This is a genomic window from Sulfuricurvum sp. (assembly GCF_028681615.1).
GTDB lineage: Bacteria > Campylobacterota > Campylobacteria > Campylobacterales > Sulfurimonadaceae > Sulfuricurvum.
Genome location: NZ_JAQUHV010000003.1, coordinates 115344 through 228846, shown reverse-complemented (window position 1 = coordinate 228846; position 113503 = coordinate 115344). Strand labels below are relative to the sequence as shown.

Genomic DNA, 113503 nt, shown 5'->3' with positions numbered 1-113503 from the left:
GCGCTTGACCGGCAATCCCTTTAAGATTGATTTTAATCGTATTCTCTTTAAGTCCTGAGTCACCGTAATAATGAGCGATTTCACCGCTGATACGGGCCCCGAAACTACGGTTGAGATTACAAATATCACGAACGATCTTAACAGGACGATCAGGATTTTTAATCGCATCTTTCGCTTCAGCAAGAACATCTTGTTCAAATTCATTCAGGTCAAACGGTTCATTACTCGCTGCTTGACAGGTATTAACACCCTCTTCTCGGTGCAATACGGAACTGAAATCGAATTTTTTTGCAAATTCGGTGTCGATTACTTTGAGCAGATCGCTTCGTCCGATCATCTCTTCCATTGTTTTATAGCCCAATTGTGCCATGATCTTACGGACATCTTCCGCCAAATAAGTGAAATAGTTGATAAGCTGTTCAACGGTACCGTTAAAGAATTCACCGCGCAATTTTTCGTTTTGCGTTGCGATCCCGACGGAACATTTGTTGACATGACAGATACGGAGCATTTTACATCCGATAATCGTCAACGCACCCGTACCGAATGCATAGCTTTCAGCTCCCAATAATGCCGCTTTAACAATGTCTTGACCTGTTTTGAGTCCGCCGTCGGTTTGGACATGAACCAAGCCGCGAAGGTTGTTCACTTTCAGTGCATTATGCGCTTCAGAAAGTCCGAGTTCCCACGGATTTCCCGCAAATTTGATCGACGTCAACGGTGCGGCACCCGTACCGCCGTCACCGCCGGAAATGATGATTTTATCAGCATACGCTTTAGCGACACCCGCCGCAATCGTACCGACACCGGCAGAAGAAACGAGTTTAACCGCTACTTTCGCATTCGGATTGACCTGTTTCATATCGAAAATCAACTGCGCCAAATCTTCGATCGAATAGATATCATGGTGCGGCGGAGGCGAAATCAATGTCACACCCGGCATCGTATAACGTAATCGTGCGATAAGACCGCTGACTTTATGCCCCGGAAGCTGTCCGCCCTCACCCGGTTTTGCCCCTTGGGCTACTTTGATCTGAATCTCTTCAGCCGAACGCAAGTAGGCCGGAGTAACCCCGAAACGTCCTGAAGCGACTTGTTTGATTTTAGAGTTCTTAAGTGTACCGAAACGGGCCGAATCTTCACCGCCCTCACCCGAGTTACTTTGTGCCCCGATCGTATTCATAGCCACTGCCAAACATTCATGCGCTTCAGGCGAAATAGAGCCCAATGACATTGCAGCCGACGCGAATCGTTTGAAAATCGCCTCTTTCGGTTCCACTTCAGAGATATCGATACTTGGACGATCTGATTTAAATTCAAAGAAATCGCGGATAAATTTTTGACCGCGGCCGTTGACCAATGCACTCAATTTATCGAAATCTTCCCGTTTTCCGGTTTTGGAAACGCGGTGAATCGCATGGATTACATCCGGATTAAAATCGTGATGCTCTTGTCCGTTATAGAATTTATAGTACCCTCCGATTTTAAGTGGGAAAATACGGTTAAATCCGCCAACTTCAAATGCTTCTTTATGGTTGCGTTCCAAACGTGCATCGATATCGTCATACGTCAGTCCCGGAATCATCGCATGAGATTCTCCGAAACACTCGTGCACGATCTCTTTGCTCAAACCGATCACATCGAATAATCCTGAATTACGGTACGACGCGATGGTTGCAATCCCCATTTTTGACATGATTTTCAAAAGTCCGGCATTGAGTGCATGATGAACCGATTTGAAAGCTTCCGAACAACTAACATCGTTGACGCTTCTTTCTGCATGTGCAGCTACCGTAGCGAACAATAGGCTCGGGTATACGGCACTCGCACCGTATGCAATCAAGGTTGCGGCTCCATGAGAGTCGATAACTTCGCTTGTAGAAGCGACAATCGATGCCAAATGACGGATACGCGCATCCAGCAATGCACGACTGATTCGTCCGACGGCCATTGCCATCGGTATCGCTTTATGCTCTTTATCAAATCCGCTGTCATCAAGGATGACGATTCGTACACCCTCTTCACGGACCGCAGTGATTACTTTTTCTACCAATGCTTCAAGTGCCGCTTTCAACGAACCTTTGTAGGCAGTCGAGAATTCCTGGTTCGAATAAAAAGATTGGTATCGCGGTGATTTTTTATCTCCGAAGGATTTTAGTACTTCGAGTTTTTCACGGATAATGATCGGAGAAATCGCTTTGAGACGATTCGCATGCGACGGAATTTCATCCAAAATATTGTGGGTTTCACCGAATCCCGTATTCAAACTCATAACCACTTTTTCTCGGATCGGATCGATCGGAGGATTGGTTACTTGAGCGAAACGCTGTTTGAAATAATCACTGAAATTTCGCTGTACAGTGCTGAAGGCGGCCAAAGGGGTGTCATCCCCCATCGATCCGACTGCTTCTTTACCGTCGCGCATCATCGGCTCAATCACCTGCTCAACAACTTCTTGTGTGATGTTGAAATAGCGTTGGCGTTCTACCAAATTTGTAGGTTCATAATCACAGCGTGTAATGTATTGTTCATCCACATGTTCTTGGAGATAGATCATATGATCATTCAGCCATTTCATATACGGGTTTGAGGATTTTAGATATTGGTTAATATCTTCGTCTTTGAGCACTTTCCCGAATTTGAGGTCCAAACCGATCATTTGCCCGGACTGCAAACGTCCGCGCTCTTTGATCTGATCTTCCGGAATATCGATAACGCCGTATTCACTCGCGATAAGAAGTGTGTCATCGTTGGTGATAATGTATTTTGACGGGCGCAGACCGTTGCGGTCAAGCACACATCCGATATAACGTCCGTCGGTCAATGAAAATGCCGCCGGACCGTCCCATGCTTCAAAAACAGTCGAATGGTATTCGTAAAATGCACGAAGCTGAGGATCCATATGCGGAGCATTTTGCCATGGTGCCGGAATAACCGCACGTGCCGCTTTAAAGAAATCCATACCGTTAATAATCAAAAACTCGAAAAAGTTATCGGCACTTGCACTGTCCGATCCGCCCGGTTGGAGAATAGGAAGAAGGCGTGCGATCTCCTCATCCGTGAACACTTCGCTTTTGATCGATTCGGATTTTACCGCGACGTTAAAGCGGTTGGCTTCGACCGAGTTGATTTCACCGTTGTGGGCAACCGCACGGAACGGTTGTGCCAATCTCCATTTCGGAAGTGTATTGGTCGAAAAACGTTGGTGGAAAAGGGCAAAAGAGATTTTAAAATTTTCATTTTGCAAATCGGTATAAAATTCTTTAATATGGGTGGGCATAATAAGCCCTTTGTATGAAACGACCCGTGCCGACATCGATGCGATATAAAAATCACTGTCGCTGACTAATGCGTGTTCAATCTCTTTACGGCTCAAATACAATAGTGCATCAAAACGTTTTGTGGCCATAAGCGAATTAGGGGTAATAAAAATATGATGAATTTCCGGTAATGTCGCAAGCGCCTGCTCACCGAGGGCATTGGTGTCAACCGGGACCAAACGATCCAAAACGACTTTCAGATCATTGTCCGTACAAATCTTTTCAAAATGTTCCAATGCAGATGCATTGCGCGTAAAAACAACAGCGACGGCATACATTTCAGGAAGTTCAACTCCCGCATCCGAAGCGGTTGAACGCATAAATTCGTGAGGAAGAGACAAAAGCAATCCGCTCCCGTCTCCCGTTTTTCCATCAGCAGCTACTGCTCCGCGGTGCATCATTCTCTCTAACGCCGTAATCGCGTTTTCTAAATTTTCATGCGAAGGACGGTTTTTGATATTTGCAATCAATCCAAATCCGCAGTTATCTTTAAATGATCGTAATAGGTCTTGGTATTCCACTCTAATCGTCACCTTTCACCAGAAAATTCGGCAAATTGTTATTTTTTAATCTCTTTTTAAACATAAGTAGTTTAAAGGGGAGATGAAATTTTCTTATTTTATCGATAACAAGGTTAAAAAAGGTTAAAATAATGGATAATTTTTGAACATCTAAGAAAAAACGTGTAGAGTAGAACCAAAAGCATGCAGGGATTCATTATCAAACTTACTCGTGCACGCGAAGAAGATATGATTGTTACTATCATAGCGGAGGAAAGCTTACAGACCCTTTATCGCTTCTACGGTGCACGGCACAGCCCCATCAATATGGGATTCAAAATCGACTTCGAAGTAGAGCACTCTTTGAAATCGTCCATCGGTCGCTTACGGGATGTAATCCATTTGGGATTTCCGTGGATGGGTCAATATGAACGGATTCGTTTATGGCAGCAGTTCATTTCCCTCTTCTATCCCCATCTAAAAGATTCCGAGGCCATTGGGGATTTCTATTTTGCCCTGCTAAACGATGCATCGATCCGCTGGAAAGATCAAAATCCCAAACGGGTTGCCATCGAGTCTTATGTTCGCTTGTTGGAATATGAGGGGCGCTTGCATAAAGAGTTGAACTGCTTTTTTTGTGATCTGCCTATCGAAGACGATATCTCGTTAATACGTGCTTTTTTACCGGCTCATAAAAATTGTTCCCATACACTTTCCATTAATCCTAAGGGGTTAGAATGGCTCTATACTCATGCTTCAACCCTTTTCCTGAGTGATCAGGAGATTGACCGGCTATGGTACATTGTCAACGAAGGGTTATAGGACCATATTTTGCTTATAGTTTTTAATCAATAAATACATTTAGAACGGAAGAATTATGCGCATCCATAAAATCAGAGAAGCTGCGTTGTCAAAATACACACCGGCACCCAAAACGTCTTTGTTTAAATACACTCATAAAAAAATCAAACCTTCGACTCTCGAAGAGTTCTACAATGAAGTGCATGCAAAACATATTCAGCATCAAGAACAGCTTTTCCCAAACAAAAATGCTCAGGAAATCGAATCCATTATGATGCAAAACCGTCGCCTGATCGAAGCACAACGTCATTCTAAAAGATAAAGGAGACCCATGTCCACTCCCCAACCTGTTGCCAAATCCGTTGATGAATTTTTAACCCTTTTACCCTCTATGGCAAATCGCCACGGACTCATTACAGGAGCCACCGGAACAGGGAAAACCATTACCTTGCAAAAACTGATCGAAAATTTTTCATCGATCGGTGTACCCTGTGTTGTGAGTGATATCAAAGGCGATCTCAGCGGTATCGCCGATGTCGGCGGAAATAATGCAAAAGTAGCCGAGCGGTTCAGCGCTATGGGGCTTGAAGCAAAATATGACAAATGTCCGGTTACCTTCTGGGACGTATGGGGTGAAAATGGTCATCCGATACGGGCAACAATCAGTGATATGGGACCCTTATTACTCTCACGCCTACTCGGGCTCAACGAAACCCAAAGCGGTGTCTTGAACCTCGCTTTTAAAGTAGCGGACGACGAGGGGCTCGCATTGTTGGACCTCAAAGACTTACGTGCCATGATCCAAAATATCGGTGAACGTGCAAAAGAACTCAGTCTTAGCTACGGCAATGTTTCAAGTGCCTCTATCGGTGCGATCCAGCGCGCGCTCCTCACTCTCGAATCCCAAGGTGGTGAAAAACTCTTCGGCGAACCGATGCTTAATATCCATGATCTGATTCAGAGTATCGACGGCAAAGGGGTTGTGAATCTTCTCGATGCAACCAAACTGATGAATACTCCGAAACTCTATGCATCGCTTTTGTTGTGGATGCTTTCAGAGCTTTTTGAGGCGCTCCCCGAAGCCGGAGACACGAAGGTTCCAAAACTTCTTTTCTTTTTCGATGAGGCCCATTTGCTCTTCACCGACGCTCCCGATGTTTTGATTGAAAAAATCGAACAAGTCGTCCGTCTCATCCGTTCCAAAGGAGTAGGGATCTATTTCATCACCCAACATCCGAACGATATCCCTGAAAAAGTGGCAGCTCAGCTGGGAAATCGGATTGCCCATGCCCTCCGCGCCTTCACCCCGAAAGATCAACAGGCCGTTCGTGCAGCCGCTGAAACAATGCGTGATAATGAGTCCTTGGATGAGAAAACGGCATTGATGGAGCTGGGAGTCGGTGAGGCATTGGTTTCACTGCTGGATGAAAAAGGGACCCCATCTGTTACACAGCGCGCCCTTATCATACCGCCGTTTTCACACATCGGGCCGATAACTCCCGAACTTCGCCGTACTCTCATGAAAACATCAATCGTCGGAGACACCTACGATCAGACTATCGATTCCGAATCGGCGTACGAACGCCTCACACAGCGTCTGCAGGAACAATCGGCACAAAAAGCTGAAGATGAGAAAATCAAAGCACAGGAAAAAGAAGAGAGACAAACAAGCAGGGGTAGAGAAAGTGCGGCAGAGGCCTTGTCCAAATCGGCAGCCCGAGCGATAGGTTCTCAACTCGGTCGTGCGATTATTCGGGGCGTCCTAGGGAGTATTTTCAAAAAATAAGGGTATTTAAATTTCGTAAAAATGGGGTTGATACGATTGATCCAGTTCGGAAAGTTTCATTCCGAACAGTGCCCGCATTTTGTTCTCCATATCACTCCAAAAATATTCTAAAATCAGGCTTGAACCGACGTTCCCCTCTATCTTGTAAAACGGCCCCTCCAGCGCTTCAATGATCTCAATAACCTCAATCTCATGCGCGTTGCGCGAAAGCTTATAACCGCCTGCAGCGCCTCGAATACTGCTGATAAGATGATTCCGTCGTAAAATCGATAAAAGCTGTTCGAGATACCCGTGCGAAATCTGAGTCATTGCCGATATCTCCCGCACCTGCATGGCTCTGCCATGGGGTGCGTGGGAAAGCACATGCATGGCTGCAAGCCCGTAAATCGCTTTGGAGGAGAGTGCCGCCATTATTCAAACCACTTCGGGTAGATTTTTTTAGTGATGTAATAAATTTGACATGCGACACAATATCCGAAGAAAAGTTCCAATGCGGCACATGAAAGAAATATTCCCGAAATAATCGCGACTGCAACGTCAGCATGCAGCAATGAAGTAATCACAAGCGCGATCGTAAAACCTACCCCGAATTGTGCCGCCAAACGTTTTGCCCCCGCATCTTCCATCTTCACCGGAAGCGATAGCTTATGCTGTATCATCAAGGATAGATTTTGAAAAGGACTATACGATTTATATCCATATAACCGAAGTATAAAATCGCCAATCAAGAAAATCAAAACCATGATACTGTGGGTTAATAAGAATGCAACGATAGAACCTGCTACGAATAATGTATTGATTCGGGTAACAGTCGCATCAACTTGTCGAAAGATCAAAGGACATTGCTGAGCCATGATGTTCTCCTATATTTTTCACAATCTTAATATAGTTTATTCTTATTGTCAAGTATTCATACTATATTACTAAGGTATAATTTTTTGAAATAAAAAAAAAGGGAGCGGACTCCCCTTAAAGATTAACGTCTAGGATGTATCAATTCACGCACTTTTTTCTCGACATTCGCCAGGGAATCAAACGGCTTTAAGAGATAATGATCTGCTCCGATCTTATGGCTTTGCAGTACTTTATCCAGCGTAGAATACGCCGTCATCATGATAACGACGCATTCGGGATCTTTTGCTTTCATCTCTTCCAAAACGCTTAATCCGTCTTTCTGAGGCATCATAATATCCAGTAACACACCGTCGTATTCACCTGATCGAAAACGGCTTAGCGCCGTTATCGGGTTATCAATATAGGTAACTTTGATGTCACCCGAACGTCCAAGCGCTTTTTCCAACATTGAACCGATAGAAACTTCATCGTCTACAACCATTAAATGTATCATTTTAATGCTCCAAATAATTGATTTATCGCTTTACCCATCAAATCTTCAGTTTTTTCAGAAACAAGCATATCTAACGCAGCAAAGACTTCCTGACTCGCCTCTTCAATCGTTTTAATACGCTGTTCGATTTGAGTGCGTGAACACAATTTTTTACCGTCACCGCAATCTGCGATAAGTCGGTTAGCTTGCGTATGAACGGTCGCATGCGGAGCTTCAAGTCGTGGATAGGATTTTAACATACCGAATTGTTCTTTCCCAATTCCTCCATCATACCATTTGCCTAAACGACAGCTATGATGATCTACCGGTTTAAAGTCACTTTCTTGCCCGAATAAGAAGGCATAGACATTGTTTTTATAGATAACATGGTCAATTTTGGCCAAATTACTGAAAATATAGTTGCTGATATCCATAATTTCATACACGCTACGGGATGCATTACGCTGGAATATTGCCATACGATCAGACATTTGAGAGACTTCATCTTTCGTACTGGAAATGATCCCTGAGAGCTCTTCCGTAGCGGTTTCAATCTCATTGGTATCCTGCTGCATCGATTGGATAACGATTTCGATCTCTTTCGTCGCTTTTTGGGTTCTCTCCGCAAGTTTACGAACCTCATCCGCAACTACGGCGAATCCTCTTCCGTGCTCACCCGCACGTGCCGCTTCAATTGCCGCATTTAACGCCAGCAGGTTCGTTTGATCGGCGATATCTTTGATCAATGCGACGACATTCGAAACCTCATGGGAACGAGACACGAGATTTGATGTCGTTGCGATGGTTCCCTCCATCAATTCCGCCAGTTTGTTCATATCTTCATCGACATGGTTGGCAATTTTCAGCCCTTCATCGGAACCTTCTGACGTTTCTCGAGATTGTTGAACCATCTCTTTGAGTTTTTCTAAAATATCGATAAAAACTTTTTGGGTGGCACTTAACGACGCTTTGATACTCTTTTGGTGCATTTGCAGCAATCCGCCGTCTTCGCTTCCGACAACGGATGCTTTTGTCAGAACAAATCCTCTTGCTCCGTTACTCATATTTTTACGGAAAACCGAAGCTTCACATTCACCGACTACGATTTCATCCGATCCTTTTCGCAATTCTCGTACAACCTGTTCTTTATCGGAGATAGCTTCTGCTTTCGTATTAAAAAAAATGGCCTCATCATTCTCATTTAAAACAATGACGGCCTCTTTGTCGCTGATCGCCGCTATCTCTTTGTAAAGAGCCAGTTCAGCGGCTAGAATATCTCTCTCAACCCGCAGTAAATCGGCTTCCTCTTTATATTTTCTCGCTTCTCCACCAAAAAACATTTAGTTATTCTCCTTATAAACTTTTAATACAATTTCAAACACGGCACCCTGATCATCATTGCTCACATGGATGCTTCCACCATGTTTATCAATGATTGTCTTGGCGATATTGAGCCCGATCCCCATACTTTTCTTTTTTTCTCCGCCGACGGCAAAATCAAATATTCCCTCTATCTTGTCTTCGGGAATTCCCCCCGCATTGTCGGCTATCCTAATTGTGATTTCATCCGATCCGCACGTCAAGAGTACTTCAAGCTGACGCTCATAATAAGGTAATGCCCCTTTTTCAAACTCATCAAGTGCATTATTCAAAATGATGATCCAGACCTGTTCGAGCCGGGTAGATATTCCCATCGTCAAACAACTGTCTGTATTATACTTTGTTTTATGTCCAAACAATTCACCGTTGAGGGTAATAGGAACGATATGTTTCGAACGGTTCAGTACTATTCGTAGCGCATACACCAATGTCATATGGACATTACACGGCTTCATCTCTTCTTTTCCGGTTCCGGCAAACTCAAACATCGATCCGACAATCGACTCGATCCGCTCTATCCCTTCATTGATCGGTTTAAAAAACTCCAGCGCATCTTCCATTTTCTCTTCGCATTCCCATTTTAGCAATTCCAAATTGCCTTTAATATACGTTAGCGGTGTATTGATCTCATGAGTTATCGCTGCGGCCAAACGTCCTACACTCATGAGTTTGGCATCACTGATTTTCTCTTCTTTGAGCCGTTCGGTATCGCTCACATCAATAAAATAGAGAATGTGATAGTGTTCATTTTTTATCAACGGATTCATCATTGAACTCATATGAACCGTATAGTACCTTTTGGTTTTATTGGGATCTATAGAGATAATACGCCCTTTTATATGCCCTTTTTTCATCTCTTTGACAATAACTTCAAGCCCATCTTTGAGGGAGCATTTTTCAAATACTATAGGCTGTAATCCTTCATTCGTTTCCAACATCCATGAGCATAAATCACGACTTGCCAGCAACGTTTCAAAACTCTCATACCCTTTAAGCTCTAAAAATTTTCGATTTACCATTATCGCTTCGTATCGATGGTCAAATATCACAGCTAAAGAGGTATCATAATCGATCAGCTGTTTCATACTGTCTAAAATCGCCCTTTTCATCTCACTGACATCATGCCCTATAAAAATGACTTGTTCGATGTTATTTCGGCTATCAAGCACCGTATAAATTGTAGAATCAACGGTGACCATTTGTTTTTTGGAATCTATAATCTCAACGATCCCGCGATAAATTTCACCGGCTTGTATACGGGCCCGTACCAATGTTCTAAAAAAAATCCAAAATCTGCGTTCAACGAACCGCATCCAATGGCTGCCGATCATGAAATCGCTTTGATATCCCAACAACCGGCACAGAAGATCATTAACCTCGATTATTACCCCTTTTTCATCGATTCGTACTAAAAGAGAAGTTTTTGAGATAGCTCCGAACATCAGATTAATCTGTTTGAACGCTTTTTGAGCTTGTTTTGTTTCAAGAGACTGCCGTATCAGACGCTCTACAACTTTTTGAACCGCACTGGGTAAAAGCGGTTTGAGGAGATATTTATCGACTCCGACATCGATAGCTTTCAAAAATAGATCACTGCCGTGGGCACTCGAGATTACAACGGTTTTAATGGAAGGGTTTTGCTCTTTGCTCTGGCTGATAGTTTCAAAAATTTCCGGATTCATCCGCATCGGATGGAGAATTAAAAGATCAATCCCGTCAAAAAACTCCGGTAAATGACTTTGTATTGTTACATGGGCATCAAAACCGTGCAGCACTTCGGCAAAAGGATCTTGACCTGATAACGTATGATTGCCTATCATCCAATCGGTTACATAAACAATCTGAACAGTTTCTACCATCTTTCTCTATCGCTTTTCTTTATAGTATAACATTTTTTTTCATCTGTATATAATAATCCTAAGATACAATCCCGTTTATTATTTAACCGAGGAAATACACCATGAAAAAACTGCTGCTTGTCCTTTTGGCATGTATCGCACTCAACGCTGAAGATATCTATGAAGGTGATGTCAGCGCTACCGAAGCTCAAGAAATGCAAAAAAAAGGTGAAGCGATCATCGTCGATGTCCGAACGACACTCGAATACATCTACACCGGACACGGCGAAGGGTTTATCAATATCCCGGCGTATGAATGGACTTATGAACCAAAATCGATCGAAGAACGGGTCAAAAGCTCAGAATTTGAACTGAAAACCGATAAAGCGAAAGAGCACAAAGACGTCCAAAAGCTTTACGATGCCAAAGAGGTCTTTAACAAGAACTTTATTGCCGATGTCATGAAGGCGATGAAACTGCGTAATGTCAATGCCGTCATTCTCGTCTGCCGAAGCGGACCGCGATCAACTGCCGCGGCTAATATCCTCGCCAAAGAGGGGATCAAAGCCTACAATTTGGAAAACGGATTTATGTTCGGATGGAAAGAGGCAAAACTTCCGTACGGAGGCTATTGATTTAGCCTCGTTTGGTCAGTTTGACACCCATCTCTAAATGATGGGTGTAGGGAAACTGATCGAACGCCGCCATTGCAGTCACGCTATGCGTTTTACTGAGCAGTTCCAAATCCCGTAACAAGGTTTCGGGGTTACACGAGATATAAAGCAGATGATCGAACCGTGAGGCAAAGGCACACGGCTCTTCCCCCAATCCTGCACGCGGAGGATCGACGAACAGCGTTTTCAGCCGATAATCCCCGACCTTCAGCCCTTCCAAGCGTCGAAATTCACGTACACCGTCCAGTGCCTGGGTGAACTCTTCCGCGCTGAGGCGGACAAAGTCGATATTTTCAACGCCGTTGAGTTCCATGTTTTGTTTCGCGGCGCTGATCGACGCTTTGGAAATTTCTGTTGCCAATACCCGATCGAATTTTTTCGCGAACGGAATCGTAAAATTGCCCGCACCGCAATAAAGCTCGAGCAGATCACCACCGATACCTTCGAGTTGGGCAAGCGACCACTCGATCATTTGTTCGTTGACTGACGCATTGGGCTGGGTAAAACTGTTTTCGATATGGACATACCGATACGCTTCCCCTGAAATCGTCAACGTTTCGGTGATGTAATCGCGGCTCAACACCTCTTTTTGTTTGCGGCTTCGTCCGATGATATTGACCCCTAAACGCTCCTGCAACACGAGTGCTTTCGTTTTCCATTCCTCATCCAGAGCTCTGTGATAGAGCATGCTGACACACACTTCGCCGTTCGATGCAGAGAGAAAATCAACCCCGAAAAGTTTATATCCCAGTTCCAAATCACTCACTTCGATCAACAGCCGTTCCATCACCGAAGCAATAACGGGCGAAACAATCGAACATTTGTCGATCATCACAGCACCCTGACGATCGAGACGGCTCATGGCATATGAGATGACCCCGTCATTATGATAGATCTTAAACTCGGCACGCGAGCGGTAATACTCTTCAGAAGAACGGGCGATTGCGATCTCACCTTGGTAGAAAGGGGCAAACATCTCGCGTACCAGACTCAGTTTGTGTTCTAACTGCCCTTCATATCCGTTTTCATAGTCGCGGCAACTGCCGCATATTCCGAAATAATTACACTGCAAAAGAGCCCCTATTTAACACTTGCGATCAGATTTCCGATCAGCAGATTCCATCCGTCTACCATAACAAACACCAGTATCTTAAACGGCATCGAGATCATAACCGGAGGGAGCATCATCATCCCCATCGACATCAGAATCGAAGCAACGACCATATCGATGACAAGGAACGGCAAAAAGAGCAAAAACCCGATTTCAAAGGCAGTTTTGAGTTCACTGATGACGAATGCCGGGATGACGATAGTGAGTGGAACTTCTTTAATCGAATGGGGATTTTGCATATGACGAATCCGCAGAAAGAGAGCCAAATCTTTTTCACGGGTATTTCGTACCATAAAATTTTTAAACGGGTCAGTCGTCTTCTCAAATGCTTCATCGTAACTGATTTTGTTTTCACTGTAGGGCTTTATCCCCTCATCATACGCTTTGGTCGCCACCGGTTCCATCACGAACACGGTCAAAATAAGGGCCAACATGACGAGCAGCTGCGTCGGCGGTACCTGTTGAGTTCCCAATGCCTGACGTAAAAAACCGAATACGATAACAAAACGGGTAAACGTCGTCATGACCAAAACCAGACTCGGCGCTAAAAAAAGTACCGTCAGTACCAATAAAACGTTTAGAGAGCTTACAACCTGCTGCGGAGATTCGGGGGCGGCAATATTGAAATTCATCGCAGGAACCTGCGGATCGGCGCCCCAAAGGGCAAAAGGGATCATCAAGAGTAAAAAGACTAAACGACCCAAATCAAACTCCGTACGTACATAAATAGTTTTAAAGAGGCGATAATACCACAATCTAAGGGTGTATTTTGATTAAACGGCCTCTGCTTTATCCGAAGAAAACTCCCGTTGAGCATTTTACATATTTTTATAATATTGCGTATGGAGTGCTTCGAAGCGGTTAAAGTTTTCATTCAGCAAATCACATAAATGCGGATCAAAGGATTTACCTCTCTCCTCTTTAAAATATGCTCTGACTTGATCCAGCGGCCAGGCTTCTTTGTAGACCCGTTTGGTGCTCAGAGCATCAAAAACATCCGCCATCGAGACAATGCGCCCGAAAATATGGATATTTTCCCCTTTTAGCCCTTTCGGATAACCGAGTCCATCCCACCGTTCATGATGTTCAAGCGCAATGATTGCAGCCGCCTGCAGTACCTCACGCTCCGAATGTTTCAAGATATCATATCCTAAGAACGTATGTGTCTTCATAATCGTACGTTCTTCCTCATCCAGCGCTCCCGCTTTCAGCAAAATAGAATCCGGAATGCCGATTTTCCCGATATCGTGCAAAGGGGCCGCAGTGACAAGCAAATCGATTTCATGATCATTCATCCCGCAAAGGCCAGCCAACAAACGGCTGTATTCCACCACGCGCAATGTATGTTGGCGGGTCTCTTTTGAACGGGTCTCCTCCGCTTCACCCATCGCAAAAAGGGTCTCTCTGAGTGTTGTATCGATTTCACTGTTCAGCGAATGAAACGTGGATGTCGTTTGTTCGATCCGGAGATCGCGCTCTTTTAGCTCTTTGCCGAATTGGACGAATTGGTTTGCCACCTCTTTAAATTCTTTGCTTTCAAACGTACCGTGTTCCTTGGTATCGGTTTGAAAAAAGACCGCTTTTGCCAATTGGATCAATGTTAGGAGCGGTTTACGGACAAATTGTTCAATAACATGTGACATATTGAAGGCTATTACAACGGTAAAAAAACCGATCACTCCAAACACAATGAGCAAATACATCCATGCCTTGTTACGGTATTCGGTAACATCCAATTCGATATCGATAGCCCCGAGAACCGTATTTTCTGCTACATGATGACACATCAGACAATTTAAATTCCCTTTTGAAGTGGCAACATAAGGGACGATGGCACGTACCGTAGCTTTTTGATTCCAGTCGGACATCGTCACATAAGGCTTTTTGGAATTCATAATAGCCCTTAACGAATCATCCACCATCTTCTCACCGGCAATGCATTTTCCAAACTGTTCGCATACTTCATCGGATCGGATTATGGTAATCGATTTGACGTGGGGGGCGCTGGCAATTTCGTGTAAAAAATAGGCTCGTTTCGCCATCAAGCCGCTTTTCATATGAGCGGTTAATCCGGCTTTGGCAATCTCTGCGATGGAAAATGCCCTCTCTTGCATACTCGAGAGGACAAGCGAACGGAAATTAAGGCCGATCACCAAAATAATACACAGCATTAAGATCAGTACCAAAGGCAGTAACCTTCCAACCGTAATGCGCGTAATATTTTTATCCATAGATCAGGACCCGGAATTATAGATTTTGTTCCATTGTAGCTAATGTTTTTGAAATATTTCATATAATCTTCAAAAATTATATATCTGCTCATGAAAAATTTTATTAAACCGTAGTAATTAAAATATGATTTTATCTTGATAATCTCACGAATCAACGAAAATCTGATAAAATTGCATCAATTAATCTCAGGAGACCCTATGTTGAACCCTCTCTCAATCGTCATATTAGCCGCCGGAAAAGGGTCCCGGATGAAATCGCCCAAAGCGAAAGTACTTCATGAGATATGCGGTCGCGAGATGCTTTATTACAGTATCAAAGCGGCTCGTGAAATCACCGATGATGTTATCGTTGTCGTCGCTCACCAAAAAGATGCGGTAATCAGCGCCATGCAAAAGTATTTTGAGGGGTTGACGTTCATCACTCAAGATGCTGAGAATTTCCCGGGTACCGGTGGAGCGATGAAGGGTGTCGTGCCAAAATACGACGATGTTCTTGTCCTTAACGGCGATATGCCGCTTATCGAGCGCACATCGATCGAAAAATTCCTCGCCAATCCTGCCGACATCGTCATGTCCGTTATCCCACTCGACGACCCAAGCGGCTACGGACGTGTCGTGATCGAAAACGGCCAAGTTCTTCGGATCGTCGAAGAGAAAGATGCCAGCGACGCGGAAAAAGCGATCAATACCGTCAATGCAGGAGTTTACGCGTTCAAACATCATGTCCTGCAAACCTATATTCCGCGTCTTTCCAATGCCAATGCCCAAGGGGAATACTATCTCACCGATGTCATCGAAATGGCGCGCGCCGACGCGTTGAGCATTGCGCCGCTGTATGTCACGGAAGAGGAGTTCAAAGGGGTCAACTCCAAGAACGACCTTGCCAACGCCGAAATGATCATGATGGATCGTATCCGCCGCTCATGGATGGATACTGGGGTGATTATGCAGCTTCCCCATACGATTTATATCGAAGAAGGGGTTAGATTCGAAGGGGAATGCATCATCGAAAACGGCGTACGTCTCAGCGGAAATACCCTCATTGCCAACTCCCATATCAAGGCTCACAGCATTATCGAAGAGAGTACGGTTAAAAACTCCGACGTCGGACCGCTCGCCCACTTGCGCCCTCTGTGTGTCTTGGAAGACACTCATGTCGGAAACTTCGTCGAAGTAAAAAAATCAACCCTTATCGGAGTTAAAGCCGGACACCTGAGCTATCTCGGTGACGCCACGATCGACTCTGGAACCAATATCGGAGCGGGAACCATTACCTGCAACTATGACGGGATTAAAAAATACCAAACGATCATCGGCAAAAATGTCTTCGTCGGAAGCGATACGCAGCTCGTCGCACCGATAGAAATAGCCGATAATGTGATGATCGCCGCAGGGACTACCGTGACGTCTGGAAAATACGAGAGCGATCTCCTCATCCTCAGCCGAATCTCGATCAAAAAAGTTCCCGGATTTTTCTCGCGCTTCTTCGGTAAAGGGAACGAATGACCATACCTCAGAACCTGCTCGCAGGGAAAAAAATCCTCCTCGGTGTTACAGGCTCTATTGCGGCCTATAAGTCGCTTGAGCTCCTCCGTCTCTACATCAAAGCCGGAGCCGACGTACGGGTCGTCATGTCCCCCGCCGCAAAAAAATTCGTTGCGCCGCTTTCTTACGAAGCACTCAGCCGCAACCGCGTACTCGATGATACCAACGAATCGTGGGCGGATGATTTCAACCATATCAAGATAGCGCAATGGGCCGACATTCTCGTGATTGCACCCGCTTCCGCCAATACGATTGCCAAACTCGCCAACGGGATCGCCGATACGATCCTCACCCAATGCGCCCTCGCCTTTTCAGGTTTGAAACTCCTCGCCCCTTCGGCCAATACCAACATGATCCAAAATCCGATGATCCAGGCTTCGATGAAAATGCTTGCCATCGCAAACTATGAGATCGTTGCGACCCAAACCAAAGAACTTGCATGCCAAGTCGTCGGTGACGGTGCGATGGCGGAGCCTCTCGATATCTTTTGGCACACTGCCCGTACCCTGCTCAAAAATGATTTTTGGTCGGACAGACGTGTCATCGTGACGGGAGGCGGCACGATCGAGCGACTTGACGACGTCCGCTATATCAGCAACTTTTCCAGCGGAAAAATGGCTTCTGCTCTTGCAGCGGCCCTCTTTTTGCGCGGTGCGGATGTCAACCTGATCGCGACCCGTTTTGAAGGCGATTTACCGCAGGAAATCCATACCATCGACGTCGAGAGCTCCGAGGAGATGCATGAATATCTGACCGACTCGATCCGCATCGCCAAAAAAGGGAAACTTTCAAAACCTTCCCTCATCCATGACGAGCCGATTGCCCTGATCCAAAAAGAGCCCTATCTCTTTATGGCGGCTGCGGTGAGCGATTATGTTCCCCTCCACCCTCAATCGGGGAAACTTAAAAAAGAGATGCTCGGTGATACGTGGACGATACCGATGAAACAAAATATTGATCTTCTCGCAACCAGTAACAAGGAAGGGATCAAAACCGTAGCGTTTAAAGCGGAAACCGATCGTTCCGTCGCAACCCAAAATGCCCGTAATCTTCTCGAACGCAAGGGGGTCAATGCCGTATGTCTGAATGTCATCGATGCAAGCAACCCGTTCGGTGGAGATACCAATGTCATTAATTTCATCACCTCTGTTGAGAGTATCACCCTCCCTAAAAACGATAAACTTACCGTTGCTCTTCATATCCTGGAACAGGCCGAGTCGTTATGAGCAATCAGCCCCGCCACGTTGCGATCATCATGGACGGAAACGGCCGCTGGGCTGAAATGAAAGGCAAAACCCGTACCTTCGGACACGAACAAGGTGCGGAAACGGTTCGCGCCATTACCACCTATTGTGCAAAGCATTCTGAAATTGAACGATTGACCCTGTATGCCTTTAGCACCGAAAACTGGAAGCGTCCGAAAATCGAAGTCGAATTTTTGATGAAGCTGCTAGAGCGCTATCTCAAAAGCGAACGCTCCACCTATCTGGAGGGAAATATCCGTTTTGAACCGATCGGCGATCTCTCGATCTTTTCCAAGTCGCTTCGAAATGTGATCGATGACGTCCAAAACGCGACATCCGAGTGCAACGGACTGGTTCAAAATCTCGCCCTCAACTACGGAAGCCGTGATGAGATCGTCCGCGCGGCGAACTCTCTTCGAAACACGGAAATCATCACGGTGGAATCCCTCTCCGCCGCTCTCGACTGTACCCATGACGTCGATCTTCTAATCCGCACCGGGGGAGATCACCGATTATCCAACTTCCTCCTTTGGCAAGCCGCCTATGCGGAGCTTTTCTTCACCAATACGCTGTGGCCTGACTTTGCTCCGAACGAGCTCGAAGCGATTATCAAAAAATTTAAAACCGTCGAAAGACGTTTCGGAGGTTTAGCGTGAGCGAACTTATTTTTGTCTTTATAATCGGTGCGACTATCGGCTCGTTTTTGAATGTCCTTATTCTGCGTACCCCGCGTGACGAGAGTGTCTCATTTCCCGCTTCGCACTGCATGAGCTGCAATACTCCGCTGCGCGCATGGCACAATATACCTATCCTCTCCTGGCTCTTTTTACGGGGCAAATGTGCTTTCTGCGGAGAGAAAATCTCAGTCCAATATCCGTTTATCGAGGCACTCAGCGGTCTTATTTTTCTCTTTGCCGTAATGAAACTCGGGCTCAATATTCAGGGCATCGGCGTTGCCCTGACGTTCGATTTATTACTGGCCCTTTCAGTCATCGATTACCGCTATAAAATGGTCCCAGACAGCATCAACCTCTCTGCGTTGACCGTTGCCGTAATCAGTGCGACTTCACTCGGACAGGTCGGTTACAACTTCTCCAATGCCCTACTGTTTGCCGGAGGATTTACCCTGCTTCGTTTTTATCTCTCCTACTTCCTCAAAAAAGAGGCGATGGGAGAAGCGGACATCATGATCGCGGCAACGATGGGAGCATTGCTCGGAGTCAAACTGGGACTCGTCGCGATTTTTGCGGGCGCAGTGTTGGCACTTCCTGCCCTGCTCTTGACCCAAGGCGAAAGCGAAGATTCCAAACAGCTTCCGTTCATCCCGTTTTTGGCGATGGGCTGCTGGGTAGTACTGATGTTCGACACCTATGTAACAGCATATTTGGCGGGGTTGTATGGATAAATTACGCCGCTATATCCTCTCAAATTTATCGATTCTCTTTTTCTCGATTTTTTTACCCCTTTTTGCAATTGCCTCGGTCATTTTCATGATCAAACTCGCCACGTATACGGCGGTTATTCAACTCAGCATCATGGAGATGGCCAAACTCTATCTCTTCGTATTGCCGGAGCTTCTGTTTTATACCCTTCCGATCGCGTTTGTCGTCGGAGCGGCATTGACCCTCTATCGCCTCTCCAACGATAATGAGATGGTTGTTGTCTTCTCGCTCGGTATCTCTCCGAGCTTTATTGCCCGGGTTTTGTCCGTGCCGGCACTGTTGCTCTCACTCCTTTTGCTCACCGACTTCTTGCTGGTCACGCCGTACATCAAAATCATCTCGGCCAATTTCGTCGATCATAAAAGAGCCGAAGCCAAATTCAACCTCACCGCTTCCGAGTTTGGTCACAGTTTCGGCGACTGGATGCTCTTTATCAACAAAAGCGATCCGCAAACGCACGCTTTCGGCGATGTGGTACTGTTCAATAAAACGATGAAAGACGAGATTCTCATCACCGCCAAAAATGCCGAATTGCTGAACAACAAAGGGGTACTGCAACTGCGTCTGCGTGATGGAGAAAGTTATAGCTACGATGATGAAACTTTCAAAAAAATGGTGTTTAAAATCGCCTATATCAATGACATGATGAGCAGTGAAGATACCATCTATCGTGACCCAATCGACTATTGGACGAACAGCGATCTGCGAGAACGCAAGGACCAACGCCTCATCACCAATACCCTGCTGAGCCTTTTCCCCCTTATCTCGGTCTTTTTGGTTATCGCCCTCGGTGTCGTGCACGCCCGTCACCAGAAACGGTGGATATACCTGTGGCTCTTCCTCTCAATCATCGGGTTCTATGCTGCCGCGATTCTCATCCAGAAATGGCTCGGTTTCCATACAATCTGGGTCGTAACCCTTGCGTGGCTCATCATCACATACAGTTTTTATAAACGTCTGGTAGGAGAACGGTTTTGAATCGTGCCAAAATCACCATGAGCTATAACGGCTCGGCGTTTTTGGGTTCGCAGCAGCAGACCACCACGCATGAAACCGTCATCGGGACGCTTCTGATCGCTCTTCAACGGCTCAAAATCCATACCGCACCCAAAGGATCGGGACGAACCGATCGCGGTGTCCATGCCACCCATCAGGTGATGCACATCGACCTTCCCCACTTTTGGACTGACCTGCCGCGTCTCAAAGACATGCTCAATCTGCAGCTCCCCGCTTCGCTTCGAATCTTGCGCATCGAGTTTGTCGACAGCGAATTTCATGCCCGCTACAGCGCCAAAAGACGGGTCTACCGTTACATCATCAAAGAAGGGATCAGTAATCCGTTCGAAGACAACTTTATCACCTTCGTCCCGAACCTCAACCGCGAGGCCATCACCGATGCGATCACGTGTTTCGAGGGGACCCACAGTTTCGAGTTTTTCAAAAAAAGCGGCAATGACCTGGAACACTTTACCCGTATCATTTACCGTGCCTACGCCTACTCGCACAAAGGATACTTTGTCCTTGTCTTCGAAGGAAACGGCTTTTTACGTTCCCAAATCCGTCTAATGGTCGGATTTTTGCTCCGTATTTCCGCCGGAAAAGCGACGAAAGAGCAGCTTATCGAGCAGTTAAACTGTGTAAAACGCCACTCTACCGATATCGCACCGCATAACGGTTTATACTTAACTCATATCAAATACTGATCTTATTATCTACTTTTCTCTTTAGTGAGAAAAGTAGCAAAAGAACATACCGTGATCCAAGAACGCTTCGCTCCTCTCGGCACTTCTGCCTTCGGAGCGGCTCTAGGTAATGGAACACGGGAATTTTTAAAATAATAATGCCCTCACACCACACCAAGAGCAAGGTCGCGTGCCGAAGGGCACAAGCGTACCGCCAGCGTTCTGGTGTGAGGGCGCTTTTCTTTTGATTCTTTTCTTTTCTAAAAAGAAAAGGATAGAGATCAGACAAGTAAGTTTAGTGTAAAAGACTAAACTTACTTGATAGTTCTTGCATTATTAAAACTATTTCGTTAAAATCACAGTTCAAAATTTTACATTTTAAAGGAATTAGTCACATGGCAAAACATCAGTTCCAGACTGAAGTCTCACAAATCTTACATCTCATGATCCACTCTTTGTACTCCAACAAAGAGATTTTCGTCCGCGAGTTGGTTTCCAACAGCTCCGACGCACTTGATAAACTAAACATGCTCGTCCTTACCGACGAAAATTACAAAGGGGTCAACTTCGCTCCGCGCATCGACATCGTCATCGACAAAGAAGCGAAAACCCTCAGCATCTCCGACACCGGTATCGGGATGAACGAAACCGATCTCGTAGAGAACCTCGGGACCATTGCAAAATCAGGGACAAAAGCGTTCTTGGAAAAACTCTCGGGCGATCAGAAAAAAGATTCCAAACTTATCGGTCAGTTCGGTGTCGGTTTCTACGCGTCGTTCATGGTAGCCGACAAAGTTGAAGTTATCAGCCGCAAAGCGGGTGAAGAGCAAGCCTACAAATGGAGCTCAATGGCGGGATCGGAATACGATCTTGAGCCTGCGGAACGCGACAGCCACGGTACGACGATCATCATGCACCTAAAAGACGACGAAGCGGAATTCCTAGAGGCTCACCGCATCGACAGCATCGTTAAAAAATACAGCAACCACATCCCGTTCCCGATCTTCATGGACAAAGAGGAGTGGGTAGCACCGGCTGAGGGTGAGGAAAAAGGGCATAACGAAATCGTCAACAAACAAATCAACAAAGCCAACGCCCTTTGGACGATCAGCAAAAGCGATATCTCTGATGAAGAGTACAAAGATTTCTATTCGAGCATCGCGCACGACTCTTCCGAGCCGCTTATATGGATGCACAACAAGGCTGAGGGGGCGTTAGAGTACACCACCCTCTTCTACGTACCCTCCAAAGCGCCGATGGATTTGTACCGCGTCGATTACCAAAGCGGTATCAAACTCTACATCAACCGCGTCTTCATCACCGACGATGAAAAAGAGCTTATGCCGACATACCTTCGCTTCCTACGCGGGGTGATCGATTCTGCCGACCTTCCGTTGAATGTCAGCCGCGAAATCCTCCAAAGCAACCGCGTTATGGCGAAGATCAAAAACGCATCGGTTAAAAAAGTATTGGGTGAACTCTCTAAACTCTCAGAAAATGATGCAGAGAAATACGACGCATTCTACAAAGAGTTCGGAAACGTCCTCAAAGAGGGTCTTTACAGCGATTTCGGTAACCGCGAAAAAATCTTGGAGCTTCTCAAACTCAACACATTGAACTCTGCCGAGCCGGTAATGTTCAGCAAGTTTATCGAGGGTGTAGACGCCGAGAAAAAAGAGATCTACTACATCACGGCGAAAATGTCTCTCTCTATGCTCAAAAACTCCCCTGCACTTGAACGTTTCAAAGCAAAAGGGATCGATGTATTGGTGCTCAACGAAGAGATCGACACGATCGTATTCCCGATGGTAACCGAGTACAACGAGTATAAATTCGTCAACGTTAGCGATGCGAAACTCGAAGAATCCGAAGAGGAGAAAAAAGAGCACGAAGAGAAAGCCAAAGGGATGGAATCATTCGTTGGTCAGCTCCAAAATGCTCTGGGTGAGAGCGTATCGAAAGTCGAAACGACCTTCGATCTCACCGAGTCTGCCGTATGTTTGAAAATCGACAAAGAAGACCAAGGGTACATGATGGCGCAGATGATGAAACAGTTCGGAAACATGGGCGGGGATTTCCCGGCTCCGAAACCGATCCTGCAAATCAACCCGAACCATGAGTTGATCAAAAAACTCAGTGACTCAGCGGATATGAACCTCATCGACGATGCGGCGCATGTGTTGCTTGATCAGGCGAAACTTTATGAGGGTGAGACGCTTGCCGATACCGCAGGGTTTATCGCACGTCTTAACCGCATTATGGCGAAAGCGCTGTAATCTTCTTTCCTTATTCCCGCATTAGCGGGAGAATCCCATTCTTCACAATCAATTTGATTAATAAGTTGATATAATAGCTATTAAATTAAAAAAAATTATCACTTAATATAAATTAACCTGCTAATTAAATACTATCCATAATCGGAATATGACTTTTGCTTTGTCTCATTAAAGGTATGCTATGAAAAATCTAAAAATAATCGTATTTTTATTATTAGGGATATTTTCCCTCTTATATATCTATCTTTTTAGGGATACTATTCCTCAAAATAATGTAAATTTTCTTGATAATGTTATAACAACATTCGTCTCGACATTACTATCAATCATTGTTGGTATATTTTTATATGAATACCAGCAAAAAGAAAATAAAAAATCAGAAAAAAATAGGTTTATAGCAATAATTACAGCTGAATCATGTGATATTCTGTCTATTCTTACAAATGGTGGTGATATGGCTATAACATTACCCAGTGGAGAAACAATGAATGTATTAATTACAATATTATCTCCTCTTGCACATGAAGAAGCAGCAAAAAGTGGGGAATTCAGTCCAGTACTTACAGAAAATTTATTCCATATTTCAAGAAAGATCCGTATGTATAATATGAAAGTAGAACATCTTTTAGGCCTAATACGCACTAGTTCATCTCAAGCATTTTTAAAGCATGCAATAGAAAATGTTAATGAAACTAAAAATGCTATTATTGATGACTGTAATTTTTTGAGTGAACAATTAAAATAAATATAACCAAGAAATGAAAATCACCCCTGTTACCGAAACCAATTCCCATGTCTATCACAACCTCGTGCAATACTACGAAGCTGAGTTCTCATCTATCATGGGAAAGAAACCGAATTCTTCGGGTTTATTCGAACTCGATACCCATCTAGGTGACGATACGCTAGGCTTTTTGCTCATTATCGACAATACCCCTGCCGGAATCGCTGCGATCCGTTGCAAAGAGGCAGGGGCTTACGAGGTATGCGAGTTTTATGTAGTTCCCTACTTTCGGAAAAACGGTATCGGTATGCAGTTTGCCCACACTATTTGGAAAAACCATCCCGGAGATTGGGAGATCAAACAGATTCAGGGAGCCGAATACGCCACCGCGTTTTGGCGCAAAACGATAAAACACTTTAATGATACTGCTTACACAGAAGAGTCCTACAATGATCCCTATTGGGGAATCGTCACGAGACAGAAATTTGCCGTAAAGTAAAATACGACAACCTTCCATATCATAGAATTACAATTACTTTGTCGGAATCGACAACGCACTTAGCGCTTCATTTACCACAAAAATCTTCCCTCGTATGTTGCTATATCCGAATGACTCCAAACGCGCAGTATGTTTTTTCAAATACCGCTGGGCATCCTCTTCGTTGTCAAACAGATAAATCCCCCCTGCTTCCTTGGTCGCTTCATTTTCCGTCCAAAGTTTGGAAATCAGCCCTTTTTCATTCGCAATGTCTTTCGCCAGATCACCCATTGCCGCACTCAGTTCGTCGCCGAACGGTCCGTTGTGGGGAAAATCGACTTGTAGAAGGTATCTCATGTTATACTCCTTGGATTATTTATCGAATCATAATCCAATCGTAAAAATTTGTCAACTAGGTTTACAATGTCAATCTGCTTTTTATCGTTAGAGACCAGTAAAATATTTAATCAGCTCATTTTGGATGAGCTCTCACACCAAGGCTTCGACGGGCTTAGCAATGCCCTGATCGTCCTGTTTCCTTACATCGATGAATACAAAGGGATCTCCGCCAGCGCCCTTGCGTCCAAGATAGGCTATACCCGGCAGGCGATGCACAAAAACCTCCTAAAACTCGAGACACTTGGATACATCCTGTTCGAAACAGGAGAGAACAAAAAAGAGAAAGCCGTCGTATTGACCCAGAAAGGGTTGGAGCTGATGAAAAGCGCGACGGTATTCATCGAAAATACGCAGCATGAACTCTCCGAACTGTTAGGCGAAAAAGGGTTGCAGGAATATATGGAGTACCAATCCAAAGTCGTATCCCACCTGCATAGCAAAAAGGGGATGTAATACGTATGACTAGAAACAGGACAGAAATCTAATGCATAAAACAATGATAAAGAGCGTCGGCATCTGGCTGCTTATCATCATTGCGGCGATCATCAACGGCGCGATAAGGGAAAAACTCCTAACACCGTTTATCGGAGCAGATCTTTCTATCCCTATCAGCGGGATTACTTTGTCTGTCTTGGTATTTGTCATTACCTATTTCGCACTACCGTTTTTTGGCCATATCAAATCCAGAACCTATATCTTTATCGGACTCTTTTGGATTATCCTGAGACTGGCTTTTGAATACCTGTTTGGCCATTATGTGATGGGGAAATCATGGTATGAGATCAATCACGTGTTTGATATACGTAACGGCAATCTGTTTACGCTCGCATTAGTCGTTACGGCGCTGTCTCCATGGACAGCGGCAAAGTTAAAAGGATAATGTTTCATTCCTATGCCATGCACTCCCAAGCTGGAGCTTGGGAGCCAGTAAATGCGTAAAATGAAATCAGTGTCGTTTAGAAATCCCGTTCTAAAAAATCCGAATCATTCAAAACATGAGAATTTGCACTGTTGGGCATAGAGTGTTTCGGGACGGAACCGAATCCCTCCAGTTTGCCGCACGAAGGGCATTTTCCCCCATCAAGTTCCGCTATCATCTCCACATCGATTACAAAATCACATGCCTGACAAAAAAAATCCATACTGTACCCCTTTTGGTGTTCTAGAGTACGAAATGCATTCTCTATTCTAATAGACAAGGCCTACACAAACGTAATATTATGTGCCTTGATCCGCTTTAGGTCTTCCTCATCCAGTCCATCGATACCGTAGACAAAACAGCACGGTTTCTCTTTGATCTGTTTGTGTATCTCGTTGAAAGATTCTCTGTTTTCTACGATGTAGACGTTCTCGGCATACAACGCCTTCAGCGGCAGACCGATGCACCCGTGTGCGAGGGTGATGGTGAGCAGTTCCATCATCTCGTTGTTGATTGTGATCCCTCCGTTGCCTTTGAGCAGTATCACTTTGGGGGGAGTGCTGTTGTGTGCCATAGAGAACCTTTTTTCATCGGATATTCATTTTGTATTCCAGTCTGTTTTTGCTCTCTAGCACATATTTTGCATTAGGATAAAAAACCCTTTTATCCCATCACAGGAGAAAGAGCATGCAAGACATCGAAGACGAAGAATGGATCATTTGGAACGGTTCGATAGGTATCCGCGATTTTGTGACGATAGGCCGCATCGACACGGATGAGAGCGTCGCATGGCTGGAAGCCCCCTATGACATGGTAGGGCCGTTTTCACTGGATGAGCTTACGACGAACGGCCTCATCCATTTCGCCGCATGCGTCGTTATGTCCAAACAACGATGGCAAGACGATCGGGAAGAGCTGCGTCAAATCTCCATGGAGAGACGGCGTCAAGCCCAGCAAGAGATGTTTGATAAACTCGAAAGAAATAACCGCCGCAAGATCAATGCGATGCAATCCGCCCAAAGAGAGTATCGTACGCTGTTAGAGCTACCGGAGGGAGGCACTCTGGAGATGTCTCAAATCAAAACCGCCTACCGCAGAGCCGCCAAAAAAGCGCATCCGGACGCCGGGGGTTCGCAGGAACTGTTTATCCGTATCAAAGAGGCATGCGACGCACTGCTGGAGTTGGTATAGCTAATTGTTAATCGGTAGAGACTTTAAAAAGAGACTGTCTGTACCATGGTTGCAAGACTCCCCATATAAAAAAACTGCCCCAATCCCAGTGTAAAAAGCATACACCCATAGAGGGAGTGTGCGATAAACAGCAGAGCGAGAGAGTGTGTTTTTGCATAAAGATTCGCGAAGAGAAAACCTCCTCCGAGTGTAAGGATTACGGCGATCCAATTGTGAAAAATAATATGCATATAGCCAAATACAAATGCATTAACAAGGATCATAGCCTGCTGATTGGGAAAGAGCACATGATAGCGGTGAAAGAAAAAAGCCCGATAGACGATTTCCTGCGGATAGACTGAAAAAAGCGGATAAAAAAAGAGAATCGCTATCCAAAGCAGCGTCTTTTCACGCATGAGCAAAAAAAGCCATTCGGGCTTTAAAAAATAGAGCAATAGGCACAAAATCAGAGAAATAACTAAAAACTGTATCAGTAAGGGCTGAAAAAAAGATCCTATAGACTCTTTACGCCAAAAATTTTGACGGTCAAATGAAGTATCTTTCGCAAGGATACGCAGACAAATCAGGGTGATTATCCATAAAAACACCAAAACAGCCTTTGGGGTGAAAAGGAATAAAAGCAGCGGTACAACTATAAAAATAAGTGTAAATTCAAAATACAGCTTTACCATCCGTTTAACCTTTATTTGATGAAATCAAATTGTTTACAAGAACCGCACATATAACTCAAAATATCATATCGATATTTCCTAAAATTCTTCACCGATTCGCGACGAGACATCTGATTCAGGGTTTAGCCGCGAATAACCCTATAATAAAATCAAAAAGGTCTCAGTATAGAAAAGATTCACAGGAACAAAAAAATGGGGCTGTATCACTCTTTATAGAACAAATTCTTTTTTCCCACTTCTAGTTGTAATAATTAACAATTTATGTTATTCCAAATGTTATAATTATTTAAATTTATCCAAAAAGGAATCCCAATGAAACGTATGCTACTTATCGCTGCCGCATTAGTGCTCTGCACAGGTTGCTCGGCTACATGGAAAGGGATGAAAGAAGATACCTCCAGTGCAGCAACTTGGACTAAAGGTGAAGTAAACGAAGGGGTAAAAGCTGTCAAAGCGAAAACGGAATAATATAAAAGGAAAAGACAAAAAAATGAGACAGGCTACTTTTCTCTTCTTCCTGCTTTTTTGTTCCGGCAATAAGTAGCAAAAACCTCATGTCTTGCAAAAATCATTCAAAATCGTTTCGAGAATATTCTGCTAAAATGGATGCTAATCAATAGTTTAATGATCTCGTGTATCAGGACAACCAGAAATGACACTATTACGCTCACTTTCATTACTCCGGACTGACACAGTACTCAGGCTCAGAAAGGTGGTAGCTTGCTGTCTGCTCGCCGGATGTGCAACCCTCCCTGACGCATCACTTGAATTGCAGACGCAACACACGCAGGTGGTGGCATTCGAGGGGACGCGCGGTCCCGTCTCCGAGGGGAGAAACACTGCCATCATGGAAGGGCTCGAACGCAAATCCGGCGACATCGACATTCTGAACAAACACCTGGCCATGGAGCAGGCGATCAATACCGACAGCCCTTTGGTGCTAGGCAACAAGCTGGTCTTGTTGCAGGACGGACCGCAAACCTACCAAGCTATGTTCGCTGCCATACGCGCGGCCAAAAACCACATTCATTTGGAAACCTATACCTTCGGAGATGACGAGGTCGGCCAACAGTTCGCCGATCTACTGCTTAAAAAACAGGCTGAGGGCGTCCAGGTCAATCTGATCTATGATAGCTTCGGCTGCCTGAATACCCCTAAGGAATTCTTCGATAGGCTAAGTGCAGGCGGCATTCAGATCCTCGAATTCAATCCGGTCAATCCGTTGGAAGGGAAAAAAAAGGAGTGGCTCCTGAATAATCGCGATCACCGCAAATTGCTGGTGGTCGACGGCCGCATCGCCTTCGTCGGTGGCGTCAATATCAGCGAATCCTATTCCAGTGGCCCATCCATCCACTCCTCCGATAAAGAAGGGGCGAAACTCACAGGCTGGCGAGACACCCACCTGCAGATCGAAGGGCCCGTAGTAGCGGAGTTTCAGAAGCTCTTCCTGGACACCTGGAGCAAACAAAAGGGGCCTCGGCTGGATAATCAAATTAATTTCCCGAAACTCGAGCGACAGGGAAACGACATCGTGCGCGCCATCGGAAGCGCTTCCGCCGATCCCTATAGCCTGATCTATCTAACCCTTCTCTCGGCGATCGACAATGCGCAGTTACAGGTATCTTTGACCAACGCCTATTTCGTTCCCGATCCTCAACTGCTCCAAGCTCTGGGCGATGCAGCGCAGCGCGGCGTCGATGTGAAGCTGATTTTGCCGGGGAATACCGATTCTTGGGTGGTGTTTCACGCGGGGCGCTCGTATTATTCACAGTTGCTGCGTAAGGGGGTAAAGATCTACGAGCGGCGCGGCGCAGTGATGCATTCCAAAACTGCCACCATCGACGGCGTCTGGTCGACCATCGGATCGACCAATCTGGATTGGCGCAGCTTCCTGCACAACGACGAAATTAATGCAGTGATACTGGGGCGTGACTTTTCCCGGCAAATGGATGCCATGTTTGCCAAAGATCTGGCCGAGTCCGATCCCATCGATCTTGAACAATGGGAGAATCGTTCGCTGTTATTACGATTGAAAGAGAAGGTCGCGCGAATCGTCAAATACTGGCTATAGTGCCTAATTATAAAGCTTCAGCGTCTGCCCTACACTCACATGAGCTTCTCTTTGTTCCATGGCGATGTTTTCACGCCACGGCATCGGACTCACTTCCGGAGACATCAGCCCTTTTTTCTTATGTTCTCGAATCACGTATCGGTCACTTAGTACGAAATAATCGTTATAGTCCGCAACGTAGGGCATATCCCATACGATACAATCCTCCGTCGGACAGACATCGGCACATTTTGGTACTGCGGCATCGACACACTCGATACATTTTTCAGGCTTGACGTAGGTGTATTCACCATCACTTAACGGTGACTCGTCGGCACTGACGATCGCTGTTGCAGGACACTCTTCTATACACGCATCACAATTTATGCAAGAGTCGGTAATAAGAACAGCCATTGAACGCTCCTAAAATAAAGATTTCCAACTTGTTTATAATATGCATTATATGTTCTTATATATTTTAAGCATAAGACAATATAGTCGTATATTTTTGTTGCTATCAGGACTGATACTAAACTTAAATAATATCGATTCTACTTGTTTTTAAATTATTAAGTATTTGTATTCTTTATAATTATCTGCTACAATGAAAACCCTCAAAAAAACTGGCGGAGGTATAAATAACCATGAAACCTGTATTTAACCGTCACGGACGGACAATTGGATGGCTTCATAACGGTGTCATTTATGACCGTACAAATTGCTGCAGAGCATTTGTCTTTGATGGCAATGTATTCACTTACAATGGCGAACATCTGGGATTCGTTCAGCGAGGAATCTTTTTCGATCAGAGAGGACGGCGGATAGCCTATATGGATGATGCTTCCTACGATCCGATGCTTCCGATCCCGGAAATCACACCGGCTCCGCCACACCCATCAGATGCACGAAGCGCTCCTATACCTTCTGCTCCGCCAAAAGCTCCTCCTGTCTCGAATCATTGGAGTGCTTTAAAATGGGATTGTTTTGTTTAAATATTAAATTTTTTCAGTGTACTTGTCGAACCGCCCAGCTCGATAATTTGTTCATCAAAAAATTTCTCTAAAGTTTGTTTTTCTTCATTATTCAAAATAGCATTCTTATGCATCAAGAGATATTCGTGTTTCGGCATCATCTCATTTTTAACCACTTGCGTTGCACGCTCCAATCGGAGTAATTTCACTTTTGGATCGATATTCGCCCAATTTGAAAAATCAAGTGCTTTTCGGCCTCTTTGGATATGGTCTGACATGATCCATGATACCGGAGCGACATTTTGATACCATGGGTATTTCGTTTCATCGGAATGACAATCGTAACAGGATGTTTTTAGGACATTCATAACATGAGGATCAGCATTTAACGCAACCTTTTCATCCACGGTCGGATTTTTAAAATCCGGTCTAAAAAGCTGTATCACGATTGCGAAACCAACTAAAAAATACACGACTATCTTCATCTTCTCCACCCGTCCATTAAAAGTTATGCGGAATCATACAGGTTAAAAGTAACCAATTAACCCGATACTATGAAATAGTCTGATAAAAAAATACACTCCCTTTTTTAGAGTACAGTGTTGAGCTCGAAACGGACTTCGATACTGACAGGATCGAAGACCACATGCATTCCCAAAAAACGAAAAAAATGTGCAGAACCGTAGGCAATTCCCCAATGTGTGCGATCAAAATCAAAATGGGCTTCGATTATCAACGTATTGGCACTGCTTTGTACAAAGGTAGCAGGAATATTGAGCGTTTTACTGATGCCGCAGAGGCTAAGAGTACCGTGCAAGATATGATTGACCGAACTGGCAGTGGCTGCGGGTGAACGTTTGGCACTGTGGATAGTAAAAGTAGCTTCAGGAAAGGATTGGACGGAGAAGAAGTCATCGGAACGTAAGTGGGCGACCAGCATTTGTGCAAATGAGGCATCGGGTAGATCAAGGTCGGTTATATCGTTCATATCGACGGTAAAGCTGCCATGGATATTCTCTCCGTCAATCTGCAGAAATCCCTCTTTCAAACCGACAGTTCCGTAATGTTTACCGTTGGCATTGCGTCCGGTCCATCCGATAAATGCATTATCCACCCGAGCGCTATAGCTTCCCGATGTATATTCGAGTTGTTCGATGTGTCCGTCTGCGGAACCTTCTCCCATGCAGCCGGCTTCCACAAGCGCGTCAATCCCCCCCTCCACTACAAAAACCTTGCTGTAACCGAGCAGTTCGAGATTTTGGGCGGCGACAAGGGATTCATGCGACGTAGCACTGTTAGCGTATATAACAATGGGAACCGTTTTGTCAGGGATAAGTTCCGGAACTTTCTGTAAAAAAGCAACTTCATAGACACAGGCATTCAGCGCATCTTTGATGTGATAGCAATCATACGCTTCTGGGGTTATAGGATCGAGAATTTTTGCCCCATTTTCGATCAGATTAAGGGCTTCGGCAGGAGTGAGCGTTTTTACGGAATATGATATAGACATACTCTTCCCCTTTCATAAATACACCGGTGATTTGTGCTATTTTCTTGATCGGTAAGTGTGTATTATGAAATGGTCGTGCACAAAAAAGTGTTAAATTGTTCGACTAATTTTTCTTCACGGCTATAGACTTTATAAATAAAAAAGAATGATATATGCATATATATAAATGTAATAGATACATTTCAACTAACACACTAAGAATGGAAACAACCCGCTGATGAACGAATATAGCGATATTGACCTGCTTTGGATCGTTTTAAGCGGCATTTTGATTTTTACCATGCAGCTCGGTTTTGCTATGGTCGAAACCGGCACCGTCCGTTCAAAAAATACGATCAATGTCGCTATGAAAAATCTCATTGATACGATTTTCGGCGTCATCTGTTTCTGGATAATCGGTTTTGGATTGATGTTTGGTCATGATATCGGCGGGATTGTGGGAATAGACAGTTTTTTTATCGACGGCAGCAATCCGGCTGAAAACGGTTTCTTTTTCTTCGAATCCATGTTTGCAGCTACCTCCATAACCATTGTCTCCGGTGCCGTAGCCGAACGGATGAAATTCAACGGATACGTCATCGTCTCTATTATCGTCATTTCAATCATCTATCCGATTTTCGGGCACTGGGCATGGAGCGCTCAGGGATGGCTTAAACAGATGGGATTTATTGACTTTGCCGGTTCTACGGTCGTCCATTCAATGGGTGCATGGATTGGGCTCGCAGGTGCCATCATTCTGGGACCTCGACTAGGAAGATTCCGAAAAGGTAAAATCAGCAATTTTGCCCCCAGCAACCACAACTTTATCGTTTTTGGAGTCTTTATCCTATGGTTTGCATGGTTCGCTTTTAACGCCGGAAGCCTCCTCGCCTTTAACTCCTCGGTAAGTATTATTCTCCTCAATACACTGATTGCAGGCTCCTTCGGCGGTTTCGGCACCTATCTCATCAGTCTTTTTCTAAAAAAAGGGATCGGAGTGGAGCTGTTTAGTTTCGGGATCATTTCGGGACTGGTGGGCATTACGGCCGGATGTGCCGATCTGACAACAACAGAGGCTGCATTTGTCGGGTTTGTTTCGGCTTTTATCATGTATTTTTCCGATCATCTTCTGCTCAAAAAGTTCCGGATAGACGATCCGCTGAGCGTGGTAGGCATTCACGGTTTTTCCGGTATATGGGGGACATTTGCGGTAGGACTATTCGCCCCGCTGCAGGAGGGGATGAGCCGTATGGAGTTAATAGGGGTGCAATCGCTCGGTATCGTAAGCGCTTTCATTTTTTCCTTCGGCAGCGGAATCATCCTCTTTCTGGTTTTGGCTCGTTTCAACAGTCTCCGTGTCTCTCGCCGCAACGAAGTGATCGGTCTGAATGTCGCTGAACATCAGGCCAGACTTCCATGGGTGGAGACCATCGACAGCATTATTCGTATCATGAAAACAGGAAATCTCCAGACCAAAGTCTATGAAGAGCGGGATACGGAGGTCGGCATCGTTGCACGTTTTTTCAACTATCTTCTAGAAACGGTCCATCACAAACAAGTTGAACTCAAAAATAATAACACCCTGCTCCGTTCGTCTGCCCAGCGTGACCCGCTCACCGCTCTGCTCAACCGACGAGGGCTAATGGAGAATATTGAAACCACCTCGCCCTATCTCCAGCAGATTTCCGTTATTATCATCGACATCGATAAATTTAAACCGATTAACGACACATTCGGACATGCCGTGGGAGACAGCGTCCTGAAAGAACTCGCAATCTTGCTCAAAAAGATCATGCGGGACAACGATATAGTCGCACGCTGGGGCGGAGAAGAGTTCATCGTCATCATCCGGACTCTTGATATCGCGCTTGCAGAACATATCGCAGACAAAATCCGTCTCAGTATCGAAACTCATCTTTTCCCTACAATCGAACATATTACCTGCTCTTTCGGGGTCAGTGCTCCGAAAAACGACAGCGTTGATTTCGACACACTCTTTGAACAAGCCGATAAAGCACTCTATCAGGCTAAAGAGCTCGGTCGGAATCGTGTATGTTCATGGTAGGCTATTTACCTATCTCCTTCAGTATGACGTCATCTCTTAAATCAACACTCAGTCGCCGCGGTTTTAGAAAAAACCGGTAGTAAATCAGATAAAAAAACAGCCCGAAATAGGTCAATGCTCCCACCGAAATAAAAAGTATTCCGATATTAAAATGTTTTTTCTCGATCATTAGATGTGTCACAGTACGCTCGATTCGAGTATAGCCGTTTTGGTAAAACATCTCATCGATTCTGTCCATCTTTTCGGTATCCGACAAATCCGAATGATTCATTTTCGAAATATAATCCTGAAATACTCCAAGGTTCTGAAGATAATTGCGACGATCCCAAAAATAGACTACGATTCCCAACGGTAATAAGAACAGCATAATAATTGTGCTCATAACTGACTCCTCGCATACGTTTGATGCATTATAGCATCCGAACAGCAGCATCATAAAAACAGCTTTTATTGTACAAAATAGTTAAATGTAGTTTAAAAATAATAAATATTTTTTCGTTACTACCGATAATAGTTCAAGCAATACGAAAAGGAGTTATTATGTCCATCACAATAACATCTGATTACATGACTACAGCTTATGCATCAAATAGTCTTCAATCTGCATCTACTTCATCTGAAGTTGCAGTGGATACCCAATCTGCTACAGGTTCGATTCATATAGACTCTGTCCGAATTTCAACAGCGGGAAAAGCGGCCGCGGGCGGAGGAGCAACACAAACATCGAGTACTTCCGATACCCAGACAGAGATACAAAAAATCGAGAAAATGATCACAAAAATTCAACAAGAGATAGCTACACTGATGCAAAAAAACGATGAAAGCTCAAAACAGCTCATAGCCACTAAAATGACGCAACTAGCTGCTTATGAAGCTGAATTAATGGTATTGAGTACCCAAAATATCTCTACAGCCAAATAAAGCACAGACCTTTATACTGATTTTTTCGTATACAATATCCCGATAAAAAATATAGATTAGAAACGTCAGAGAGGAATACAAGATGTCACTATTCAATAAACGGCTCTTGTACCGTCTGGGGTTGTATTCAGTAGCAGGAATCATCGCATACTCACTATACACACGGGCGCATGTCCTACCGGAAACAGATGCACAGTATTGCGAAAGAAAGGGAATGGTCAAAATCCATAACCGATTTTATAAATACGATGTTTATGAACACAATGAAATGAAACCTATCGTTGATATGTTGACGCGAGACTGTAGCGGTGACAGCTATTGTGAAATCACCCATATGTATCAATATGTCCTTAATATTCCCTACAAAGAGAGTACAGATGATCGAAATCCATCCGATGTCATCAATCAAAACGGTGGGGATTGTGATGAAAAATCATTTTTATTGGCAACTTTACTTCTGCAAAAGCACTATAAATGTCTATTAATCACAACCAAAGAACATGGGTTCATCGCTGTCCATTTACCGGACGATACAAAGGTGAAAAAACCGGCTTCCTATGTGACATTCAATGGCAAAAAATACTTTTTTGCAGAAACAACTCTTGAACATGGATCTATCGGGGAGTACAACAATATCAATCCGAAAGAGATTGAAGGGGTTTATGACATGGTGGGGAAAAAAGAGATAGAACGAGGGAAAATAGATGTGACAATCAATAATTAAGTGGATTCTTGTTTTTTAGACAAGAGGATGATCTAATTCATCAAGTATTTGATTATCGGGATCTCGGTGAATGACGTTATTGGCTTGTAACAATCGCTCACAAACGGATTCAACGGTTTCACCTTTTTTCAACATTACCATACTCCCTTTGAGCTGATATTGGTGATAGCTGAAGATTAATTTTTCCAAAGCTGTTCGGGCGTTAGCATGGTCTACAAATGTAAAGAGTACGGCTATATAATGACCATTAATTTTTTTTGCAATATCACTTTGTCGTACACTCTCAATAAGATGGGTCTTGTCAACATCGTAATCATCACAGGCGATCAAAGCTAAATTGGCCTCGACGCCATATCGATCAAGTGTATAAAGAGCCATTTTAATATCTTGTCCGAAAACAAATATCAAATCATTTAAACTCAATTCTTTCATCCGACTCCTTATCTATAGTCCATTTTGAAATTCTTAAAAAAAGGTATTTTATCTAAATGTAATTATACGACACCTGCATAAATATCACCTATATTTTCTCCTTCTCTTTTTCATTTTAGCGACAACGCCAAATTTCTTAAAATCAACTTAATAAACACATATCTTCTCGAAGTCTATTGACTTATGTTATTTTAGAGCTGTACCATTGAGCCCTAAGGATTAAACCAAAAGGAGCGACAATGGCAAACCAAGGTTTTCACGAAGATCCAAATTTACTTTCGGACAGTACAAAAGATTATCATCGCATTATAGAGAGCACAATGGAAGAGCTCGAAGCGATAGACTGGTATAACCAGCGTGCCGAAGCAGCAACAGACCCGGCTGCGAAAGCGATCATGGAACATAACCGTGACGAAGAGATAGAACACGCATGCATGGGACTGGAGTGGCTAAGACGCAACTCTCCGGTATGGGATGCAATGATGAAAAAATTTCTATTCACAAGCGGTGATATCGTTGTACAGGAGTCCGCAGTAGCGGATCAAACCACTCAAACCGATTCTCTCCCTGCTATAGCACCTTCAGGGACATTAAAAATCGGAAGCAATAGTTAAGGAGCCGACAATGAAATTTTTAAACCGAGAAACCTCACCTATCGCCCCGGCAGTATGGACACAGATTGACGCTGTATTTACCCCGCTTTTGAGCCAACGCCTCAAACTCCGTTCTCTCGTCGGATTTACCCCCGTCCCTTTTGAAACCGATGCTATTCCAACGGGAAATCTCAAAACACTCTCTACTTCTGACAATCTGACATTATCGGCACGCGAACCGCTCAGAATGGTTGAGATGCGATACGATTTTGAGTTACCTAAATCCATCGTCGAAGCATTTAAACGGGACAAACCCGATTTTGACGATTCAATCTTTAAAAAGGTCTCCAATCAATTCAGTGCCGTAGAAAACTCTCTTATACTGGACGGATTAAAAGAAGCGGAAATCGAAGGAATTTTGAAAAAAATCCCGCGTAAACCTATACATGCCAAAAATACGAAAGGACTGATCGATGCGGTTGCGGCAATGATTGCGGCATTCGGTGCCGAATTCGTAGAAGGTCCCTATAAACTCGTACTCTCAACCGCGACCCTGATCAAAATGGTGGCGGAAAGCGAAGGGGGCGTCAGTGTCAAAGCCCGTCTGGAATCACTCATAGGTGCAAATTTCTTTGTCGTTTGCGAATCGATCGGAGATGACAAAATTCTGGCACTTTCTCAGCGGGGCGGAGATTTTGTCCTCTACAACGGACTGGATGTCAGTATCGGGTACACCGAAGAGAAAGAGGAAAGTTATTCGCTCTTCTTAACCGAGAGCTGCAGTTTCCGCATTATTAATCCGGAAGCGGCAGTTTTAATCACTCTGTGAAAATTTTACTTATCCTTATCGCCGTATGGAGTACCCTTATGTCAGCACCTGAAAAAAGTATTTACGATTTCGAAGTCCTAACCATCCATAAGGAAAAGAGCACGCTAGAACCGTATCGCGGAAAAGTGATGCTCATCGTCAACACTGCCAGTAAATGCGGTTTTACCCCGCAGTTTGCAGGTCTTGAAAAACTGTATCGTACCTACAAAGACATAGGGTTCGTTGTACTGGGTTTCCCTTGCAACCAATTCGCATCCCAAGAGCCTCTCAGCGAACCGGAGATCGAAAATTTTTGCCGGATCGATTATGGGGTAACCTTTCCGATGTTTGCCAAAATCGACGTCAACGGAGACAATACCCATCCCCTCTATCGCTATCTCAAACAACAGGCTCCCGGAATTCTGGGAAGTGAAGCGATCAAATGGAACTTTACCAAATTCCTCGTCGACCGTCATGGAAAAGTTATTACACGCTATGCCCCTGCAACGACCCCTGAAGAAATCGAAGCGGATATAAAAGCACTGTTATAAGATATGTGATTAAGCAAAAATCACTACAATACGCTTATACTATTACCCACAAGGATATCCCATAAAAGCGCCTGCCACCGACCGAAAAACAGCTCCGAAACGAGCATATTCCAAACCATCTCCAAATTTTCAACGTAAAGCTCCTCCTAAAAAAGAGAGTGTAGAAACCACTCAAAAAAATGAGATCAAAGCGATGTTTATGAACTGGTTCAAATCAAGCCGTGCGGTTGCAGGACATATCATGACCAAACAAGACGTCATAAGCGCTATTTTAAAAAAACTCGATTCCAAACAAGACCGCCCTTTTCAAATCGCGATGGATGAGCTAAAAAATGACGGAATCATCGAAATAAAAGAAGACGGCGTGACTCTGGTACTCACCCAAAAGGGAAGTGAACGTATCTAAGAACCATCTGCTCTTGATATCAAAACTTATGCTCTGCTTATTAAATTAATTTTCAAAAATAATCAATAACATTTAAATACGAAGAGGAATAAGATCATCTTTACTAAATTAAAAGGATAAAACTATGAATCTGTCTAAGCTAAGATTGCACCCGTTATGGATGATGTTAGTAGGGATTGCAGCCGTCATCATGTTTTCAGGTTTCTGGAGCGGAAAAACGGTGGAAGAGAAACGTTCAGATCGTTTGAAAACCAGCGAGGAAACCCTTCAATTACTCTACAAACATGCACCGGAAGCCAAAGAGATGGTCGCTAATTCCTATGGATACGCCGCGTTTAGCAATGTCGGTATCAACTTGGTTCTTCTCTCAGCAGAAGGGGGAACCGGAGTGGCTCATGTCAACGGCACGGGTAAAAATATCTACATGAATATGGCCTCCGGCGGTGCCGGATTCGGGCTCGGCATCAAAGATTTTCGGGCAGTATTTCTCTTTAAAGACAAAGAGGTATTTGATCAGTTCGTCAATAAAGGGTGGGAAGCCAACGCTCAAGCCGATGCCGCTGCAAAGCTGGCAGACAAAGGAGATGCATACGGAGCGGCTATAACGGTTGCACCGGGAATTCGTCTCTATAAATTGACCCAAAACGGTCTGGCACTTCAAGCAACGATTCAAGGAACAAAGTATTGGAAAGACGGTGATTTAAATTAAACAGAGTATAAAAAGGGTTTGAAATGAAAAAGATAGTCATATCACTATGTGCACTGGTATCTGTCGTTATGGCAGACGATCCGATAATCTCGGAATTAAGTGCCTTGGATATCATCAAAGAGAGTCAGATACAGATTCTTAAAGTTCATGACGAGGGAAGCGTATATCTTATTAAGGGGCTGCCGACACGTGTCGTTGAAGGGCAAGAGAAAAGACCGTTTGATTTTTTTATCACTAAAGACAAAAAGATTCTGATCACGGGCAATGCTATTCGTACCGACACAAAACAAAGAGTGAGCTTTCCGATGGATAAAAATATTATTGCAGGGAAAGAAGCATTTAGTTACGGGACCGGAAAAGAGGTGTTATATGTCTTTATCGACCCGCAGTGCCCCTACTGTAAGCAATTTGAAAAAATAATGCCGACACTCAAAGAAAAGTATACTTTTAAAATCTATCTCTTCCCGCTGTCATTTCATCCGGAGGCAATACCGATGAGTAAATGGATTCTCAAAGGGAGCGATCAAGAGGATATGGCTGAACGACTTTTAGCCATAGCAAACGGCTCTCAAGAGTATAAAAACGTTGTACTGAGTGCGGATGAAGATAAACGATTGATGGATTTGATCAACATACAGATAGGGTTAGCCAAAGAGATAGAAGTAATGGGGACACCTACTGTTATGGACAGCGACCTCAATAAAATGAACTGGCCGAGTCTGTAAGGATCATGATGTCTAAAAGATGTATATTCTCCGCGTTATCTCTAGTTGCTCTGACTACCTTTAGCTATGCTTCAGAAAATACGACTGCATGGGAACTGTTCGACTGGATGGATGCATCCTTGAAAGGAGAGTGGAAACTCTCCGATGCCGATCATCAAATCGGTACTGAATCATTCAAACATAAAGCGGTGCTCCCTCTCGTCGGAACAGATACCACCGCAATGGCTTTTAAGCTTATCGGAGGCGATGTAACCATCCAAGAAGAGCTCCTTCCAAACACCACCAAGCAAATGGTCACTATGTATCATTGCAAAGACATCGCCTGTACCAATCTCAAAGCGACTCACTATTGCTCAAAACAAAATCAGCCGGAATTTATTGCTAACCTTCATGACAGTACTCCCAATCGATTTATATTCGACTGCGATATGAATACCGAACGGTGTCAATCGGACGAAGATCACGTTCACCAAATCATCCATGAAATCAGTGCAGACGGCAAACATCTCAAAAGTTCGTATTTGGCGTGGAAAGATAAAAAACCGAAAGCGGACAGCTCGATTTACTATTTCGACCGTAAATAGCGCTAAACAACCCTAAACCGGGCATACAGCGCATTATGGTCCGATATCCTTTGGACATCTACGGCACAGCTCTCTGTCAATTGCACTCCCCGATAAAAGATATGATCCAGCCTGTAGTTCATAAACGATTTAATCAAATGGCCCTGTCCAATCTCACTGTTTTTGAGATGCAGACTTCCCGCCACTTTCATCAATAAATGGATGCGCTGACGATTCCAGCTGTTAAAATCTCCCGTTACAATCATCGGTCCCTGATGATGAACTATCTTTTCAAAAATTGCTTCGATTTCTTTATTGTAAACCTTGTTTGCCCTAAAGTTGATCGCATGGAGATTGACCAGCAAAAGCACTTCTCCGTTATGCAGCGGATACGTCGAAAAGATCGCACATTTATGGGTTCGAATCATACTTTCACGATGGGATGAAAGAAGTGAAAACGTCTCCTTGTCCAAGATACGAGAACCGTTTAAAACGCCGTAACTGTGATTGAAAAATTTGATATTTGGGGCAAATGAATAATGAAACGGCTCAAATATGGAGACACTGTTTTGATTCATTTTAACCTCTTGAAGAGCGAGAAGATCAATAGAATAGTGTTCAAGCAGTTCATTGAAATAGAGGTCAAATTTGTATCCGATGTTCCGTTTGTGAACATTCCAGCATAACAGTCCAAATTCAGGCGGCAATGTTTGTTCTTGCTGAGATTCAAAAATATTCCGGATCATACCCTGCGGTTTCAACATGAAAAATTTGCCTTTATAATTGAGGTGAAAAAATTCGCATGAAATTTTCTAAAATCACTCTTTTTTTCGATCCTTTTGTCATTCCCGACAAAGAGTGTGTGATGAGGGTATTGACCCACTCATCCATTTGAACAATAACCGGCTTTGAATAGACAAAACTGACGACTTCGTAGTTTAGAAAAAGACTCCGATTGTCAATATTAACCGATCCCAGCATCACGGCATAATCATCCAGCAAAACAGCTTTGGTATGAAGCATATTGCCTTGATAAAGCAAAACCTCGAGTCCCTTTTCCTCGGCTTCACGCATATAACTGCTTCGACCTATATCCGTAATCCAATGATCCGATGTATACGGAGCGATTAACTTGACATCTACCCCTTTGTGTTTGGCGATAATCAGTGCCCGCAGTATCGTTTCATCCGGAACAAAATAGGGGGTAACGATCCATACTCTCCGATGCGCACTGTGGATCGCACTTAACAGCGCTTCATATAACGCGTCACTGCTCATATCCGGGCCGGAGGGGACAACCTGTATTGCATTACGCTCACTGCAGGCAATCACTCTTTTAACCGCTGTTTTCTCTTCACCCGAAGCATAGGCGAAATCAGCCAAAAAAATCTCTGCGTAGGAAAATACGGCATCCCCTTCGAGACGAAAAATCATATCAATCCAGCGCTTTTTTTCAGGCTTCGAGCCCATATACTGTTTTCCGAGATTCATCCCGCCAGCAAGTGCAACACGTTCATCAAAAAGAAAGATTTTACGGTGATTGCGCAGGTTGATGTAATTTCGGAGCGGATGTTTCAAAATCGGCATAAAAAACACCGCTTTCCCTCCCGCATTCTTGAATGCCCGTAGCGGGCGCTGCCAGATATAAAGACCGTATGAGCCGACCGCATCGATCAATATTCTGACATCAAGACCTTCAGAGGCTTTTTGCGTTAATGCTTCCAAAATTACTTTTGCCGTCGAATCATTATGTAAAATATAGGTACTGATCCAGATGGATTCTTTTGCATTCCGAATCTCATGTAATAAAGCATTATAGGCATCAACTCCGTCAAAATAGAGCTGTATTTCATTGCATACTGTCGTACCGGCTATCTCATGACTTGCGAGAACGGTTTCGATCGGATTTAGCGCTGCCGTATCGGGCTGATGCAGTTTATGAAGCACCAAGGTACTTTTTTTACTTTTTTGCCGTACCTTTCGATTACCAAAAATGAAATAGAGGATGAAAGCGGGAAACGGAAACATGAGGATCACCATAAACCAGGCGAGAATCGTACTGTGGTTCCTCCGTAAATAGAACATATGAAGCATTGTAACGGTTTGTGCAAATGCCATAAACACAATGTATAAAGATATATAGCCCATTTCTCTGCCACCCGTCTCTTTCTGTGTTTGATTATAGCGTCCTGATAGTTCCGGTACCATTAATCCGATGCACATGCTCCGTTAGCTATCTCTCAAGAAAACGATTATAATAATGAAATAGAAGCGTCAAGCAAATCGATCGAGCAAGGGAGACTATGAGTACGAACCGTCTATTTCTTGCCGTTCCTGTCCGTCTTTACAGCTATGAACAGATTAAACACGATTTTTCCCACTACTTGGAGGGGAAATGGAGAGATGAAGAGCACCTTCATGTCACAGTCGCTTTTCTGGGAAAACAATTTAGTGCCGATGTGCTGATTGAAAAACTTTCATCCTTTAAGTGGAGTTTTGAGGTATCTGAATTATCCCGCTTTGATTATTTCAGTAACAGCCGTGTCTTTGTGGCTACTACACAGAACCCAACCCTGCAGCATCTCTACGACAAACTTGCATTAGTGCTTGGTCTGGAAAAAATAAAACTGAATCCGCATATGACGATGATGCGGGTTAAACACATCCAGGATTCGTCCGCATTTTCTGCGAAATTAACATCTGTTCCTGCACCGATAGGGGTGCTTGAGCCCAAGATCATCCTCTTCCAAAGCCATCTTTATCCTACCGGTGCAGAATACGAGAGTCTCAAAGAATGGATTCTATAATGCAAAGCATGGACTATCATCTCGCCCTCATTTTGATTTTTACCATTTTGGGAACGCTTTTTTTTGCTTTTATGTTTTTCAATGAATTTCGAAAAGGAAAAGCTTTGGAAAAAATCAAAAAACTCCCTTTTAAAGAGGAATATGAAATTTTTCTCGATAAAACTCCCCATTATCGAAAACTCTCCAGCGAAGAGCGGCACAAGATTCAACGCTCCATCCTCTACTTCATCCATACCAAAGAATTTATCGGAATCGGCCTGCACGTTAGCAATGAAATGAAAATCATCATCGCTTTTTACGCCTGTTTGCTGCTAATCGGAAAAAATACGTCGTATTGCTATGACAAACTCAAAACCATCATCATCTATCCCCACGCCGTTATGATCAAACAAGTCCACTCCTATGGGGGAATCTATTCCAAAGAGCAGTTCATGATTGAAGGACAATCGGCAGATGAGACGGTCGTCATCACGTGGCACGAAGCAAAAAACGAGTCCTACCACATGCGCCACAACAATGTCATAATCCATGAATTTGCCCATGAAATCGACTTTATGGACGGCGTGATCGACGGTGTCCCTCCTCTGGAACATTCGAAATACGACGGATGGGTTAGAACCCTTTATAAAGAGTTTGATCTGTTGAATACAATCGCACACAAAAACCGCGATTGGGGGAAATACAAACTGCTTGACACCTATGCTGCCAGCAATGAAGCAGAATTTTTTGCGGTTGTTACCGAACGTTTTTTCGAATCTCCCGCCGCTTTAAAACACCATTTCCCCGATCTCTACGAAGAATATAAAGATTTTTATCAGATAGACACGGCAAAACTTTTTGATTAAAAAAACACCATGTTGATTAACAGCGTAAATTAAAATTTATTCATATCTAAACTAATTCTCACTACAATATTTACGCAATCTATTTAAAAGTAAAAATCGTAAACTATTTAGAAAGACAGGAACTTTTTTTTGACATCCCATAAAGGCTTTTTGAAGACGTTCAGCACCATCTCATTGCAACGCAAACTGCTGTTGTTTGTCGTTATTGCGCTTTCCTTGATTTTTACGCTGAGCGGTATGTTTATCTATAAACTGGTTAACGACACTTTTATACAATCCGAAAAAAAACATATTGAAATTATCTCTGAAACACTTTCCACAAAAGTGGGCATATGGTATTTTATTAACAAAGATAATGCGCACCTCAATATGGATGAGTTCTTAAAAAAGATGCTCAACAACTACCACTTAGAAAACATAACCTTTAAAGACAATAACGGCAATCTGATATCCGAAGTCAAATCGGCTGAATATACCCCGGATGACCCCTATAATTTAAACTATGAAAAAGCCGTTTACAATCCGGAAGAGTTTAATTCACAGAACAAATTCGGAACCCTTAAAATAGCCTATGCCCACCATATGCTTAAAGAACTTTCGACGAAATACTACACCGTCGGGGTCATTCTCGTCCTGCTGCTTACCTTGTATTTTTATCTCGAGATGCGTCTATTAAAAGAGCTTCTTACCCCTCTACGAAAAATCGCTTCCGAAATCAAAGGCTATATGCCCGGTGATAAACTCGTTTTTGAATCATTTAGTAAACATAAAGATGACGTTATATCCGAGATCGTCAACGGATTTCTCCATATGCAGCACAACATTGACGAAGCTATGGAGAAAAAAGAGATCGAAAAAGAGAACAATAGAATCAAAGATGCTATTTTGATGAAACAATCACGATTTATCGAAATGGGGACCATGATCAATAATATTGCTCATCAGTGGAAACAACCGCTCAATATTATAGAACTATGCATTACCGATTTAACCCTTAAAAGTATGATGGGAACCGTCGATCCGGAATATCAAGAGAAACTGTTCAAGGATATGCATAATCAAGTGGCATTCATGTCAAAAACTATTGATATCTTTAAAAACTTTTTGGATGATGATCAAAATGAGAAAAAAATGGAGGTCTTTACCCTCAAAAAAGCTATCACAGACACAATGCAATTGCTGGGAAGCACATTAGATAAAAAAAATGTATCCATTACGTTTAATCTTGATGAAAGAGCATCCGCCTACGGCTCTATCAGTGAAATCGAACAGGTCTTATTAATCATCATCAACAATGCGATTGATGCCCTGAGCACTCAAATAACAATCGAATGCACGCGTGAAAAAACAGGTAATCTCCTTAAAATCTACGATAACGGGGGAGGATTTTCTCCGGAAATAATCGACAAAGTGTTTGATGCATATTTTACGACGAAACATCAATCTCAAGGGACCGGGTTGGGGCTATTCATTGCGAAAATGATTGTCGAAATAAAACTAAACGGTACGATAGAAGCGCATAATTTTAACGATGGGGCGCTGTTTGTCATCAAACTCCCTTTCCCTCCGTCGCCCGCTGCAAAAAAATAGCAGACTCCTAATCATCTATTCTCCGGCATGCATTAGGTTATAATGGTGAAAATTAACCAAGGTTTCCCTCCTATGTCCAAAAATCCGACACTTCTCCAACAATTTCGCTCTTTTTGTTTTCAAAACAACGCAACGGATATCGAACGCGCTATCGAGTATTTCGCCATTTTCGGAGGGATGGGATGGAATGTCGATATGACCAAACCGCTGGAAGAACTGATCGAAGAGAAGGTTTTGTCCAATTACCGGTATATCCACGGCGATTTAACCAAAATCACCCAAAGCAATAGATCCTATCATGCGCTTCTCACTGCCCTCGCATCCGGAGACCGGAGGGAGTATTCCGCATTTAGACGTGCTGATTTGGGTCGAAAAGAGGGAGAAGAATCGGCAGCATTTTTAGTAAAAAACTCTCTGCTGATTCGGCAAGAGTCCCAAGAAGAACCTTCCGATCAAAATGAAGAGGTCTCTGCACGCTTAGTATTTACCGCCCCGTTCCTGCGCTTTTGGTTCTTTGCCGTCTCTCCCTATTACAAAGGGATCAAAGAGGGTGATTTTACGGAAATGAAAGAGCACTGGGAAAATACCAAACAATCTTTTTTTGATCCTGTGTACGAAGGGCTCGTAATTGCTTTGGTGAAACAAAGTTTCAAAGAGGACTGGATGGCTAAAATCGGCTCGTACTGGGATAAAAACACAGAAATCGAAATACTGGGACAAACAAAATCAGGCAAGGTTATAGCCGGATCATGCAAATATTCCAAAGCCAAAGCCAACAAAAGCGAACTTTCCAAACTCCAGGAAAAATGTGCCAAAGCCGCACTTCATCCGGATATGTATGTTATTTTCTCCAAAAACGGATTTTCAAGCGAATTTAAAAAAGAGAAAAGTGATACGCTGAAGCTTTTAAGCCTCAAAAATCTTAAATCACTGATGGACGATCTGAACGAAAAAGATCTACTCGTCAACACCAATAAAAAATATTAAAATATGATGTGCCTATCTTTTCATCACAAAATGGAACGATGCACCTATAATACCCGCTATAATCGTTTTAACCTCTTCGTTTAATCGGATCCTCATATTTGGAACTTTTTATCCCTTGGAGGGTAAAAAGGATCCCTATGCCACTTTATCATCTCGAATCTCTTGGACGAGATGCCTACATCACATCTATCTCAACACTGACAGACCATGAAAGCATACGTTTTGCCGATCAGTCGTTAGCATGGTGGGATCGCCATTTCAGCTGGAATGCGCAGGGGTGTGCGGTACTGTGCAATGAAAAGAATGAGCATCTATGTTATCTTTTTTCAAAGATCGATCGATACGGCGAATATATCACCCTCTACAATCTATTTACCCCTCTGATAGAACAACGCAAAGGGTACGCTACACAGATACTCCGTCTAATCCTCGCCCAAGCTGTTGAAAAACATGTACGAAGAATCACGTTTTCTTCGGTATCGGCATCACTCGATTTTTATCAACTGCTAGGATTTATCTATTGGGGGGTCAATGATATCGGTGACTTTTATTGTAACTTACCGCTTCCGAAGGAGGGATTGGACGGTATCATCGCAATGATCCAAGATTCGGATATCCAGACACTGATCGGTCAGAATATGGATAAAATCCATACCAAAGTCAATGCCAACGAACTCAAATTTACACCTGCACAAACAAAAGTTTTTGAGAAGGATATTCTGAAGCTCGGTAAAAGCTATGCTCGAAAAGAACTCAAAATCCTGAAAGAATCATCATAATATCCAAGCAATAATTGAGTAGAATTTCAAAAAGACATAAAGGGATCATTATGGCATGGGCAACCGCACGACATATTTTAGTAAATTCAGAAGCTGAGTGTAATGCTCTCAAAGCCGAAATTAAAAACGGGGCTTCTTTCGCGGAAGTGGCGGCAGACAATTCACTCTGTCCATCAGGACGCAAAGGGGGAGATTTGGGACGATTCAGCCCAGGTCAAATGGTAAAAGAGTTCGATACGGCAGTATTTAACGGAGATGTCGGCGTACTCTACGGCCCGATCAAAACCCAATTCGGCTACCATCTTTTAGAAGTAACGAGCAGAGGGTAACCTCCTCCGCTATGCAAAAGACCTCAGAGTATATATATGATGTAATCGTCGTCGGTGCCGGAGCGGCCGGTATTATGGCCGCTATTACGGCCGCACGGCGCGGGCATCGTGTTTTACTGCTCGAAAAACTCTCTAAAATCGCCGCAAAGCTCAAAGCCACCGGCGGCGGACGATGCAATCTCACCAATACCCTCTCCAATGAAGATTTTATGGCACGGTTCGGACGTGACGGACGATTTATGACCCCTGCCCTTAAGGCTATGGATCATCGTGCTTTGATCGCTTTTTTCGCCGAAATCGGAGTTGAGAGCCATGCACCGGATGGTTACCGTGTTTTTCCGATATCCCACAGCTCAGTCAGTATCATCACCGCATTGGAAGAGGAGATGGAACGATTGGGCATCACCCTCATCACGTCAGTGCGTGCTGAAAAACTGGAACATAACGGCGAACGTATCAGCGGCGTAAGTACGAGCTCACAAACTTACAACGCACCCCATGTTATTATCGCAACAGGTGGATTGGGATATCCGCAGCTTGGAGCTGAGGGGGATGGATTCAAACTCGCCTCCGCAGCAGGTCATAAAATTACAGAGCTCTACCCTGCCATGATGCCGCTCAAAACCAAGGAAGTGTGGGGAGAATCATGCCGCGCCGATACGATTGCCAAAGTCGAAATCAAAATCGATCTGCCTAAAGCAAAAAATATCCGCGCCAAAGGGGACCTCATCTTTACCTCTCACGGGATCCGAGGACCTGTCGTACTCGATATTGCCCGTGAAATCAACCCATATCTTTCCAAACACGGCGAGGTTCCCATCCTAATCAATATGACCAAAGGGTTGAATGAAGAGCAAATACGGACGCATATCAAAAAAGAGATCGATAGAAATCCTGAGCAGTCTATATTAACCCATATGATGACGCTTCTTCCCGAATCGGTATCCCGGGCGCTGTGCACTCTCGCCGAAGCCGATCCGGGCAAAGGGTTTAATAAATTAGAAGGGATTGTACGAGACCGGCTTATCAAGTTCCTCGCATGGACTCCGCTCACCGTGACAGGTCATGACGGGTTTAAAATGGCGATGATCACCCGCGGCGGTGTATCGCTCAAAGAGATCCGTCCCGAAAGCATGGAGAGTAAAATCATCCACGGGCTTTATTTTTGCGGCGAAGTGATGGACCTCGACGGCCCGTGCGGCGGCTACAACCTGCAATGGTCATTCGCCAGCGGATATGTGGCGGGACATTTGGGAGCCCTCTCTAAATAACCATTTGTATGAGGCTTTCCGCCCACATACTCAGATGATCTTTGGACAATGCGCTGCTGAAACGGTTCATCTCTCTCCCGTTTTTAAACGCTATCGTTGTCGGGAGCATATTGACACCGTATTGGCGTGCAATTTCGGGAAATTCGACCGTATTTACTTTGATAAACCGTACTTCGAGTGCAAATGACGATGCCGCTTTTTCATAATCCGGAGCCATTTTCATGCACGGTGCGCACTCAGGAGAATAAAAATCGACAAGTACCGGAATCTCATTTTCGGTAATGTGGGTTTGAAATACTTCGCTTGAACAATCGATAGGTGTCGTATCCAGTAAAGAAAGCCCGCATGATTGGCAGGGAATATCTTCTTTGGTAACTTCATTGGCTATGCTGTTTACATGATTGCAATGAGGGCAAACTATTTTGAGTGTTTCCATATTTTCATCTCCGGATGCAGGCTTATTTCCATATGCAAATGTTATACTAGAGAGCCTCTTTTATGAAGTCTGTCTATAGCTTAAATATCCATCCTAATCTGTTTCGTTAACACCTCACTCTAAAGAGCAAATATACAATTTGGCGATGAAAAAAATAGCAATTATCGGCGGTGGTTTAAGCGGTCTGTACGCAGCAACCCTCTTGGAAAACAACTGCAGTGTAACCCTCTTCGAAGCACGTGATCGTCTGGGAGGGAGAGTCTATAGTGTTGAGGGATTCGATCTCGGTCCAAGTTGGATCTGGCCGCATCAAAACCGCATAATAGAGCTCATCCGTTCGCTCGGTTTGAACATTTTTCGGCAATACAGAAGCGGTGAAGCACTCTATGAAACGCCGCAAGAGATTCAACGTTTCAATCCAGCGCCCAATGCTCCATCCGGCAGAATTATCGAAGGGTTAGGTGCACTGATCGATCAACTCGCATGCCGACTTGTGACGACGCAAATCAATCTTGGTGAAACAGTCCAAATGCTCGTTTATAATAACGATCAAATCCTCCTCACCACAAATAAAGACGAATATCGATTTGACCATGTGATCATCACTTTACCCCCACGACTTACACTCCAATCTCTACGATTCGATCCACCTCTGCCTACTAAACTGCAAAACCACTTTGCCTCAATACCGACATGGATGGGGCACTCTGCCAAATGCGTTATCGAGTTTGAAACACCGTTTTGGCGTGAAATGGGGTTGAGCGGATTTTGTTTCAGCCACAGCGGCCCTATGGGAGAGATTCATGATGCCTGTACGTATGATCGCTATGCGTTATTCGGTTTTATCCGTTCCGATACCGATATGCGTACGATTGAATTGCAAGTGCGCCAACAGCTGCAACGGCTGTTCGGTGAAACTGCATCGCCGATTATCGGGTTTCATTGCGTCGATTGGCGCCAAGAACAATTTACGTCGGTCAAAACCGATGCGTTGCCATTAAGTATACATCCGAATTACGGGCTGGAATGCGATTATTTAAACGACAAATTAACGTTTATCGGGACCGAAACTTCCTATCACGAAGGGGGCTATCTCGAAGGTGCTTTGGCTTCTACCGATAAAATACGTCATTTGATCACATGACATAAATCGTATTTCTCGTAAACTTCTTCTACTCTAAATAAATTCTTACTCTCGCCGCTTTAATATAAAAATCTTATATCTACATAACATCATATGACTTATTATTTAACACTTTTTATTGTAAGGAGTTAGTAATGCTACGGAATTTTCATTCTATACTTTTAGCCGGTTTGCTACTTTCACCCCTTTACGCAGTTGATTATGACGGAGAAAAGGAGACTATTTTTGAAACGCCTTATAATGTTTGCGTCATCCCTCCCCAGATAGATGAAGCAATCGCAAAAGGGATTCAAGTTGTCGACGAAAAAGCAGCAAAAGCGCTGTATGACCAAAAAGCCTACTTTTACGATGCCCGTGAAAAACGGCACTATATGAAAGAGCATATCAAAGGGGCCTATCCCGTCTATTTTGATGTATCAAAAGCTGAATACATTGTGATCCAGCTGCCCAAAGACAAAGATGAAAAGCTTGTCTTTTATTGCTATGGAGAAACCTGTGCAAACTCTTATGAAGCCGCATTATCCGTTCGAAAACTAGGATATAAAAACATTTATTGGCTGCTTGACGGATTTGCGCCATGGAAGGCAGCAAAATATCCGATCGAAGGAAGATAGGGAGTATTAAAATTTAAAAACAAAGTTTTAAATATTCTTTTAGTATATAAGCACTAATATTATTGAATTTAGTTTTTTTAGATTGATTGTATATCAACAATTTCTAGAGGAGATAATATGAAAGAATTATCTGCATTTTGGCAGGAGTGGACAACTCCCCATTCGCTGGAGCTTCTCGGAAATGGTCTTCTTCTCGGCCTTTTCGCCGGTATCTCGGAAGGAACCCTTATTTATCTGTTGATGAATGCAATTGGGCTATTCGATACCGTCTTGATTTATGGAGAATAAGATCATTCTTTACCTTCTCGTCCTCTAAAAAAATACCTCGCTTAAAAATAATCGTATTTCCCTGCTTCAATATCAACTTTAATTTCATCCAGAGCTTCTTGCATGATCGAAATAAGAATTTTTGCCGCTTCTTTATCATCCCCCTCAGGTACGTCCCAATCGGTAATGGTCATATTTGCTTTAAACATCATCTCCATTGCATTTTTGATCTCTGATTTTCGATTTTCCAAGTCTTTTTGTACGGGATCCATCTATTTCTCCTTCTGACTTTTTGTGTTACCGAACTATTATAATACGAAATCGTTACAATTTTTTCTATTTGTCTTGATCACTCTTCTTTCAATTTCCAACGATATCGACAAACAGTTGAACATAGCATGGTATAATCAACCTATGCAAAAATACATCCATTACGACCCTTCCCAAGAAGAAATCCATTCCTTTCACATGCAGGTGAGTTCTGACAGCGGTCATCATTATTATAAAATTCATTTATCGGAATTGACGGAAGGGCAGCGCAAACATATCTCCCAGCGTTACGGCGTTACCCTCAATATTTTGGAAAGCGAACCGTACCTGGTACTGGTCAGAATGATAGATATCTAAAACAGCACATTTCGCTATACGCATTAACCATAAAAAGGTCATTCATGATAAAAATAATCCTCTCTTTTCTTTTCACCGTATTAATACTTTCAGGATGCAAAAAAGATGAACCTGTATCCTATCAAGGGTATGTCGAAGGCGAATACGTCAATATCGCATCATCCCAAAGCGGCAGACTGGATAAAGTGTTCGTAAAACGGGGGGATTTTGTAAAGGCTTCCGCTCCCCTATTCGTACTCGATTCCGAAAATGAAGTCGATCAACTGCATCAAAACGAATCGGAATTAGCCTCTGTGCAATCCGTTCTGAGTGACATGCAAAAAGGTTCCCGTCCCGAAGAGCTCGACGTTATCAAAGCCAGACTCACCCAAGCCAAAGCCGATGCCGATAATTTTCAAGAACAGCTCCGACGCAACAAGGAGCTCTATAAAGCCAACGCACTCTCCAAAGAAGCACTTGACAATACGACAGCATCTGCCCTCCGCAGCGCGGCACTGGTAAAAGAGCTGCAGGATAGCCTAAAAGTTGCCACAATCGGGGATCGCCATGACCGCATCGAATCCCAAAAAGCAAAAATAAAACAAATTCAGGCACTGATTGCCCAAACGCAATGGCGTTTAAGTGAAAAAGCGCTTAAAGCTCCTACCGATGCTATGGTATTTGACACGCTGTATCGGGAAGGGGAATTTATCCCTGTAGGAGGGGTTATTGTTCGACTGCTTCCGCCGCAAAACCGAAAAATTCGTTTTTTTGTCCCTCAAAATATCTCTGAAAAACTGGCCATCGGTCAAAAATTATTGATTGTTTCACGCAGTGACGGACATAAAATTCCGGCTCATGTCACCTATATTTCAACAGAAGCAGAGTACACGCCGCCTATTATCTACAGTAATGAAACGAAAGACAAACTCATCTACATGATCGAAGCCTATCCGAGCCTTGAAGATGCACCTCTGCTCCATCCCGGACAACCTGTGGAAGTTACTCTTGAACACGTATGAGAACGCTATCGATGTTCGAGGTCTGAACAAATACTTCGGTGAAAAACATGTCGTTAAAGATCTATCCCTCCAAGTAGGACGTGGAGAGATTCTGGGATTTTTGGGGCCCAATGGAAGCGGAAAAACCACCGCTATCCGTATGCTCTGCGGTCTGCTCACCCCAGACAGCGGCGAGGGGCATTGTCTGGGATACGATATTCGTACCCAAAGCGACGCAATCAAACGCGAAGCAGGATACATGACCCAAAAATTTTCCTATTGGGAAGATTTGAGTATTCGTGAAAATCTCGATTTCGTCGCACGGGTTTATGAACTCGCCAACCGCAAACACGTTGTCGACGAAGCACTCGAAACACTCGGTCTTACCTCCCGTTCGTCCCAACTGGCACGTTCCCTCTCCGGAGGATGGAAACAGCGTCTTGCCCTCGCCGCATGTATGCTCCGCCACCCAAAATTGCTGCTTCTCGATGAGCCTACTGCCGGAGTCGATCCCAATGCACGACGCGATTTTTGGGAAGAGCTGCATGAGCTCGCATCCCAAGGAGTTTCAGTCCTCATCAGCACCCACTACATGGATGAAGCGGAACGGTGTCATAAACTCGCCTACATCGCCTATGGAAATCTCCTCGCACAGGGGAGTGCAAAAAATATCATCGAAGCGCAAAAACTTTTTACCTACGAAGTCATCGGAGATCGATTGATGGAGATTTCAAAACTGATCGAAAAAGATCCTGCCATCGAACAAACGGTCATTTTCGGTTCAACGCTTCATGTCAGCGGAAAAGACTCCCTAGCCATCGAAGAAGTACTGAAAACACAGCAATTTAAATCTATTCCCACCACACTGGAAGATGTCTTTATCTATCTCATGAAACATACGCGTGATAATTACGGAGAGAGTTATGAACTTTAGTTTTCATCGTTGGTGGGCCATTGTTCTCAAAGAGTTTTTACAGCTCAAACGCGATCGTGTCACGTTTGCCATGATGGTCGTACTGCCGATCATCCAGCTTGCTCTGTTCGGCTTCGCGATCAATACCGATCCCAAACATCTCCCGATCGCAATCGTAACGTATGATGAGAGTGATTTTACCCGTACGATTCTAAGTTCAATGCAAACTTCGGATTATTTTGCCATTAATAAGGACTATACCACACCCAACGAGGCGCAGGCAGCCCTCAAAAAAGGGGAGGTGCAGTTTATCCTCACGATTCCGAGTGATTTTACTAAAAAACTTCTCAGGGGCGAAAAGCCCTCCATTCTTCTTGAAGCGGATGCGACCGACCCGGTCACTGTTTCCGTTGCCCTTTCCTCTATCGAGGGAATTGCTCAGCAGGTTGCCAAAAAAGATCTCGTGGGTCCGCTTTCAGGGCTTTGGTCTCAGAAAAACCCGTTTGATATTCGAATCCATCGCCTCTATAACCCCAACAGTATCAATCAGTACAATATTATTCCGGGACTCATGGGGACAGTCATGACGATGACCCTCACTATGATGACGGCACTTGCCATCACCCGTGAACGTGAGCGGGGAACGATGGAAAATCTCCTCGCCACTCCGGCGCGGCCTCTGGAAATCATGACGGGGAAAATCATCCCCTATGTCTTTATCGGTCTTGTCCAAGCCTCTTTGATCCTTTTTGCTTCGCATTATGTATTCGGTGTTCCGTTCAACGGCTCGATTGTACTGGTTTATACGGTGGCGCTCCTCTTTATCGCCGTAAACCTCACCATCGGAATTACCATCTCCTCTTTGGCGCAAAATATGTTGCAGGCATTGCAGCTTACGATCTTTTATTTTCTCCCAAGCATCTTGCTCTCCGGTTTTATGTTCCCTTTTTATGGGATGCCAAAATGGGCGCAGCACATCGGTGAAATACTCCCGCTGACCTATTTCAACCGTCTTATTCGGGGTATTATTCTTAAAGACAATAATTTGGCGATGCTTTGGCCTAATATTTGGCCTTTATTGATTATTGCGGTTGTGATGATGACACTAGCGGTCAAGTTCTATAAGAAGACTCTCGACTAAAAGTCTCTTTTATCTCGCTATAATTTCGCCTATTTTTAACGAAACGATTCTTATGACGAAACTTTTTTTGATTCTAACGTTCTTATTTCATACTGCACTTTTCGCCGATACCGATATTATTTATGATATTCGCGGGTATTCTCCCCAACTCGATGCCAATATGACCCAATTTTTGGATAAATGGCGTATCAATACCGTCACGCCTGTTCAGGCTGGCCACTATAAAAACGTTATAGTAAACGCAAATACTTCCCGTAAAAATGTCACCCTCACATTTGACGACGCACCCGATGAGAACAATACCTACAAGCTCCTCGACATTCTCAAGTCTCATCATGTCAAAGCCGCTTTCTTTATGATCGGAGGGACGATGGTCGATAGTAATATCACAGTCGTTAAAAGAGCAAATGATGAAGGGCATCTAGTCCTAAATCATACCTTTAACCATCCGCGGCTCACGGATCTGGATGAAAACAACATCACCTATCAGCTGGGTCTCGCCGCAGCACGTATCGAAACAATTACCGGACACTATCCCATCCTTTACCGCCCTCCGTACGGTTCAATCAACGCTCGCGTCTTAAATACCGTCAATGATCAAGGGATGACCACCGTCCTCTGGTCGCTCGATTCCCTCGACTGGACCCTCAAAGATCCCAATGCCGTCGTGGAGAATGTTGCCGATAATGTCCGCAACGGCGATATCATCCTCATGCACCGCAATCCGACCAGCGTAGCAGCCCTTCCCGGAGTGATCGAAAAACTCATGGAAATGGGGTATACCTTCCTCCGTCTCGATGAATTGCTGGGGATAAAACCTTACAGATAAAACAGGCAGCTTTACGCTATAATACGGCTACCATTCGCGCACTCGATCACGCGTTAGAGACTTCTTTTTTGATCGCTTATCCCCCCTCATCACTGAGGCCTATGTACCCAAGGACTATTTAATGTCATCGACGACACCTATCAAACGCCAAAACCATCGTATCCACCCATGTAACCGCCCTCGTAAAAATGAACTGATCCATTTTTTAATCGAACGCAACAGCGGTAAAAAAATCCTGATCGTCACGTCTGATGATGCCGGAGAACTCACCAACCTGTTTGCAGGGAACAACATCACCGTCCTCAGCGATGCCGAGCTGGCAAAAGCGCCGGATCTTCGCTGTGAAGTACTGATCAGCTATGACCTCCCCGAAAAAGCGATTGTCTATATGTCACGCTTTGCCAGAGCAAGCGAATACGCCCTCATCACACTCGATGCGGAAGATCAAAAACGGCTCTACCCGATCGAACTTCTCAACGGACGTACCATCACCCAAGAGATCGTCAAAGGATTCGAACCCGATTTCGGAATCGCCGTAGACAATCAGCAAAAAGCCGAAGCTAAAGCTCGCCGCGCAGAGCGTGAAGCCCGTGATGCAGCAGATCCTCGAAATCGTGACAAAAAACCGGTTCGTGATACCCGTCCGGAACGTAACCGCGATGATGCACCGCGAAATGACCGACGGCCTGCACGCGGTGAAGATGACGGATTTACCTCTAAAAAACAGCACAACAGCAAACCCCGTTTTGTCGGTAAAGATGAAAACGGCAAACCGATTTTCGAGGGGAAAACCCGCGAGCGTAACCACTACATCGACGGAACCCCGCGTTCCGATACGGAAAAAGCAACCCGTACTCCTTACAGCAGTAAACCGAAATTTTTCGGGGAGAAAGCAAAAAATACGGATGAGCGAAAACCATTCGATGGAGAGAAAAAACCGTATGGTGAAAAGAAACCGTATGGTGAAAAGAAACCGTTTGGCGATAAAAAACCTTACGGCGACAAGAAGCCTTACGGAGACAAATCGTCCTTCGGAGAAAAAAAACCTTACGATAAAGATGGTAAAAAACCATTCGGAGAGAAGAAGTCTTACGGAGACAAAAAACCTTATGGTGATAAGAAACCATACGGTGATAAACCCGCTTTCGGGGAGAAAAAACCGTTTGGGGATAAAAAGCCTTATGGCGACAAACCTGCTTTTGGAGATAAAAAGCCCTACGGTGACAAAAAGCCCTATGGGGATAAAAAATCATTTGGAGACAAGAAACCGTTCGGGGATAAAAAACCGTACAATGATCGGAAACCCGCTGAAGCACCTGCTGCACCGAAACGTCCTCCTCGCCGAATCGATGTAAAATCATTCAAATCGCCGAAAGAGAGCGAATAATCTCTTATAAATCGATGTCCTTAATGGACTATTAACGCTAACTCGAATACAATATCTCTACACAATTGCATAGGAGATAACATTGGCAGGTATTTCGACAAAAGGGAGCTACGGCCTCGCCGCCATGTATGAGTTAGCGCTTCACTACGGACAAGGCCATCTTCAAATTCGCGACATAGCCGAAAAAGCCAACATTCCCCAAAACTATCTGGAACAAATTCTCGCGACCTTGCGTAAAGAGGGGTTGATTCAAAGCATTCGTGGAGCCGGAGGCGGTTACTTACTTGCAAAAGCTCCTAATACAATCTCGGTATTTGACATATTAGTCGCATTGGAAGGGGAACTTTGCAACCCTACGGATGAACGGTTACAACCGATTTTGCATCTGTATTGGAATCGTATCCGAGAAGATATGAAAGGTGTTTTTCACGAGAGCCTCCAAGATCTCGTCGATCAGGGAAATGCTCTGGATCAACAATCAATGTATTTTATTTAATCTGCCTCGCTGAGGCAAGCTTTAGTGCCATAGCGGCGAGCGTAGCCAAATGGGGCTTTGCTCCGGTGGCGTTCAATAAAATGAAACCTGTTGCAGTTGATACTGCGGCAGTTTTCCGTAGAGTTTTACCACATCACCGAAGACGATTACTGCCGGTCCCTGAACGTTTTTAGCCGCTTTTGCCAAACCTGACACGGTTGTTATAACACTCTGTTGTTCAGGACGGGAGGCATTTGCGACAATCGCTACCGGAAAATCTTTCGGAACTCCGCTTTGAAGAGCCGCTTTACGGATAGCTCCGGCCAAACTCAACCCCATCAATACCACAGTCGTATGATTCGGTACTTTTAAAAGCGGCAGCCAATCCGTATTAAACTTGGCATCTTTCAAATGTGCCGATACCACTGAAAAACTGGAGGCATACCCTCTCGCGGTCGGCGGAATTCCGGCACATGCCGGTCCGGCTACCGACGAAGAGATACCGGCAATAATCTCAACCTGATACCCCTGCTCGCCCAAGTAAAGCGCTTCTTCGGCTCCCCGTCCGAAAATATAGGGATCACCGCTCTTTAGCCGTGCAACGCTAAACCCCTGTGACGCATAATCGGCAATCAGCGCATTGATCCGCTCTTGACTGATACTATGGCAGTTTTTCGGTTTACCCACATAGATTTTACGTGTTTGCGAAGGTATCAACGCAAGAATCTCATCCGTGATAAGATGATCATACAAAACGATCTGGGCCTCACGGATAATCCGGTAAGCTTTGAGCGTCAACTGCTCTGCATCCCCGAGACCACAGCCAACGAGGTACACTTTTCCTTTTCTCGCCGAAAACGTCTCATTGGTTTCGGCTGAATTTGATTTCAAAATTTTTGTCATTCAAGCCTCTTTATTGATTCTCTAATAGCTTCCAGCAAGGCATCGATATCCTCTATCTCTTGCGAATAATGGATACTAATCCGCAGCCATCCCGGCCGCGTTTGGAACGGAGTATCATCCTCCAGTCCTAACAAATCATGCCCGTAAGGTCCGGCGCACGAACATCCTGCACGTGTTTGAAATCCGTCCGATTTGGATAAAACCTCACACAACGCATACGGGTCGATATGTTTGATATTGAACGACACGATCCCGATATTTTCCGCCTTACGGCATCCGTAGCAGGTTGCCCCCTCAATCTCTTTTAACCCGTCGGTAAAACGTTTGTATAAACTTTTTTTGCGTGAAGCGATCCACGCAAATCCAAGCTCGTTACGCAGCTGATAGGCCAAAGCGGCACGGATAAGCTGCAATATTCCCGGCGTTCCCGCATCTTCGCGGTCTTCGATCTCTTCGACAAAATAATGGCTCGTACGGCTCACATAAAGAACCGTTCCTCCCCCGGCAAATGTAGGGGTCGAAGCCGCATCAAAGAGATTTTTGCGTATGGCGAGCAAACCGCATGATCCCGGTCCGCCCAAAAGTTTATGCGGCGAATAAAACATCGCGTCATACAGTTCGCACGGTATGTTGATATACGGGGACGAAGCCGCCGCATCAAAACACACAATCGCCCCGTAACGACGAAGTATCGCCGATATCTCCGCATACGGCGTGATCGTTCCGGTCACATTCGAAGCGATGCAAAACGTCCCGATAATCTCTCTGCCTGCATTCTCCTGCAAAATAGACTCAAGCTGTTCAAGATCAACCAGCCCTTTGGCATTTGGCCCGATACGAACCGTTTCGCAGAGTGCTTCACGGTAGCTGATATCGTTGGAATGGTGTTCATACGGTCCGACAATCACCAGCGGAAGTTCACTATCCGGAGCCGTCGGAAGATACCGTGCGCGCGTTGCCGGTGGGATATAGAGTCCCAAAATCTCTTGCAGCCGTTTTACGGCACCCGTAGCACCGCATCCTGATGGCAATAATGCAAAGGCTCCGTCCAATCCCAAAAGCGATTTGAGATGTTCTCTCGCCTCACGGTAATAGTGATCGGTCCGAGCCGCCATCGATGCCTCTTTCGAGTGGGTGTTCGCATAGGTTTCAAGTACTTCGCGAATACGTGCCTCGATCGGTTCATACGCCAGGCCGGACGCGGTAAAATCGAAATAGGTTTTTTTATGTATTCCGATCGTATTGTGTACTATCTGCTGAAATTTGTCTCCTTTCTCAAGCAGTGGACGCCATAACTGATTCATATGCGTATTTCTCCAATAAAAAATTTCCGAAATTGATACTGTTACTCCCCTCAAAATCCTCAATCAAGGATTCAATCAACGCTGCAACTTCATCCGAAGCGACCTTTACTCCGGTTTTTACGGCAAAACGGCTCTCTTTGCCTTCGAGATGACCTCCGACAATCAGATCAAACCCTTTGAGACGTTCATCTCCCCGTTTCACGATCGCACCGACAAATCCCAGATCAACGATATGGGGATGTGCACATGAATTCGGACAGCCGTTGATGCTGATGCTCACCGGTTCATCAAAATCAGGAAACCGACGGTTCAAATATTCAACCACTTCGATTGCCAGGTCTTTCGTCTCGCTCACCGCAAACTTACAAAAATTCAACCCCGTACATGCCAGTGTCCGAGCTTCAAAAACCGACGGATAGGGATGAAATCCGACCGCTTGAAGCGTATCGATCATCGGCTCCGTTGCATCGGTATGGACATTTAAGATCACAAAATTTTGCGTCGACGTCAACGTAATTCCATCGGCTTTGTACAACTCGAGGATACGCCCGAGTTTCAACAGTTTTTCCCCGCTGATCCGTCCGCTGGTCATGGCACAGCCTATCGTGTTGTACCCTTTTCGTATGGTTGCTCCGACACCGAAATGGGTGCGTCGCGGATACGGTGTAAAAGGTGCATTGTCATAACGCTCCAACTCGACACGGGACTCTTGTTCCAGTTCACGGACGAAACGCTCTACGCCCCATTCATCGACCAAATGTCCTAACCGTGCTTTATTTCGGTTATCCCGACGACCAAAGTCACGGTAGATTCGAGCTACCGCTTCAGCAATTTTGACGATATCCCGACGCTTCACATATCCGATATGATCGGCGATACGCCGGTTGCTCGCCTGACCGCCTCCGACACTCACACTAAAGCGGAGTTCATCGCCGTTTTTGACGGCAGTGAATGCCAAATCCTGTACTTCATGCTGAATACAATGTTTGTTGCATCCGCTCACGCCGATTTTGAATTTTCTCGGCAAATTCGAAAAATCGGGATTTCCCCGATACAGGTTGTTCAATGCAACCACTACATCGCGGACATCATCGATTTGTCCATGATCGAAGCCATTCACCGGACAGCTCACGATATTGCGCGGACAGTCTCCCGATGCACCGAGCACACTCAAACCTACAGTCGATAGACGCTCCAGTATTTCTGGAAAATCTTCTATTTTCAGCCAATGAAACTGTATATCCTGACGTGTGGTGATATCACCGCTTTCACGGCCGAATTGAACCGATATTTCTCCCAAGACTTCGACCTGTTTAGAGGTTAGATACCCTCCGTCAAGCTTGACCCTGAGCATGTAATACTGCGTATCATCGCCCTCTTCCTGAAGACTTCGGTTTTGGGTATAGATACCGTACCATTTAAAACGATCGATATCTTCCGGATCAATCGCTTCACCTGTTTTAGCGTATCGATAAATATCGGCGATAACATCCAATCCATCTTTTTCACGCTTGATGCGCTCGATACGCTCTGCTTTTGTTTCATTCGCCATACCATCTTCCTTAAACGATTGTTGCGGCATTCCAATGCGGAAAATGCCGCCGAATAAGAGCATTGAGCTCAATTTCAAATTCAGACACGGTATTTTTCGGTACCGTTCTATCCTTTTCCGTGCTTTGGGTAATCATTCCTGCCGCTACGGTATTGTTGGTAATTTTGTCGATGAGGATAAATCCCCCCATCTCTCGATTCTCTTCGTACAAATCAAATGCGATCGGTTCGGCTAACACCAGATGGACCGATCCTATATCATTGAGCCCCAAATGCGCCGCGTCATGACGCTCTTGCGTATTGACATCGACACGATAGTCAATGCCGTCAACGTATACGGTAGTGACGGTTGCCGCTCGTTTAAAGATATAACTCTTTCCGGGGAGAAACTTCTCCTCATCCATCCAGACTAAATTGGCACTGAACGCATTACTCTGTACAATACTCTCGTGCGTTTTCACTAAAACATTCCCGCGACTGATATCGATCTCTTCATTTAAAAGTAACGTTATCGCATCGCCGGTTGAAGCTGATTCCAAATCACCGTCATACGTTACGATCGACTTTATCGTTGCCTGTTTTCCGGAAGGATAGGTCGTAACGGCGTCGCCTACACCAATTGTTCCGGCGGCTATCGTCCCCGCGAATCCTCTGAAATCAAGGTTTGGCCGGTTGACGTATTGCACCACCATCCGAAATTGTGCATCAGCCGCCGCGGTAGCCAAAGGAACCTCTTCGAGGATGTCCAGTAACGTCTTCCCCTCATACCATGGCGTTCGTTCACTCTTCGTGACAACATTGTCTCCGTCTAAAGCTGACATCGGAACGGAATAAACTCCCTGAATCCCCAACTCTTTGGCAAAGGCGTGATACTCTGTATTGATCTTGTCAAAGACCTCCTGATCAAAATCGAGCAAATCCATTTTATTAATGGCTACAACGACATTGCGAATCCCCAAAAGACGGACGATATACGAATGTCGGCGCGTCTGTGTCACGATTCCGTATCGTGCATCGATGAGGATAATCGCCAAATCCGCGGTTGACGCCCCGGTTGCCATGTTTCGGGTGTATTGCTCATGCCCCGGAGTATCGGCGATAATAAACTTACGTTTATCGGTCGAAAAGTAGCGGTACGCCACATCGATCGTAATCCCCTGCTCCCGTTCACTCTGCAAACCATCGACTAGGAGTGCCAAATCGATTTTGTCTCCCGTCGTCCCTGACTTTTTACTGTCATTTTTTATGCTCTCGAGCTGGTCCTCGAAAATCATTTTTGAATCGTGCAGCAGTCGCCCGATCAGGGTACTTTTGCCATCATCGACACTCCCGCATGTAATAAAGCGGAGCAACTCTTTGTGTTGTTGTTCATGAAGATAGCCCTCGATATCGGTGGCTATCAAATCGCCTTGATGTGCCATTAGAAATATCCTTCAATTTTTTTCTTTTCCATTGATCCCGAGCTGTCAGCATCGATCAGACGCCCTTGACGCTCAGACGTTTTGGTCAAAAGCATCTCTTGAATGATGTCCGGCAAAGTAACCGCATCACTCACAACCGCTCCGGTCAGAGGGTAACATCCCAATGTCCGAAAACGGACATTTTCAATACTCGGTACTTCTCCCTCTTCAAGCGGAAACCGATCATCATCCACCATAATCTTCACTCCGTCACGTTCGACTACCGGACGCGGCGCCGCATAATAGAGGGGAACGATTGGAATACCTTCTAAATAGATGTATTGCCAAATATCTAGTTCCGTCCAGTTTGAGAGGGGGAATACCCGGATACTTTCACCGTTATGTATCCGTCCGTTATAGATATTCCACAACTCCGGACGCTGATTTTTCGGATTCCAGCGATGATTTTTGTCACGGAATGAATAAATCCGCTCTTTTGCCCGACTTTTCTCTTCATCCCGACGCGCACCGCCGAAAACGGCGTCGAATTCATAATAATTCAATGCCTGCTTCAACCCTTCCGTCTTCATCACATCAGTATGAATCGCACTGCCGTGAATAAAAGGGTTGATCCCCTGTGCGATTCCGTCCGGATTGACATGCGTAAGCAGTGTCAAACCAAGTTCTTTGATCCGACGGTCGCGAAATTCGATCATCTCCTTAAACTTCCATGTCGTATCGACATGCAGCAGAGGAAACGGCAGCTTTGAGGGATAAAACGCTTTGATTGCCAAATGGAGCATCACCGATGAATCCTTGCCGATCGAATACAGCATTGCCGGATTGTCAAATTCTGCAACCACTTCGCGCATAATGTGGATTGATTCGGCTTCCAGTGCCTTTAAATGTGTTTTTCTTTCCGGTGATATCATCGTCTACTCCTTTTTCACCTTTTTTTATTTAAACAAAAATAGCCCAATCGGCCAAATCTTCGCGCTGCGATGCGCAATCATCTCCACAAATCTGCTTTAAAATTGCCAGTAAAAACTTCATTGTTTTTCCTTTTTTAAATGGAGTCCACACTCCTTGTGTTCAGGATTTTCCCACCACCATCTGCCGGCGCGGATATCTTCTCCCTCCTGAACCGCTCTCGTACATGGAGCACATCCGATACTCGGATAGCCTTGCGTATGCAGCGTGTTATAAGGAACTTTTTGTTGTTTTATATAGTCCCAGACATTCTCTTCGCTCCACTCTATAAGCGGATTGAGTTTTATAAGATTATTGGCTTCATCCCATTCGATCAGCTGCATCGTCTCGCGTGTCGGTGACTGAGCACGGCGCAACCCTGTGATCCATACCTCTAGCCCTTCAAGAGCTCGGCGAAGCGGCTCCATTTTACGAACGTGACAACACCTTTTTCGGTTTTCGACACTCTCTCTAAATCCGTTAATCCCCTGCATTTGATAGAGTTGCTCTAATTCACTCTGCACCGGACAGTACACGGCAACCTTGATCCCGTACTTTTTATTGGTCTGATCCATCACAGCATACGTTTCTTCATGTAAACGTCCCGTATCAAGAGTAAATATTTTTGCGACAGGGTCAATTTTGACAATCATGTCAGTTAAGACCTGATCTTCCGCACCATAGCTCGATGCCAATGCAATACGCCCTTTATAGGTCTGTAAAAAATGGGTAAGTACCGTTTCAGCCGATACACCCGTAAACCATTCATTCAATAATGCAAAATTTTCGTTCATCTTTTCATCCTAAATCTGATAATCGTTTTCGACTACTTTCAATCTTCCGAAATTTGTTTTATTCCACGCTCTTTCATGAAAATAGTACAAAGCCATCTTCGTCAAAACTTCGACCGATCCGATCGAAATTGCCATCACGAGATTGCCTGTAACAAAAAAAGAGACGACCATCGTATCGATCGTTCCGACCGTTCGCCATGAGATGGCTTTTACAATACTTCGATAGTGTTTCTCTTGCATGGTAATCCTACTTTTCTCTTCCATCACACGTGCTCTGGCGGGTATTCGTACAGCTCCGTACTCAAATACCGTTCTCCGGTATCGCACAGAATCGTTACAATCGTTTTCCCTTTATTTTCCGGACGGGCCGCAATTTTTTCAGCCGCAGCAACATTGGCTCCGGAGGAAATGCCGACTAAAAGCCCCTCTTTTTTTGCGATCGTTCTGGCTGTTTCCATTGCTTCCGCGTTGGTTATTCGAACAAGTTCATCGTATATTTCGCGATTGAGTACCTTGGGGACAAATCCGGCTCCGATACCCTGAATCTTATGCGGACCTGCCGGTTCACCTGAAAGGACTGCCGACGCATCCGGTTCAACCGCAATGATTTGAATCTTCGGGTTGTACTGTTTCAGTATTTCCCCTACCCCGGTAATTGTTCCGCCCGTTCCGATCGCCGCAACAAAAATATCGATTTTCCCGTCGGTATCTCTCCAAATCTCTTCCGCCGTAGTTTGACGATGGATTTGAGGGTTATCCCCGTTATTAAACTGCTGTAAAACAACTGCACCCGGAATGGATGAACCCAATTCAATCGCCTTTACGACCGCTCCGCCCATCCCTTTTTCAGGTTCGGTCAAAATAATCTGTGCACCCAGTGCCGACAAAAGACGTCTTCGCTCCAGACTCATGGAACTCGGCATCGTTAGTATCAGCTTCAGTCCCAGACTTGCGGCGATACTTGCCAACGCAATTCCCGTATTTCCACTTGTCGGTTCGATAATGACACTCTCATCCGTGATCTCACCGCGTTGCAGAGCTTGGAGGATCATATTGCATCCGATCCGGTCTTTAACCGAACCCGAAGGATTCATAAATTCGCATTTTCCGATAATCGCTGTCGATCCTTTTGAAAAATGATTTAACGTAATGAGCGGCGTATTTCCGATCAGCTCCGTAACATTGGCTGCAATTTTCATTGTTCACTCCTTTCGCGGATGAGATTCACACTAAATGAATGCTCATTCATTTTTTAGATTTGAGAAATTATAGGGGGATATTTTTTTATTGTCAAGTAATTCTACTGGATTAGTAGTATTTATTTCATCGATTGTCAGCAAAGCCCTATTTTACGGACTTGAAAATAGTATACAATTCATAGTTATTTACTATGGTACAATCAAATTAGACTCTAAATAGCTCCTAATTGCTATAATTTGAGCTCAAATTTGCGTTTTATGCTACTATTTCCAAAAAATTAGAGGATAAACATGGCGATCATCTCTATTGCTTCTACCAAAGGGGGAGTGGGTAAAACTTCTCTGGCCTTCTCACTTGCAAAAGATCTTCGCTACCGCTATGCGACGAACGATATGTCGGTCGTTCTCAACAAATATAAAAATGCACGCTATTATCCGAATAAAATCCCCCTCTATCCTGACACCGTTTATGATTTCGGAGGATTTGAGAATCCACATGCCAATGAAATACTCCGGGAATCGGACATTATTATCCTGCCGACAACGAACGATCTCAATTCCATAATGAAAAATTTGATTTTTATTAAAAACTTCAGAGAGAAAACAATTTTGGTCTTTGCCAATATGATTGAAAGTCCGAACGATGCGGTAATGATACGTGAGAAAATTCATGAACATTTCCCCAACCTCGCCTTTACCTACCTGCGACGGACGAAATTGCTTAAAAATGCATTGGAGAGCGGATTAAGTGCCACTGAGCTGTTTGAGAGCAACAACCACACACAACACCTCTATAAGCAGGCATTTGCAGAGTATTCCAAAATCTTGAAACTTTTTACGGACGATATTCCGGAATCCTAACAACTGGGATTTATATCCCGTTCGTTGAGACCGCTCTTAACTTTCCTCGGCTGTAACGCCAGGTTACGAATGCGGAGAATGTGACGATCAACGCGATACTCAGCCACACCCACAAAACACCCAGCCCTAAAAACGACACCAGACTCAGCAAGAGCAGCGGTGCGATGATTTGTCTGAAAATCGAGATCGTAAAAATAAAATTCGGTTTGGCAATCCCCTGAAGCATTGCGAGATGGACGAATATTACGACAAACGAGAAGAGGATAAACGCTTCTACCCGCAGATAGAGTGCCCCTTGGGCGATAACGTTTGCATCATTGCTGAAAACGTGCATAAACCCCTCGGCACCGGCCAACAGCAGCACCATCCCGCCCAACGAGACGATCCCCCCGTAATAGAGCGCGGTTTTCAGCGTCTCTTCGATCCGTTCATAGTGCCCTGCTCCGTTGTTTTGAGCAACTATCGCGAGAACGGCAACATTCAGCCCGATAGTCGGCATCAGGGCAATTTGTTCTATCCGCATACCGATTCCGAACGCGGCAACCACTTCCTGCCCGAAAGGGGCTGCAAAATAGGTGATGATGAAGATACCGGCTGCCATCAAGACCATATTCGCACTCGGCGGCAGCCCTTGGGCTATCAGCTCTTTAAAGACGGCAGTATCGACGGTAAATTCTTTGTATCCGCGCAGCAGAGGTGTTTTTGTAAGTTTGTAAAACAGATAGATGGCCGTTATCAGCTCGGTCACGACCGTAGCCGAAGAAATTCCCCCTACCCCTAAAGGTTTAACCCCTAATCCTCCGAAAACAAACCAATAATCCAAAACGATGTTCAAAACGGAAGAGACAATCAAAATATTCCGAAACGAAACGGTATCGCCTACCGCGTTCAAAAGGGCATTGATAAACCAGCTGAAAACAAAAAATACGGAACCGTATAAAATGATATTGATATAGGCCAGAGACTCTTCCAAATACGCACCGTGCGCACCCAAAAGCATCATCAGATACGGTGTCGCCCAAACACCGGCAAACGTCAATACCAATGAGAGAAAAAAGCCGAAAAATAAAGCATTCAGCGCAATATGCCCCGCCGCTTTGGTATCTTTTTTCCCAAAAGCATTTCCGACCAGAGCCGTGACGGCCTCACTCATCCCCCCGGCAATCGCCAGCATCATAAAAAAAACAGAAAAGGAGAGTGTGAGTGCCGAAAGAGCCTGCGTCGATATCAAACCTGCGAAATAGGTATCGGTCACGTTATACATCGTATGAAAAAAGAACCCGACACTCGCAGGGATCGCCAGTTTTTTTATCTGGGTATTGATGTCACCTTGGGTTAGATCTAAATGCATTGATCCTCTTGTAGCAGAACCCTTTTTTTCACTTCCAGCCGATCATACATTTCCAGCATATTGTGATAATCGCGGTGCAGCATGGTATTGACCAAATAGTGCTCTCCGCTTACGATTCCGACCGCTTTATCGACCCGCTCTTGCGTATAGAGATCATACAATGCCTGTCGGTAGTCACCAAATTCAAGCCCCAATTTTTCCATCTGAATCAATTCTACGACCAAATTGCTCATGGTATTGGTACTAAATTCCAAATAGCTCACCGCTTCGTCAACATTTCCCAGCGATAGGTGCAGCTGCGCTTTGAGTTCTCCGATCGTAAAATTCTCCTCGAAAATGACTCCGATGAATTTTTCGACGTTCAAATGATCTTCGAGCGCTTCGATCTCATCGAGCACGCTGTCAGGATCATAATCGGCAAAGTTTAAAATCGCCTCCCGATACACCTTACCGCGATTTCGGTTGTTATAGATCAGATCATCGATCGGATAGACCTCTGAGACTCCGGGGACGATAATCTGACAGGAATACATGTCCAGATAATCGTATTCACGGATATACAGCTCTTTCTCCATCGATGCGAATATTTCAGTGAGATACGCAAACTCTTCTGCCGTACTCGATCCCGTGTAGTTCCACGATGCGAGTTCAAAGCTCTTTTTGCTGCTGAGAAACTGAATCCCCATCTTGCCGTTGGAATCGATAAAATGCGATTCGAGATTAAAGCTCTCGGAGACGATGGACATATCGAACGTCGGCACTTCAAACGCCTCGAGATTTTCCAGCCCCCGCCCCTGCATCAGCTCGGTCATGGTCCGCTCCAATGATACTTCCAAAATCGGATGGGCACCGAAAGAGACAAACAGCGTCGCATTGGCCGGATTAATAAACGATATGGCCGTCACGGGGTATTTTCCCCCCAGTGAGGCATCCAGAACATTCACGATATAACCCAGTTCACGCAGTTTCATCAAATCGCTGTAAAGGCGTTCAAACTGCTGCAAAAAGACATCTTCGTAATGAGGAAGCGAATAGCCGTTTTTGATGATCTCGATTTTTGCATACCGTTCCAAAATCTCACTCATCGACTGCACTTGGGCTTCTTGGGCGGTATTGCCCGTAGCCAGTCCATTACTGACATAAAGATTACTGAGGATATTAAGCGGAAAATAGACGACTTCATCACCGGAGAGTTTTTTGAATGGCAAGGCAACGATCTTATCTTCATAATCACTGTTAAAGTCCAGCAATTCATCCATACTCAACTCATTTTTGGGATCATATATTTCCATTAATTCGCTGTTTAAATACCCTTTTCCAAACTCAAACGCCACCTCATCGGGATAGTACTTCCGCTTCGGGAGATGAAAATCGATAAAAAAGTTATTGGTTTGGAGACGCTCGATGTACTCACCCAACGCACTTGCCGTTGAGGCTTCGGAATAGATCCCTTTTCCGTTGGAATAGATATGCTTAGGTGCCTCTACCGAAGCGAGATTGACGGAATAGCAGTGATTGAGAGGGTGTTTTTCGCTCGAATAGGTGACGGCACACCCCATCTCGCTTAATATCTTTTCCATCCGTTTGATGGAGACTTCGACGGGGGCATTTTTGGAGACTAAATTCATAACGGTTCACTTCAGATAAATTATCGCAAAGTATAGCCAAAAGAGTTAATAGATTGTTTGCGATAAAGAAGTAGGATTAATCTTCAGATAACGTGATTGTGGAGGAGATGAAGAGGTGTCACCAGTGTCTGACTCTGCCAACATCGACATGGACAAAATTTGAAGTAGGATAATATCCTACTCCCCCTCGTCCGAGTCCCATAGCAACTTTTCTAAGATCAGCAAGATTTCGGCCGGGAAGATTGATATCGATCGCTTTGCCTTCCATATGAAGACTGTGTTTGGCAACACCGGTAGATTGGTTTCTAAGCATTGCGTTGGTTTCCGGTGAACGATACCCTGAGATAATCTGGAAAGGCTCATTGCTCCCCATGCTTGTGCGGATTGTGTGAAGTAAATCGAAAAGATCGGTATTCATCTGTGTTGCGGAATCGTTTCTGTAATCTCGGAGTAAATGATTCAGATCGGATATGGCTTCGGGAATATAGGCTCCCTCCGCCCAAAATGTCGTTTCGAGCTTTTCACCCGTATGAATATTGTATAAAGAGATGGATTTTGCAGAAGGTATTTCTCGACTTGCAAAAGCAGTGTTTGGAAAGAGAGCGACAGTTGATGCCATTGCGGCAATTTTCAAAAAATCCCTACGGTTCATCATCTGTTCTCTAACCATTTTCCCTCTTTATTTTATACGTATCATAAATATTTGTTTATTTTACCATAAGTTTTTAAACAGCCAAAACCGTCACTCGCTTATCGCCACCCTAAAATCTCTGCCAATTCCCTGTCATAGCCGTATAAATCATCACGAAATTCGGCATTTCCCTCATCATTAGCCCACACCGTCCAATAATTAATATACACCTTTATTTTCTTGGAAAGCGTTATCGTTTTCTTTTTATTTGCAGCGATCAGAGCCGAGACATTGATATCTGTTGAACCGTTTGTCTCTCTGTTCAATAGATACGTTGCAAGATTGAGAGGCTCTTCGATACGGATACATCCTGAACTGAAACTTCTCTCTTTTCGCTTAAAAAGTTCCTTATGGGGCGTGTCATGGATATAGACGTCATAGGGATTTGGAAAGATGAATTTGATCCTTCCAAGAGCATTTTTATCTCCGGAATCCTGTCTGAAAGAATAAGGATAGCCATTCGCGTTGATATGTTTCCAATCGATGCTGGAGGGATTGATTTCATTTTTCTCTCCGTTGTCCCCATTTTTAAAGACTCGGATATTATTTTTTTTCAGATAGTTGATGTTTTTACGTACGGCCGGAACGAGGTCTTCGCGTATAATCGTAGGCGGAACACTCCAGTAGGGGTTGATAACGATATAGCTCATCATCGCATTAAAAATCGGTGTCGGTCTCTCATCTTTTCCGACAACTGTTTTCATTTGCAGCAGCGTTTCATTGTTTTCGACTACTCTCAGTGAAAAATTAGGGATATTGACCGAGACATAGGAGTTCTCCATCTCAGAGGGCATCCATCTCCATCGTTCCATATTCAACCGGATTGACAAAATCTTCTCTTCCACCGAAATGTTCATCCTTGCAAGTGTCTCAGTCCCGATAACTCCGTCCGATTTGATCCCGTGATGTTTTTGAAAATTTTTAAGTGCCTCTCTATATCCCTCGTCGGAACTCTCATCTGCACCGAGATATCCCTCGATTCTCAGCCGCTCTTTGATCTCTTCCGGGGTATCCGAAGATGCAACCTCTTTCCATCCTCCCGCTTCTTGCAGTTTGTAATATTTCATCAGAAGACTTTTCAGGGCTTGATAACCGGATGATGAGGGAGAAAGTTCCTTGATAGACGCATCAACCGTGTTATTTGCAAGGGCATTTTCAAGATAAAGGGCCAGATTAAGTGATTTTTTTGGATCAATTCTCCATTGATCCGTAGCCGTTTTACGCGGCGTTAAACCTTCATACAGGTCTTTTCCCAGCACAAAATACGCATCACTCAGCAAAACATCCAGCTGCGCGAAAAGTTTCGGATTATTCTTGGCAGAAGCGTCGGATTGAATGGAATTTAAAAGGACGATCAGGCTTTCAAGGTTATAGCGTGGATCTTGAGTGTTCAGACCCTCATACTGAGCGTCCCTGAGAGTATAGACCAAAAGTATCGCATCCGCATCAATACTGTGTTCATGACTCCAAACTGGAGAGCATTGCGAACGTTTATAAAATGCCCTTAGCTGTTCTGTGGCTGTTGTCGTTTCATTCTCTGAAGCGATTTGAAAAGAGGGATTGGTGTTTTCCAATGCATGGCATATCTCTACCGCAACCGATGATGAAAACGAACTCTGAGTCTGTGATTCGGATACTGCGGATACATCTGCCCATACATAGATGGAGGAAAAGAGGAAGAAGAGAAAACTGACCATTATTTTCTTTCTTATTCCCATTTTTTCCTCTTTTTCATTATTTTATATGCCATTATAAAGCAGTTGTACCGTGAATCGAATAAACTCAAATACATACGTCCATATTGAAAGAATGCCAACTATCTTCACACTAACTTCATACAGCACTCATTAGAATTCCGTTCGTCAAAAATAAAATGAATTTTATCCCATAAAGCAAAGGTAACCGTAATGGAATCAACCGCGATCGAAGAGCATTTAAAACAAGTCGAAGAGGCAATGGAAGAGGTCAAGCATTTGGAAAAAGAAGAAGCGAAATGGCTCTCCTATATTTCACTCAGTACCGCCATAATTGCGATTGTAACGGCATTGGCAGGACTCTATGAATCACAAGTCACCTCCAAAACCATTCTTCTGAAAAATGAAGCCGTCTTATATCAGGGACAGGCATCGGATCAATGGAGCTATTACCAATCCAAAGGGATCAAAGGCCATATCTACGAAGTGAGTGCCGAAGTCTATCCGAAACAATCCGAAGAGTTTGCCAAAAAAGCCGAAAAATATAAAAAAGAGCAGGAGAAAATCAAACAAGACGCCCATCGCTTAGAGGCAATACGCGATCAAAAATCTGCCGAGAGCGAACGCTATTATGAAAAACACCATATACTGAGCTTTGCCATCACCTTCTTGCAGATATCAATCGCAGTCGCATCGATCTCAGCGCTCACCCGAAATAAAAAGTTTTGGCTCGGTTCATTGATACTGAGTACCATCGGTGCTATAATAGGCGGCTACACACTGATTTCATAGGATAGTGATGATACGCAAACCTTTTTCTCTGCTCTTGTTATTCATAATGACGGGCAGTGCCCTCTTTGGTACCGAAACGATGATTTTTATCCGACACGCGGAAAAACCGGCGGATGGACTGGGGCAGCTTTCCTGCAAAGGGTTAAACCGTTCTCTCAAACTCCCCGAGACCATCCTGAAACGTTTCGGGGAACCCGATTATCTGATAGCACCGAACCCGACCGTCCAAAAACCGGACAAAGGGGTATCGTATAACTACCTCCGTCCATTGGCCACCATCGAACCGTTGGCGATACGCATATCAAAAAATATCAATCTGACATGCGGCTATGATGAGATCGATTGTATGGCGGATCTCTTGCTGAAACACAAATACAAAAACGACCTTATCCTCATAGCTTGGGAACACCATAATATTGATAAGATCATTAAAAAAATTGCGAAATCCAAAGAGGTCAAAATCGATATACCCGAATGGGCAAGTGACGATTTTGACTCGATGTATATCCTCAAACTAGAGAAAAATTCCCTAGAGTTAAAAATCGAAAAGCAAGGGCTCAACAACCAAAATGCCAGTTGCGGACTCTAAGTTTTAGCTGTGTTCGAGCTCACTCACCACTTGGCGCATTTTGAGCAATGAATCGGGATTGAGCGAGATCGAATCGATCCCCTCATTGACCAAAAATCGGGTGATTTCAGGATAATCCGAAGGAGCCTGACCGCAGATACCGATGTATTTCCCCCTCTCTTTGCACGCACGGATCGCCATTGAGAGCATCCGTGTCACGGCGTCATTACGCTCATCAAACACGGCAGAGACCAGCGCACTGTCACGATCGACTCCGAGGGTAAGCTGTGTCAAATCATTCGATCCGATGCTGTACCCGTCGAATATCTCCAAGAACTGATCGGCGAGGATAACGTTGGAGGGGATTTCGCACATGGCGTATATCTCCAGAGCGTTTTCACCCTGTACGAGTCCCGCTTCATTCATGACCGCAATCGCTTTTCGTCCCTCTTCCGGCGTACGGACGAAGGGGAGCATCACTTTGACATTGGTGAGTCCCATATCATCACGTACCCGCTTCAGCGCTTCGCACTCCCACTCAAAAGCCGGTTTATATTCCGGAGAATAATAGCGGCTGGCACCCCGAAAGCCGATCATTGGATTTTCTTCATCATTCTCGTATGCGCTACCGCCGATCATGTGCTTATATTCGTTAGATTTAAAGTCCGTCGTACGGACGACAACCGGTTTGGGATAAAAAGCTGCTGCGATCATCCCTACCCCCTCGGCGATTTTATCGATAAAAAACTTTTTCGGATCGGTATAACCCTTCATCGCCTTGTGCACTTCAGCACTCTCAAGAATCGTTTTTCCCTCAGAGAGTTCCACTAAAGCCATCGGATGCGCGTTCACATAATGGGTGATTATAAACTCCATCCGTGCGAGCCCGACTCCATCATTGGGGAGTTTGGCTACTTTAAAGGCAATATCGGGATTCCCGACGTTCATATAGAGCTTCGTCTTGGTCGAAGTAAGATTACCCAGATCGATACGACTCACGTCATACTCCAATATCCCCTCATAGATACGCCCATTCTCACCATCGGCACAGCTCACTGTTACGGCATCCCCATCGTGAAACACTTCGGTCGCATTAATGGTTCCGACGATCGCCGGAACACCGATCTCACGCGCGACGATCGCGGCATGGCAGGTTCGTCCTCCGCGGTTGGTGATGACGGCGGAAGCTTTTTTCATAATCGGCTCCCAATCGGGATCGGTGATATCGGCGACGAGGACATCTCCGGCATTAAAACGGTCACTCTCATGGGGAGAATGGATGATTTTGACATGTCCGGAGCCGATTTTCTCTCCGATCGCTTTTCCGCTGAGGAGTATTTTCGGTTCTGCTTCCCCTTTGAGGTGGTATTGCTCAAAAAAATTATCGTTTTGTTTTTGGCTTTGTACCGTCTCCGGACGTGCTTGGACGATAAAAAGCTCGCCGCTTTGGCCGTCTTTTGCCCACTCGATATCCATCGGACGATATTCCCCCGCGATTGCGGTGTAATGTTCTTCGATAAGGAGTGCATATCGTGCCAGCGTCGCCACTTCCTCATCGGTGATCGAAAAAGATTCTTGCAGTTCTTTAGGGGTGGAAAGGTTGATCGTATGATGACGATCATCGTAATGCATAGTCAGCGCTTTGGAACCGATTTGTCGTTTGAGTATGGTGAGCTTGCCCTCTTTGAGCGTCGGTTTAAAGACGTAAAACTCATCCGGATTGACTCGCCCACCGACGATGTTCTCTCCCAGCCCCCAAATCGAGTTTATGAGAATCAGATTGTCCGAACCGTTTTCGGTATCAATCGTAAACATGACCCCGCTGCTGGCGATGTCGCTGCGAACCATTTTCTGCACCCCCACCGAAAGGGCAACGGCAAAATGATCATATCCGCGGCTGTGACGATAACTGATTGCCCGATCGGTGAAAAGGGAAGCAAAACAACGTTTGATATGTTCAATGAGCATCTCTTCGCCGCGGACATTGAGATAGCTCTCCTGCTGTCCTGCAAAACTTGCATCCGGCAAATCTTCGGCCGTGGCTGAAGAGCGCACCGCAACATCCACTGATACGACACCGTACTCCGCTTCCATTTGACGGTAATGTTCAGCGATTTGTGTTTTCAACTCATCAGGCATATCCCCTGAGAGCATCAGAGTGCGTATCGCCGATCCGCATTTGTTGAGCGCTTCAATATCGGTCAAGTCCACACCGGCAAAGAACTGGCGGATTTTAGGCTCAAAACCGTTATGTGCAATAAAAAAACGATAACCGTCCGCAGTGATGGCAAACCCTTCAGGAACTTTAACCCCCAGAGCTTTCAGCGACCCGATCATCTCTCCCAAGGAGGCATTTTTTCCTCCGACTAATGGGATATCTTCTAATCTCAATGAATCCAAACGACGAATATACTTCATAAATACTCCTTTAGAAACAACACATTTGGATAGAATACCATACTATTTTTAATATCGTATCGGAATTTTTATGACCCCTATCGTGCTTACTACCCTCAATGCCCGTTACGCCCATACCGCACTCGGTCTGCGCTATCTCTATGCCAATCTGCACGAACTGCAACCGTTGGCAAAGATCGTCGAATTTACGATGAACGAGCAAATACAAAGCATCACAGAAGGGCTCTTGCTCCACTCCCCCCGCATCATCGGAATCGGCGTCTATATCTGGAATGCCGCACAAAGTGCGGAACTGATTCAAACTATTAAAAAAGTCTCGCCTGAAACGATCATTGTCCTGGGCGGACCGGAAGCGGGGTATCTTCCCCATCGTGTCGATTTATCAAAAGCCGACTACATCATCAGCGGTGAAGGGGAAGTTATATTTTATGAGCTTTGCAAAGCTCTCTTAAACGCCGATGGAGCAAAGCCCCATTCGTCTACGCTAACGCTAAGTTCTCTTCGGCAGAGTGCCCACGCGCAGCAAGCCACGCTTGAAATATCACAAACTCAATCTAAATCGCCACATTTCATTAAAGCCCCGCTCCCCGATCTTAAATCGATTCAGCTCCCCTACTCTGCCTACGATGAGGAAGACGTAGCACATCGGTATATCTACGTTGAAGCCTCACGCGGCTGTCCGTTCGAATGCGAATTCTGCCTCTCCTCTATCGATGAAAAAGTGCGTAATTTTCCACTCGATCAACTGCTTGAAGAGTTTGAAATTCTTTGGCAGCGGGGAGCACGGAGTTTTAAATTTATTGACCGTACCTTTAATCTCAATATGACGTTTGCCAATCGAATACTGGATTTTTTCCTCTCCAAGGAGCCCCCCTATTTTGCCCATTTTGAGGTCATACCCGATCATTTTCCCGAAGTACTCAAAGAAAAAATCGCCCAATTCCCTGCCGGATCGCTCCAACTCGAAATCGGTATCCAAACCCTCGATCCGGTGATTGCAAAAGGGATAAACCGCCCTCTCAAACTCGAAAAGATCTATGATAATCTCCGCTTTTTGGAAAACGAAACAGCTGCCCACATGCATCTCGATCTCATCGTCGGATTACCGGGGGAGAGTATCGAGGGATTTGGACGTAATCTCGACACACTCGTCTCCATCACCCACAGCGAAATCCAGATCGGCATCCTCAAAAACCTTTCCGGTACCACTCTATCACGACATGATCGAGAACACGGAATGATCTACAGCGATACGCCGCCCTATGATATTCTCCAAAACAACCTGCTCAGTTTCGTACAGATCCAAAAGATGAAACGATTTGCCCGGTTTTGGGATATTTTTTACAATAGCGGGAGTTTTAATAAAACCGTTCCGCTGCTTTGGAATGAGGGAAAAGTATTTGAAGGATTCTACGCTTTCAGCGAATGGATCTATACCCAAACCCTATCAACATGGAAAATATCGCTGGAACGTCAAATAGCCTTGCTCCATTCCTATCTATGCGAACATCACGAAAAAGAGATTGTGGAAGCGGCATTAATCCAAGATTTGGCTGAACGGCCCGAAAAAACAATCCCGTTTTTCCTGCGCCAATCGACTCAAGAGAGAAAAGAAAAAGAACATAAAGCAATAACACCAAAACGCCAATCTAAACGGTCATAGTTTTCTCTTAAACCATTGAGCTAATTTGTTCTCGTTAATCGTTTAGTAAAAAGATTGGGCTATAACTATCCTTACAAAACTGATTAAAGGATATATCTATGAAAAAACTACTCTTGGCAGGGCTTTTGATTGCCAGCAGTGCATTCGCCGAATGTACCTACTACTCAGAAAATGCAAAAGTAACATGGAAAGCGTTCAAAACCTATGAAAAAATCGGGGTTGGAGGTACATTCGATCATGTCGTATTTTCACCAAGATCAGCCAAAACGTCAGAAGAGTTCTTAGTCGGAAGCAATATCACGATCAATACGGCAACCGTAAATTCCGGAAATGCCGGCCGCGATGCCACTCTTGTCGCCTCTTTTTTCAAAACTCAAAACGTCGACTCAATCACTGCTAAAATCCTGTCTGTCAAAGATTTGAAAGCTCAAGTAGAGATCACAATGAACGGGGTCACCAAACAGATACCGATGAGTTACACGATTCATGATGGAAAAATTGCGGGGAAAGGGGTGATTGACCTTAGCGATTTTGCTATGTTAAAGTCATTGCAATCAATCAATAAAACGTGTTTTGACCTACATGCCGGAAAAACATGGCAGGATGTAGAAATCGGATTTGAGATCCCGGTAGCCAATAACTGCTACTGAGATCTCTTTACCAGTTACGGATACGGATATGGCACGATGTACACTGTTTTAGCAACTGCGTATAGTCTTCGAGTGCATCGTCCATACGTCCTGCTTCGATTGAGGTGACCATATCATCTGAATACAATCGAAGCATACTCGCCGTTTTTTGGGCAAATTTATAGGCATAGACCTGATCTTTCGGCAAAATCACTTTAACCTCATCGCCCTCTAATGATTTTAATGTCCCTTGGAGTTTTTTTACTCCCAATTTCATTTCATCCGTAGAACTGTATAAACCGCCACGCTGAATCTGCTCCATTGCATCAAGCATGGTTCGCATGTCTTTCATCAATTCTAAACGAGGGTCTTTTTTCTCTGCCGCATTTGCAGAGCCTACTAAAAGCGAAGCAAGTGCTAAAACCGTTACTAATTTTTTCATAGACATCCCTTTAGTACTGAATGATTTCTTTAGAATACTCAGTCAATTTAACCGTTTTGGCTGAAATCGATACCAGCTGTTTCCCTTGTGCGATTCCATTGTAAAAATCTTTTAACTCCGGTTTAAACGCTCTGAAATAATCCTGAAACTTATCCGATCCCAAAACACCGACTGCCCAGATGGTATCATCATCCGCTACGGTAAGTACAATTGCGGCAAGCGGCTGTGACGCTGCGCCGCCTAACACTTTTGCACCGGCGGAAGCATCATATGCCGAGAGATGCGATGAACATACGATAATACCGCTTTTACTGTATGCCATCGTCGGTGTCGCTTTCGGAACATATTTGATAAAACTGTCATTCGGTGTCGGATGGGTCAATTGATGGGCACAAATTGCACTGTAGGCGACAATCGTACGATCTTTGCCTACACCGCTTTTCCAAACATACTCTTCACCCGCTTCCGATTTTAGAGTTACCTCTTGCTGAGTCGGTTCAGGAAGATTGATAATCATACATGGAGTAGATGCATACGGGTAGTTAAAAATATAGGTTACCTCTTTTTCAAGGGAAGAAGCCTTAATAGGATTACCTGCACTATCTACAAGCTGTACTTTTTCATACGCCATATAAAGTCGTCCGTCATCCGCGTACAGTGTCCCGCGAATGAGTGAAGGGTTTACTGCTACAATCGCAGCACCCGCCGCCATAACTTTCAAAAATCCTCTACGTTCCATTCTAATCATTCCCTCTCTTTAGCCTGCTGGGGTTATGGCTACCGTTTTTTGCGCTTTGTCATCTTCTGAATTAACAAAATCAACTACCAATGTCCCCGGACCGGTCACTTTTAACGGAAACTGAATCACGGGATTTTGACTTGTTGCTACATCCAAATCAAAATGAGCCACTGTTGTTCCGTTATACGTAGCGGTAATTTCTTTCATATAAAAACGGGGAAATGTTTTACCGGATTCTTTATCTTTGGTAAATCCCGTATCCATTTTATGAATAATGATGATTTTGGCTTTCACCACATCACCTACTTTATAACTTTGGTCTAAAATTTTTACTACGCCTCTTAATTCCATTTCTATCTCCTCCTCAACCGCATCCGCCGAGAGCGACTCTGACATTTTGTGATGCTTTAAAAATTTTCCCTTTATTGGTCTTTGCCAAAATTACGACATCTTGGGTTTGACCCATTTTGACGTTGACGTACAAGTATGCGATACCGCTTGCGGGAGTCAAATCAAAAGAGATTGCTTTGTTAGCTTTGTTTTTTGTCGTTAGAACCGTAATATTGCTAATATAGTTATCGGCGCTCATCGGATGATTAATAGTCACCTCTACTGGGACAACCGCACCGTTTTCAGGTGCTTCAGGGATATTAAGTGTCATGATAGAACTTCCGTCTTCCGCCTTTTTCCCCGACAAATAATCATTCAGCAACTCAGCAAACGGCATCTCTACCGCCTCTTCCGCCGCACTCAATCCATGGCGGAAAAGAACCGGATTGAGCAATCCGATGGTTGCAAGGGCAAATGTCCCTTTTATGAAACTGCGTCTTTCCATATTTTCCTCTCTTTCAAAAAAAATCATCTTGTATTATAACTGCAAGACAAATTTAAACAATTTTATAATTGCTTGAATTTACCTTGTACGGGGATTCCCGTACAAGAAAAAGAATTAGTTGAAAAAGTCGCGATAAAGACCTTTACCCCATTCAACAAGTCCTTTACCTCCGGCAAGACCGTCAGCACCGTCCCATTTTTCCATAGTACCGGCATTGGCAAAGCCGAATGATTTTTTGGTTTCATCATAGGCATATTCAGCGTGAACTGAAATAGCGCGCATCGGATCACCCGCAACGGCAGAATAACAAACGGTAAGAGGAGAAGTCCATGTTTTTTGGCTAAGTTCTGTTCCTGCAAGGTATTTAACAATGTTGTTAGCAACAATTTTACCTTCGGTATTCGCTGTATTTCCCGATTTAGAGAAGCCCATCGGACGAACGTCACCTGTACAGAATACGTTTTTATCCCCGATAACTTGGTAGGTAAACGGATCGATGTTCGCTTCACCTTTGTTAAATACACTGTCTTTCGCCACACCGGCAATTTCGAGCAATTTATTACCACGGACACGGCTGTAAAGGGCTGCGTCTGTGAAATCGATCTCTTCACCGAGTTCAGTAACGATTTTTTGTTTATTCGGATCGATACTGGTAATGGTTGTACTCGGCATATAGGTGATGTAATCTTTATATAATTTTTCAAACGCGGAGTGGAAACCGTCGGCTTTGATCGTAATGTTTGGATTTTCATCCAAGATGACCACTTTACCTTTGATCTTATTGCGTTTCATGTAATCCGCGATCAAACAGCTGCGCTCATACGGCCCAGGCAAACAACGGTAGTTTCCTCCGGGAACAGTTTGAACGAACACGCCGCCTTCCATGTTTTCGATTTTAGATTTAAGGGTCAACGTTTCACTACCGGCGATGAATGCACCCGGGAATTTTGTTCTTAGTGCTGTTTCAAGCTCGATATCACCTTTGGTCCATTTTGAGTAATCGTAATCGATCCCCGGAGCCAATACCAATACGTCATATTTTACGATACCTTCATTGGTATAAACCGTCTTAGACGTACGATCAATTTCGTGTGCTGTCGCTTGTAAAAATGTATAGTTACCGTTACGGGCACCTTCTAAAAAATCGTGGGTAATAAAATCCAAAGGCAACACTCCGGTCGCTACCAAGTTACTGATAAACCCCGACATAAAGACGGATCGTTTATCCATCAAAACAACATCAACTTTCGGATTGGCCTTTTTAACATATTTAGCGATCGTCAAACCTGACGGCCCTGCACCGACGATTACTACACGTGGTCCTTTAGCTGCAGGAATCGGAGCGGGTGAAAGCAAAATGCTTTGTGATGCAGCTTTAGCTCCCCCCTCATTTCCTTTTGCATAACCGCTTGATGCAGCAACAGTAACTGCCGCCAATCCGGTAAATTTCATTGCGTCTCTTCTTGATAGCGCCATCGTAAACTCCTTCGTTTAAGTATAAGATTTTTGTATCGGCCAGCAGTGTATCTACGCTAACCTTAATGATTTTTAAATATTAATAATACTTATCTTATGTGAATTATTAAGCCGGATTAAATCTCACATACTTATCACTAAAATAGCCTGAAAATAGCGAAAAAAGAGTTGTTTATCACATTAGTAACAAAAAAAATTTACATATTGATATGTTTAATTTATGATTTTGTGTGATATTAATGTGATGCATAATTCGTGGTCACATTAAAGTACAAAATGCTATGATTAAGGAAATCATTTAATATCAAGAAGGTGTGAGTATGGAAATTAACGATTGCCAAAGCTTGGAAGAGGTACGTCATCATATTGATGACCTGGATGACCGAATCGTCGAACTGATTGCCGCTCGTAACGCATACGTTAAACAAGCCGCAAACTTCAAACATTCTATAGATGAAATAAAAGCAAATGAACGGATGGAAGCAGTTATGGATCGGGTCAGATCACGTGCTATGGAATTTGGAGTCTCTCCCAATCTTTTAACGAAACTCTATTCTATTATGATTGATGCTATGGTCGAAGCGGAAATTTCTGAATTCAGGAACGCTAAATCACTTTAAAAAGGGGGTCAAAATGAATTTTTTAGATTTGGAAAATCCTTATATTCTCTTGTATTTTGTACCACTTATTTTTGCAGTTCTTTATATATTGGTAAGTTTTTTTGGAGAGCGAGGAGAATAAATCATTCTCCCTTCCACTGCTAAAATCGGGTTACTTCACCCCGGCAAAGTGCCATTATCACTTTACCTTGTAGTATTTCATTTTTATAGAGGCTGTGATGGTGAGTGACCTGCGTCGTTTGAGATGGATCAAACAAAATCATATCAATCGATGAACCTACCTTGATTTCCCCTGCATGTATCCCGATTTGTTCTGCAGGTGCATTAGATGCAACCTCTACCAATTTTGACATGTCTATCACATTTTTTTGAATCAAATACGTATAAAGCAACGGTAGATACTCGGCAATAGAAGTTGTCCCCACATGCGCATCGTAAAACGTAATATCTTTATGTATATCGGAATTCGGCTGATGAAGTGATGTGAGCGAATGTATATCTCCACGTCTCAACGCGTCAATTAGCTCTAAACGTTTAGCTTCATTCACCAACGGCGGATTGATCTTGGCATCGGTGTCAAACCCTAAACATGCTGAATCGTTTTTAAAGAGATGGTGAATCGCTACTTCGCATTCCACAGTCACTCCCGCTTTTCTTGCAGCCGTAATCAACTCAATCGATCGGGGTTCTGTGATACTTTTAAATACAATTTTAATTCCGAAGTGACGTGCTATTTCAATCATCGAAGCGACATGCACCACTTCGGAGAGCGGTGATATCCCCGGCAATCCGAGCTGTGAGGCAACTGCCCCATCCGACATGACTCCGCTTTCAGTCAAACTCTTCTCTTCCGCTTTATAAAAAAGTGCTTTATTCGCCATTTTCAAATATTGGGCGATCCGGCTGATAAGATTGTAATCGGCAAGCGTTGCAGTGTGCACAGCAACCGAGCCTTTTTTGAGCATGATGGCGATATTACTCAACGCCCCCGATTCATTCAATGCACTGACGGTACTTTCAATCGTTGCACCGTTGGGCAAATAACGATGTTGTTGCACAAATTCGAGAGTAATTTCATTGTCGATTCGCGGGTGGGTATCACTGGATAATACGGCAGTTGTCACTCCTCCGCTTAGAGCCCTGGTCGAGAGCTTTTCAAGATTCGTACGGCTTAACTGAGAATCTTTTAGCCGCACATCGGTATCCACAAGGCCGGGGATCAAATAACACCCCTCGGCTTTTAGTATTTCATCACCGCTGAGATTTTCACCGATCTGGGTAATAACCCCCTCTTCGATTCTCACATCGCCTTTGCGTTGCCCTCGTGCATCACAGATAATGACGTCAGAAATGACCATAATTAACTCCCGTTCGCTATAATTACGTCATTTTAATCTATGTAACGTTTAAAAAGGGTTAGAGTGCGCAAAATCATACTGTTGATATTTCCTATGATTGCACTCATGGCTGCTCCATCAGCGTATGAGCAAGGCAAGAAGCTCTATTTTTCAAAAGGGTGCAACGGCTGTCACGGTATTTCCGCTGAAGGAACCAACATCTACCCCGCCCTTGCTTATCGTCGTAAAGCATTATTGACCTCTAAACTAAAACGGCTAAGATCCAAACAAGGCGATACACAACTGGCACAGCTAATGATCCCTTTTGCAATGAAACTTACCGACTCCCAAATTGATGCCATTACAACTTTTCTAAGTGAATATTACGAACAAAAAAGTAAAAAGCATTATGAGCCCGATGATTCTAATACAGGAGATGGCAGTTCATGAAACTACTTGTGAGTGCACTGGAACACTCTGCCAATGTCCATTTAAACTATCTCGTCAAAGAGTTGGGCGATGATGTTATCTTATCAGGGATTTTTGACGCATCTCTCGGTGAGAGTATCGTCGATCTGCGCGCAACCTCGGTAATGGGATTTGTAGATGCAATCAAAAAGCTCCCCTTTTTCTTCCGATTAAAAGATCAAATGGTGGAATTGGCTGAAGAAGTTGACAAGGTGCTTCTCATCGATTCATCGGGGTTCAACCTCCCCCTGGCGAAAGCGATACGCAAACGCTATCCGGAAAAAGAGATCATCTACTACATTCTCCCTCAAGCATGGGCTTGGAAGAAAAAACGGATCCCCGTACTCGAAAAAACGATTACCCGTCTATGCTCCATCCTCCCATTCGAACCTATGTATTACTCCCCGACAGCTCCCATAGAGTATGTCGGTCATCCGCTTCTCGATGAGATCACCATCCGAAAAGAGAGTCTTGATCCTACAGGGAAAATCACTTTTATGCCGGGAAGCCGACCGGGAGAGATTAAACGCCTGATGCCTATTTTTCAGCAATTGCGCCCGATGTTAGATTCTCGAGCATTGCTCGTCATACCTCCCCATTTTACAACGGAACAAATTGCAGAGCTTTACGGTGATGTTTCGACGTTTGAGATAACCCATGAAGCGCACCAGAGTTTGGCGGAATCCGATTTTGCCTTTATCTGCAGCGGTACCGCAACACTGGAGGCGGCTCTAATCGGCACGCCGTTTATCCTCACCTATATAGCAAAAAAACTCGATTATGCGATTGCATCGAGACTGGTTAAACTTGACTATCTCGGATTGGGAAATATCTTATTTTCTTACGAATACCAACGTCCGCTTCATCCTGAATTCATCCAAAACGAAGTCACGGCACAAAATCTGTATAATGCCTATAGGAAAATGGATAAAGAAGCGTTTTTCAACGATGCCGGACATCTTCGGGGTCTGCTGGAACACGGCAGTGCGGCACGCGTAAGTCAGATTATTAAGGAACACAATGTTTAGAATTTTTTCGTGGATCAAAACCAAAATAAATAACTTTACCGATGAGAAGATCATCCCGTATGTTTTTACCCTCAGCGACGGTCCGATGCTCTTTAGGGATTTGCTCAAAACCAATAAAATGTATCAGGACGGATTGAAACTGGAAGGGAAAATACCCGGATTTCGACTCAGTACCGGAAGAAGTTTTCTGGTCTTTATCGGAATTTGGAATCTGATCATTTTACCTTTTGCGATCGCATTTCACCCCTTTTTAGCAAAAATCGACTGCCATTTGCTGATTATTATGGCGATCTTATTTACCGGGATGTTCTTTGCGACGTATGCCCTGTATAAAGAGTACTTGATCGATACAGTTGCGCTGAAGATTATCAAAAACGCATGGGAAAACCATTTTCCCCATTTTGATTATGATCTTCATTCCAAAGAGGTGGCGAAGATTTATTCGGAAGCGCTGGACAAAGAGATACCGCATAAAAATATGCAGCTCTATATTTTGGATAAATTGGTCGAAAACAAATAATGCGTTAGCGGCTTAGGGCAATCACCCGAGCCAAATCGCTGTCCATATTGAGCAAGTGATTACGAAACCAATCCCCCAACCGATCTTTCACATATGCTTTGGCAAACATCAGCTTGGCGCTTGATGCTTTCTCTCTAAAATACTTCATCTCATCTAGCGCTTTTTGGTGTTCTTGTTTATGTTCGGCTTTGTTCGGATAAACGATCCGTTCCATATCCGCCTCTTCTTCGGCGAAATGGTTCTGAGTATGGAGTATAACCGCATCAAAAGCGGCTAAAAGCTCACTGTCGGGAGCATTCTTGAGGATTTCATACAAATCATAGAACTCTTCGTGTCTTTTATCGATAGAGTCTACACCGACTTTTAAAGCATCCGGTAAAGGGGACATTGAGAACCTTTTTATTAAAGGTATTCAATTATCGTTCTACACAGTGCTGTTATGTTTACTTTTTATATTTTCCCAAAATACCCATGAAATTCGGGACATTCGCGGCACCGTCATAGCGACCGATTTTTTTGCCGTTTGCATCGAGAAAATGAAATGTCGGGGTTCCGATATATCCCAATCCTTCCGGAATAAAATCGTTGTGAATATCAATATGCACCGGAACATACGATTTTGCTACTTCGGACATCACCATTTTCTCTTCAAAAACTACATCCGTCATGTAGTCACACGCAGGACACCCCTCTTTGGAGAGCATGACCATCACATTTTTTTTCTCTTTTTTCGCCTGTGCCAATGCGGCATCGTATGACGGTGCCCATTTGAGCTCGGCAAGTGCGCAACTCGCCAATAATGAAAGTGCTAATATAATTTTTCCCATAATTACTGTCCTAGGTGTTTGATAAATTCTTGAGGCTCTTTGAACCCGACGATATCGGCATCTTTCTGATGCACTCCGTTTTCATCAAAAAACAAAATCGCCGGAGGACCGAAAATACCGAATTTGCTGCTGATCTCTTTTGCCTTATCATCATTAGCTGTCAGATTGACCTGTACGAGAACGTATTGATCCATTGCTGTTTTAACGCTTTCGTCGCTAAAGGTTTTGGATTCATACTCTTTGCACGCCGTACACCAGTCGGCATAAAAATCGACCATTACTTTTTTCCCTTTATTTTGCGCCAAAATAGCATCCAACTCTTGGAGAGAGGTTATTTTTTCAAAACTTTTATGCTGCGGCTGATTCACACTGGCCGATACTTGGTTGGGGAGAAAAGGATTGAGCGGATGGAGAGGATTGGTCGCACCTGCCATACCGCCCAAAAGCAATGACATACCGTAAAGGAAGATAATAATCCCAAGCGCTTTTTTATTGGCTCGCTGACATCGGATACAACGCCCTCTGATCTGTTCTAACGCACCCATATTGACGGCAACGAATACAGCCAAGGCTCCCCACAACATCATTGAAATATTTTCATCCAGGATACGGCTGATCATCCAGATCGAAATTCCGATCAACATTACCCCAAAAATCGATTTGATATTATCCATCCATACACCGGGTTTCGGCATAAATTTGCCGGCACTGGTGCCGATTGCGATCAAAGGAACCCCCATACCGATACTGAGAGAGAAAAGAGCTATTCCACCCAGCAGTGCATCACCCGTCTGACCGATATAGATCAATGCTCCCGCCAGCGGTGCGGCAACACACGGTCCAACGATCAATGCGGACAAGAATCCCATAATCGCGATTCCCACGACACCGCTTTGTGAACCGCTGATCTTGGTGATTTTAGACTGGATTACATTGGGAATTTGCAGTTCGAACAAATCGAACATCGACATCGCCAAAACAACGAAAATCAGAGAGAACAGTGTAATGATCCATGGCGTTTGAAACGCCGCTTGCAGATTCGCTCCGAAAAGTCCTGCCAAAATACCGGCAATCGTATAAGCGACTGCCATCGAAAGAACATAGACGACTGAGAGCCAAAATGCCCGTTTTGTCCCAAGTCCGGCACCTTGTGCCATAATCACCGATGAAATAATCGGAATCATCGGGAATACGCACGGCGTCAATGCCAATAAAAGCCCGAAACCGAAGAAACTCAAGATAATAAACCAAAGGCTTCCCCCTTTGATCACTCCTGCAATCTGATCCGTTTCAGACTCTTTTGCCACTGATTTGGCTTGAGCCTGCGGTATCGGAGCCGCTTCAACCGCTTTAGCCTCTGTTACAGAGGCTTTTTTGACAGGTGCCGCCAATGATTCTTTCATCGGAACCGTATCGGCATTCAGCGTTACGTCCAAGGTTTTTTCGATCGGTTCATAGCACAATCCTGCGGAAGAACACCCCTGATACGAAATCTTTACCTTCACCTTTTTTTCACCGCTCAACTCTTTTGTTTTTTCCAGAGCAATGCGTATTGCCGGTGAGGATTCATAAACGCTCTCACCATCGAGCTGGATCGGTTTAGCCATCGTGATTGCTTTAAAATCGATCCCGTCATTTTTATCAGCATCTTCTACTTTTAATTTATCGGAATAAATATGGATCTGATCCCCCATAATCAGCTCCACGCCGATCGTTTTGCCATCAACCATTTTAGCTGACGGTTTAAACGCCTCATCCGGCTGTAAAAAACCGACTCCGAAAACATTGAAAGAAATAAGTAAAAACAATAGCCAACGCATATAAAAACCTTATCGTAATTTCTGCTCAATTTTACCGCATTTAACTGTTACCTACCTCATAGAGAAACATTGTTAATATTTTTCAGCTTACTCATAGCCTCAGATGCTACACTACAGCCATTGTTACGAACGTCAAAGGAATAAATCATGTCTAACCGCCTAGCCCTTGAGGATTCCCCTTATTTACAACAGCACAAAGATAATCCGCTCAATTGGTATCCGTGGTGCGACGAAGCGTTTGAAAAAGCCCGTACTGAGCATAAAGCAATCTTTATCTCTATCGGTTACAGCAGCTGCCATTGGTGTCATGTGATGGAACATGAGGTGTTTGAAAACAGTGAAATCGCCAAGTTTGTCAATCAGCACTTCATCTGTATCAAAGTCGATCGCGAAGAGCGTCCCGATATCGACAAACATTACCAAGAACTCCATACCCTCCTCAACCGCCGAAGCGGCGGATGGCCTCTGTCGATTTTCTGCACCCCGCAGAACAAACCTTTTTATGCCGCTACCTATATTCCGCCATACAATCGCGAACGGATGATGGGGTTCAGTGAACTCACCGCCATAATTGCCGAAAAAGTGGCGGCGAATGACGAAAAACTGTTCCAAAACGCAGATGAAATCACAACCTTTCTCCAGCCTAAAAAAGAGCCGGTTCAGGCAACGGCTTTAAATGAAAAGATTATCCTCCAATTTACGCTTCAGGCACAGCATAACTATGACACTGATAACGGCGGCTTTTCAAAATCACCGAAATTTCCTCATGTTTCAACCTTGCGTACCTTGATGGATATTGACCGGATTGCTTCTAATGATGAGATAAAAACAACACTGACGCATACTCTTGATTCAATGGTTTTAGGGGGAATGTATGACCATATCGACGGTGGGTTTTGCCGCTACAGTACCGACGATGTATGGTTGGTGCCGCACTTTGAAAAAATGACCTATGACAACGCCCTGCTGTGCGGTTTGTATGCAGAAGCAGGGATTCTTTATAGCAATGACAGCTATCTGCGCATCGCTCGTGAAAGTGCCGATTTTATGCTCCGTTTCATGATGGAGGATAATCTGTTTTACAGTGCGAGTGATGCTGACAGCGACGGTGAAGAGGGCAAATATTTCGTCTATTCTTACACAGAAATCATTGCAGCACTCGAAAAATGCGCTATTGCCGATCCGCACAAAGCCGCTAGAATGATCGGTGCATCTGCGGAAGGAAATTTTGAGGGGCATTGCATCATACGATTCACATCCCATGAACGCCCCGAATGGTTTGAAGCTCTGTGTTTAGAGTTGCGTCATCTGCGTCAATCACGTACCTATCCGTTTATAGACCGAAAAGTGATTACCGCGTGGAATGCCATGATGATCAAAGCATTGTTGATTTTGGGACGTCATACCCCATCCTATCGGACACAGGCAATTGCGTGTTTGAGCAGACTCACCGAAACGATGGTAATCGAGGAACAGTTAAAGCACTCTGCCCTCATCCACAAAACACCGAAAATAGACGCTTTTTTAGAGGACTATGCCTATCTTTGCACTGCATTGATCGAAGCGTATCAATCGACCTTGGAAGAAACCTATCTCATTCAGGCACAACGCTTCGCCAATAAAGCATTGGAACTCTATTATGAAGAAGGAAAATGGTATTTCAGCCGCGGTGCATTTACCACAATCGCCGAATTGGATGACGGTACCTACCCGAGTGCCATGGCGGTTATGATCGATGTCTTGCTCAGTCTCGGGATTCTGGTCGATCCGAAATATCGCCATTTTGCTTACAAAAGCCTCGAATTTGTTTCGATCAAACTCATGAAGACCCCGATCTATTATCCGACTCTTACCGAGCAGACGATCCGTTATCTCAAAGAACAGCGGCTTATAAAAGGATCATCCAAGGACCTCTTGCAACTCTGTGGAACCTTTCTCTATCCTTTCGTTCTTCTCAAAAATGATGAGACGCTAAATGAACTGACGGTTTGCGGTGAGAACGCCTGTTTCACCGCTACGAAAGACGGCTCCAAACTTGACGAATTAATCGCTTCAACGCTATAATGGAGCATTATAAGGAGTAAATATGGGCAGTAAACACTCTATGGCTACATCAGAAATCGCCGAAGCAGAAAAAATCGAAGAAGTAGTACACGAAGACCGCCGAAAAGATTCCGCACCCCCTATAGATGAAAAACGCAAAAGAGGTGCACAAGAAGAACGTTTTCCTGTTTGGGTCAAAAAATCGGTATTGGAATACGAAGAAGAGCTCAAAAAACTCCAAATTGAACTTCTGAAACTCCAAAACCATGTTAAAGACAAGGGATTGAAAATTTTGATGATCTTCGAAGGGCGTGATGCTGCCGGCAAAGGGGGAACGATCAAACGGATTACCGAACATTTGAACCCGCGCGGTGCACGTATCGTAGCTCTCGAAAAACCTTCCGATGTCGAAAAAACCCAATGGTATTTCCAACGCTATATCGAACACCTTCCAAGCGGAGGTGAAATGGTCTTTTTCGACCGCAGTTGGTACAACCGGGGCGGTGTCGAGCCGGTTATGGGATTTTGTACCGAAGATGAACATCAAGAGTTTTTGAACCATGTCGCCGAATTTGAACACATGCTCGTCAACTCCGGGATCATCCTCTTTAAATTTTACTTTTCCGTCTCCAAATCAGAGCAGGCCCGACGATTTAAAGAACGAAAAACCGATCCTCTGAAACAATTCAAACTCTCTCCTGTTGATGCAAAATCTCAGGAGATGTGGGATAAATACACTGAAGCCAAGCACTCCATGCTCCGCGCTTCCCACACCGGAAATGCACCATGGATCATTATCCGCTCCGACAACAAGAAAAAGGCCCGCCTGAACTGTATCAAATACATTTTATCCAGTGTCAAATACCCTACTAAAAGTTCGTTGGATTTAAAAACATCGAAGAAGATTCTGATTTGGGGAGAAGAAGAGATCAAGCTTTTGGAAATGGGAATCAAGAAGGGCTAACCCCGACATGGGGTTAGAGGAATGTTAAAATCTCTTTTTCAATATCCTCTTTTTCGATGACGATCGGCTGTGCAATCGGTTTTTTAAACAAACCTTTGATCATATCCGGAATCGTCACTTTTGCCGTAGCGGCAATCGAGTGAAGAGCATCTATATCGTTCGTATCCTTCTCTCCGGTCAATGCATTGGCAATCGTCGGAGAGAACTTAGTCCACTCAGCTGTCGAATAAATAATTGTTTTGATCGGTTTGGTTGCACAGCAATCGTATGCTTTGAAACAGGTTGCCGTATGCGGATCCATCAAATAGCCGTGATCAAACGCCTCTTTTATGTACCCTTTTCCTTCCGCACCGTTACAATAATCAGCGGCAAAGACAGTTTGGAGTTTCATCGTTTCATCATCACTAAGAGCATAAAAACGTTCTGCTTCTAACGCGGACATTAACTCTTTTGTTCGCTCGTGACCGAACAGATCAAAGAGGATGCGCTCGACATTGCTGGAGATCAAAATATCCATTGCAGGAGAAGTCGTCGCGATAACATGCTCTCCGCGCAGATCATATCGACCCGTATTGATCAACCGTGTAAGGACATTGTTCTCATTCGAAGCAATAATGATCTTCTCAACCGGAAGTCCCATCTTAAAGGCGTAATATCCCCCAAGAGCATTCCCGAAATTTCCGCTCGGGACGTTAAGATAGACTTTGTCACCCATAGCAATTACATTCTGACGTACCAATTCCAAATAGCTGTGGATATGATAAATAATTTGGAAAATAATCCGTCCGAAATTGACTGAATTGGCCGCAGAAAGGGAGATATTTTTAGCTTTTAACGCAGTTTTAAAGGTTTGCGAACCGAGCAAACGCTTCAGTGCACTTTGTGCATCGTCAAAATCCCCTTTAATCCCGATGACTTTCAGATTGCTCGCATCTTCCGTCACCATTTGCAGGCGCTGTACATCGGACGTCCCACCGTCAGGATAGAGACAAGCAACACGGACATTCGGACGATTTTTAAACGTCTCCAGTGCCGCAGGACCGGTATCACCGCTGGTTGCTGCCAAAATCAGATATTCTTCACCACGTTTTTGAGCGATCGATGAAAGGACGACACCGAAAGGTTGAAGGGCCATATCTTTAAACGCTCTGGTCGGCCCGTGATAGAGTTCGCTGACATACAAATCATCACGAACTTTTACAACCGGTACCGGATTGGAGGGATCATCAAACTTGTCATACAGTGATAACGCTTCATCAATAACCGATCCATCAATATCAATTGCAAGTGTTGTCAATAAATCTTTCGCAAGTGCTTTATAGCTTGAATTCAAATGTTTAGAAAGGAACGCTTCGCCCAAATTAGGCAATTCGCTCGGAACATACAACCCGCCAAACGATGCTATGGGACTTAAAATCGCCTCTGAAAAGGTGACCTCTTGTGGATGGATTCCGTCATTTCCGCGTGTTTCAATAAATTTCATTAGATCCGCTTTATAAAATTTTCGTGATTATAACAAAGAGGCCATCAGGAAAGGCTTAGAAAAGAAAAAGTTAGCTCAAACCTCCTCTAAAGTCCAAATCCCCTAAAATACGTTCAATAAACGCGAGGAAGCTACAAATGCCATTTTCCACACTCGGACTCTCATCCCCCATACAACGTGCACTGAAAGAAAGCGGCTTTGTACACCCTACTCCTATTCAGGAAAAGGTGATTCCTCTCGTAAAATCGGGACATGATATCATGGCACGCGCACAGACGGGAAGCGGGAAAAGTGCGAGCTTTATCTTGCCGATTTTGGAACTCTGGTCTGCGCGCGTCGGAGAGGGAAAAGCGAAAATCAAAGCACTAATCCTCACCCCGACACGTGAACTGACCCTTCAGGTTGCCGAAGCCTTTGAAACGTTCGGAGCATTTTTGCCGAAAAAACCGAAAGTAGTGAGCGTCATCGGAGGAGAGAGCATCGGAGATCAGCTCTACGCCATCCAACAAGGGTGTGATATCCTTGTCGCAACCTCAGGGCGATTGCTCGATGTCGTGAAAAAAAAGCAGATGAATCTTTCCCATCTTGATTTTTTTGTCCTCGATGAAGCAGATAAAATGCTGGACCTCGGATTTGCCGAAGAGTTGGAACTAATCTTAAAAGAGATACCTGCACAGCGTCAAAATCTCCTTTTTTCAGCTACCTATCCACCGAAAATGGTTGCCATAGCCTCCAACATCACCCAAAACCCGGTAGAGGTTACACTCGATTACGAAGAACCGACGGTACTGAGTATTACCCAAAGAGTTATCGAAGTCAATCATGAAAATCGCGGTCCTCTGCTCCGACATCTGCTCAAGACGGAAAAGTGGGAGCAGGTACTTGTCTTTATGGCGAACAAACGTGCCGCCGATAATATTGCTATGAAATTCAAAAAATACGGTTTTCTGGCCGATTCGTTTCACGGCGACCTCATCCAGGAGGATCGTACCTACACGCTCAATCAGTTCAAAGCCAAAAAAATCCGCATTCTCTTTGCCACCGACATTGCAGCTCGCGGACTGGATATCGATGATATCACCTGTGTCGTCAACTTCGACCTCCCCCGCTCTCCAGCAGATTATATCCACCGTATCGGACGCACTGCCAGAGCCGGTAAATCAGGGATAGCCGTTTCCTTCATCTCCTATGAAGATATGGATCATTTTAAACTGATCGAAAAACGGAGCAACATCAAACTCGATCGGGAACAAATAGAAGGCTTTGAATTGCAGGGGACACCTCCGCCTAAAGTGCGCGGACCGGAACCGGTCAAAGGAAAAGGGAAAAGTAAAAAAGACAAATTACGGGAACAAGCGGAAAAAAGTGGTAAAAAAACCGATTCATAATTAATACTTTTAATAAACTCACACTAACTTCACACTCTTAAGCGTATACTGAAACCGATTTTCTATAATTTTTTTTTATAGTAATCTAATACGCGAACACTCGCAATAGAGGAATATACATGAAGAAAAATCAGATAAAATATCTACTCGGAGGAATATTGTTCCTTTGTTTAGGAGTAGAACAAGCGTATGCTATCCCGAGTTTTGCCCGTCAGACAGGTTTTGATTGTACCGTCTGTCATACTGTTTTCCCGGAATTAACCCAAGCAGGCCGGGAATTCAAATTACGCGGCTATACGATGAACAACAGTGAAAAAGGTAAAATGTTTCTTCCATTATCCGCAATGGTTATGGCAGATGTAACCAAATCATCGGATAGAACCGATATGCCGAAAGACGGCAAAATAGTTATCCCCCAAGTCAGCCTATTTTATGGTGGAAAAATAACCGATAAATCCGGTGCATTTATTCAATTAACGTATGACGGAACAGAGCTTTTAGGAAAAACCGATATCGCTCATCACATCGGTATGGATAATATGGATATCCGATATGCCGATGCGACAACCTTGGCAGATAAAGAGTTGGTGTATGGAGTCACCGTCAATAATAATCCAACCGTATCCGATCTATGGAACAGCGTGCCTGCGTGGGGGTTCCCATATGCTTCATCTGCTATTGCCAACACTCCCAGTGCCGGTGTAATGGCAGACGGCGGTTTAGGTCAAGCAGTTGGTGGCGTCGGCGCATACGCATTGTGGAATGATTTACTTTACGCTGAAATGGCCGTATACCGCAGTGCAAAACCCGGCGGTATCATGGGGATTTTTGGTTGGAAAAATCAAGACTTGAAAGGGGATGCTTCTCTTGTTCAGGGAACTACACCTTACATCCGGATAGCATTGCAGCACTCTTATGATAACAGCTATATCATGCTTGGCGGTTATACCTTGAGAACGGTTATTAATCCGGCTGTCGTTTCTAATACAGACGGCTCACTCGATACCTATAATGACCGTGCTGTGGATGCAGAATATCAATATACAAACGGTAGCAACAGCATAACAGCTACAGCTACAAAGATTTGGGAAAAACAGACACTTGACTACAGTGCCGCAAACGGAGGAGCTGATAATCTGAACAATTCCCTCTCAACAACAAAAGCTAAAGTAAGTTATTACTATGATCAAAAATATGGTGTCTCTTTAGGCACTTTTGCAACATCCGGTACGGCTGATGCCACTAAATACGGAACCTTTAATGCTTCTCCAAACAGCAGAGGAGAAATTGCCGAAGTTGACTATCTTCCGTTACAGAATATCAAATTAGCTTTGCAATACACCAAGTATGACAAATTTGACGGTGCGAGCAAAAATTACGACGGTGCAGGCCGGAATGCATCCGACAATAACAATCTTTACTTTCTCGCTTGGTTTATGTTTTAACCATAATCTCAGTCCCTCAAAAGGGACTGAACCGCCTATGGATTTAAAGATGAACAAAATGATAATTAGAAACTTCATTCATCAAACATTCACAATTATTGATTAATATATCTTCATCAAATATTTTGGAAATACGAGTGCAAACAATATTTATAAAATATCTGCTTACGGTGGCATTGTTTACAACCACATTTGTAGACTGTGTACGTACCTGTAAGTTTTATCTGTTCAATAAACTTTAACAGCTCCGCCTACCACCTAAATTCCCACTCCCAACCAAGCGCATTTAAACACGATTGAAATGCTTTTTTTCGGTTTGCTTCATTATAGTCTTCCGGCATCATATACAAAGAAGGATAATAATACCCTCTGGAAAAATAACCGAAACCGTAGGGATAATATCGTGCCGGACTAGCCGTATAACCGGCTTGAAACGGAGAATACAAAATCAAGGGCGGATAGAGGGTCGCCGATTCTTTCTCACATTTATATTTGTCCTCTGCAAAATCTTTTTCATTTTTAATCGGATGTTCCCATTTCGACGCGCATCCGATCAGCATAAAAGATGCCGTGACTATGGTTATGAGAGGTACTATGACCGGACGAAAAGATACTTTAAAAGTGCTCATATAGCTCATAACGACACCCTTTTAATCGTGATCTAACTGTTTAATATTTTTTGCTTTTCAGCTTCAAATTCCGCTTCAGAAATAATACCGTCATCCAACAACGTTTTTATTTTTGCCAGTAAATCATATTTATTGGTCGGATCTTCTTCTTTCACTTTCGGTATTAATTTCATTGCCCGACCAATTAATAGATAGAGTAAAACACCGATAAAAGGGAGGAAAAAAACGACCAGAAGCCAAACAACCTGCATTAAATCCTCTTGGAACTTTGAGGTAATAATGTCCATCAATGCCCATACCCAAATAATAAAAAAACCGACGACAATAAAAATTAAAAACAATTCCATTCCGATTAACATTTCCATATCACACTCCTTTCACTTTTTTACCAAAGTATACTCATGAATTTGTTTACTTCACATTTAATCCATTAATGGCGGATCTGTTTGGGCAACCCCCTTACAGTCTTATTCCGGTAACAACGTCCGGCTCTTCACAACTGCAATCTATTTTGATGCAGAGAATACTCTCAGCCTACACCGGTAACGGTGATACAACCAGTTCCAAAACACTCGCTACGGCGTAATAAGAGCGGTGTATCACTATCAGTTTGGAGCTTTTAGCGCATCGTGCGAGCTGCATATCGATGCTGGAATCTGGAGTACAGCACTGCTTGTCAATCCTGATCTAACTCTTCCTAACCACGTGAAAATGATCCATTCGATCTCTTAGAGATTAGAGAGTAATTTGTGTCCCTACACCCTCAGAGGTAAAGAGTTCAAGCAAGATTGCATGTTCGATACGCCCGTCGATAATGTGGGCTTTATGAACCCCCGCATCCACGGCTTCAAGACATGAATCCACTTTCGGAACCATTCCGCCGACAATCGTTCCATCGGCTTTTAACGCTTCTACCTGCTCTTCACTCAGTGTTGAGAGAAGCTCTTTGTCTTTGTTTAACACACCCGGAGTGTCAGTCATAAAGATTACTTTGCATGCACCGATAGCCGCCGCGACTGCCGAAGCCGCAAGATCAGCATTGATATTGTATCCCGGATGCCCGACGATAGGATCGGCACCGATAGGGGCGATGACCGGAATAAAACCTTCGCGAAGCAAATTATGAATCACATCGGATTTAACATTTTCGACACGACCGGTAAGACCGAATTTCGCTTCATCTTTCGGTTTTGCCATCAGGAAATGGGCATCTTTCCCGCTAATTCCGATCGCTTTTGCCCCATATGAGTTTAACAACGATGTGATCTCTTTGTTAATCTCTCCGCTGAGTACCATTTCAACAATCCGCATCACTTCCGGTGTACTGACACGTTCACCGTCAATAAATTCGGTCGGTATTTTTAAATCCCCGAGCAACTGACTGATACGGTTCCCTCCGCCGTGGACGATAACCACTTTGACCCCAACAAGATGAAGCAATACGATGTCTTGTGCAAATTTAGCTTTGAGTTCATCCGAACTTTGAGCTGAACCGCCATATTTGATCACAACGATTTCATCGCGAAACTCTTTGATGAACGGCATTGCGTCCATCAGGGTTTTTACAGTATCAATCTTTTTTTGCATCGGTATATTCCTTGACTGTGTTTATCAACGTTTCATCCAACTCTATGCTGAGTTCCAAACACGAGAGGGCGAGATTAAAGGACGACATTTTAACAAAGTCTTTCTGAGTTACCAAGAGACTCGTTGCTCCGGTTCGCTCTATAATCGCTTCAAGTTCCCCTTGCGTAAACATATGGTGATCTTCAAAATAGATTTTTTCGCTCACTTCGGGTAAATAGTTATCCAGACGCTCCGGTCGCGCGATCGCCGTCACCAATACCATCTTATCGGTTGGATGAGTGACACTGACGGATCGCGTGAACGATTTCCCCTCATACAGCATCACGACACACTTATCTCCCCACAACCGTTCCCGATAGGCGCCGGAGGGGAGACAAAACCGGTTCGGAGTTGCTACGTCTATCACCAAATCAAGTTTCTCGATGGAATGTTTGCCGTATCCGTCATCGAGAAATACGACTTCGCATCCCATAGCCTTGGCTTCGGCGATTCCACGTTCTCTGATTTCACTGACGATAACCGTGGCATTAGGAAGGTTTTTGGCATAAAGCATCGCTTCATCCCCGCTTTTAATCACATCGCACAGAATAGTCGACTTGTCTTTGACCACGACCATCCCGCGACTTTTGCGCCCGTATCCGCGTAAAACAATCGCCGGTTTTTCATACTGTTTTGCCAATTCGCTGACGACAGGAGTTTTACCGCTTCCGCCTACGGTAAGATTTCCGACACTCACAACCGGAATCCCCATCGCTTTCGGACGGCTGCGACGATAGCGTACATAAGCGATGAAACAATAAAGCCAGCTTAACGGTAAAAGCAGATAAGAGAGGATTTTTTGGATCAGCGAGGGGTGATAAAAATACCGTTCACCCCATTGGACCCAAAAACGTTTCAAACGCGTGTTGCAGCTACATCCAAGATTGCGTCACAAATCTCTTCTACCTCATCATCGCTGAGTGCGGCATAATTAGGGATAGAGAGAACTTGTTGAAAATTACGAAGCGCAATCGGAAAATCATTGACGCGCAGTGAATACTTAGCCTTATAATAACTCAACAAATGCAATGGAATGTAATGCAGACCGCATTCAATCCCTCGTGCTACTAATTCGCGTGCAAAAGAGTCGCGGTTTTTATCTACTTTAATGATATAAAGAGAATAAGCGTGTTCTTCATTCGCTACCGGAAGTTTAATGTGCGGCGCTTCGCTGAGACGCTCATTGAACATTTCGGCGATTTCACGTTGACGTTCGATATTGTCATCTTGTTTCTCAAGCTGAACCAGTATGGTCGCCGCATCCAAAGGGCTCATCATATATTGGCTTCCGATATCGGTAACATCATAAATGTAACCCAACGATTCATCGTCGATCACCATTGCATGGTTACGCAACAATTTCGCACGTTCCATAATCTCTTCGTCGTCACACACAAGCATTCCGCCGTTACACACATTACGACGCAAATGGGGACTGAAATCAAAACAGGTAATATCCGCACCCGTAGCACCGATCTTTTGACCGTTATACGTCGCCCCCAATGCATCCGAAGCATCCTCAATGATTTTAACGTCATATTGTTTTGCGATAGTGTATAAATGGTCCAAATCAACACATTGTCCGGCGACATGCGATACGATTACCGCTTTGAGTTTTTTGGATTTGTTTTCACTCAAATAGGCTTCGAGCTTGTCCAAGTCAATGGTAAAAGTATCCGGATTAATATCAATAAAGATCGGTTCCGCATCGAAATGGCGAACCACTTCAGGAACAGACGGGTACGCGTTGATCGAGCACAACACTTTGTCCCCGCGCTTAAGATCAATCGCCAACATTGCCAAATGCAAAGCGGCAGTACCGTCTGATGTTGCCAACGCATAAGAAGCACCGATGTAAGATTCAAATGCCGATTCTAGATCAGCAATGATATTCGGAGCTTCGCCGTCAAACACTTCATCGATTTTTTCTCTCTCATCGCCACCTACTTCTACACGATAAAACGGAATACTCATTTTTTTTCCTTTATAAGGTTATATCTCTTGGGTAATTAAAATCATGATTGACGGTTCGCGACGTCAATTTTGCTATCACAGGCATTTTACGTTTGAACTGATTCTTGTAAATTCTTGTTATGATCATATCGACTAATTGAGAATTTTCTCCATCCGTAATCAATTCATCACGTGTATGACGTTCTTCAACGTAACGTTTTAGCACACGGTCCAAATCGGCATACGGATAACCGATCTCTTCTTCATCGCTTTGCCCCGCCCATAAATCTGCGGAAGGGGGTTTATCGATGATAGTGCCTGGAACTCCTAAATAACGTGCCAGCTCAAATATCTCGGTCTTATACAAATCTCCGATAGGATTGATTGCACTGGCCAAATCACCGTACAATGTCCCGTATCCGAGCATCAGTTCGCTTTTATTGCTGGTTCCAAGCACTAAAGCACCTTCGCGTGCGGAAATATCAAAAAGTGTCACCATACGCAATCGAGCCGAAAGATTACCTACCCGAAGCGGTGACATATCGGGAGTTTCATACGCACGCAGCATTGGCTCAATACTACGGGTTTCTGAGCGGAGAGAAAAACGTGTGCACAACTCGTCTGCATCGTCGAGTGAACTTTGGGATGAATAGTGTGACGGCATTTTGACGCAAAGGAGATCGTCACCGAATGCACGGTGTGCCAATACCGCAACAACTGCGGAATCGATCCCTCCACTCAAACCTACAACCACTTTTTTCAAACCGGTTTTAAGTACTTCCTGACTTAAAAATTCGCTCAAATACCGGCTGATCAGCTCGTATTTACCCACCGCATAACCTTATTTTAGTATTAACAATTTGCATTATAACTAATTTTGGTAACGAAGTTATAAACACTTTGTAAATGCGATTTTTTCCAGTTCGTCTTTGTCAAATCCGGCTTGCCGCCTTGCATCGCAATTAATATCAATTCTTCGCGGAAAGCTGTTGGGATAATGTTTTTCGATGATCTCAAAATACGAAGTACTCTCTTTGCCTTCACGTTCACACGCATAGAGGAACCATTTGTCCCCCTTTCGGACATGATCGATCTCTTCATCTAAAATAATATGAAGAGCACCAATGATCTTTTGAACCATGAGATCGGAACTGTGAGGGGCCAATTTTTGCAGTATCAAAGGGGTTGCGTCAAGCCCGTTTGCCTCAAGATATCGCGGAACTACCGCCATTCGCTCAAGCAGATCCAATGTCCGCATCGATGCTTCAAACAGTGCATCATGCACCGGATACTCCCCGTAATAGCTCCCGAGTTCCCGCAGCAGAGCCTCGATCATTTCAAAATGGCGTACTTCATCATCGGCTACCGATAGCCAGTCACGCTCAAATTCCTCACCCAAATCCCGGAAACGGTATACCGCATCCAAAGCTAAATCGATCGCACTGTACTCGATATGGGCGATCGCATGAGTCAGTAAGGTTTGCCCCTGCTGAGAACCGAGTTTATTGCGTCTTGGGACCTCTTTCGGGTCTATCACCGTACAAAAATCACGGTAAGAGGGAGCAGTAAAAACCGTCGTTTTCGTGTCTGCTTCACGAGTAATCTCACCGTTTTTATATGCCGTATAAAAATCTCTAAAAGCAGCTATTTTTTCCTGCGGTGCCGAAGTGGTCAAAATTGATTCAAGTGTTGTGTAAAGTTCCATGATATTAATTATGCTAAAATCTTGCTAAAAAAGAGCCAAGTCATGGAAATCCTCAAACGCCCTATGGGTGACTATCAAACGAATTGTTATATCGTAAAAATCGATGGAAAAGACCTTATAATAGATCCTGGGATGGGAGCGACCGAATGGGTGATGGCAAATGTCACAAATCCGGTGGCAATACTCAATACACACGGACATTTTGACCACGTATGGAGCAACAGCGAACTGCAAAAAAAATTACATATCCCTCTCTATACCCCAAAAGGGGATATCATGCTGCTCCAAAACAGTACATGGATGCCCGGATTGCCACCCTCAACTCCGGATATTGAGGTGGACGGAGATCAAACTTTTGTTATTGAAGGGATTGAAATCAAATTCCACCATTTTCCCGGTCATTGTCCCGGATGTTCGATGATAGAAATCGGAGATGCGATCTTCAGCGGGGATTTTTTATTTGAGGGGTCTATCGGACGATGGGATTTTCCCTATTCGGATGGCGAAGCCATGCGCCAAAGCTTAAAAAGGTTTGCAACATGGACGATCGACAAGCCGCTCTATCCCGGGCACGGGAACCCGACCTCTGTTCGTGCGGAACAGCGGCACGTTGACTACTGGCTTAGGGCGATTTGAGATTATCCCTCGACGTTTTTCATCAGATCGAGACGCAACACATGGCGCTCGGTCACAACGGTTTTAAACTCCCCTTCAAATACCTTGATATCATGGACGAATCCGCGAACGGTAACATTGCGTTTACGTCCCTCTTTTTGATGTTCCGTTGCTTCAAACGTAACACTGTCACCTACTCTGACCGGTGCTAAAAAAAGACAATTACACGCTGCCAGAACGACATTGGGTTCATTAACTGCTGCCATGGCAGCAAAGTCTGCCGCACTGAAAATAAACCCTCCATGCACCAGTCCCACTTCATCGGCACGCATCACTTCGTTCGTTTCCAACCTTACTTTCGCATACCCTTTTTCCAATCGCATAATCTCGCCGCTGTAAACGGTATTGATTCTCTCATGGGTATTGAGCGACGTTTGCTGATTTACAGGCTGGAGGGTTTCTTCTTCCAACTCTTCTGATCGGTTTTTTGCCAAAATTATCCCTTTTTAATCCGGATATATCCGCGCTTCGGTGCGGGATACCCTTCAACTGTTTTGGTACTATCGGCAGGATCGAGAAAATCTTCAAGACTTTGCGATTCGATCCAATCGGTTTTACGTTGTTCATCCGACGTCGTCAATACCGTCCCTAATACTTCAAAAGAGGTAAATCCGGCACGAATACACCAATTTTCCAATGCTTTGAGTGTGGGAACAAAATAGACATTGGTGATTTTCGAATAACTCTCACTCGGACAAAGAGCAACCGGTTCGTTCCCGTCGATGATAAAGGTATCGAGATACACTTCGCCCCCCTCTTCCAATCCTTGACGAAGCGTTTTAAGCATGGCTATCGGATCGCTGCGATGGTACAAAACCCCCAGACAAAAAATAACATCGAATTTTTCTTCATAAAACGGGAGGTGCTCTACACCCAGCAACTCATATACGATATCGCTTTTTACATAATGGTTTATCAAATCAAATTGGGATTTAAAAAGGGCGGATGGGTCAAAACCGACCATTTTTGCAGGTGAATCTTCAAGAAATCGGAACATATAATAGCCGTTATTACACCCGATATCGGCCACTTTTTTACCGCTAAGATTAAAATGGGGACGGAGAAAATTGTATTTAAGATCGCTGCGCCATTCCGTATCGATAAACAGACCGAACAGATCAAACGGCCCTTTTCGCCACGGCATCATCAAACGTGCGATCCGTTCAAGTTCGGAAATATCAACCGTAGCATCGGTTTTCAGGCTCACCGTGTCTCCCAGATCGACCGTTGCATTGATATCCGGCAGATGATTCAAAGCATCCCGCAATGGAGCAATATTTTTCCATGTCATCCATTTTGAACGTTCCTGCCGAACCGCATTTAAATCCATCTTGACTCCTTGCAATAATCTCGAAATTTTATCTATATTAGGCTAAAATGGCACCATGCGTATAGAAAAAAAAGCCACCCTTGTCTCCACAACCATTGCCTTTTTATTGGTAGCCTTTAAACTGACCGTTGGAATTATTAGCGGTTCCGTTGCTGTATTAGCCTCTGCGATTGATTCCCTACTCGATATGGTTGTTTCTATCTTTAACTATTTTGCATTGCATAATTCCGATAAAGAACCTGATGAAAATTTCAATTTCGGTCGAAAAAAACTCGAACCACTCGCTGCAGTAATCGAAGGGACGATTATCAGCCTCTCGGCACTTTTTATCTTATATACCGCTATTTCTAAAATGGTACAGGGAAGTGAGATTGATCATCTGAGTATCTCTATCGGAGTGATGATAGCATCTCTCATCATCACTGCCGGATTGGTCTTTTTTCTAAATCTCGTAGCCAAAAAAACCGGGAATATGGTCATTCAGGCTGATGCGCTGCACTATAAAACCGATTTACTCAGTAACGGAGCGGTTTTACTCTCTTTGGTCGTGATCTCTTTTACTGAATATACCTTTATAGACCCTCTTTTAGGGATCGGTATCAGTATCTATATGATCTACTCTGCTTTTCCCCTCATAAAAGAGGGCATATTGATGCTTCTGGATGCTGCCTTGGATACTAAAAGTGTCACTAAAATCAATAAAGTGTTAAATAACCAACTTGACATCAGCAGTCATCATGACCTTAGAACACGCCAGTCAGGATCGGAAATTTATATTAGTGTTCATGTCGTTTTTAACATCAGCACCTCTCTTTATGATGCCCATATGGTCGGAGATCGAATCGAACTGGCTTTTAAAAACCTCTTTCCGGACAACACCGTATACTCACTTATCCATCTCGATCCTTATGATGATTCTGAAGAGGCACATTTAGATTAAATGTCAGATGACGAGATCAATATTAATCCGTTAAAATTATGCTAACTATAATATAAGGATATATAAATGAACCAAAAATCATTTTTTTCACTCCTGTTTATCTCATCGCTTCTCATGGCTGAACCTTTAAGCCAAGAACAAATGATCCAAAAAGGGACAGAAGTATCTACCGCACTGGTCCAAAAACTCGGAGGTGAGCTTAAAACACAGATGCAATCAGGCGGTCCGTTAGCGGCACTTCATTTTTGCTCACAAAATGCGCTGAGTTTAACCGACCAAATCGCCAAAGAATCAGGTACCTCCGTCAAACGGGTCAGTCTCCAAAATCGCAATCCGGTTAATGCCGCAACACCTGAAGAAAAAGCTGTTTTAAGCCAATGGCAGGAAATGCTCAAAAAGAGCGAAGCCCTTCCCCCTTATAAACTCACAAAACTTTCCAATGGTCACACCGTCTATTATAAGCCGATTGTTATCAATAATGAAGCGTGTTTGAAATGTCACGGTGATATTGCAGGAGATTCGCCTTTAGCCAAAGCGATCAAAGAGACGTATCCGGAAGATCATGCAACCGGATACAAAATGGGAGATTTGAGAGGGATGGTCGTCGTCGCTTTTTAAACGAAATTACTGTCTTGGAGAGCAAATAATCTTCTCTCCAGACGTTCAATCGTGGCGATCAATTTCTCTGAGATAATTTTGAGCTGATTGTAATAGTCTTTTGCGATATCATGGTTGAATGAGGAGACTTTTTTGCGAGTCCCAAAAATTTTTGAGAAAAAAGATCGGTCTTCATCTCCGAAATAAATCTTAAAAATTTTCATATACGTATCGTGCAATTCAAAATGGAGTGTCTCGATCTCTTTTAAGCAATCCATACTCGGCATCATATTGAGTCTTTGTCCCTCACCGTAGAACCATTGGCCAAATTTACAATCGGTACAGCTCACGGGAACCTGCTCTTTTTCGACCGGTAGCCCTTCAATCAAAGCATGCGCCCGGTGAACCCATGTGATATGTGCTTTTTTTGCATTTCGTAAATGCGTTAGAGTCTCTTCTTTATTCACGGTTGTTCTCCATTGAATTTTTCATTTAAATAAACAATCATAGCGTATTTCTATCACAAGATTATAACATTTGTTGATAAAATAATCATTTAAAACGCTATTAGCGCGCGTATTCTACAACACGGCTTTCACGTATAACACTGACTTTTATCTCACCCGGAAACTGCACCTTTTGAGAAATCTCATCAGCGATTTCACGAGCAATCAAAACTGTTTCGTCATCATTCACACTTTGTGCACTGACGATCACCCGTACTTCGCGTCCGGCATTAATCGCATACGCCTGTTTCACTCCCGCTTTTTGGGTAGCGATCTCTTCGATTTCGCTGACACGGCGTAAAAAGCTTTCCAGCACTTCACGCCGTGCCCCCGGACGGGCAGCCGAGAGAGTATCTGCGGCACAAACAGCAGCGCATTCAATACTTTTGATATCCTCATGTCCGTGATGCGCATAAATAGCATTGATAACGACAGGGTCTTCATTATACCGACGGCAAAGTTCCACTCCGATATCAACATGGCTTCCGCCGTGTTCTTGAGTTAATGACTTACCGATATCATGCAACAATCCGGCTCGGCGTGCGAGTTTAGAATCGCCTCCCATCTCTGCCGCCATAATCCCTGCCAAATGGGCCACTTCAAGCGTATGTGCAAGCGCATTTTGTCCGTAACTGGATCGGTATTTGAGCCTTCCGATCAGTTTGATCAACTCCGGATGAATCCCCTGAAGACCCATTTCATGAATGATATCTTCTCCTTCACGCTGCATCGCTTCTTCGAACTCATCGCATACTTTTTGATATACCTCTTCGATACGCGCAGGTTGAATGCGTCCGTCTTGCACTAACAATTCAATCGTTTTCGTTGCAATTGCACGACGATAGAGATTGAACGAACTGACGATGATCGCATTGGGAGTCTCATCGATAATAATATCCACTCCGCTTACCATCTCGAGGGCTTTGATATTCCGTCCCTCTTTGCCTATAATCCGCCCTTTCAGCTCATCATCATCCAAATGGATAACGCTGATCAAACGCTCTGCCGCGTATTCTCCGGCAAACCGCGACGTTGCTTGAGCTAATATATAGTTCGCTTTACGCTTAAGCTGCTCTTTGGTCTCTTCTTCAAGCTCACGCGTCTTGCGTGCCAATTCAAGGCGTGCATCTTCACGTACCTGTTCTAATAAAATTGTTTTTGCTTCGTGTACCGAAAGATGTGCACGCTGCTCAACAATCACCTTCATTTGTTCGCTTTTTTGGTGGTAGTCTTCTTTTAATTTCTCTAAAGCACGTTCGTTTCGTTCTATATTCAGACGTCTGTTTTCGATCAAAGCCCGTTCTGATGTAAGTTTTTCTTCTTCGGAACGTCGAAGAAACTCAAATTCTCGTTCGTTATGGTGAATCTTTTCTTCTCGATCCGATAAATCTTTTTTGACTTGTTCATACGTTTCGTCGTACCGTTTTTGTGCTTCTTTTTCGATTTCGCGTGATCGAATCGATGCACGCTCTAAAATCATTTGCGCTTCATTTTCAATCGCTTTCGATTTGGCACGTGCTTGTTCCAAATAGAGATCAAAATGGGTTGCGGTAATCTTTTTTGAAATTAAAAATCCGACTAGCCCGCTTACAGCGGCGATGCCGCTTCCTACGAGTAGTTCGTTCAACATTGGTGTTCCTCATGCTTTGCACCCCATGGGGAGTAATTACCAGATCTCCTTGCACATCATAATCATCACATACATTTTGCATCGTTCGACACGCGCATGATTGAATAAAAATTGTAAACGGTTTGGTTTTAAGGGTCGGAAAAAATCGATCATACATCCCTTTACCGAAACCTACTCGGCGAAGTGACCCGTCTACTCCCACTACAGGAACAATAGCTACATCTATTAAATTATATTTTCTATACGAATCCCGAGGCTCATAAATCCCAAAAGCCTTACGTTCCAACGGGTATCTCAATGGTACCATTTTGAAACTGACGCCATCCATAAACGGCAAATATACTTCGCTCATCGCGCGCGAAGCAATAATCGTCTTACGAATATCCGCTTCAAAACCCATCGGCCAAAATGCGAGTATACGTTTTGCTTTCAGATGTTTAAGCACCTTTATAAGCAACATCCGCACCCTTTCATCGCGATAATTCTTGGTACTGGCGTTTGCGTTCTTGATCTGATCCAGACAATAGGCCCTAAAATCGCTTTTGGTCACTTTTTACCTTTGCTTCGTTATAATCTTCCTTATTTTACTCTAAAAAGGTTTTGTATGCGTTTTGCACATTTTTTAATTCCTTTGTTCGCACTCGGACTCTTATTCCAAGGATGCAATAAAGAGTCCTCCGACCAACCGTTAGTTTCCACAGCCGAATTTACCCTTATGGATACTCAGGGTAAAAGCTACACCGTTGAAAAACGGGGAGCCAATTTTAGCCTTGATGCGGGAAAAGACAAAGTCGTATTGTTTGATATTTTTGCGACATGGTGTCCTCCGTGTCAAGCTGAAATACGCCATATGGGCAATTTGCAAAAAAAATACGGGGATGATTTGATCGTCATGGGTGTAACCATTGAAGAAGACAAAAGTAATGCCGAACTCGATGCATTCCGTGAAAAATTCGGTGGGGGCAATTACCTTATTTCCAATAAAGCCGATAATCAGGCTCTCGCACGGGCTATTGCCGCTACGATCGGTGTTGGCCAAAACTTCCCGATTCCTCTGATGGTCATGTATAAAAATGGACAATATGTCACTCATTACACCGGAGCAACCCAAGAAGAGATTATTGACCACGACATCGCTCAAGCGTTAGGAAAATAACGTTATGTTCGGATTTATCAAACGGGGTTTACAAAAAACCATTGATGCGATAGCCGCTATCGCACCGGAGAAAAAAGCCAAAATTTCCAAAGACGAATTGGAAAATATTCTCCTCGAAGCCGATGTCGAATACGATCTCGTCGAGATCATCCTCCGAGAGCTGTACCAAAACGATATTACACGAGAACAGCTTCGTTCCAAGCTCCTCGCAACACTGAGTTTTGCCCAAAATACTCTTCCTGAAAATCCAAACAAGCCGACGGTTTCACTCATTATCGGTGTTAATGGTGCCGGGAAAACAACCACCATCGCCAAATTGGCTCAACATCATCTCAACAACGGCGAACGGGTAATCCTAGGTGCAGCCGATACCTTCCGTGCCGCCGCCATCGAGCAGCTTACCCGCTGGGCGGATAAATTGGATGTCCCTATCATTTCTTCACGTCAAGGACATGATCCGAGCGCCGTTGCCTACGATACGATCGAATCCGCTAAAGCACGCGGTTTTGAGCAGGTCATTATCGATACTGCAGGACGGCTTCATACCCAAACGAATCTCGGCAATGAGTTGAAAAAAATCGTCCGTATCTGCGACAAAGCCCATACCGGAGCACCGCATCACAAAATATTGATCCTCGACGGTACGCAGGGAAGTTCCGCCATTGCTCAGGCCAAAGCCTTTAACGAGATGGTTGGCGTAGATGGAATCATCATCACCAAACTCGACGGAACCGCCAAAGGGGGATCAGTGTTCAGTATCGCCTATGCATTGCAGCTTCCGATCCTCTACATCGGTGTCGGCGAACAGCCTGAGCACCTCGTTGTGTTCAATAAATACGAATTCGTAGACGGTATTTTGGATGCAATATTTGGGGAAGAAGCGACTAAATAATGGCAAAGAAAAAAAACGTCCTCTTCGAATGTCAGCACTGCGGTTTTACCACCCCGAAATGGATGGGGAAATGTACCAACTGCGGCGGATGGGATTGTTTTGTCGAACTCAGTGAACAACAGCAGGAGGTGATCAAACTCACCTCTACATCTTCGCCCTCAGGAGGGGTAAAGGCCAAAGAGATCACACAAATCGTAGAAGAGCATACCGAACGCTATTCCAGCGACGATGCCGAACTCGATATGGTGCTCGGCGGCGGTATTGTCCCCGGTTCATTGGTTCTTATCGGGGGGAGCCCCGGTGTCGGTAAATCGACTCTGCTTCTGAAAATCGGCTCAAATCTGGCACGTCAAAACCGAAACGTCCTCTACGTCAGCGGCGAAGAGAGCGAAGGACAGATCAAGCTCCGTGCCAACCGTCTGGGAGCGAATGTCGACAATCTCTATCTACTTGCAGAAATACGGCTCGAACAGGTACTCGCAGAACTGCATGAGCGTGCCTATGAATGTATAATCATCGACTCGATCCAAACCCTCTACTCCGAAACCATCGCTTCGGCTCCGGGATCGGTGACGCAAGTACGCCAAATTACCTTTGATCTGATGCGAATTGCCAAAGAACGACGTATCGCCATCTTCATCATCGGACACATCACCAAAGAGGGCTCCATCGCAGGGCCGCGCGTATTGGAGCACATGGTGGACGTCGTCCTTTATTTCGAAGGGGACAGCGGACATGAATTACGTATCCTGCGCGGCTTTAAAAACCGTTTCGGGCCAACCAGTGAAATCGGGGTATTCGAAATGCGTCACGACGGTCTCGTGTCGGCAAAAGATCTCTCCTCTCGATTTTTTAACCGTACGAAATCTCAAAGCGGTTCTGCCCTCACCGTAATTATGGAGGGGACACGCCCTATCGTTCTGGAAGTGCAAGCCCTCGTGAGCGATACCCATGCCCCTAATCCGAAACGTCAAGCAACAGGATTTGAAAACAACCGTCTCAATATGCTTCTTGCACTTTTAGAGCGTAAGCTTGAACTCCCTCTCAACAGCTACGATGTTTTTATCAACATCACCGGAGGGATCAAAATCACCGAAACCTCCGCCGACTTGGCGATTCTTGCCGCTATTATCAGCAGTTTCCGTAATCGTGCCATTTCAAAAGAGACCGTTTTTATCGGCGAAGTTTCCCTCGTAGGGGATATCCGCGAAGTGTATCAGCTTGATCAACGGCTAAAAGAGGCGGCGTCTCAACAGATTACAAAAGCCCTGATTCCGAAAAAACCGCTCGAAAAAACTGCGATTAAATGTTACGAAATCGATGAAGTAAGTAAACTTTTGGAGTGGTTTTAACCAAAATTTTCGTATAATAGAGTAATTATAAAACAAGGATCTTTTATGCCAGTATGTTCTATTGTTGCCGATCATAAATCTGAAGAGCGATACACTAAACTATCACTTGCTTATTCAACGGAAGAAGAACACCAAATGATCGAAAAAGCGATCGCAGAGTGCAGCCCTCTATGTTCTATCAAACCCAATATTTACGGTGGTGATGTTACAGGCGGCAAAAAAATGATCACGATTGAGTATCATGACGATTGTGACCGTGAGGGCGGGAAAGTGTACGAAGCAATTATTAAACATCTAGGAATTGAAGAGTGCCATTAAGTAAGAATGCCGCTGATTTAAGCGTCGAACGTCTCAAAGAGTTTGCTGACGGCAATGAAACATTTCAGCAAACCTATTTTAAAAAACATGAGACTCAACTACTTAGCCTCGTGAAAGAAGGGCAGAATCCGCGTGCCCTTTTTATCGGTTGTTCTGATTCGCGTGTTATCCCCGATCTTATCGTTCAATCGAATCCAGGTGATCTGTTTGTTGTTCGAAACGTCGGAAATTTTGTCGCCCCTTACAAACCGGATGAAGATTTCCACTCGACAGCGGCGGGGATAGAGTATGCCGTAATGGTGTTAGAAGTCTCAGAAATCATTATCTGCGGACATTCCCACTGCGGAGCAATCGAAGCACTCTATAAAACATCATGCAATACCTCTATGATCCATACGGCTAAATGGCTCACGTTGGGGGAAAAAGCAAAATCTATGGCAATTCTCGCATTAGGTGTACATGCACCGCATGAAGAACTGCTACGTGCAACAGAACGACTCTCCATCGTAACCCAAATCGAAAACCTTCTTACCTATCCATACGTGAAAAAAATGGTAGAAGAAGATAAGCTGTTTATTCATGGCTGGTATTATGATATCGAGACCGGAGCGATCGACTACTATGATCCGGATAGTTTTCAATTCCGACCTCTAAGTGAGCTTGTGGATTGATTTTTACCAATCCAAGTATAAAAAGAGAGAAGAGATAAAATAGTTGGTGACGAAAATCGCTACGGCTGAGTAAACAACGGCTAGAATCGTTGATTGTCCTACACCGCGTGCTCCGCCGTTGGTGTGATAACCGATATAGCTTCCGATCGAACTGACAATAAAGCCAAATACTGCCGCTTTGATCACACCGCTCATGATGTCACGAAATTCTCCCAAACGCATCAACGTATCCTGATAGGTAATCGGATTGATCCCTAACACTCCTGTCGAAATCATATAACCTGCACCAATCGCGATAAAATCAAACCATATGACCAAAAGAGGCAATGAGATAACCGTTGCGATAATACGCGGAGTGATCAGGTATTCCTTGGAGTCAACACCCAAGATATCGATAGCATCAATCTGTTCGCTCACCCGCATCGTACCCAATTCTGCCGCCATAGCACTAATGGAACGGGATATCAACATCAAAGAAGCGAATACCGGTCCAAGTTCACGGGTAATCGAGAAATAGACCGTATATCCGATAAAGCTCTCAGCCCCGAATTGATGAAATCCATTATAAAGCTGTATCGCCAAAACCATTCCAGTAAATAGTGCTGTCAGAGAAACAACCCCTATACATCCAAATCCGATCACTTCAATCTGTTTTAAAACAATTCTATACCGTTTAAACGCAAGCGGATACAGCTTGAATAATTGCAATTGAAATAATATAAATAGTCCGAACCGTGTAATTGTCTCATAAACCTGAACAAACGGACGGCCGATGTAACCTAATAATGTCTCTACCATAAGGGAATCCTTCTTTTCATCCGCTAAGTTTACCAAAATTTCCATTATGAGACGTGGCAATTTTCATAACTTTCTTGCTACAATAAAGGATTAACTTTATCGAGGAGCTATGGATGGCTGAAAAAGAGAAAGAAGAGACTGCCCCGGAAGAAGAGGGAAAGAAGAAAAAGGGGAATATGCTCCTCGTGATTATCATCGGAGTTTTGGTTCTGATTTTAATCATCGGCGGTGTAGTTGCTTTTTTAATGATGGGAAATGACGAGGCAGCGGCAAAAAATGCCGAAGCTTCTCATAAAGAAGCTCCGGCTCCGGCTGAAGCCGAACATGCAAGCGGCGGTGAATCCTCCGGAGGGGGAGAAGAAACATCGACAGAGATCGGCTTGATGTTCCCACTTGAGACTTTTACCGTCAATCTCCTCTCAGAAAGCGGCCGACGCTATCTCAAAGTTGAGATGAATCTCGAAATGGGCGGTAAAGAACTCAGCCCTGAACTCGAAGAGAAAAAACCGGTCTTTAGAGATATTATTATCCGTATCCTCTCTTCTAAATCGTTGGAAGAGATCTCCACGGTCAAAGGAAAAGAAAAACTCAAAGAAGAGATCGTGCATGAACTCAATAGACATCTTAAAGACGGTAAAGTTCAACATGTTTACTTTACAGACTTTGTGGTGCAATGATTGGTATTGACCTCATCAAAATGGATCGTATGGAACGCTTTATAGAGCGTTTCGGCGATCGCGGATTGCAAAAGTTTTTATCTAAAAGTGAAATAGAACTGATAAAAAACAATCGCAATGCGGCAGGATTCTGGGCTGCCAAAGAAGCATGTGCCAAAGCTTTAGGCTGCGGTATAGGCGCAGAATGCAGTTTCCACGACATTATCCTGTCCAAAACCCCAAAAGGGGCTC

At 44.2% G+C, this 113503-nt stretch carries 128 protein-coding genes (2 of these 128 only partly in view); 70 read left to right on the top strand and 58 right to left on the bottom strand.

Features of this window, described 5'->3' with window-relative positions:
- Positions 1-3841 carry the 5' portion of a glutamate synthase large subunit gene (gltB, locus tag PHE37_RS05865; protein ID WP_299996670.1) on the bottom strand. 593 nt of this gene lie to the left of the window's left edge, so the window shows 3841 of its 4434 coding nt (coding positions 1-3841); the start codon lies at positions 3839-3841; its stop codon lies off the left edge, out of view.
- A gap of 183 nt (positions 3842-4024) precedes the next feature.
- Between gltB and recO the strand changes: the two genes are divergently transcribed.
- Genes recO through PHE37_RS05850 form a run of 3 tightly spaced genes read left to right on the top strand, consistent with a single transcriptional unit; the run spans position 4025 to position 6407 of the window.
- Positions 4025-4642, top strand: a complete 618-nt coding sequence (recO, locus tag PHE37_RS05860) for a recombination protein RecO (RefSeq protein WP_299996667.1) — start codon at positions 4025-4027, stop codon at positions 4640-4642.
- 55 nt (positions 4643-4697) lie between these two features.
- Positions 4698-4943: a hypothetical protein gene (locus PHE37_RS05855; protein ID WP_299996664.1), complete on the top strand. Its 246-nt coding sequence runs from the start codon at positions 4698-4700 to the stop codon at positions 4941-4943.
- 9 nt (positions 4944-4952) lie between these two features.
- On the top strand, positions 4953-6407 hold the full coding sequence (locus PHE37_RS05850; protein WP_300008294.1) for a helicase HerA-like domain-containing protein: 1455 nt from the start codon (positions 4953-4955) through the stop codon (positions 6405-6407).
- Positions 6408-6413: 6 nt separating this feature from the next.
- Here the strand turns inward: PHE37_RS05850 and PHE37_RS05845 are convergent, their stop codons facing one another.
- The 5 genes from PHE37_RS05845 to PHE37_RS05825 all read right to left on the bottom strand — a co-directional run bounded on the left by PHE37_RS05845 (position 6414) and on the right by PHE37_RS05825 (position 10973).
- Positions 6414-6818: an Rrf2 family transcriptional regulator gene (locus tag PHE37_RS05845; protein ID WP_299996335.1), complete on the bottom strand. Its 405-nt coding sequence runs from the start codon at positions 6816-6818 to the stop codon at positions 6414-6416.
- Positions 6818-7261, bottom strand: coding sequence for a DUF4395 domain-containing protein (locus PHE37_RS05840; protein WP_299996332.1), 444 nt, complete (start codon positions 7259-7261; stop codon positions 6818-6820). Before PHE37_RS05840 ends, PHE37_RS05845 begins: the two co-directional genes overlap by 1 nt.
- Before the next feature lie 122 nt (positions 7262-7383).
- Positions 7384-7755: a response regulator gene (locus PHE37_RS05835; protein WP_299996330.1), complete on the bottom strand. Its 372-nt coding sequence runs from the start codon at positions 7753-7755 to the stop codon at positions 7384-7386.
- On the bottom strand, positions 7752-9074 hold the full coding sequence (locus PHE37_RS05830; protein ID WP_299996327.1) for a methyl-accepting chemotaxis protein: 1323 nt from the start codon (positions 9072-9074) through the stop codon (positions 7752-7754). Before PHE37_RS05830 ends, PHE37_RS05835 begins: the two co-directional genes overlap by 4 nt.
- On the bottom strand, positions 9075-10973 hold the full coding sequence (locus PHE37_RS05825; protein WP_299996324.1) for an ATP-binding protein: 1899 nt from the start codon (positions 10971-10973) through the stop codon (positions 9075-9077). It abuts the gene before it with no gap.
- Positions 10974-11074: 101 nt separating this feature from the next.
- Between PHE37_RS05825 and PHE37_RS05820 the strand changes: the two genes are divergently transcribed.
- Positions 11075-11587, top strand: a complete 513-nt coding sequence (locus PHE37_RS05820) for a rhodanese-like domain-containing protein (RefSeq protein ID WP_299996322.1) — start codon at positions 11075-11077, stop codon at positions 11585-11587.
- Position 11588: 1 nt separating this feature from the next.
- On the opposite strand, the gene trmA is transcribed toward PHE37_RS05820, so the two are convergent.
- The 3 genes from trmA to PHE37_RS05805 all read right to left on the bottom strand — a co-directional run bounded on the left by trmA (position 11589) and on the right by PHE37_RS05805 (position 14923).
- On the bottom strand, positions 11589-12698 hold the full coding sequence (trmA, locus tag PHE37_RS05815) for a tRNA (uridine(54)-C5)-methyltransferase TrmA (RefSeq protein WP_299996318.1): 1110 nt from the start codon (positions 12696-12698) through the stop codon (positions 11589-11591).
- A gap of 8 nt (positions 12699-12706) precedes the next feature.
- Entirely contained in the window at positions 12707-13441 is a 735-nt protein-coding gene (fliP, locus tag PHE37_RS05810; protein ID WP_299996315.1) for a flagellar type III secretion system pore protein FliP, read from the bottom strand.
- Positions 13442-13555: 114 nt separating this feature from the next.
- Positions 13556-14923 (bottom strand): HD domain-containing phosphohydrolase, encoded by a 1368-nt coding sequence (locus tag PHE37_RS05805; protein WP_300008291.1) that lies wholly within the window; start codon positions 14921-14923, stop codon positions 13556-13558.
- A gap of 243 nt (positions 14924-15166) precedes the next feature.
- Between PHE37_RS05805 and glmU the strand changes: the two genes are divergently transcribed.
- The 9 genes from glmU to PHE37_RS05760 all read left to right on the top strand — a co-directional run bounded on the left by glmU (position 15167) and on the right by PHE37_RS05760 (position 24380).
- Positions 15167-16474, top strand: coding sequence for a bifunctional UDP-N-acetylglucosamine diphosphorylase/glucosamine-1-phosphate N-acetyltransferase GlmU (gene glmU / locus PHE37_RS05800; RefSeq protein ID WP_299996309.1), 1308 nt, complete (start codon positions 15167-15169; stop codon positions 16472-16474).
- Positions 16471-17739 carry a bifunctional phosphopantothenoylcysteine decarboxylase/phosphopantothenate--cysteine ligase CoaBC gene (gene coaBC, locus PHE37_RS05795; protein ID WP_300008288.1) on the top strand — a complete coding sequence of 423 codons (1269 nt, stop codon included), beginning with the start codon at positions 16471-16473 and terminating at the stop codon, positions 17737-17739. Before glmU ends, coaBC begins: the two co-directional genes overlap by 4 nt.
- Positions 17736-18413: a di-trans,poly-cis-decaprenylcistransferase gene (locus tag PHE37_RS05790; RefSeq protein ID WP_299996300.1), complete on the top strand. Its 678-nt coding sequence runs from the start codon at positions 17736-17738 to the stop codon at positions 18411-18413. Before coaBC ends, PHE37_RS05790 begins: the two co-directional genes overlap by 4 nt.
- Positions 18410-19162, top strand: a complete 753-nt coding sequence (locus PHE37_RS05785; RefSeq protein ID WP_299996297.1) for an A24 family peptidase — start codon at positions 18410-18412, stop codon at positions 19160-19162. The genes PHE37_RS05790 and PHE37_RS05785 overlap by 4 nt, the downstream gene beginning before the upstream one ends.
- Positions 19155-20177, top strand: coding sequence for an LptF/LptG family permease (locus PHE37_RS05780; RefSeq protein WP_300008286.1), 1023 nt, complete (start codon positions 19155-19157; stop codon positions 20175-20177). Before PHE37_RS05785 ends, PHE37_RS05780 begins: the two co-directional genes overlap by 8 nt.
- Complete coding sequence (gene truA, locus PHE37_RS05775) at positions 20174-20902, top strand: tRNA pseudouridine(38-40) synthase TruA (protein ID WP_299996836.1); 729 nt, start codon at positions 20174-20176, stop codon at positions 20900-20902. The genes PHE37_RS05780 and truA overlap by 4 nt, the downstream gene beginning before the upstream one ends.
- A 374-nt stretch (positions 20903-21276) precedes the next feature.
- Positions 21277-23157, top strand: coding sequence for a molecular chaperone HtpG (gene htpG, locus PHE37_RS05770; RefSeq protein ID WP_299996834.1), 1881 nt, complete (start codon positions 21277-21279; stop codon positions 23155-23157).
- A gap of 181 nt (positions 23158-23338) precedes the next feature.
- Positions 23339-23902: a hypothetical protein gene (locus PHE37_RS05765; RefSeq protein WP_299996831.1), complete on the top strand. Its 564-nt coding sequence runs from the start codon at positions 23339-23341 to the stop codon at positions 23900-23902.
- A gap of 13 nt (positions 23903-23915) precedes the next feature.
- Positions 23916-24380 carry a hypothetical protein gene (locus PHE37_RS05760; protein WP_299996828.1) on the top strand — a complete coding sequence of 155 codons (465 nt, stop codon included), beginning with the start codon at positions 23916-23918 and terminating at the stop codon, positions 24378-24380.
- A 33-nt stretch (positions 24381-24413) separates the two neighbouring features.
- Here the strand turns inward: PHE37_RS05760 and PHE37_RS05755 are convergent, their stop codons facing one another.
- Positions 24414-24716 (bottom strand): monooxygenase, encoded by a 303-nt coding sequence (locus PHE37_RS05755; protein ID WP_299996826.1) that lies wholly within the window; start codon positions 24714-24716, stop codon positions 24414-24416.
- A 66-nt stretch (positions 24717-24782) separates the two neighbouring features.
- On the opposite strand from PHE37_RS05755, the gene PHE37_RS05750 reads away from it, so the two are divergent.
- Both PHE37_RS05750 and PHE37_RS05745 read left to right on the top strand, forming a co-directional pair.
- Complete coding sequence (locus tag PHE37_RS05750) at positions 24783-25211, top strand: MarR family winged helix-turn-helix transcriptional regulator (protein ID WP_299996823.1); 429 nt, start codon at positions 24783-24785, stop codon at positions 25209-25211.
- Positions 25212-25242: 31 nt separating this feature from the next.
- On the top strand, positions 25243-25638 hold the full coding sequence (locus tag PHE37_RS05745) for a hypothetical protein (RefSeq protein WP_299996821.1): 396 nt from the start codon (positions 25243-25245) through the stop codon (positions 25636-25638).
- A 76-nt stretch (positions 25639-25714) separates the two neighbouring features.
- Here PHE37_RS05745 and PHE37_RS05740 read toward each other — a convergent pair whose 3' ends face one another.
- Both PHE37_RS05740 and PHE37_RS05735 read right to left on the bottom strand, forming a co-directional pair.
- A complete protein-coding gene (locus PHE37_RS05740) occupies positions 25715-25900 on the bottom strand; it encodes a hypothetical protein (RefSeq protein ID WP_299996818.1) in 186 nt (61 codons plus the stop codon).
- Between the two features lie 60 nt (positions 25901-25960).
- Entirely contained in the window at positions 25961-26251 is a 291-nt protein-coding gene (locus PHE37_RS05735; protein WP_299996815.1) for a hypothetical protein, read from the bottom strand.
- Positions 26252-26364: 113 nt separating this feature from the next.
- Between PHE37_RS05735 and PHE37_RS05730 the strand changes: the two genes are divergently transcribed.
- Positions 26365-26868, top strand: a complete 504-nt coding sequence (locus PHE37_RS05730; RefSeq protein ID WP_299996812.1) for a J domain-containing protein — start codon at positions 26365-26367, stop codon at positions 26866-26868.
- A 23-nt stretch (positions 26869-26891) separates the two neighbouring features.
- Here PHE37_RS05730 and PHE37_RS05725 read toward each other — a convergent pair whose 3' ends face one another.
- Positions 26892-27455 (bottom strand): CPBP family intramembrane glutamic endopeptidase, encoded by a 564-nt coding sequence (locus PHE37_RS05725; RefSeq protein ID WP_299996809.1) that lies wholly within the window; start codon positions 27453-27455, stop codon positions 26892-26894.
- Positions 27456-27851: 396 nt separating this feature from the next.
- On the opposite strand from PHE37_RS05725, the gene PHE37_RS05720 reads away from it, so the two are divergent.
- On the top strand, positions 27852-28007 hold the full coding sequence (locus tag PHE37_RS05720; protein ID WP_299996806.1) for a hypothetical protein: 156 nt from the start codon (positions 27852-27854) through the stop codon (positions 28005-28007).
- A 301-nt stretch (positions 28008-28308) separates the two neighbouring features.
- Entirely contained in the window at positions 28309-29610 is a 1302-nt protein-coding gene (gene cls / locus PHE37_RS05715) for a cardiolipin synthase (RefSeq protein ID WP_300008284.1), read from the top strand.
- A 3-nt stretch (positions 29611-29613) separates the two neighbouring features.
- On the opposite strand, the gene PHE37_RS05710 is transcribed toward cls, so the two are convergent.
- Entirely contained in the window at positions 29614-30003 is a 390-nt protein-coding gene (locus PHE37_RS05710) for a 4Fe-4S dicluster domain-containing protein (RefSeq protein ID WP_299996800.1), read from the bottom strand.
- Between the two features lie 230 nt (positions 30004-30233).
- Here PHE37_RS05710 and PHE37_RS05705 point away from each other — a divergent pair, with 230 nt between their 5' ends.
- Entirely contained in the window at positions 30234-30581 is a 348-nt protein-coding gene (locus PHE37_RS05705; protein WP_299996797.1) for a 4-fold beta flower protein, read from the top strand.
- On the opposite strand, the gene PHE37_RS05700 is transcribed toward PHE37_RS05705, so the two are convergent.
- On the bottom strand, positions 30578-31045 hold the full coding sequence (locus PHE37_RS05700; RefSeq protein WP_300008282.1) for a heme-binding domain-containing protein: 468 nt from the start codon (positions 31043-31045) through the stop codon (positions 30578-30580). The two genes, PHE37_RS05705 and PHE37_RS05700, sit on opposite strands and share 4 nt — an antisense overlap.
- A 104-nt stretch (positions 31046-31149) precedes the next feature.
- Positions 31150-32070: a YceI family protein gene (locus PHE37_RS05695; protein WP_300008280.1), complete on the bottom strand. Its 921-nt coding sequence runs from the start codon at positions 32068-32070 to the stop codon at positions 31150-31152.
- A gap of 217 nt (positions 32071-32287) precedes the next feature.
- Between PHE37_RS05695 and amt the strand changes: the two genes are divergently transcribed.
- A complete protein-coding gene (gene amt / locus PHE37_RS05690) occupies positions 32288-34114 on the top strand; it encodes an ammonium transporter (RefSeq protein ID WP_300008279.1) in 1827 nt (608 codons plus the stop codon).
- A 1-nt stretch (position 34115) separates the two neighbouring features.
- On the opposite strand, the gene PHE37_RS05685 is transcribed toward amt, so the two are convergent.
- A complete protein-coding gene (locus PHE37_RS05685; RefSeq protein ID WP_299997749.1) occupies positions 34116-34496 on the bottom strand; it encodes a hypothetical protein in 381 nt (126 codons plus the stop codon).
- Between the two features lie 158 nt (positions 34497-34654).
- On the opposite strand from PHE37_RS05685, the gene PHE37_RS05680 reads away from it, so the two are divergent.
- Together PHE37_RS05680 and PHE37_RS05675 are read left to right on the top strand one after the other, a co-directional pair.
- Entirely contained in the window at positions 34655-35035 is a 381-nt protein-coding gene (locus tag PHE37_RS05680) for a hypothetical protein (protein ID WP_299997747.1), read from the top strand.
- A gap of 82 nt (positions 35036-35117) precedes the next feature.
- Positions 35118-35759 (top strand): hypothetical protein, encoded by a 642-nt coding sequence (locus PHE37_RS05675; RefSeq protein WP_299997744.1) that lies wholly within the window; start codon positions 35118-35120, stop codon positions 35757-35759.
- 15 nt (positions 35760-35774) lie between these two features.
- Here PHE37_RS05675 and PHE37_RS05670 read toward each other — a convergent pair whose 3' ends face one another.
- Positions 35775-36191: a hypothetical protein gene (locus tag PHE37_RS05670; protein ID WP_299997742.1), complete on the bottom strand. Its 417-nt coding sequence runs from the start codon at positions 36189-36191 to the stop codon at positions 35775-35777.
- Between the two features lie 239 nt (positions 36192-36430).
- Between PHE37_RS05670 and PHE37_RS05665 the strand changes: the two genes are divergently transcribed.
- The 7 genes from PHE37_RS05665 to PHE37_RS05635 all read left to right on the top strand — a co-directional run bounded on the left by PHE37_RS05665 (position 36431) and on the right by PHE37_RS05635 (position 40567).
- Positions 36431-36805, top strand: a complete 375-nt coding sequence (locus tag PHE37_RS05665; protein ID WP_299997739.1) for a ferritin-like domain-containing protein — start codon at positions 36431-36433, stop codon at positions 36803-36805.
- A gap of 10 nt (positions 36806-36815) precedes the next feature.
- Positions 36816-37613, top strand: coding sequence for a family 1 encapsulin nanocompartment shell protein (locus tag PHE37_RS05660; protein ID WP_299997736.1), 798 nt, complete (start codon positions 36816-36818; stop codon positions 37611-37613).
- 38 nt (positions 37614-37651) lie between these two features.
- Positions 37652-38143 (top strand): glutathione peroxidase, encoded by a 492-nt coding sequence (locus tag PHE37_RS05655; protein WP_300008278.1) that lies wholly within the window; start codon positions 37652-37654, stop codon positions 38141-38143.
- Between the two features lie 199 nt (positions 38144-38342).
- Positions 38343-38549: a hypothetical protein gene (locus tag PHE37_RS05650; protein ID WP_299994116.1), complete on the top strand. Its 207-nt coding sequence runs from the start codon at positions 38343-38345 to the stop codon at positions 38547-38549.
- 124 nt (positions 38550-38673) lie between these two features.
- Positions 38674-39258 carry a hypothetical protein gene (locus PHE37_RS05645; protein WP_299994114.1) on the top strand — a complete coding sequence of 195 codons (585 nt, stop codon included), beginning with the start codon at positions 38674-38676 and terminating at the stop codon, positions 39256-39258.
- Positions 39259-39281: 23 nt separating this feature from the next.
- Positions 39282-39983, top strand: coding sequence for a thioredoxin fold domain-containing protein (locus tag PHE37_RS05640; RefSeq protein ID WP_299994112.1), 702 nt, complete (start codon positions 39282-39284; stop codon positions 39981-39983).
- 8 nt (positions 39984-39991) lie between these two features.
- Positions 39992-40567, top strand: coding sequence for a hypothetical protein (locus PHE37_RS05635; protein ID WP_299994110.1), 576 nt, complete (start codon positions 39992-39994; stop codon positions 40565-40567).
- Positions 40568-40569: 2 nt separating this feature from the next.
- On the opposite strand, the gene PHE37_RS05630 is transcribed toward PHE37_RS05635, so the two are convergent.
- Together PHE37_RS05630 and PHE37_RS05625 are read right to left on the bottom strand one after the other, a co-directional pair.
- A complete protein-coding gene (locus tag PHE37_RS05630) occupies positions 40570-41310 on the bottom strand; it encodes an endonuclease/exonuclease/phosphatase family protein (protein ID WP_299994108.1) in 741 nt (246 codons plus the stop codon).
- Between the two features lie 13 nt (positions 41311-41323).
- Positions 41324-42769, bottom strand: a complete 1446-nt coding sequence (locus PHE37_RS05625) for a phospholipase D-like domain-containing protein (RefSeq protein ID WP_299994107.1) — start codon at positions 42767-42769, stop codon at positions 41324-41326.
- Positions 42770-42849: 80 nt separating this feature from the next.
- On the opposite strand from PHE37_RS05625, the gene PHE37_RS05620 reads away from it, so the two are divergent.
- The 7 genes from PHE37_RS05620 (at position 42850) to PHE37_RS05590 (ending at position 49154) form a co-directional block, all read left to right on the top strand.
- Positions 42850-43353: a hypothetical protein gene (locus tag PHE37_RS05620; RefSeq protein WP_299994106.1), complete on the top strand. Its 504-nt coding sequence runs from the start codon at positions 42850-42852 to the stop codon at positions 43351-43353.
- Positions 43353-44198 carry a M90 family metallopeptidase gene (locus PHE37_RS05615; protein ID WP_299994104.1) on the top strand — a complete coding sequence of 282 codons (846 nt, stop codon included), beginning with the start codon at positions 43353-43355 and terminating at the stop codon, positions 44196-44198. The genes PHE37_RS05620 and PHE37_RS05615 overlap by 1 nt, the downstream gene beginning before the upstream one ends.
- Before the next feature lie 129 nt (positions 44199-44327).
- The gene (locus PHE37_RS05610; RefSeq protein WP_299994102.1) at positions 44328-45788 is read left to right on the top strand and encodes a HAMP domain-containing sensor histidine kinase; all 1461 of its coding nucleotides are present in this window, start codon (positions 44328-44330) and stop codon (positions 45786-45788) included.
- Between the two features lie 45 nt (positions 45789-45833).
- On the top strand, positions 45834-46775 hold the full coding sequence (locus PHE37_RS05605) for a DUF234 domain-containing protein (protein WP_366881122.1): 942 nt from the start codon (positions 45834-45836) through the stop codon (positions 46773-46775).
- 137 nt (positions 46776-46912) lie between these two features.
- Positions 46913-47554 carry a GNAT family N-acetyltransferase gene (locus PHE37_RS05600; RefSeq protein ID WP_300008277.1) on the top strand — a complete coding sequence of 214 codons (642 nt, stop codon included), beginning with the start codon at positions 46913-46915 and terminating at the stop codon, positions 47552-47554.
- Between the two features lie 50 nt (positions 47555-47604).
- Entirely contained in the window at positions 47605-47883 is a 279-nt protein-coding gene (locus tag PHE37_RS05595) for a peptidylprolyl isomerase (RefSeq protein ID WP_299994096.1), read from the top strand.
- 11 nt (positions 47884-47894) lie between these two features.
- The gene (locus PHE37_RS05590) at positions 47895-49154 is read left to right on the top strand and encodes an NAD(P)/FAD-dependent oxidoreductase (protein WP_299994094.1); all 1260 of its coding nucleotides are present in this window, start codon (positions 47895-47897) and stop codon (positions 49152-49154) included.
- Here the strand turns inward: PHE37_RS05590 and PHE37_RS05585 are convergent.
- On the bottom strand, positions 49147-49590 hold the full coding sequence (locus PHE37_RS05585; protein WP_299994092.1) for a thioredoxin domain-containing protein: 444 nt from the start codon (positions 49588-49590) through the stop codon (positions 49147-49149). The two genes, PHE37_RS05590 and PHE37_RS05585, sit on opposite strands and share 8 nt — an antisense overlap.
- Before the next feature lie 145 nt (positions 49591-49735).
- Between PHE37_RS05585 and PHE37_RS05580 the strand changes: the two genes are divergently transcribed.
- The 3 genes from PHE37_RS05580 to PHE37_RS05570 all read left to right on the top strand — a co-directional run bounded on the left by PHE37_RS05580 (position 49736) and on the right by PHE37_RS05570 (position 51636).
- Positions 49736-50734 carry an NAD(P)/FAD-dependent oxidoreductase gene (locus PHE37_RS05580; RefSeq protein WP_299994090.1) on the top strand — a complete coding sequence of 333 codons (999 nt, stop codon included), beginning with the start codon at positions 49736-49738 and terminating at the stop codon, positions 50732-50734.
- 134 nt (positions 50735-50868) lie between these two features.
- Positions 50869-51348, top strand: a complete 480-nt coding sequence (locus PHE37_RS05575) for a rhodanese-like domain-containing protein (RefSeq protein ID WP_299994088.1) — start codon at positions 50869-50871, stop codon at positions 51346-51348.
- Between the two features lie 117 nt (positions 51349-51465).
- The gene (locus PHE37_RS05570) at positions 51466-51636 is read left to right on the top strand and encodes a hypothetical protein (protein ID WP_299994086.1); all 171 of its coding nucleotides are present in this window, start codon (positions 51466-51468) and stop codon (positions 51634-51636) included.
- A 41-nt stretch (positions 51637-51677) separates the two neighbouring features.
- Here the strand turns inward: PHE37_RS05570 and PHE37_RS05565 are convergent, their stop codons facing one another.
- Complete coding sequence (locus tag PHE37_RS05565; protein ID WP_299994084.1) at positions 51678-51887, bottom strand: hypothetical protein; 210 nt, start codon at positions 51885-51887, stop codon at positions 51678-51680.
- A gap of 142 nt (positions 51888-52029) precedes the next feature.
- Between PHE37_RS05565 and PHE37_RS05560 the strand changes: the two genes are divergently transcribed.
- From PHE37_RS05560 to PHE37_RS05530, 7 genes are all read left to right on the top strand, one after another.
- Positions 52030-52242: a hypothetical protein gene (locus PHE37_RS05560; protein ID WP_299994083.1), complete on the top strand. Its 213-nt coding sequence runs from the start codon at positions 52030-52032 to the stop codon at positions 52240-52242.
- 44 nt (positions 52243-52286) lie between these two features.
- Positions 52287-53243 carry an HlyD family efflux transporter periplasmic adaptor subunit gene (locus PHE37_RS05555; RefSeq protein ID WP_299994082.1) on the top strand — a complete coding sequence of 319 codons (957 nt, stop codon included), beginning with the start codon at positions 52287-52289 and terminating at the stop codon, positions 53241-53243.
- Positions 53230-54156, top strand: coding sequence for an ABC transporter ATP-binding protein (locus tag PHE37_RS05550; protein ID WP_299994081.1), 927 nt, complete (start codon positions 53230-53232; stop codon positions 54154-54156). The genes PHE37_RS05555 and PHE37_RS05550 overlap by 14 nt, the downstream gene beginning before the upstream one ends.
- On the top strand, positions 54146-55276 hold the full coding sequence (locus PHE37_RS05545; protein ID WP_299994079.1) for an ABC transporter permease: 1131 nt from the start codon (positions 54146-54148) through the stop codon (positions 55274-55276). Before PHE37_RS05550 ends, PHE37_RS05545 begins: the two co-directional genes overlap by 11 nt.
- A 52-nt stretch (positions 55277-55328) precedes the next feature.
- Positions 55329-56105 (top strand): polysaccharide deacetylase family protein, encoded by a 777-nt coding sequence (locus PHE37_RS05540; protein WP_299994077.1) that lies wholly within the window; start codon positions 55329-55331, stop codon positions 56103-56105.
- A 121-nt stretch (positions 56106-56226) separates the two neighbouring features.
- Positions 56227-57492 (top strand): hypothetical protein, encoded by a 1266-nt coding sequence (locus PHE37_RS05535; protein WP_299994075.1) that lies wholly within the window; start codon positions 56227-56229, stop codon positions 57490-57492.
- An 82-nt stretch (positions 57493-57574) separates the two neighbouring features.
- On the top strand, positions 57575-57988 hold the full coding sequence (locus tag PHE37_RS05530) for an Rrf2 family transcriptional regulator (protein ID WP_299994073.1): 414 nt from the start codon (positions 57575-57577) through the stop codon (positions 57986-57988).
- Positions 57989-58060: 72 nt separating this feature from the next.
- Here the strand turns inward: PHE37_RS05530 and cobA are convergent, their stop codons facing one another.
- The 8 genes from cobA to cysK all read right to left on the bottom strand — a co-directional run bounded on the left by cobA (position 58061) and on the right by cysK (position 66087).
- Positions 58061-58870 carry a uroporphyrinogen-III C-methyltransferase gene (cobA, locus tag PHE37_RS05525; protein WP_299994071.1) on the bottom strand — a complete coding sequence of 270 codons (810 nt, stop codon included), beginning with the start codon at positions 58868-58870 and terminating at the stop codon, positions 58061-58063.
- The gene (locus tag PHE37_RS05520) at positions 58867-60174 is read right to left on the bottom strand and encodes an aminotransferase class V-fold PLP-dependent enzyme (protein WP_299994069.1); all 1308 of its coding nucleotides are present in this window, start codon (positions 60172-60174) and stop codon (positions 58867-58869) included. The genes cobA and PHE37_RS05520 overlap by 4 nt, the downstream gene beginning before the upstream one ends.
- Positions 60146-61726 (bottom strand): nitrite/sulfite reductase, encoded by a 1581-nt coding sequence (locus PHE37_RS05515; RefSeq protein ID WP_299994067.1) that lies wholly within the window; start codon positions 61724-61726, stop codon positions 60146-60148. The genes PHE37_RS05520 and PHE37_RS05515 overlap by 29 nt, the downstream gene beginning before the upstream one ends.
- 10 nt (positions 61727-61736) lie before the next feature.
- The gene (cysN, locus tag PHE37_RS05510) at positions 61737-63146 is read right to left on the bottom strand and encodes a sulfate adenylyltransferase subunit CysN (protein WP_299994066.1); all 1410 of its coding nucleotides are present in this window, start codon (positions 63144-63146) and stop codon (positions 61737-61739) included.
- Positions 63146-64057, bottom strand: a complete 912-nt coding sequence (gene cysD / locus PHE37_RS05505; protein WP_299994064.1) for a sulfate adenylyltransferase subunit CysD — start codon at positions 64055-64057, stop codon at positions 63146-63148. The genes cysN and cysD overlap by 1 nt, the downstream gene beginning before the upstream one ends.
- A gap of 117 nt (positions 64058-64174) precedes the next feature.
- A complete protein-coding gene (locus tag PHE37_RS05500) occupies positions 64175-64888 on the bottom strand; it encodes a phosphoadenylyl-sulfate reductase (RefSeq protein WP_299994062.1) in 714 nt (237 codons plus the stop codon).
- 9 nt (positions 64889-64897) lie between these two features.
- Positions 64898-65128 carry a DUF2061 domain-containing protein gene (locus PHE37_RS05495; RefSeq protein WP_299994060.1) on the bottom strand — a complete coding sequence of 77 codons (231 nt, stop codon included), beginning with the start codon at positions 65126-65128 and terminating at the stop codon, positions 64898-64900.
- 23 nt (positions 65129-65151) lie between these two features.
- Complete coding sequence (gene cysK, locus PHE37_RS05490; RefSeq protein ID WP_299994058.1) at positions 65152-66087, bottom strand: cysteine synthase A; 936 nt, start codon at positions 66085-66087, stop codon at positions 65152-65154.
- Positions 66088-66378: 291 nt separating this feature from the next.
- On the opposite strand from cysK, the gene PHE37_RS05485 reads away from it, so the two are divergent.
- Positions 66379-66948 carry a hypothetical protein gene (locus PHE37_RS05485; protein ID WP_300008276.1) on the top strand — a complete coding sequence of 190 codons (570 nt, stop codon included), beginning with the start codon at positions 66379-66381 and terminating at the stop codon, positions 66946-66948.
- Between the two features lie 10 nt (positions 66949-66958).
- Here the strand turns inward: PHE37_RS05485 and PHE37_RS05480 are convergent, their stop codons facing one another.
- The 4 genes from PHE37_RS05480 to PHE37_RS05465 form a co-directional block, all read right to left on the bottom strand.
- Complete coding sequence (locus PHE37_RS05480) at positions 66959-68299, bottom strand: MATE family efflux transporter (protein ID WP_299994054.1); 1341 nt, start codon at positions 68297-68299, stop codon at positions 66959-66961.
- Positions 68290-69927, bottom strand: a complete 1638-nt coding sequence (locus PHE37_RS05475; protein WP_299994053.1) for a YcaO-like family protein — start codon at positions 69925-69927, stop codon at positions 68290-68292. The genes PHE37_RS05480 and PHE37_RS05475 overlap by 10 nt, the downstream gene beginning before the upstream one ends.
- A gap of 118 nt (positions 69928-70045) precedes the next feature.
- A complete protein-coding gene (locus PHE37_RS05470) occupies positions 70046-70597 on the bottom strand; it encodes a DUF882 domain-containing protein (RefSeq protein WP_299994051.1) in 552 nt (183 codons plus the stop codon).
- Positions 70598-70677: 80 nt separating this feature from the next.
- Complete coding sequence (locus PHE37_RS05465) at positions 70678-72315, bottom strand: L,D-transpeptidase family protein (protein WP_300008275.1); 1638 nt, start codon at positions 72313-72315, stop codon at positions 70678-70680.
- Positions 72316-72525: 210 nt separating this feature from the next.
- On the opposite strand from PHE37_RS05465, the gene PHE37_RS05460 reads away from it, so the two are divergent.
- Both PHE37_RS05460 and PHE37_RS05455 read left to right on the top strand, forming a co-directional pair.
- Entirely contained in the window at positions 72526-73104 is a 579-nt protein-coding gene (locus PHE37_RS05460; RefSeq protein ID WP_299998038.1) for a DUF4337 family protein, read from the top strand.
- Positions 73105-73111: 7 nt separating this feature from the next.
- The gene (locus tag PHE37_RS05455) at positions 73112-73693 is read left to right on the top strand and encodes a hypothetical protein (protein WP_299998036.1); all 582 of its coding nucleotides are present in this window, start codon (positions 73112-73114) and stop codon (positions 73691-73693) included.
- A gap of 3 nt (positions 73694-73696) precedes the next feature.
- Here PHE37_RS05455 and ppsA read toward each other — a convergent pair whose 3' ends face one another.
- Positions 73697-76090 carry a pyruvate, water dikinase gene (gene ppsA / locus PHE37_RS05450; protein ID WP_300008274.1) on the bottom strand — a complete coding sequence of 798 codons (2394 nt, stop codon included), beginning with the start codon at positions 76088-76090 and terminating at the stop codon, positions 73697-73699.
- A 70-nt stretch (positions 76091-76160) separates the two neighbouring features.
- Between ppsA and PHE37_RS05445 the strand changes: the two genes are divergently transcribed.
- Both PHE37_RS05445 and PHE37_RS05440 read left to right on the top strand, forming a co-directional pair.
- A complete protein-coding gene (locus tag PHE37_RS05445) occupies positions 76161-77753 on the top strand; it encodes a B12-binding domain-containing radical SAM protein (protein WP_299994692.1) in 1593 nt (530 codons plus the stop codon).
- Between the two features lie 98 nt (positions 77754-77851).
- Positions 77852-78403: a YceI family protein gene (locus tag PHE37_RS05440; RefSeq protein WP_299994690.1), complete on the top strand. Its 552-nt coding sequence runs from the start codon at positions 77852-77854 to the stop codon at positions 78401-78403.
- A 7-nt stretch (positions 78404-78410) separates the two neighbouring features.
- Here the strand turns inward: PHE37_RS05440 and PHE37_RS05435 are convergent, their stop codons facing one another.
- The 5 genes from PHE37_RS05435 to PHE37_RS05415 form a co-directional block, all read right to left on the bottom strand.
- Positions 78411-78824 (bottom strand): hypothetical protein, encoded by a 414-nt coding sequence (locus PHE37_RS05435; protein ID WP_299994687.1) that lies wholly within the window; start codon positions 78822-78824, stop codon positions 78411-78413.
- Between the two features lie 10 nt (positions 78825-78834).
- On the bottom strand, positions 78835-79572 hold the full coding sequence (locus tag PHE37_RS05430) for a Rieske 2Fe-2S domain-containing protein (RefSeq protein ID WP_300008273.1): 738 nt from the start codon (positions 79570-79572) through the stop codon (positions 78835-78837).
- A gap of 9 nt (positions 79573-79581) precedes the next feature.
- Entirely contained in the window at positions 79582-79959 is a 378-nt protein-coding gene (gene soxZ / locus PHE37_RS05425; protein ID WP_299994684.1) for a thiosulfate oxidation carrier complex protein SoxZ, read from the bottom strand.
- Positions 79928-80398, bottom strand: coding sequence for a thiosulfate oxidation carrier protein SoxY (locus tag PHE37_RS05420; RefSeq protein ID WP_299994683.1), 471 nt, complete (start codon positions 80396-80398; stop codon positions 79928-79930). The genes soxZ and PHE37_RS05420 overlap by 32 nt, the downstream gene beginning before the upstream one ends.
- A 114-nt stretch (positions 80399-80512) precedes the next feature.
- Positions 80513-81874 carry an FAD/NAD(P)-binding oxidoreductase gene (locus PHE37_RS05415; protein ID WP_299994681.1) on the bottom strand — a complete coding sequence of 454 codons (1362 nt, stop codon included), beginning with the start codon at positions 81872-81874 and terminating at the stop codon, positions 80513-80515.
- 320 nt (positions 81875-82194) lie between these two features.
- Here PHE37_RS05415 and PHE37_RS05410 point away from each other — a divergent pair, with 320 nt between their 5' ends.
- On the top strand, positions 82195-82494 hold the full coding sequence (locus PHE37_RS05410) for a chorismate mutase (protein ID WP_299994679.1): 300 nt from the start codon (positions 82195-82197) through the stop codon (positions 82492-82494).
- Positions 82495-82634: 140 nt separating this feature from the next.
- Here the strand turns inward: PHE37_RS05410 and PHE37_RS05405 are convergent, their stop codons facing one another.
- Positions 82635-83852 carry an amidohydrolase family protein gene (locus tag PHE37_RS05405; protein WP_299994678.1) on the bottom strand — a complete coding sequence of 406 codons (1218 nt, stop codon included), beginning with the start codon at positions 83850-83852 and terminating at the stop codon, positions 82635-82637.
- 63 nt (positions 83853-83915) lie between these two features.
- Between PHE37_RS05405 and PHE37_RS05400 the strand changes: the two genes are divergently transcribed.
- Genes PHE37_RS05400 through PHE37_RS05390 form a run of 3 tightly spaced genes read left to right on the top strand, consistent with a single transcriptional unit; the run spans position 83916 to position 85847 of the window.
- Positions 83916-84281, top strand: coding sequence for a c-type cytochrome (locus PHE37_RS05400; protein WP_299994677.1), 366 nt, complete (start codon positions 83916-83918; stop codon positions 84279-84281).
- Complete coding sequence (lpxB, locus tag PHE37_RS05395) at positions 84278-85327, top strand: lipid-A-disaccharide synthase (RefSeq protein ID WP_299994676.1); 1050 nt, start codon at positions 84278-84280, stop codon at positions 85325-85327. Before PHE37_RS05400 ends, lpxB begins: the two co-directional genes overlap by 4 nt.
- A complete protein-coding gene (locus PHE37_RS05390; RefSeq protein WP_299994675.1) occupies positions 85320-85847 on the top strand; it encodes a hypothetical protein in 528 nt (175 codons plus the stop codon). The genes lpxB and PHE37_RS05390 overlap by 8 nt, the downstream gene beginning before the upstream one ends.
- 4 nt (positions 85848-85851) lie before the next feature.
- On the opposite strand, the gene PHE37_RS05385 is transcribed toward PHE37_RS05390, so the two are convergent.
- The 3 genes from PHE37_RS05385 to dsbD are packed head-to-tail and all read right to left on the bottom strand — an operon-like array spanning position 85852 to position 88494.
- Entirely contained in the window at positions 85852-86235 is a 384-nt protein-coding gene (locus tag PHE37_RS05385; protein ID WP_299994674.1) for a hemerythrin family protein, read from the bottom strand.
- Between the two features lie 55 nt (positions 86236-86290).
- Entirely contained in the window at positions 86291-86674 is a 384-nt protein-coding gene (locus PHE37_RS05380) for a thioredoxin family protein (protein WP_299994672.1), read from the bottom strand.
- 2 nt (positions 86675-86676) lie between these two features.
- Positions 86677-88494, bottom strand: a complete 1818-nt coding sequence (gene dsbD / locus PHE37_RS05375; protein WP_299994670.1) for a protein-disulfide reductase DsbD — start codon at positions 88492-88494, stop codon at positions 86677-86679.
- Between the two features lie 147 nt (positions 88495-88641).
- Between dsbD and PHE37_RS05370 the strand changes: the two genes are divergently transcribed.
- Both PHE37_RS05370 and ppk2 read left to right on the top strand, forming a co-directional pair.
- Complete coding sequence (locus PHE37_RS05370; RefSeq protein WP_299994668.1) at positions 88642-90558, top strand: thioredoxin domain-containing protein; 1917 nt, start codon at positions 88642-88644, stop codon at positions 90556-90558.
- Positions 90559-90580: 22 nt separating this feature from the next.
- Positions 90581-91501 (top strand): polyphosphate kinase 2, encoded by a 921-nt coding sequence (gene ppk2 / locus PHE37_RS05365; protein WP_299994667.1) that lies wholly within the window; start codon positions 90581-90583, stop codon positions 91499-91501.
- A 13-nt stretch (positions 91502-91514) separates the two neighbouring features.
- Here the strand turns inward: ppk2 and thrC are convergent, their stop codons facing one another.
- A complete protein-coding gene (gene thrC / locus PHE37_RS05360) occupies positions 91515-92984 on the bottom strand; it encodes a threonine synthase (RefSeq protein WP_299994666.1) in 1470 nt (489 codons plus the stop codon).
- Between the two features lie 137 nt (positions 92985-93121).
- Between thrC and PHE37_RS05355 the strand changes: the two genes are divergently transcribed.
- Both PHE37_RS05355 and PHE37_RS05350 read left to right on the top strand, forming a co-directional pair.
- Positions 93122-94372: a DEAD/DEAH box helicase gene (locus tag PHE37_RS05355; RefSeq protein WP_299994664.1), complete on the top strand. Its 1251-nt coding sequence runs from the start codon at positions 93122-93124 to the stop codon at positions 94370-94372.
- 119 nt (positions 94373-94491) lie between these two features.
- Entirely contained in the window at positions 94492-95817 is a 1326-nt protein-coding gene (locus tag PHE37_RS05350; protein ID WP_299994662.1) for a hypothetical protein, read from the top strand.
- A gap of 251 nt (positions 95818-96068) precedes the next feature.
- On the opposite strand, the gene PHE37_RS05345 is transcribed toward PHE37_RS05350, so the two are convergent.
- Complete coding sequence (locus PHE37_RS05345; protein WP_299994660.1) at positions 96069-96455, bottom strand: hypothetical protein; 387 nt, start codon at positions 96453-96455, stop codon at positions 96069-96071.
- Between the two features lie 23 nt (positions 96456-96478).
- Positions 96479-96811, bottom strand: a complete 333-nt coding sequence (locus PHE37_RS05340; RefSeq protein ID WP_299994658.1) for an SHOCT domain-containing protein — start codon at positions 96809-96811, stop codon at positions 96479-96481.
- A gap of 68 nt (positions 96812-96879) precedes the next feature.
- On the opposite strand from PHE37_RS05340, the gene PHE37_RS05335 reads away from it, so the two are divergent.
- A complete protein-coding gene (locus PHE37_RS05335) occupies positions 96880-97032 on the top strand; it encodes a hypothetical protein (protein ID WP_299994656.1) in 153 nt (50 codons plus the stop codon).
- A 149-nt stretch (positions 97033-97181) separates the two neighbouring features.
- Here PHE37_RS05335 and argB read toward each other — a convergent pair whose 3' ends face one another.
- The 5 genes from argB to PHE37_RS05310 are packed head-to-tail and all read right to left on the bottom strand — an operon-like array spanning position 97182 to position 101730.
- Positions 97182-98033, bottom strand: coding sequence for an acetylglutamate kinase (gene argB / locus PHE37_RS05330; protein WP_299994654.1), 852 nt, complete (start codon positions 98031-98033; stop codon positions 97182-97184).
- Positions 98017-98931, bottom strand: coding sequence for a tetraacyldisaccharide 4'-kinase (locus PHE37_RS05325; RefSeq protein WP_299994652.1), 915 nt, complete (start codon positions 98929-98931; stop codon positions 98017-98019). Before PHE37_RS05325 ends, argB begins: the two co-directional genes overlap by 17 nt.
- Entirely contained in the window at positions 98928-100046 is a 1119-nt protein-coding gene (locus tag PHE37_RS05320; protein ID WP_299994650.1) for a DegT/DnrJ/EryC1/StrS family aminotransferase, read from the bottom strand. The genes PHE37_RS05325 and PHE37_RS05320 overlap by 4 nt, the downstream gene beginning before the upstream one ends.
- 10 nt (positions 100047-100056) lie before the next feature.
- Complete coding sequence (locus tag PHE37_RS05315) at positions 100057-100857, bottom strand: NAD+ synthase (RefSeq protein ID WP_299994648.1); 801 nt, start codon at positions 100855-100857, stop codon at positions 100057-100059.
- Positions 100858-100914: 57 nt separating this feature from the next.
- Positions 100915-101730: a ferritin-like domain-containing protein gene (locus tag PHE37_RS05310; protein WP_300008272.1), complete on the bottom strand. Its 816-nt coding sequence runs from the start codon at positions 101728-101730 to the stop codon at positions 100915-100917.
- A gap of 42 nt (positions 101731-101772) precedes the next feature.
- On the opposite strand from PHE37_RS05310, the gene PHE37_RS05305 reads away from it, so the two are divergent.
- On the top strand, positions 101773-102366 hold the full coding sequence (locus PHE37_RS05305; protein ID WP_299993864.1) for an MBL fold metallo-hydrolase: 594 nt from the start codon (positions 101773-101775) through the stop codon (positions 102364-102366).
- Positions 102367-102368: 2 nt separating this feature from the next.
- On the opposite strand, the gene PHE37_RS05300 is transcribed toward PHE37_RS05305, so the two are convergent.
- Positions 102369-102839: a hotdog domain-containing protein gene (locus PHE37_RS05300; RefSeq protein ID WP_299993863.1), complete on the bottom strand. Its 471-nt coding sequence runs from the start codon at positions 102837-102839 to the stop codon at positions 102369-102371.
- Positions 102840-102841: 2 nt separating this feature from the next.
- Positions 102842-103735, bottom strand: a complete 894-nt coding sequence (gene cmoB / locus PHE37_RS05295; protein WP_299993862.1) for a tRNA 5-methoxyuridine(34)/uridine 5-oxyacetic acid(34) synthase CmoB — start codon at positions 103733-103735, stop codon at positions 102842-102844.
- A gap of 55 nt (positions 103736-103790) precedes the next feature.
- Here cmoB and PHE37_RS05290 point away from each other — a divergent pair, with 55 nt between their 5' ends.
- The gene (locus PHE37_RS05290) at positions 103791-104675 is read left to right on the top strand and encodes a cation diffusion facilitator family transporter (protein WP_299993861.1); all 885 of its coding nucleotides are present in this window, start codon (positions 103791-103793) and stop codon (positions 104673-104675) included.
- Between the two features lie 66 nt (positions 104676-104741).
- Entirely contained in the window at positions 104742-105293 is a 552-nt protein-coding gene (locus PHE37_RS05285) for a DUF3365 domain-containing protein (protein ID WP_299993860.1), read from the top strand.
- On the opposite strand, the gene PHE37_RS05280 is transcribed toward PHE37_RS05285, so the two are convergent.
- The 3 genes from PHE37_RS05280 to PHE37_RS05270 all read right to left on the bottom strand — a co-directional run bounded on the left by PHE37_RS05280 (position 105290) and on the right by PHE37_RS05270 (position 107958).
- On the bottom strand, positions 105290-105739 hold the full coding sequence (locus tag PHE37_RS05280) for a CZB domain-containing protein (protein ID WP_299993859.1): 450 nt from the start codon (positions 105737-105739) through the stop codon (positions 105290-105292). The genes PHE37_RS05285 and PHE37_RS05280 overlap by 4 nt on opposite strands.
- A gap of 100 nt (positions 105740-105839) precedes the next feature.
- Entirely contained in the window at positions 105840-107408 is a 1569-nt protein-coding gene (gene rny / locus PHE37_RS05275) for a ribonuclease Y (protein ID WP_299993858.1), read from the bottom strand.
- Positions 107314-107958 carry a 5-formyltetrahydrofolate cyclo-ligase gene (locus PHE37_RS05270; protein ID WP_299993857.1) on the bottom strand — a complete coding sequence of 215 codons (645 nt, stop codon included), beginning with the start codon at positions 107956-107958 and terminating at the stop codon, positions 107314-107316. The genes rny and PHE37_RS05270 overlap by 95 nt, the downstream gene beginning before the upstream one ends.
- A 54-nt stretch (positions 107959-108012) precedes the next feature.
- On the opposite strand from PHE37_RS05270, the gene PHE37_RS05265 reads away from it, so the two are divergent.
- The 5 genes from PHE37_RS05265 to PHE37_RS05245 are packed head-to-tail and all read left to right on the top strand — an operon-like array spanning position 108013 to position 111797.
- Positions 108013-108564: a TlpA disulfide reductase family protein gene (locus PHE37_RS05265; protein ID WP_299993856.1), complete on the top strand. Its 552-nt coding sequence runs from the start codon at positions 108013-108015 to the stop codon at positions 108562-108564.
- A 4-nt stretch (positions 108565-108568) separates the two neighbouring features.
- Positions 108569-109456: a signal recognition particle-docking protein FtsY gene (gene ftsY / locus PHE37_RS05260; RefSeq protein WP_299993855.1), complete on the top strand. Its 888-nt coding sequence runs from the start codon at positions 108569-108571 to the stop codon at positions 109454-109456.
- Complete coding sequence (gene radA / locus PHE37_RS05255; RefSeq protein ID WP_299993854.1) at positions 109456-110808, top strand: DNA repair protein RadA; 1353 nt, start codon at positions 109456-109458, stop codon at positions 110806-110808. Before ftsY ends, radA begins: the two co-directional genes overlap by 1 nt.
- Before the next feature lie 45 nt (positions 110809-110853).
- On the top strand, positions 110854-111126 hold the full coding sequence (locus PHE37_RS05250) for a hypothetical protein (protein WP_299993853.1): 273 nt from the start codon (positions 110854-110856) through the stop codon (positions 111124-111126).
- Positions 111117-111797, top strand: a complete 681-nt coding sequence (locus tag PHE37_RS05245) for a carbonic anhydrase (RefSeq protein WP_299993852.1) — start codon at positions 111117-111119, stop codon at positions 111795-111797. Before PHE37_RS05250 ends, PHE37_RS05245 begins: the two co-directional genes overlap by 10 nt.
- Positions 111798-111800: 3 nt before the next feature.
- Here the strand turns inward: PHE37_RS05245 and PHE37_RS05240 are convergent, their stop codons facing one another.
- Complete coding sequence (locus tag PHE37_RS05240) at positions 111801-112595, bottom strand: ABC transporter permease (RefSeq protein ID WP_299993851.1); 795 nt, start codon at positions 112593-112595, stop codon at positions 111801-111803.
- Between the two features lie 113 nt (positions 112596-112708).
- Here PHE37_RS05240 and fliL point away from each other — a divergent pair, with 113 nt between their 5' ends.
- The gene (gene fliL, locus PHE37_RS05235; RefSeq protein WP_299993850.1) at positions 112709-113272 is read left to right on the top strand and encodes a flagellar basal body-associated protein FliL; all 564 of its coding nucleotides are present in this window, start codon (positions 112709-112711) and stop codon (positions 113270-113272) included.
- Positions 113269-113503, top strand: partial view of a holo-ACP synthase gene (gene acpS / locus PHE37_RS05230; RefSeq protein ID WP_299993849.1) — the 5' portion only. The gene runs 125 nt beyond the window's last position; 235 of the gene's 360 nt are visible here — the first part of the coding sequence; it begins with the start codon at positions 113269-113271; the stop codon falls past the right edge of the window. The genes fliL and acpS overlap by 4 nt, the downstream gene beginning before the upstream one ends.

What these genes read in the sequence shown, in the direction of transcription:
- PHE37_RS05655 (WP_300008278.1), top strand. Translation starts at nt 37,652, where the DNA reads ATGTCAGCACCTGAAAAAAGTATTTACGATTTCGAAGTCCTAACCATC.
- PHE37_RS05840 (WP_299996332.1), bottom strand. Translation starts at nt 7,261, where the DNA reads ATGGCTCAGCAATGTCCTTTGATCTTTCGACAAGTTGATGCGACTGTT.
- radA (WP_299993854.1), top strand. Translation starts at nt 109,456, where the DNA reads ATGGCAAAGAAAAAAAACGTCCTCTTCGAATGTCAGCACTGCGGTTTT.
- PHE37_RS05740 (WP_299996818.1), bottom strand. Translation starts at nt 25,900, where the DNA reads ATGGATTTTTTTTGTCAGGCATGTGATTTTGTAATCGATGTGGAGATG.
- PHE37_RS05340 (WP_299994658.1), bottom strand. Translation starts at nt 96,811, where the DNA reads ATGGAAATGTTAATCGGAATGGAATTGTTTTTAATTTTTATTGTCGTC.
- PHE37_RS05755 (WP_299996826.1), bottom strand. Translation starts at nt 24,716, where the DNA reads ATGAGATACCTTCTACAAGTCGATTTTCCCCACAACGGACCGTTCGGC.
- PHE37_RS05385 (WP_299994674.1), bottom strand. Translation starts at nt 86,235, where the DNA reads ATGTCCCCTTTACCGGATGCTTTAAAAGTCGGTGTAGACTCTATCGAT.
- cysD (WP_299994064.1), bottom strand. Translation starts at nt 64,057, where the DNA reads ATGATATCACCGGAAAGAAAAACACATTTAAAGGCACTGGAAGCCGAA.
- PHE37_RS05460 (WP_299998038.1), top strand. Translation starts at nt 72,526, where the DNA reads ATGGAATCAACCGCGATCGAAGAGCATTTAAAACAAGTCGAAGAGGCA.
- PHE37_RS05335 (WP_299994656.1), top strand. Translation starts at nt 96,880, where the DNA reads ATGGCGGATCTGTTTGGGCAACCCCCTTACAGTCTTATTCCGGTAACA.
- PHE37_RS05290 (WP_299993861.1), top strand. Translation starts at nt 103,791, where the DNA reads ATGCGTATAGAAAAAAAAGCCACCCTTGTCTCCACAACCATTGCCTTT.
- PHE37_RS05750 (WP_299996823.1), top strand. Translation starts at nt 24,783, where the DNA reads ATGTCAATCTGCTTTTTATCGTTAGAGACCAGTAAAATATTTAATCAG.
- fliL (WP_299993850.1), top strand. Translation starts at nt 112,709, where the DNA reads ATGGCTGAAAAAGAGAAAGAAGAGACTGCCCCGGAAGAAGAGGGAAAG.
- PHE37_RS05830 (WP_299996327.1), bottom strand. Translation starts at nt 9,074, where the DNA reads ATGTTTTTTGGTGGAGAAGCGAGAAAATATAAAGAGGAAGCCGATTTA.
- PHE37_RS05720 (WP_299996806.1), top strand. Translation starts at nt 27,852, where the DNA reads ATGAAACGTATGCTACTTATCGCTGCCGCATTAGTGCTCTGCACAGGT.
- PHE37_RS05575 (WP_299994088.1), top strand. Translation starts at nt 50,869, where the DNA reads ATGCTACGGAATTTTCATTCTATACTTTTAGCCGGTTTGCTACTTTCA.
- PHE37_RS05545 (WP_299994079.1), top strand. Translation starts at nt 54,146, where the DNA reads ATGAACTTTAGTTTTCATCGTTGGTGGGCCATTGTTCTCAAAGAGTTT.
- PHE37_RS05480 (WP_299994054.1), bottom strand. Translation starts at nt 68,299, where the DNA reads ATGCATTTAGATCTAACCCAAGGTGACATCAATACCCAGATAAAAAAA.
- PHE37_RS05600 (WP_300008277.1), top strand. Translation starts at nt 46,913, where the DNA reads ATGCCACTTTATCATCTCGAATCTCTTGGACGAGATGCCTACATCACA.
- ppk2 (WP_299994667.1), top strand. Translation starts at nt 90,581, where the DNA reads ATGGGCAGTAAACACTCTATGGCTACATCAGAAATCGCCGAAGCAGAA.
- PHE37_RS05735 (WP_299996815.1), bottom strand. Translation starts at nt 26,251, where the DNA reads ATGGCACACAACAGCACTCCCCCCAAAGTGATACTGCTCAAAGGCAAC.
- cobA (WP_299994071.1), bottom strand. Translation starts at nt 58,870, where the DNA reads ATGACAAAAATTTTGAAATCAAATTCAGCCGAAACCAATGAGACGTTT.
- PHE37_RS05695 (WP_300008280.1), bottom strand. Translation starts at nt 32,070, where the DNA reads ATGTCTATATCATATTCCGTAAAAACGCTCACTCCTGCCGAAGCCCTT.
- PHE37_RS05845 (WP_299996335.1), bottom strand. Translation starts at nt 6,818, where the DNA reads ATGGCGGCACTCTCCTCCAAAGCGATTTACGGGCTTGCAGCCATGCAT.
- PHE37_RS05380 (WP_299994672.1), bottom strand. Translation starts at nt 86,674, where the DNA reads ATGGGAAAAATTATATTAGCACTTTCATTATTGGCGAGTTGCGCACTT.
- argB (WP_299994654.1), bottom strand. Translation starts at nt 98,033, where the DNA reads ATGCAAAAAAAGATTGATACTGTAAAAACCCTGATGGACGCAATGCCG.
- PHE37_RS05665 (WP_299997739.1), top strand. Translation starts at nt 36,431, where the DNA reads ATGGCAAACCAAGGTTTTCACGAAGATCCAAATTTACTTTCGGACAGT.
- PHE37_RS05320 (WP_299994650.1), bottom strand. Translation starts at nt 100,046, where the DNA reads ATGAGTATTCCGTTTTATCGTGTAGAAGTAGGTGGCGATGAGAGAGAA.
- PHE37_RS05730 (WP_299996812.1), top strand. Translation starts at nt 26,365, where the DNA reads ATGCAAGACATCGAAGACGAAGAATGGATCATTTGGAACGGTTCGATA.
- PHE37_RS05350 (WP_299994662.1), top strand. Translation starts at nt 94,492, where the DNA reads ATGAAGAAAAATCAGATAAAATATCTACTCGGAGGAATATTGTTCCTT.
- PHE37_RS05455 (WP_299998036.1), top strand. Translation starts at nt 73,112, where the DNA reads ATGATACGCAAACCTTTTTCTCTGCTCTTGTTATTCATAATGACGGGC.
- PHE37_RS05675 (WP_299997744.1), top strand. Translation starts at nt 35,118, where the DNA reads ATGTCACTATTCAATAAACGGCTCTTGTACCGTCTGGGGTTGTATTCA.
- PHE37_RS05570 (WP_299994086.1), top strand. Translation starts at nt 51,466, where the DNA reads ATGAAAGAATTATCTGCATTTTGGCAGGAGTGGACAACTCCCCATTCG.
- PHE37_RS05355 (WP_299994664.1), top strand. Translation starts at nt 93,122, where the DNA reads ATGCCATTTTCCACACTCGGACTCTCATCCCCCATACAACGTGCACTG.
- coaBC (WP_300008288.1), top strand. Translation starts at nt 16,471, where the DNA reads ATGACCATACCTCAGAACCTGCTCGCAGGGAAAAAAATCCTCCTCGGT.
- PHE37_RS05705 (WP_299996797.1), top strand. Translation starts at nt 30,234, where the DNA reads ATGAAACCTGTATTTAACCGTCACGGACGGACAATTGGATGGCTTCAT.
- PHE37_RS05560 (WP_299994083.1), top strand. Translation starts at nt 52,030, where the DNA reads ATGCAAAAATACATCCATTACGACCCTTCCCAAGAAGAAATCCATTCC.
- PHE37_RS05615 (WP_299994104.1), top strand. Translation starts at nt 43,353, where the DNA reads ATGCAAAGCATGGACTATCATCTCGCCCTCATTTTGATTTTTACCATT.
- PHE37_RS05835 (WP_299996330.1), bottom strand. Translation starts at nt 7,755, where the DNA reads ATGATACATTTAATGGTTGTAGACGATGAAGTTTCTATCGGTTCAATG.
- PHE37_RS05765 (WP_299996831.1), top strand. Translation starts at nt 23,339, where the DNA reads ATGAAAAATCTAAAAATAATCGTATTTTTATTATTAGGGATATTTTCC.
- cysK (WP_299994058.1), bottom strand. Translation starts at nt 66,087, where the DNA reads ATGAAAATTGCAGCCAATGTTACGGAGCTGATCGGAAATACGCCGCTC.
- PHE37_RS05680 (WP_299997747.1), top strand. Translation starts at nt 34,655, where the DNA reads ATGTCCATCACAATAACATCTGATTACATGACTACAGCTTATGCATCA.
- PHE37_RS05415 (WP_299994681.1), bottom strand. Translation starts at nt 81,874, where the DNA reads ATGGCGCTATCAAGAAGAGACGCAATGAAATTTACCGGATTGGCGGCA.
- PHE37_RS05850 (WP_300008294.1), top strand. Translation starts at nt 4,953, where the DNA reads ATGTCCACTCCCCAACCTGTTGCCAAATCCGTTGATGAATTTTTAACC.
- PHE37_RS05495 (WP_299994060.1), bottom strand. Translation starts at nt 65,128, where the DNA reads ATGCAAGAGAAACACTATCGAAGTATTGTAAAAGCCATCTCATGGCGA.
- PHE37_RS05855 (WP_299996664.1), top strand. Translation starts at nt 4,698, where the DNA reads ATGCGCATCCATAAAATCAGAGAAGCTGCGTTGTCAAAATACACACCG.
- PHE37_RS05625 (WP_299994107.1), bottom strand. Translation starts at nt 42,769, where the DNA reads ATGTGCATCGGATTAATGGTACCGGAACTATCAGGACGCTATAATCAA.
- PHE37_RS05310 (WP_300008272.1), bottom strand. Translation starts at nt 101,730, where the DNA reads ATGGAACTTTACACAACACTTGAATCAATTTTGACCACTTCGGCACCG.
- PHE37_RS05790 (WP_299996300.1), top strand. Translation starts at nt 17,736, where the DNA reads ATGAGCAATCAGCCCCGCCACGTTGCGATCATCATGGACGGAAACGGC.
- PHE37_RS05780 (WP_300008286.1), top strand. Translation starts at nt 19,155, where the DNA reads ATGGATAAATTACGCCGCTATATCCTCTCAAATTTATCGATTCTCTTT.
- PHE37_RS05620 (WP_299994106.1), top strand. Translation starts at nt 42,850, where the DNA reads ATGAGTACGAACCGTCTATTTCTTGCCGTTCCTGTCCGTCTTTACAGC.
- PHE37_RS05825 (WP_299996324.1), bottom strand. Translation starts at nt 10,973, where the DNA reads ATGGTAGAAACTGTTCAGATTGTTTATGTAACCGATTGGATGATAGGC.
- PHE37_RS05700 (WP_300008282.1), bottom strand. Translation starts at nt 31,045, where the DNA reads ATGAAGATAGTCGTGTATTTTTTAGTTGGTTTCGCAATCGTGATACAG.
- dsbD (WP_299994670.1), bottom strand. Translation starts at nt 88,494, where the DNA reads ATGCGTTGGCTATTGTTTTTACTTATTTCTTTCAATGTTTTCGGAGTC.
- PHE37_RS05660 (WP_299997736.1), top strand. Translation starts at nt 36,816, where the DNA reads ATGAAATTTTTAAACCGAGAAACCTCACCTATCGCCCCGGCAGTATGG.
- PHE37_RS05345 (WP_299994660.1), bottom strand. Translation starts at nt 96,455, where the DNA reads ATGAGCTATATGAGCACTTTTAAAGTATCTTTTCGTCCGGTCATAGTA.
- PHE37_RS05485 (WP_300008276.1), top strand. Translation starts at nt 66,379, where the DNA reads ATGGCGATCATCTCTATTGCTTCTACCAAAGGGGGAGTGGGTAAAACT.
- PHE37_RS05580 (WP_299994090.1), top strand. Translation starts at nt 49,736, where the DNA reads ATGAAAAAAATAGCAATTATCGGCGGTGGTTTAAGCGGTCTGTACGCA.
- PHE37_RS05265 (WP_299993856.1), top strand. Translation starts at nt 108,013, where the DNA reads ATGCGTTTTGCACATTTTTTAATTCCTTTGTTCGCACTCGGACTCTTA.
- glmU (WP_299996309.1), top strand. Translation starts at nt 15,167, where the DNA reads ATGTTGAACCCTCTCTCAATCGTCATATTAGCCGCCGGAAAAGGGTCC.
- PHE37_RS05390 (WP_299994675.1), top strand. Translation starts at nt 85,320, where the DNA reads ATGTTTAGAATTTTTTCGTGGATCAAAACCAAAATAAATAACTTTACC.
- PHE37_RS05650 (WP_299994116.1), top strand. Translation starts at nt 38,343, where the DNA reads ATGAACTGGTTCAAATCAAGCCGTGCGGTTGCAGGACATATCATGACC.
- PHE37_RS05535 (WP_299994075.1), top strand. Translation starts at nt 56,227, where the DNA reads ATGTCATCGACGACACCTATCAAACGCCAAAACCATCGTATCCACCCA.
- PHE37_RS05670 (WP_299997742.1), bottom strand. Translation starts at nt 36,191, where the DNA reads ATGAAAGAATTGAGTTTAAATGATTTGATATTTGTTTTCGGACAAGAT.
- soxZ (WP_299994684.1), bottom strand. Translation starts at nt 79,959, where the DNA reads ATGTCAGAGTCGCTCTCGGCGGATGCGGTTGAGGAGGAGATAGAAATG.
- PHE37_RS05285 (WP_299993860.1), top strand. Translation starts at nt 104,742, where the DNA reads ATGAACCAAAAATCATTTTTTTCACTCCTGTTTATCTCATCGCTTCTC.
- ppsA (WP_300008274.1), bottom strand. Translation starts at nt 76,090, where the DNA reads ATGAAGTATATTCGTCGTTTGGATTCATTGAGATTAGAAGATATCCCA.
- PHE37_RS05500 (WP_299994062.1), bottom strand. Translation starts at nt 64,888, where the DNA reads ATGAACGAAAATTTTGCATTATTGAATGAATGGTTTACGGGTGTATCG.
- PHE37_RS05820 (WP_299996322.1), top strand. Translation starts at nt 11,075, where the DNA reads ATGAAAAAACTGCTGCTTGTCCTTTTGGCATGTATCGCACTCAACGCT.
- PHE37_RS05630 (WP_299994108.1), bottom strand. Translation starts at nt 41,310, where the DNA reads ATGTTGAAACCGCAGGGTATGATCCGGAATATTTTTGAATCTCAGCAA.
- PHE37_RS05595 (WP_299994096.1), top strand. Translation starts at nt 47,605, where the DNA reads ATGGCATGGGCAACCGCACGACATATTTTAGTAAATTCAGAAGCTGAG.
- PHE37_RS05240 (WP_299993851.1), bottom strand. Translation starts at nt 112,595, where the DNA reads ATGGTAGAGACATTATTAGGTTACATCGGCCGTCCGTTTGTTCAGGTT.
- PHE37_RS05305 (WP_299993864.1), top strand. Translation starts at nt 101,773, where the DNA reads ATGGAAATCCTCAAACGCCCTATGGGTGACTATCAAACGAATTGTTAT.
- PHE37_RS05635 (WP_299994110.1), top strand. Translation starts at nt 39,992, where the DNA reads ATGTCTAAAAGATGTATATTCTCCGCGTTATCTCTAGTTGCTCTGACT.
- cysN (WP_299994066.1), bottom strand. Translation starts at nt 63,146, where the DNA reads ATGGCACATCAAGGCGATTTGATAGCCACCGATATCGAGGGCTATCTT.
- PHE37_RS05250 (WP_299993853.1), top strand. Translation starts at nt 110,854, where the DNA reads ATGCCAGTATGTTCTATTGTTGCCGATCATAAATCTGAAGAGCGATAC.
- PHE37_RS05435 (WP_299994687.1), bottom strand. Translation starts at nt 78,824, where the DNA reads ATGAAAAAATTAGTAACGGTTTTAGCACTTGCTTCGCTTTTAGTAGGC.
- PHE37_RS05760 (WP_299996828.1), top strand. Translation starts at nt 23,916, where the DNA reads ATGAAAATCACCCCTGTTACCGAAACCAATTCCCATGTCTATCACAAC.
- PHE37_RS05465 (WP_300008275.1), bottom strand. Translation starts at nt 72,315, where the DNA reads ATGGTCAGTTTTCTCTTCTTCCTCTTTTCCTCCATCTATGTATGGGCA.
- PHE37_RS05370 (WP_299994668.1), top strand. Translation starts at nt 88,642, where the DNA reads ATGTCTAACCGCCTAGCCCTTGAGGATTCCCCTTATTTACAACAGCAC.
- PHE37_RS05420 (WP_299994683.1), bottom strand. Translation starts at nt 80,398, where the DNA reads ATGGAAAGACGCAGTTTCATAAAAGGGACATTTGCCCTTGCAACCATC.
- ftsY (WP_299993855.1), top strand. Translation starts at nt 108,569, where the DNA reads ATGTTCGGATTTATCAAACGGGGTTTACAAAAAACCATTGATGCGATA.
- PHE37_RS05710 (WP_299996800.1), bottom strand. Translation starts at nt 30,003, where the DNA reads ATGGCTGTTCTTATTACCGACTCTTGCATAAATTGTGATGCGTGTATA.
- htpG (WP_299996834.1), top strand. Translation starts at nt 21,277, where the DNA reads ATGGCAAAACATCAGTTCCAGACTGAAGTCTCACAAATCTTACATCTC.
- PHE37_RS05475 (WP_299994053.1), bottom strand. Translation starts at nt 69,927, where the DNA reads ATGAATTTAGTCTCCAAAAATGCCCCCGTCGAAGTCTCCATCAAACGG.
- PHE37_RS05685 (WP_299997749.1), bottom strand. Translation starts at nt 34,496, where the DNA reads ATGAGCACAATTATTATGCTGTTCTTATTACCGTTGGGAATCGTAGTC.
- PHE37_RS05565 (WP_299994084.1), bottom strand. Translation starts at nt 51,887, where the DNA reads ATGGATCCCGTACAAAAAGACTTGGAAAATCGAAAATCAGAGATCAAA.
- PHE37_RS05640 (WP_299994112.1), top strand. Translation starts at nt 39,282, where the DNA reads ATGAAAAAGATAGTCATATCACTATGTGCACTGGTATCTGTCGTTATG.
- PHE37_RS05440 (WP_299994690.1), top strand. Translation starts at nt 77,852, where the DNA reads ATGAAAAAACTACTCTTGGCAGGGCTTTTGATTGCCAGCAGTGCATTC.
- PHE37_RS05445 (WP_299994692.1), top strand. Translation starts at nt 76,161, where the DNA reads ATGACCCCTATCGTGCTTACTACCCTCAATGCCCGTTACGCCCATACC.
- PHE37_RS05745 (WP_299996821.1), top strand. Translation starts at nt 25,243, where the DNA reads ATGCATAAAACAATGATAAAGAGCGTCGGCATCTGGCTGCTTATCATC.
- PHE37_RS05470 (WP_299994051.1), bottom strand. Translation starts at nt 70,597, where the DNA reads ATGGTTAGAGAACAGATGATGAACCGTAGGGATTTTTTGAAAATTGCC.
- recO (WP_299996667.1), top strand. Translation starts at nt 4,025, where the DNA reads ATGCAGGGATTCATTATCAAACTTACTCGTGCACGCGAAGAAGATATG.
- amt (WP_300008279.1), top strand. Translation starts at nt 32,288, where the DNA reads ATGAACGAATATAGCGATATTGACCTGCTTTGGATCGTTTTAAGCGGC.
- thrC (WP_299994666.1), bottom strand. Translation starts at nt 92,984, where the DNA reads ATGAAATTTATTGAAACACGCGGAAATGACGGAATCCATCCACAAGAG.
- PHE37_RS05430 (WP_300008273.1), bottom strand. Translation starts at nt 79,572, where the DNA reads ATGATTAGAATGGAACGTAGAGGATTTTTGAAAGTTATGGCGGCGGGT.
- PHE37_RS05520 (WP_299994069.1), bottom strand. Translation starts at nt 60,174, where the DNA reads ATGAATCAGTTATGGCGTCCACTGCTTGAGAAAGGAGACAAATTTCAG.
- rny (WP_299993858.1), bottom strand. Translation starts at nt 107,408, where the DNA reads ATGTTGAACGAACTACTCGTAGGAAGCGGCATCGCCGCTGTAAGCGGG.
- PHE37_RS05645 (WP_299994114.1), top strand. Translation starts at nt 38,674, where the DNA reads ATGAATCTGTCTAAGCTAAGATTGCACCCGTTATGGATGATGTTAGTA.
- PHE37_RS05585 (WP_299994092.1), bottom strand. Translation starts at nt 49,590, where the DNA reads ATGGAAACACTCAAAATAGTTTGCCCTCATTGCAATCATGTAAACAGC.
- PHE37_RS05410 (WP_299994679.1), top strand. Translation starts at nt 82,195, where the DNA reads ATGGAAATTAACGATTGCCAAAGCTTGGAAGAGGTACGTCATCATATT.
- cmoB (WP_299993862.1), bottom strand. Translation starts at nt 103,735, where the DNA reads ATGGATTTAAATGCGGTTCGGCAGGAACGTTCAAAATGGATGACATGG.
- PHE37_RS05515 (WP_299994067.1), bottom strand. Translation starts at nt 61,726, where the DNA reads ATGGCGAATGAAACAAAAGCAGAGCGTATCGAGCGCATCAAGCGTGAA.
- lpxB (WP_299994676.1), top strand. Translation starts at nt 84,278, where the DNA reads ATGAAACTACTTGTGAGTGCACTGGAACACTCTGCCAATGTCCATTTA.
- PHE37_RS05555 (WP_299994082.1), top strand. Translation starts at nt 52,287, where the DNA reads ATGATAAAAATAATCCTCTCTTTTCTTTTCACCGTATTAATACTTTCA.
- PHE37_RS05405 (WP_299994678.1), bottom strand. Translation starts at nt 83,852, where the DNA reads ATGGTCATTTCTGACGTCATTATCTGTGATGCACGAGGGCAACGCAAA.
- PHE37_RS05540 (WP_299994077.1), top strand. Translation starts at nt 55,329, where the DNA reads ATGACGAAACTTTTTTTGATTCTAACGTTCTTATTTCATACTGCACTT.
- PHE37_RS05590 (WP_299994094.1), top strand. Translation starts at nt 47,895, where the DNA reads ATGCAAAAGACCTCAGAGTATATATATGATGTAATCGTCGTCGGTGCC.